At 55.4% G+C, this 111,398-nt stretch carries 97 protein-coding genes, 4 tRNA genes, 2 rRNA genes and 4 riboswitches; of the genes, 75 read left to right on the plus strand and 28 right to left on the minus strand.

Features of this window, described 5'->3' with window-relative positions; translation table 11 throughout:
- From KXG62_RS20330 to KXG62_RS20385, 12 genes are all read left to right on the plus strand, one after another.
- Positions 1-106, plus strand: a 23S ribosomal RNA gene (locus KXG62_RS20330); the annotation flags it as partial.
- 180 nt (positions 107-286) lie between these two features.
- Positions 287-403: ribosomal RNA gene (rrf, locus tag KXG62_RS20335) — 5S ribosomal RNA — on the plus strand.
- An 81-nt stretch (positions 404-484) separates the two neighbouring features.
- Positions 485-556 (plus strand) — tRNA-Glu (locus tag KXG62_RS20340).
- Positions 557-561: 5 nt separating this feature from the next.
- Positions 562-637: transfer RNA gene (locus tag KXG62_RS20345), tRNA-Val, on the plus strand.
- Between the two features lie 7 nt (positions 638-644).
- Positions 645-721, plus strand: a tRNA-Met gene (locus KXG62_RS20350).
- Positions 722-735: 14 nt separating this feature from the next.
- Positions 736-812 (plus strand) — tRNA-Asp (locus KXG62_RS20355).
- Between the two features lie 295 nt (positions 813-1,107).
- On the plus strand, positions 1,108-3,306 hold the full coding sequence (locus tag KXG62_RS20360) for an ATP-dependent helicase (RefSeq protein WP_218093849.1): 2,199 nt from the start codon (positions 1,108-1,110) through the stop codon (positions 3,304-3,306).
- Between the two features lie 194 nt (positions 3,307-3,500).
- Positions 3,501-3,815 (plus strand): PadR family transcriptional regulator, encoded by a 315-nt coding sequence (locus KXG62_RS20365; protein ID WP_218093850.1) that lies wholly within the window; start codon positions 3,501-3,503, stop codon positions 3,813-3,815.
- A 14-nt stretch (positions 3,816-3,829) separates the two neighbouring features.
- Positions 3,830-4,462, plus strand: a complete 633-nt coding sequence (locus KXG62_RS20370) for a DUF2812 domain-containing protein (protein WP_218093851.1) — start codon at positions 3,830-3,832, stop codon at positions 4,460-4,462.
- A 128-nt stretch (positions 4,463-4,590) separates the two neighbouring features.
- Positions 4,591-5,397, plus strand: coding sequence for a MerR family transcriptional regulator (locus KXG62_RS20375; RefSeq protein ID WP_218093852.1), 807 nt, complete (start codon positions 4,591-4,593; stop codon positions 5,395-5,397).
- Positions 5,394-6,425: a glycoside hydrolase family 113 protein gene (locus KXG62_RS20380; RefSeq protein ID WP_218093853.1), complete on the plus strand. Its 1,032-nt coding sequence runs from the start codon at positions 5,394-5,396 to the stop codon at positions 6,423-6,425. Before KXG62_RS20375 ends, KXG62_RS20380 begins: the two co-directional genes overlap by 4 nt.
- Before the next feature lie 24 nt (positions 6,426-6,449).
- Positions 6,450-7,073 carry a VC0807 family protein gene (locus KXG62_RS20385; RefSeq protein ID WP_218093854.1) on the plus strand — a complete coding sequence of 208 codons (624 nt, stop codon included), beginning with the start codon at positions 6,450-6,452 and terminating at the stop codon, positions 7,071-7,073.
- Positions 7,074-7,076: 3 nt separating this feature from the next.
- On the opposite strand, the gene KXG62_RS20390 is transcribed toward KXG62_RS20385, so the two are convergent.
- Positions 7,077-8,162, minus strand: coding sequence for a DUF3231 family protein (locus KXG62_RS20390; protein ID WP_246627550.1), 1,086 nt, complete (start codon positions 8,160-8,162; stop codon positions 7,077-7,079).
- Positions 8,163-8,327: 165 nt separating this feature from the next.
- Here KXG62_RS20390 and KXG62_RS20395 point away from each other — a divergent pair, with 165 nt between their 5' ends.
- The 13 genes from KXG62_RS20395 (at position 8,328) to KXG62_RS20455 (ending at position 22,733) form a co-directional block, all read left to right on the plus strand.
- Positions 8,328-9,887, plus strand: coding sequence for an FAD-dependent oxidoreductase (locus KXG62_RS20395; protein ID WP_218093855.1), 1,560 nt, complete (start codon positions 8,328-8,330; stop codon positions 9,885-9,887).
- A gap of 176 nt (positions 9,888-10,063) precedes the next feature.
- On the plus strand, positions 10,064-11,212 hold the full coding sequence (locus tag KXG62_RS20400) for a type III polyketide synthase (RefSeq protein ID WP_218093856.1): 1,149 nt from the start codon (positions 10,064-10,066) through the stop codon (positions 11,210-11,212).
- Positions 11,205-11,945 (plus strand): methyltransferase domain-containing protein, encoded by a 741-nt coding sequence (locus tag KXG62_RS20405; RefSeq protein WP_218093857.1) that lies wholly within the window; start codon positions 11,205-11,207, stop codon positions 11,943-11,945. Before KXG62_RS20400 ends, KXG62_RS20405 begins: the two co-directional genes overlap by 8 nt.
- Positions 11,942-13,090, plus strand: coding sequence for an NAD(P)/FAD-dependent oxidoreductase (locus KXG62_RS20410; protein ID WP_218093858.1), 1,149 nt, complete (start codon positions 11,942-11,944; stop codon positions 13,088-13,090). Before KXG62_RS20405 ends, KXG62_RS20410 begins: the two co-directional genes overlap by 4 nt.
- 32 nt (positions 13,091-13,122) lie before the next feature.
- A complete protein-coding gene (locus tag KXG62_RS20415; RefSeq protein WP_218093859.1) occupies positions 13,123-15,258 on the plus strand; it encodes an MMPL family transporter in 2,136 nt (711 codons plus the stop codon).
- A 118-nt stretch (positions 15,259-15,376) separates the two neighbouring features.
- Positions 15,377-15,898 carry a GNAT family N-acetyltransferase gene (locus KXG62_RS20420; RefSeq protein WP_218093860.1) on the plus strand — a complete coding sequence of 174 codons (522 nt, stop codon included), beginning with the start codon at positions 15,377-15,379 and terminating at the stop codon, positions 15,896-15,898.
- 12 nt (positions 15,899-15,910) lie between these two features.
- Complete coding sequence (locus tag KXG62_RS20425; protein WP_218093861.1) at positions 15,911-16,696, plus strand: class I SAM-dependent methyltransferase; 786 nt, start codon at positions 15,911-15,913, stop codon at positions 16,694-16,696.
- Between the two features lie 202 nt (positions 16,697-16,898).
- Positions 16,899-18,533: a nickel ABC transporter substrate-binding protein gene (gene nikA, locus KXG62_RS20430; RefSeq protein ID WP_218093862.1), complete on the plus strand. Its 1,635-nt coding sequence runs from the start codon at positions 16,899-16,901 to the stop codon at positions 18,531-18,533.
- Between the two features lie 16 nt (positions 18,534-18,549).
- Positions 18,550-19,488, plus strand: coding sequence for a nickel ABC transporter permease (nikB, locus tag KXG62_RS20435; RefSeq protein ID WP_218093940.1), 939 nt, complete (start codon positions 18,550-18,552; stop codon positions 19,486-19,488).
- Position 19,489: 1 nt separating this feature from the next.
- Positions 19,490-20,335, plus strand: a complete 846-nt coding sequence (gene nikC, locus KXG62_RS20440; RefSeq protein ID WP_218093863.1) for a nickel ABC transporter permease subunit NikC — start codon at positions 19,490-19,492, stop codon at positions 20,333-20,335.
- Positions 20,336-21,169, plus strand: a complete 834-nt coding sequence (locus tag KXG62_RS20445) for an ABC transporter ATP-binding protein (RefSeq protein ID WP_218093864.1) — start codon at positions 20,336-20,338, stop codon at positions 21,167-21,169.
- Positions 21,162-21,983 carry an ATP-binding cassette domain-containing protein gene (locus tag KXG62_RS20450; protein WP_218093865.1) on the plus strand — a complete coding sequence of 274 codons (822 nt, stop codon included), beginning with the start codon at positions 21,162-21,164 and terminating at the stop codon, positions 21,981-21,983. Before KXG62_RS20445 ends, KXG62_RS20450 begins: the two co-directional genes overlap by 8 nt.
- A 66-nt stretch (positions 21,984-22,049) precedes the next feature.
- A complete protein-coding gene (locus KXG62_RS20455) occupies positions 22,050-22,733 on the plus strand; it encodes a class I SAM-dependent methyltransferase (RefSeq protein ID WP_218093866.1) in 684 nt (227 codons plus the stop codon).
- Positions 22,734-23,052: 319 nt separating this feature from the next.
- On the opposite strand, the gene KXG62_RS20460 is transcribed toward KXG62_RS20455, so the two are convergent.
- The 4 genes from KXG62_RS20460 to KXG62_RS20475 form a co-directional block, all read right to left on the minus strand.
- Positions 23,053-23,835: an SDR family NAD(P)-dependent oxidoreductase gene (locus tag KXG62_RS20460; protein WP_218093867.1), complete on the minus strand. Its 783-nt coding sequence runs from the start codon at positions 23,833-23,835 to the stop codon at positions 23,053-23,055.
- Between the two features lie 164 nt (positions 23,836-23,999).
- Positions 24,000-24,986 (minus strand): SPL family radical SAM protein, encoded by a 987-nt coding sequence (locus KXG62_RS20465; RefSeq protein WP_218093868.1) that lies wholly within the window; start codon positions 24,984-24,986, stop codon positions 24,000-24,002.
- 118 nt (positions 24,987-25,104) lie between these two features.
- A complete protein-coding gene (locus KXG62_RS20470) occupies positions 25,105-26,082 on the minus strand; it encodes a phosphotransferase (RefSeq protein ID WP_218093869.1) in 978 nt (325 codons plus the stop codon).
- A gap of 115 nt (positions 26,083-26,197) precedes the next feature.
- Positions 26,198-26,977, minus strand: a complete 780-nt coding sequence (locus KXG62_RS20475) for a helix-turn-helix transcriptional regulator (RefSeq protein WP_218093870.1) — start codon at positions 26,975-26,977, stop codon at positions 26,198-26,200.
- Positions 26,978-27,093: 116 nt separating this feature from the next.
- Here KXG62_RS20475 and KXG62_RS20480 point away from each other — a divergent pair, with 116 nt between their 5' ends.
- The 9 genes from KXG62_RS20480 to KXG62_RS20520 all read left to right on the plus strand — a co-directional run bounded on the left by KXG62_RS20480 (position 27,094) and on the right by KXG62_RS20520 (position 36,952).
- On the plus strand, positions 27,094-27,816 hold the full coding sequence (locus tag KXG62_RS20480) for an SDR family NAD(P)-dependent oxidoreductase (RefSeq protein ID WP_218093871.1): 723 nt from the start codon (positions 27,094-27,096) through the stop codon (positions 27,814-27,816).
- A 28-nt stretch (positions 27,817-27,844) separates the two neighbouring features.
- Positions 27,845-28,552 (plus strand): RraA family protein, encoded by a 708-nt coding sequence (locus KXG62_RS20485; protein ID WP_218093872.1) that lies wholly within the window; start codon positions 27,845-27,847, stop codon positions 28,550-28,552.
- 16 nt (positions 28,553-28,568) lie between these two features.
- The gene (locus KXG62_RS20490) at positions 28,569-29,759 is read left to right on the plus strand and encodes an enolase C-terminal domain-like protein (protein WP_218093873.1); all 1,191 of its coding nucleotides are present in this window, start codon (positions 28,569-28,571) and stop codon (positions 29,757-29,759) included.
- Positions 29,760-30,107: 348 nt separating this feature from the next.
- Complete coding sequence (locus KXG62_RS20495) at positions 30,108-30,467, plus strand: phage holin family protein (protein WP_218093874.1); 360 nt, start codon at positions 30,108-30,110, stop codon at positions 30,465-30,467.
- A gap of 240 nt (positions 30,468-30,707) precedes the next feature.
- A complete protein-coding gene (locus KXG62_RS20500) occupies positions 30,708-32,708 on the plus strand; it encodes a hypothetical protein (protein WP_218093875.1) in 2,001 nt (666 codons plus the stop codon).
- The gene (locus KXG62_RS20505; protein WP_218093876.1) at positions 32,709-32,876 is read left to right on the plus strand and encodes a hypothetical protein; all 168 of its coding nucleotides are present in this window, start codon (positions 32,709-32,711) and stop codon (positions 32,874-32,876) included. It begins immediately after the preceding gene.
- 192 nt (positions 32,877-33,068) lie between these two features.
- On the plus strand, positions 33,069-34,334 hold the full coding sequence (locus KXG62_RS20510) for an alginate lyase family protein (RefSeq protein WP_218093877.1): 1,266 nt from the start codon (positions 33,069-33,071) through the stop codon (positions 34,332-34,334).
- 369 nt (positions 34,335-34,703) lie between these two features.
- On the plus strand, positions 34,704-36,017 hold the full coding sequence (locus KXG62_RS20515) for an ABC transporter substrate-binding protein (protein WP_218093878.1): 1,314 nt from the start codon (positions 34,704-34,706) through the stop codon (positions 36,015-36,017).
- Between the two features lie 101 nt (positions 36,018-36,118).
- Entirely contained in the window at positions 36,119-36,952 is an 834-nt protein-coding gene (locus tag KXG62_RS20520; RefSeq protein WP_218093879.1) for a helix-turn-helix transcriptional regulator, read from the plus strand.
- A gap of 115 nt (positions 36,953-37,067) precedes the next feature.
- On the opposite strand, the gene KXG62_RS20525 is transcribed toward KXG62_RS20520, so the two are convergent.
- A complete protein-coding gene (locus KXG62_RS20525) occupies positions 37,068-38,414 on the minus strand; it encodes an FAD-dependent oxidoreductase (protein WP_218093880.1) in 1,347 nt (448 codons plus the stop codon).
- A 135-nt stretch (positions 38,415-38,549) separates the two neighbouring features.
- Here KXG62_RS20525 and KXG62_RS20530 point away from each other — a divergent pair, with 135 nt between their 5' ends.
- The gene (locus tag KXG62_RS20530; RefSeq protein ID WP_218093881.1) at positions 38,550-39,584 is read left to right on the plus strand and encodes a LacI family DNA-binding transcriptional regulator; all 1,035 of its coding nucleotides are present in this window, start codon (positions 38,550-38,552) and stop codon (positions 39,582-39,584) included.
- A 61-nt stretch (positions 39,585-39,645) separates the two neighbouring features.
- Here KXG62_RS20530 and KXG62_RS20535 read toward each other — a convergent pair whose 3' ends face one another.
- Positions 39,646-40,314, minus strand: a complete 669-nt coding sequence (locus KXG62_RS20535) for a phytanoyl-CoA dioxygenase family protein (protein WP_218093882.1) — start codon at positions 40,312-40,314, stop codon at positions 39,646-39,648.
- Between the two features lie 342 nt (positions 40,315-40,656).
- Between KXG62_RS20535 and KXG62_RS20540 the strand changes: the two genes are divergently transcribed.
- Positions 40,657-41,571, plus strand: coding sequence for a helix-turn-helix domain-containing protein (locus KXG62_RS20540; RefSeq protein WP_218093883.1), 915 nt, complete (start codon positions 40,657-40,659; stop codon positions 41,569-41,571).
- A gap of 70 nt (positions 41,572-41,641) precedes the next feature.
- Complete coding sequence (locus KXG62_RS20545) at positions 41,642-42,943, plus strand: ABC transporter substrate-binding protein (protein ID WP_218093884.1); 1,302 nt, start codon at positions 41,642-41,644, stop codon at positions 42,941-42,943.
- A 71-nt stretch (positions 42,944-43,014) separates the two neighbouring features.
- Here KXG62_RS20545 and KXG62_RS20550 read toward each other — a convergent pair whose 3' ends face one another.
- Positions 43,015-43,473, minus strand: a complete 459-nt coding sequence (locus KXG62_RS20550; RefSeq protein WP_218093885.1) for a hypothetical protein — start codon at positions 43,471-43,473, stop codon at positions 43,015-43,017.
- A 104-nt stretch (positions 43,474-43,577) separates the two neighbouring features.
- Positions 43,578-43,773, minus strand: a riboswitch (cyclic di-AMP (ydaO/yuaA leader).
- 338 nt (positions 43,774-44,111) lie between these two features.
- A riboswitch (cyclic di-AMP (ydaO/yuaA leader) is annotated at positions 44,112-44,309 on the plus strand.
- A 135-nt stretch (positions 44,310-44,444) separates the two neighbouring features.
- A riboswitch (cyclic di-AMP (ydaO/yuaA leader) is annotated at positions 44,445-44,667 on the plus strand.
- A gap of 124 nt (positions 44,668-44,791) precedes the next feature.
- On the opposite strand from KXG62_RS20550, the gene KXG62_RS20555 reads away from it, so the two are divergent.
- From KXG62_RS20555 to KXG62_RS20580, 6 genes are all read left to right on the plus strand, one after another.
- Positions 44,792-45,202 (plus strand): hypothetical protein, encoded by a 411-nt coding sequence (locus tag KXG62_RS20555; RefSeq protein WP_218093886.1) that lies wholly within the window; start codon positions 44,792-44,794, stop codon positions 45,200-45,202.
- A 137-nt stretch (positions 45,203-45,339) separates the two neighbouring features.
- Positions 45,340-45,417, plus strand: a complete 78-nt coding sequence (kdpF, locus tag KXG62_RS34695) for a K(+)-transporting ATPase subunit F (RefSeq protein WP_425517365.1) — start codon at positions 45,340-45,342, stop codon at positions 45,415-45,417.
- Positions 45,418-45,431: 14 nt separating this feature from the next.
- On the plus strand, positions 45,432-47,111 hold the full coding sequence (kdpA, locus tag KXG62_RS20565) for a potassium-transporting ATPase subunit KdpA (RefSeq protein WP_281426915.1): 1,680 nt from the start codon (positions 45,432-45,434) through the stop codon (positions 47,109-47,111).
- Between the two features lie 24 nt (positions 47,112-47,135).
- Positions 47,136-49,166, plus strand: coding sequence for a potassium-transporting ATPase subunit KdpB (kdpB, locus tag KXG62_RS20570; RefSeq protein ID WP_218093888.1), 2,031 nt, complete (start codon positions 47,136-47,138; stop codon positions 49,164-49,166).
- A 34-nt stretch (positions 49,167-49,200) separates the two neighbouring features.
- The gene (gene kdpC / locus KXG62_RS20575; protein WP_218093889.1) at positions 49,201-49,806 is read left to right on the plus strand and encodes a potassium-transporting ATPase subunit KdpC; all 606 of its coding nucleotides are present in this window, start codon (positions 49,201-49,203) and stop codon (positions 49,804-49,806) included.
- 83 nt (positions 49,807-49,889) lie between these two features.
- Positions 49,890-52,196, plus strand: coding sequence for a histidine kinase (locus tag KXG62_RS20580; RefSeq protein WP_218093890.1), 2,307 nt, complete (start codon positions 49,890-49,892; stop codon positions 52,194-52,196).
- Positions 52,197-52,259: 63 nt separating this feature from the next.
- On the opposite strand, the gene corA is transcribed toward KXG62_RS20580, so the two are convergent.
- Positions 52,260-53,210, minus strand: coding sequence for a magnesium/cobalt transporter CorA (gene corA / locus KXG62_RS20585; RefSeq protein WP_218093891.1), 951 nt, complete (start codon positions 53,208-53,210; stop codon positions 52,260-52,262).
- A gap of 269 nt (positions 53,211-53,479) precedes the next feature.
- A riboswitch (cyclic di-AMP (ydaO/yuaA leader) is annotated at positions 53,480-53,837 on the plus strand.
- Between the two features lie 161 nt (positions 53,838-53,998).
- Here corA and KXG62_RS20590 point away from each other — a divergent pair.
- The 5 genes from KXG62_RS20590 to KXG62_RS20610 all read left to right on the plus strand — a co-directional run bounded on the left by KXG62_RS20590 (position 53,999) and on the right by KXG62_RS20610 (position 61,092).
- Complete coding sequence (locus KXG62_RS20590) at positions 53,999-54,169, plus strand: hypothetical protein (RefSeq protein ID WP_218093892.1); 171 nt, start codon at positions 53,999-54,001, stop codon at positions 54,167-54,169.
- A gap of 185 nt (positions 54,170-54,354) precedes the next feature.
- Positions 54,355-56,637 carry an AraC family transcriptional regulator gene (locus KXG62_RS20595; RefSeq protein WP_218093893.1) on the plus strand — a complete coding sequence of 761 codons (2,283 nt, stop codon included), beginning with the start codon at positions 54,355-54,357 and terminating at the stop codon, positions 56,635-56,637.
- A 141-nt stretch (positions 56,638-56,778) separates the two neighbouring features.
- The gene (locus tag KXG62_RS20600) at positions 56,779-58,329 is read left to right on the plus strand and encodes an extracellular solute-binding protein (RefSeq protein ID WP_218093894.1); all 1,551 of its coding nucleotides are present in this window, start codon (positions 56,779-56,781) and stop codon (positions 58,327-58,329) included.
- Positions 58,330-58,359: 30 nt separating this feature from the next.
- Positions 58,360-59,676 (plus strand): ABC transporter substrate-binding protein, encoded by a 1,317-nt coding sequence (locus KXG62_RS20605; RefSeq protein WP_218093895.1) that lies wholly within the window; start codon positions 58,360-58,362, stop codon positions 59,674-59,676.
- 54 nt (positions 59,677-59,730) lie between these two features.
- Positions 59,731-61,092 carry a sulfatase family protein gene (locus KXG62_RS20610; RefSeq protein WP_218093896.1) on the plus strand — a complete coding sequence of 454 codons (1,362 nt, stop codon included), beginning with the start codon at positions 59,731-59,733 and terminating at the stop codon, positions 61,090-61,092.
- Between the two features lie 249 nt (positions 61,093-61,341).
- On the opposite strand, the gene KXG62_RS20615 is transcribed toward KXG62_RS20610, so the two are convergent.
- Positions 61,342-62,679 carry an ABC transporter substrate-binding protein gene (locus tag KXG62_RS20615; protein WP_218093897.1) on the minus strand — a complete coding sequence of 446 codons (1,338 nt, stop codon included), beginning with the start codon at positions 62,677-62,679 and terminating at the stop codon, positions 61,342-61,344.
- Positions 62,680-63,385: 706 nt separating this feature from the next.
- Between KXG62_RS20615 and KXG62_RS20620 the strand changes: the two genes are divergently transcribed.
- From KXG62_RS20620 to yunB, 5 genes are all read left to right on the plus strand, one after another.
- Complete coding sequence (locus tag KXG62_RS20620) at positions 63,386-64,528, plus strand: glycerate kinase (RefSeq protein ID WP_218093898.1); 1,143 nt, start codon at positions 63,386-63,388, stop codon at positions 64,526-64,528.
- A 64-nt stretch (positions 64,529-64,592) separates the two neighbouring features.
- Complete coding sequence (locus KXG62_RS20625; RefSeq protein ID WP_218093899.1) at positions 64,593-65,357, plus strand: hypothetical protein; 765 nt, start codon at positions 64,593-64,595, stop codon at positions 65,355-65,357.
- Positions 65,358-65,385: 28 nt separating this feature from the next.
- A complete protein-coding gene (locus tag KXG62_RS20630; protein WP_218093900.1) occupies positions 65,386-65,850 on the plus strand; it encodes a hypothetical protein in 465 nt (154 codons plus the stop codon).
- 102 nt (positions 65,851-65,952) lie between these two features.
- The gene (locus tag KXG62_RS20635; RefSeq protein ID WP_218093901.1) at positions 65,953-66,969 is read left to right on the plus strand and encodes a Gfo/Idh/MocA family protein; all 1,017 of its coding nucleotides are present in this window, start codon (positions 65,953-65,955) and stop codon (positions 66,967-66,969) included.
- Between the two features lie 217 nt (positions 66,970-67,186).
- Positions 67,187-67,933 (plus strand): sporulation protein YunB, encoded by a 747-nt coding sequence (yunB, locus tag KXG62_RS20640; RefSeq protein ID WP_218093902.1) that lies wholly within the window; start codon positions 67,187-67,189, stop codon positions 67,931-67,933.
- A gap of 44 nt (positions 67,934-67,977) precedes the next feature.
- Here the strand turns inward: yunB and KXG62_RS20645 are convergent, their stop codons facing one another.
- Positions 67,978-69,054, minus strand: coding sequence for a M23 family metallopeptidase (locus KXG62_RS20645; protein ID WP_246627551.1), 1,077 nt, complete (start codon positions 69,052-69,054; stop codon positions 67,978-67,980).
- 119 nt (positions 69,055-69,173) lie between these two features.
- Here KXG62_RS20645 and larC2 point away from each other — a divergent pair, with 119 nt between their 5' ends.
- Complete coding sequence (gene larC2 / locus KXG62_RS20650) at positions 69,174-69,656, plus strand: nickel pincer cofactor biosynthesis protein LarC2 (RefSeq protein WP_218093903.1); 483 nt, start codon at positions 69,174-69,176, stop codon at positions 69,654-69,656.
- Positions 69,657-69,714: 58 nt separating this feature from the next.
- Here the strand turns inward: larC2 and larC are convergent, their stop codons facing one another.
- Together larC and larB are read right to left on the minus strand one after the other, a co-directional pair.
- Entirely contained in the window at positions 69,715-70,920 is a 1,206-nt protein-coding gene (gene larC, locus KXG62_RS20655) for a nickel pincer cofactor biosynthesis protein LarC (protein WP_218093904.1), read from the minus strand.
- Between the two features lie 2 nt (positions 70,921-70,922).
- Positions 70,923-71,801: a nickel pincer cofactor biosynthesis protein LarB gene (gene larB / locus KXG62_RS20660; RefSeq protein ID WP_218093905.1), complete on the minus strand. Its 879-nt coding sequence runs from the start codon at positions 71,799-71,801 to the stop codon at positions 70,923-70,925.
- A 295-nt stretch (positions 71,802-72,096) separates the two neighbouring features.
- Here larB and lipA point away from each other — a divergent pair, with 295 nt between their 5' ends.
- Positions 72,097-73,023: a lipoyl synthase gene (gene lipA / locus KXG62_RS20665; protein ID WP_218093906.1), complete on the plus strand. Its 927-nt coding sequence runs from the start codon at positions 72,097-72,099 to the stop codon at positions 73,021-73,023.
- 19 nt (positions 73,024-73,042) lie between these two features.
- Entirely contained in the window at positions 73,043-73,660 is a 618-nt protein-coding gene (locus tag KXG62_RS20670; RefSeq protein WP_218093907.1) for a YutD family protein, read from the plus strand.
- A 253-nt stretch (positions 73,661-73,913) separates the two neighbouring features.
- Here the strand turns inward: KXG62_RS20670 and KXG62_RS20675 are convergent, their stop codons facing one another.
- The 3 genes from KXG62_RS20675 to ylbJ form a co-directional block, all read right to left on the minus strand.
- Positions 73,914-74,732 carry an NAD kinase gene (locus KXG62_RS20675; protein ID WP_218093908.1) on the minus strand — a complete coding sequence of 273 codons (819 nt, stop codon included), beginning with the start codon at positions 74,730-74,732 and terminating at the stop codon, positions 73,914-73,916.
- A 167-nt stretch (positions 74,733-74,899) separates the two neighbouring features.
- Positions 74,900-77,452, minus strand: coding sequence for an alpha-glucan family phosphorylase (glgP, locus tag KXG62_RS20680; RefSeq protein WP_218093909.1), 2,553 nt, complete (start codon positions 77,450-77,452; stop codon positions 74,900-74,902).
- 93 nt (positions 77,453-77,545) lie between these two features.
- A complete protein-coding gene (ylbJ, locus tag KXG62_RS20685; RefSeq protein WP_218093910.1) occupies positions 77,546-78,784 on the minus strand; it encodes a sporulation integral membrane protein YlbJ in 1,239 nt (412 codons plus the stop codon).
- A 520-nt stretch (positions 78,785-79,304) separates the two neighbouring features.
- Here ylbJ and KXG62_RS20690 point away from each other — a divergent pair.
- Positions 79,305-79,694, plus strand: a complete 390-nt coding sequence (locus KXG62_RS20690; RefSeq protein ID WP_218093911.1) for a globin domain-containing protein — start codon at positions 79,305-79,307, stop codon at positions 79,692-79,694.
- Between the two features lie 21 nt (positions 79,695-79,715).
- Complete coding sequence (locus KXG62_RS20695; RefSeq protein ID WP_218093912.1) at positions 79,716-80,423, plus strand: DUF2225 domain-containing protein; 708 nt, start codon at positions 79,716-79,718, stop codon at positions 80,421-80,423.
- 377 nt (positions 80,424-80,800) lie between these two features.
- Here KXG62_RS20695 and KXG62_RS20700 read toward each other — a convergent pair whose 3' ends face one another.
- The 3 genes from KXG62_RS20700 to KXG62_RS20705 are packed head-to-tail and all read right to left on the minus strand — an operon-like array spanning position 80,801 to position 82,369.
- Positions 80,801-81,892, minus strand: a complete 1,092-nt coding sequence (locus tag KXG62_RS20700) for a GGDEF domain-containing protein (protein ID WP_218093913.1) — start codon at positions 81,890-81,892, stop codon at positions 80,801-80,803.
- A 30-nt stretch (positions 81,893-81,922) separates the two neighbouring features.
- Positions 81,923-82,162 carry a hypothetical protein gene (locus KXG62_RS34130; protein WP_246627553.1) on the minus strand — a complete coding sequence of 80 codons (240 nt, stop codon included), beginning with the start codon at positions 82,160-82,162 and terminating at the stop codon, positions 81,923-81,925.
- Positions 82,163-82,168: 6 nt separating this feature from the next.
- Complete coding sequence (locus KXG62_RS20705; protein WP_218093914.1) at positions 82,169-82,369, minus strand: YycC family protein; 201 nt, start codon at positions 82,367-82,369, stop codon at positions 82,169-82,171.
- A gap of 160 nt (positions 82,370-82,529) precedes the next feature.
- Between KXG62_RS20705 and KXG62_RS20710 the strand changes: the two genes are divergently transcribed.
- The 10 genes from KXG62_RS20710 (at position 82,530) to KXG62_RS20755 (ending at position 93,286) form a co-directional block, all read left to right on the plus strand.
- Positions 82,530-84,320 (plus strand): M3 family oligoendopeptidase, encoded by a 1,791-nt coding sequence (locus KXG62_RS20710; RefSeq protein ID WP_218093915.1) that lies wholly within the window; start codon positions 82,530-82,532, stop codon positions 84,318-84,320.
- A gap of 355 nt (positions 84,321-84,675) precedes the next feature.
- On the plus strand, positions 84,676-85,449 hold the full coding sequence (locus KXG62_RS20715) for an HAD-IIA family hydrolase (protein WP_218093916.1): 774 nt from the start codon (positions 84,676-84,678) through the stop codon (positions 85,447-85,449).
- Between the two features lie 48 nt (positions 85,450-85,497).
- The gene (locus tag KXG62_RS20720; protein WP_218093917.1) at positions 85,498-86,058 is read left to right on the plus strand and encodes a glycerol-3-phosphate responsive antiterminator; all 561 of its coding nucleotides are present in this window, start codon (positions 85,498-85,500) and stop codon (positions 86,056-86,058) included.
- 224 nt (positions 86,059-86,282) lie between these two features.
- Complete coding sequence (locus tag KXG62_RS20725; RefSeq protein ID WP_218093943.1) at positions 86,283-86,987, plus strand: MgtC/SapB family protein; 705 nt, start codon at positions 86,283-86,285, stop codon at positions 86,985-86,987.
- 326 nt (positions 86,988-87,313) lie between these two features.
- Positions 87,314-88,639 carry an ABC transporter substrate-binding protein gene (locus KXG62_RS20730; protein ID WP_218093918.1) on the plus strand — a complete coding sequence of 442 codons (1,326 nt, stop codon included), beginning with the start codon at positions 87,314-87,316 and terminating at the stop codon, positions 88,637-88,639.
- Between the two features lie 81 nt (positions 88,640-88,720).
- On the plus strand, positions 88,721-89,662 hold the full coding sequence (locus KXG62_RS20735) for a carbohydrate ABC transporter permease (protein ID WP_246627554.1): 942 nt from the start codon (positions 88,721-88,723) through the stop codon (positions 89,660-89,662).
- 12 nt (positions 89,663-89,674) lie between these two features.
- Positions 89,675-90,508, plus strand: a complete 834-nt coding sequence (locus KXG62_RS20740) for a carbohydrate ABC transporter permease (RefSeq protein ID WP_218093919.1) — start codon at positions 89,675-89,677, stop codon at positions 90,506-90,508.
- Positions 90,509-90,608: 100 nt separating this feature from the next.
- Positions 90,609-91,352, plus strand: a complete 744-nt coding sequence (locus KXG62_RS20745) for a glycerophosphodiester phosphodiesterase (RefSeq protein ID WP_218093920.1) — start codon at positions 90,609-90,611, stop codon at positions 91,350-91,352.
- Between the two features lie 5 nt (positions 91,353-91,357).
- Positions 91,358-92,485, plus strand: a complete 1,128-nt coding sequence (locus tag KXG62_RS20750; protein ID WP_218093921.1) for a YncE family protein — start codon at positions 91,358-91,360, stop codon at positions 92,483-92,485.
- 93 nt (positions 92,486-92,578) lie between these two features.
- On the plus strand, positions 92,579-93,286 hold the full coding sequence (locus KXG62_RS20755; protein WP_218093922.1) for a glycerophosphodiester phosphodiesterase: 708 nt from the start codon (positions 92,579-92,581) through the stop codon (positions 93,284-93,286).
- A 126-nt stretch (positions 93,287-93,412) separates the two neighbouring features.
- Here KXG62_RS20755 and KXG62_RS20760 read toward each other — a convergent pair whose 3' ends face one another.
- Positions 93,413-94,669 (minus strand): methyl-accepting chemotaxis protein, encoded by a 1,257-nt coding sequence (locus KXG62_RS20760; protein WP_218093923.1) that lies wholly within the window; start codon positions 94,667-94,669, stop codon positions 93,413-93,415.
- Positions 94,670-94,988: 319 nt separating this feature from the next.
- On the opposite strand from KXG62_RS20760, the gene KXG62_RS20765 reads away from it, so the two are divergent.
- A complete protein-coding gene (locus tag KXG62_RS20765; protein ID WP_218093924.1) occupies positions 94,989-95,372 on the plus strand; it encodes an O-methyltransferase in 384 nt (127 codons plus the stop codon).
- Between the two features lie 199 nt (positions 95,373-95,571).
- Here the strand turns inward: KXG62_RS20765 and KXG62_RS20770 are convergent, their stop codons facing one another.
- Positions 95,572-95,799 (minus strand): alpha/beta-type small acid-soluble spore protein, encoded by a 228-nt coding sequence (locus tag KXG62_RS20770; RefSeq protein WP_218093925.1) that lies wholly within the window; start codon positions 95,797-95,799, stop codon positions 95,572-95,574.
- 104 nt (positions 95,800-95,903) lie between these two features.
- Between KXG62_RS20770 and KXG62_RS20775 the strand changes: the two genes are divergently transcribed.
- A complete protein-coding gene (locus tag KXG62_RS20775) occupies positions 95,904-96,413 on the plus strand; it encodes a hypothetical protein (RefSeq protein ID WP_218093926.1) in 510 nt (169 codons plus the stop codon).
- A 200-nt stretch (positions 96,414-96,613) separates the two neighbouring features.
- Here the strand turns inward: KXG62_RS20775 and KXG62_RS20780 are convergent, their stop codons facing one another.
- Entirely contained in the window at positions 96,614-97,414 is an 801-nt protein-coding gene (locus KXG62_RS20780; RefSeq protein WP_218093927.1) for a sugar phosphate isomerase/epimerase family protein, read from the minus strand.
- Between the two features lie 392 nt (positions 97,415-97,806).
- On the opposite strand from KXG62_RS20780, the gene KXG62_RS20785 reads away from it, so the two are divergent.
- From KXG62_RS20785 to KXG62_RS20805, 5 genes are all read left to right on the plus strand, one after another.
- Complete coding sequence (locus KXG62_RS20785; RefSeq protein WP_218093928.1) at positions 97,807-99,327, plus strand: extracellular solute-binding protein; 1,521 nt, start codon at positions 97,807-97,809, stop codon at positions 99,325-99,327.
- 15 nt (positions 99,328-99,342) lie between these two features.
- Positions 99,343-100,878, plus strand: coding sequence for an extracellular solute-binding protein (locus tag KXG62_RS20790; protein ID WP_218093929.1), 1,536 nt, complete (start codon positions 99,343-99,345; stop codon positions 100,876-100,878).
- 137 nt (positions 100,879-101,015) lie between these two features.
- Positions 101,016-102,005, plus strand: a complete 990-nt coding sequence (locus tag KXG62_RS20795; RefSeq protein WP_218093930.1) for a bile acid:sodium symporter family protein — start codon at positions 101,016-101,018, stop codon at positions 102,003-102,005.
- 338 nt (positions 102,006-102,343) lie between these two features.
- A complete protein-coding gene (locus KXG62_RS20800) occupies positions 102,344-102,502 on the plus strand; it encodes an anti-repressor SinI family protein (protein ID WP_218093931.1) in 159 nt (52 codons plus the stop codon).
- 153 nt (positions 102,503-102,655) lie between these two features.
- On the plus strand, positions 102,656-102,991 hold the full coding sequence (locus KXG62_RS20805) for a helix-turn-helix domain-containing protein (protein ID WP_218093932.1): 336 nt from the start codon (positions 102,656-102,658) through the stop codon (positions 102,989-102,991).
- A gap of 35 nt (positions 102,992-103,026) precedes the next feature.
- Here KXG62_RS20805 and KXG62_RS20810 read toward each other — a convergent pair whose 3' ends face one another.
- Genes KXG62_RS20810 through KXG62_RS20835 form a run of 6 tightly spaced genes read right to left on the minus strand, consistent with a single transcriptional unit; the run spans position 103,027 to position 111,029 of the window.
- A complete protein-coding gene (locus KXG62_RS20810; protein ID WP_218093933.1) occupies positions 103,027-105,267 on the minus strand; it encodes a hypothetical protein in 2,241 nt (746 codons plus the stop codon).
- A gap of 31 nt (positions 105,268-105,298) precedes the next feature.
- Positions 105,299-106,117: a response regulator transcription factor gene (locus tag KXG62_RS20815; RefSeq protein ID WP_218093934.1), complete on the minus strand. Its 819-nt coding sequence runs from the start codon at positions 106,115-106,117 to the stop codon at positions 105,299-105,301.
- Positions 106,118-106,137: 20 nt separating this feature from the next.
- Positions 106,138-107,604 carry a glycosyltransferase family 2 protein gene (locus KXG62_RS20820; protein WP_218093935.1) on the minus strand — a complete coding sequence of 489 codons (1,467 nt, stop codon included), beginning with the start codon at positions 107,602-107,604 and terminating at the stop codon, positions 106,138-106,140.
- 13 nt (positions 107,605-107,617) lie between these two features.
- On the minus strand, positions 107,618-108,814 hold the full coding sequence (locus KXG62_RS20825) for a HEAT repeat domain-containing protein (RefSeq protein ID WP_218093936.1): 1,197 nt from the start codon (positions 108,812-108,814) through the stop codon (positions 107,618-107,620).
- A 39-nt stretch (positions 108,815-108,853) separates the two neighbouring features.
- Positions 108,854-110,683 (minus strand): glutamine--fructose-6-phosphate transaminase (isomerizing), encoded by a 1,830-nt coding sequence (gene glmS, locus KXG62_RS20830; protein ID WP_218093937.1) that lies wholly within the window; start codon positions 110,681-110,683, stop codon positions 108,854-108,856.
- A 4-nt stretch (positions 110,684-110,687) separates the two neighbouring features.
- Positions 110,688-111,029 (minus strand): helix-turn-helix domain-containing protein, encoded by a 342-nt coding sequence (locus tag KXG62_RS20835; RefSeq protein ID WP_218093938.1) that lies wholly within the window; start codon positions 111,027-111,029, stop codon positions 110,688-110,690.
- Positions 111,030-111,398: the final 369 nt, after the last annotated feature.

Here is a 111,398-nt window from a genome sequence, read left to right on the forward strand (position 1 = left end):
TCCCAGTATGTAAGACCCCTTGTAGACGACGAGGTAGATAGGTTCGGGGTGGAAGCGCGGTAACGTGTGGAGCTGACGAATACTAATCGGTCGAGGGCTTATCCAAAAAGCTATTCAGCATTTGACTTTTGTTGCAGCGAAGATTTATCTTTTGGAAGTAACCTTTGTGCGAAGCACAACGGAACGAGAAAAGATAAATCGGAGCCCGTTTCGATCCAGTTTTCAGGGCGCAAGCCTTGACGAGAGCTTATGCTTTCGCAACCCGTTTTGCTGATGCAAAACATTGTTTGGTGATGATGGCGGAAGGGAACCACGCGTACCCATCCCGAACACGAACGTTAAGCCTTCCAGCGTCGATGGTACTTGGACCGCAGGGTCCTGGGAGAGTAGAACGTCGCCAAGCGAAAAAAATCCCACATAAGTGGAATCTTATTGTAAAAATCATTAGACCGTTACGTTGATCATAACGTTCCTAATGGCATGAGGCCCGTTGGTCAAGGGGTTAAGACACCTCCCTTTCACGGAGGTAACAGGGGTTCGAATCCCCTACGGGTCATATATGAACGCTTAGCTCAGCTGGGAGAGCATTACCTTGACAGGGTAAGGGTCGGCGGTTCGATCCCGTCAGCGTTCACCATAACTATCGCGGGGTGGAGCAGCCCGGTAGCTCGTCGGGCTCATAACCCGAAGGCCGCAGGTTCAAATCCTGCCCCCGCAACCAATTTTACTATGTGTGGAGCCGTGGTGTAGAGGCCTAACATGCCTGCCTGTCACGCAGGAGACCGCGGGTTCGAATCCCGTCGGCTCCGCCAGTAAAACTTACATGAGACCCAACAGCTCAATTTATGCCAAAGGGTTTACAGACATTTAACTCACAAAAGCGTCATAAAGACCAAAGACTGGAAGAAGGATCATCGTTCCATACGATCCTCGATCCAGTCTTTTTTGCCGTATAGCGTGGTATACAATCACTTCATTGCCTCCCGATCTTCCTGCCTAGCCGAAGCCAAAGCCGAAGCTAATGCACAGGAGTTGCCAGTCTTCTGATAGGAGGATCATGCTATAATGAACTTATCGTTTGAATGACCGGATGAGAGGGTAGTTCGCTTGCATACGAAGGAAGATTTTTTTGTTCGCCAAAAGATAGACAATGACATTACTCTAAATGAGGTTCAGTTACAAGCCGTTCTCCAGACGCAAGGGCCGCTGCTATTATTGGCATCGCCCGGTTCGGGGAAAACGACGACGATCATGATGAAGATGGGCTATTTGATCGAGGAGAAGCAGACCGATCCGAGAAGGATCAAGGCGGTCACGTTCAGCCGCGCTTCCGCAAGTGACATGAAGGAACGATATAAACGGTTTTTTCCCGGTCTTCCGCCAGCGGATTTCTCGACAATTCATGGCTTTGCTTTTGAAGTCGTGCGTGATTATTTTCGAAAAAAGGGAACGGCCTTCCAAATCATTGAGGGAGATGTGGAGCTGAAAGAGCAGGGAACATTCGGCTCGGAGCATCTGCCGCTGCATAAGAAGGTGATCTTGCGCACGTTATTCAAAACGGTGGTCGGTGACAATATGACCGATGACCAGCTGGAAGAGTTAACGACCTATATCAGCTTGATTAAGAATAAGATGATTCCTCCGGAAAAGTGGTCGCTGGTTCGGACGAGCGTTCCTGAAGCCGTGCGTATTGTGCAGGAATACGAAGCGTTTAAAAGGTCGGGATATTCGAAGCTGCTCGTTGATTTCGACGATTTGCTGGTGATCGCGGAGCAGGCGTTGGAGAGCGATCAAGACCTGCTTCGGGCATATCAGAAGCGGTACGATTATGTCCTGACCGATGAAAGCCAAGATACTTCGATGGTGCAGCATGCTATTATCGAGAAGCTGGTTCGGACGCACGGCAATCTTTGCGTAGTGGCCGACGATGATCAAAGCATCTATGGCTGGCGGGGAGCCGAGCCGTCGTATCTTCTGAACTTCAAGGAAGTGTACCCCGACGCAGCGATCCTGTTCATGGAGCATAATTATCGCTCGTCCCTGGACATCGTGAGCGCCGCCAATCAATTCATCAAGCGCAATAAGAGCCGGTATGACAAGAACATGTTCACCGATAATCCGCCGCATAAGCCTATCAAGATGAAGAGCTTTGCAGATCATGTCTTCCAAGCCAAATATTTGGTGCAGGAAATCCAGCAGATGGACAATCTGGCCGAAGTGGCGGTGCTGTATCGCAATAACGCTTCCTCGGTGGCGTTAATGAACGAATTTGATCGAGCGGGGATTCCTTTTTACATGAAGGATGCGGACAATCGGTTTTTCTCGCATTGGGTCGTTGAAGATATTTTAAATTTTATGCGGATGACGTTTACCGACAAGCGCGTTGACATTATAGAGAAGATTCATTTGAAGTTCAACGGCTACATAAGCAAGCAGCAGATGGCCGCATTGAAGGAGATCAGCAACAACGAGTCCGTGTTTGATAATTTACTGAATCATGTGCCGCTGCAGGAGTATCAGGTTAAGTCGCTGACGTCGGCCAAAGAGACCTTCCGGGAGATGAAGGGGATGCCGCCGCTGCAAGCCATCCGGGTCATTCGCGAACGTCTGGGCTACGAGAAGTCGCTTGAAAAGATGTGCGAGCGGCTGGGATTCCGTAAGGAGTATTTGCTCGGCATACTGAACACGCTGGAAGAAATCGCAGGCTCGCTGGATACGATGGAGGCTTTTGCGAGCCGGCTGAAGTACCTGGAGGCTCTTCTGAAAAAGGCAAAATCGAGGAAAGGGCAAAATGCGGTTACATTCTCGACATTCCACAGCTCGAAGGGACTGGAATTTGAGCGGGTGTACATGATCGACTTAATCGAAGGGGTCGTTCCCTCCTCGAATGAAGTCAACGATCCATCGCTGCTGGAAGAAGCCGCTCGCCTGTTCTATGTCGGCATGACAAGGGCGAAAACGCATCTGGAGCTGATTTCCTACAGAAAAAAGGATGGGGAAGAGGTCGCAGCATCGCAATTCGCGGAGGCGGTCCGTGCGATCGTGAATCCGCCTGAAGCTGCGCCGAGGCCGGAGACGGCAGCGATCGCAAGCAAGGCTGCTCCGCCCATTCCATACAACCCGAATGCAATGAAAGACAGGACTCAATTAATGCCGGGAGAACTGATACGACACCGGGTGATGGGACGAGGCCAAATCGTTCAAACCGACGGAGATATCGTAGAAATTACATTCAGCACCGGCGTCAAAAAATTGTCTATTTCGACATGCCTGGAAAAAGGATTGTTAGAAAGGGAAGCGCCGTAACATAACGTAACGTAACGTAACGAAAGCGCGAAGAGAAGGAGAGGCGGACAGTAAGCCAAATGGATAACGGTACAAGCCCAATGGGCCGATGTGCCGTTTTTTTGTATTGCAATATACAGTGAAGTTGTATATAGTATAACTATACAGTACAACGATATATAGTTCGGCGATATATGATATTCAGGAGGAGAAGCATGGAACGTGACAAACTTTTGCCGTTGACCGAAACCGTTTATTACATTTTGCTGGCTTTGGTCGAGCCGGCGCACGGCTATCTGATTATGCAGAAGGTGGAGGAGCTGAGCGGCGGGCAAGTTCGTATGGCGGCGGGTACGCTGTACGGCGCGATCGAGAATTTGCTGAAGCAAAAGCTCATCCAGCCTGTAGCTAGCGAGGACAGCAGGCGCAAGGTGTATGCCGTTACCGACAAAGGCCTCGATGTATTGCGACAGGACCTCGAACGGATGAAGCATATGATTGCCGTGACCGCAGGACGATTGAATGGATAAGGGAGGAACCCGGCATGAAAAAATACAAGTTTTTTACTAACTTCGACGAAGAGGAAGCATGGCTGAAAGCGATGGCCAAGCAAGGCAGCCGATTCGTAAAAAAGACGTCGTTCGGCTATGAATTCGAGCCTGCTGAGCCAGAGGACGCCGAGATCAGGATCGATTACCGCACGTTCAAGCGGCAGGATGATTTCGAAGATTACCGCGCCTTATTCGAGGACAGCGGGTGGGATCATATCGCCGGAACGAAAAGCTCGGGTCATCAATATTTCAAGAAGTCGGGTAAAGTGGGAGGCGAAGAGATCTTCTCCGACGTCGATTCCAGAGCCGGCCGTTACAAGCGGCTGTCGGACATGTGGGCGACGCTCGCCTGCTGCTTCGTTCCCCTCTTCGCGGTGCTGGTCTCGACGGACGCGATCGATCCGGGCGTGCTGCTCGATCCGAAATCGCTGTATTACACGCCGGGCCTGTGGAGTTTAACGGGCGCCGCTTTCTGGAGAGCGTTCCTTTTCGAGACGCCGTTTGTGCTCGTTCGGGGCTTGTTCTGGATCTTCATCCCGGTGATGATCTTCCTTTACTTGTATTTCTCCGCGAGGGCGAATAAACAGTATAAGAAAACGCAAGACGATAAGATCATCCGCCATTAAGCGGCCAGCATGTGGACATCATCCGTTTGTACAGACGGGGGTGTCCTTTTTTTGATGGAGCCGGTGAAAAAAGAATTTGCTCGTGACGTTACGTCACATACTACAATAAAAACGAAGAGGTGAGGACAATGAGCAGGGAAGCACGTGAACCGTTCTTCACGGTAGGGGAGCTTGCACGAAAGGGCGGCGTGACGATTCGCACGCTGCAATATTACGACGCCTGCGGACTGCTGGTCCCGAGCGGATACAGCGAGGGCGGGCGGCGCATGTACGGCAAGCGGGACATCCTTCGGCTGCAGCAGATCTTGTTTCTCAAATCGCTGGGCTTCTCCCTGGAGGAGATCGGCGAGAAGCTGCTTCCGGCGGATTCGGCGGCGGAGCTGTCCCGGGTGTTCAAGCAGCAGCGATCGATATTGGTCGAGCAGATCGCCCGCATTCAGCAGACGGTTAACGAAATGGACCAACTGATCGGGGAAGTTGAAACCGGCAGCGACATCAGCATCGAACGGCTTCTGCTCATCACGAAAGCATCCCGCACGGACAATCCGTACTTCTTTTTGACCCGGAACATGTCCAAGGAACAGACGGAATACCTCATTGAGCGGTTTAACGAGCAGGAGGCGGCCGAATTCAATCAAGATCTGCAGGCTCTTACGGCGAAGCTGATCGCCTTGTACCGGCGGAAGGAACAGCCGGAGGGGGCGGAGGGCCAGCAACTGGCCGAGATGTGGTGGAAACTGACCATGCAGATGACCAAGGGAGACTTATCGATGCTCCAGGACATGTCCGCTCTCCTGGTCAACGAGAACAGCTGGCCGGCGGATGCCGCCGATTTGAGGGAAGCGACGCAAACTTTTATGCGGGAAGCCGTTCTTGCGTATTTGAGGAATAACAATATTACGCTGCCCAAGACGAGAGGAGAGAGCCACTCATGAAACGTAGAGGGGTCAACTATGACGTAGGCATTGAAACGAGCGGCTTTAGGTCGCGGCCTGTGTTCGAAATTGAGGTTGTTCGCCGCGAGCTGGCGATAATTAAACATGATCTGAAGTGCAATGCCGTCCGGATCTCGGGGACCGATCCCGACCGGTTGATGGCGGCGGCTGAAATCGCGCTGAACCAGGGGCTTGAAGTATGGTTGTCGCCGCATCTTCACGATCAAGAGGAAGACGAGACGCTTCGTTATACCGTACAATGCGCGAATAGGGCTGAAGAGCTGCGCAGGCGGTATTCCGGGCTGGTGTTCATACTCGGCTGCGAGCTGACGCTGTTTATGCAAGGGATATTCGAGGGCGACACGATCTTCGATCGGGTGAGCAGTCCCGGCTTTATGGAAAGCATTCGAACGGGCGAACATAACATGCGGCTGCAAGCTTTTCTGACGAAAGCAATCCGGGAGGTCCGGGAACGGTTCCGGGGAGAAATCACGTACGCCTCGGCGCCGCTCGAGACGGTGGATTGGAGTCTGCTGGATTATATAGGCCTCGATCATTACAGGGATATCCGCAATCATGATTCCTACGCGAGCAAGCTTACGTCGTACGCGCGGTGGCAGAAGCCCGTGATCGTCACCGAGTTCGGCTGCTGTACGTACCAGGGCGCGGAAGATGCCGGAGGCAGAGGGTGGATGATCGTGGATCGGACGAGTCCGGCCCGTAAGCGTCTTAATGCCGAATATATAAGGGATGAGGTGCTGCAAGCCAAAGAGCTGGTTGAGCAGTTGACCGTGCTCGATGCTGCGGGGGTGGAGGGCGCATTCGTCTTCACGTTCGCCGCTCCGACGATGGTTCACGACAGGGAACCTCTGCACGATCTGGACATGGCAAGCTACGCTCTGGTCAAAAGCTTAGCGGACGGGCGGGGAGTGCGCTTCCCCGACATGAGGTGGGAGCCGAAGCAATCCTTCGATGCAGTCGCGCGTTACTATGCCGAGCGAGAACTCTCGCAGGACAGCAGGAAATAAACAGGAGAAGGGTGAACCCAACTGATGGATAAAGCACAAATGAAACAGCATTCCCGGCAAACGTTGAAAAGGATCATTCCGAGCTTGATCGTGAACTGGCTGCTCCCGATCGTGTTGTATACTGCGCTTCGCGGCATCGTGGCAAGCGACACCGCCGCGCTTGCTTTGTCCGGAGCCGTTCCCGCGCTCTGGGTTGTCGCGCGCATGATCGGCGTCCGCCGAATCGACTGGATCGGCTTGCTCGGCGCAGCCGGCTTTGGCGGGGCATGCCTTATCTCGGCCTGGACGGGCGGGGAGTCGCTGCCGCTGAAGCTGTATCACCCGGTGGTCGCCTGCCTGATCGGAATCGCCGCGCTGGCATCCGTCGCCGCCGGCAAGCCGCTGGCGCTTGTGTTGTTCCGCTTGCTTCAAGCGGGTGATCCCGGACGATTCGACAAGCCCGCGGTCCGTCGTAAGCTTGCGCAGGCCACAACGGTGTTCGGCAGCCTGTTTGTCACGGACGGCATCGTGCATGTCATCTTGGTCTATTCGATATCGACAGGCATGTTCCTGATTTGGTCGCGCGTCGTTACGCTGGTCATGCTGACGGGTTTGGTGTTGTCCGTCCGGCATATTTTATGGCGCAACAAGCAGGAGGAATCGGCGTAAACTTCACTGCGTAAGCGAGGAGCGGTCGCTGGCTCCGGGCTGTTTTTCCATCCAGTTGTGCTTGGTCATGATCATATATATTTTTCTGTACCCGGTATGAATATTCTCGAATATGTGGTTGTAATTCATAATGACGTCCGGACGCATGGACGAAGCAAGACCCGTCGCGTAAAACGTCAAGGCGGTACTCGTCAAAAAAGCCATGTGGTACATCATCAGCTTGTCAGAGAACGGGCTTACGGTGGATTCCGTCACATCCGATTCCCACATTCTCGGCGTGGTCAACTGCTCTTCTTCCAAAATAGCGACGAAGCTGTCGATATCCTTGCCGGCCCGCTGAACGCCGTCGAGCATATATTCGCGTACGTCTTCATGCCCCGCGACCTGGCCGAAGGCGTGAAACAACGCTTTGTTCAGCGCATTTTTTTTCGTATTGAAAAAAAGATTGCCGATCTCCGTCGCGTTCAGCGGCTCCGGTTTCCCGATTAGGCCGGACAGCAGCCCTTTTTTCTGGACAAACTCGACCTTTGCGGGAGAAGCAATCGACGAGGGGGTGGAATACAGGTTGTTGGACTGTTCGTAGGCTATGATTTGATCGAGCAGCCGCTTCGCCTGCACCGAGCAATCGAAGAAATAGTTCCGCAGTCGTTCGTCTTCGCAAGTCGTCAGGGCCAGGCTGTAAGCCGTCAGTCCGTGAGTCGTCATAATTTCGGAATAAAAGACCATGAAATGATCGGAGAACAGCCGGGGGGCATGCGAATGGACATCGCTCTCCTGAAAGCCGAGAGGCAGCTGAAAGCCTGCTTGCTTGAAAAAACGGGTAATTTGCTCCAGATGCGTCTGCGATAACTGCAGCGCCGTCTCCAATATGGAGCGAACCTCTTCCTTTTCTGCCGTTTGGAGGAAATGGGTATAGACGCAAACCGACAGACTATCGCCCATATATTGATTCCAAAGGGCAGATACTTCGGCGGCGCTGAATTCGATTTCGTTCGTTCCGCTTGCCAAATGCTCCAGAATGTCCGCCATTTGCGAAGTCGTCTGCTCCACTTGTTCGATTCTCCCGATAATCTCGCGCGTGACGTCCACGTGCATCAACCTCCTAATCATCGTTGTTTGCTTTATTTTCTTCCAATGATGCATAATTATTCATCGATTGCCTCGATTCCGGCGCCGAAGGCATGGATCGATCCGGCTAGAATAAACGATTTCGAAACGGATATATTAGGTTTAAAAATGGAAGAAGGAACCTACATGCCTGAAAACCCGTCCCCTCGCGTCACCCTTCCGCAGTTTCCGGAATCATTATGGCTAGCGGCCTCTCCGATCCCGAGTTTCCCTAAACTGACCCGCGATATCCGTGTGGATGCAGCTGTCGTCGGCGCCGGAATCTCGGGGATTACGACGGCGTATCTGCTGTCCCAACGCGGGCTTCGCGTTGCGCTGATCGAAGCGGGAACCGTGCTGTCCGGCACAACGGGCCATACCACAGCCAAGATTACGGCGCAGCATGATCTTGTGTACGACGAATTCATCTCGCATTTCGGAAAGGAACAGGCTCGGCTGTACTATGAAGCGAATCATGAAGCGCTGCAGTTTATAAAGAAGACGGTGGCCGAGCAGCGAATCGCCTGTGATTTTACGGAGGAAGACGCCTACGTCTATACGGATGCGGACGATTACGTCAAGAAGATTGCCTCGGAATACGCCGCTTACGAGGCGCTGGGCATTCCAGGAGCCTATGCGGACCGGACGCCGCTGCCGTTTCCGACGAAAGCGGCCGTCGTCATGAAGCAGCAGGCCCGGTTTAACCCGGTGCCGTATTTGACGCATTTGCTGCGGCAAGCGACGGAGCAGTACGGATGCCAAGTATATGAGCATTCGACCGCCGTGAATCTCGAAAAAGGAAGCCCGGCCACGGTCATCACCCAAGAAGGGCAGCGCGTCACCTGCGATTTCGTGGTATTAAGCACGCACTTTCCTTTTGCGGACGGCGGCGGGTTTTACTTTGCGAAACTGCATGCGAGCCGTTCGTACGTTTTGGCAGCGAAGGCGGCGCAGGCATGGCCCGGCGGCATGTATATTTGCGCGGAGGAGCCGAAGCGGTCGCTCCGGTCCGCGACGGTGAACGGCGAGGCCCTGCTTCTCATTGGGGGAGAAAGCCACAAGACGGGACAAGGCTTATGCACCTTCCGGCATTATGAGGCGCTGCAGCAGTTCGGCGAAGAGCAACTGGGCATCACGGACATTCGTTACCGGTGGTCGGCTCAGGACTTGGTTACGCTGGACAAGCTCCCGTATATCGGACCCATTACTTCGGATGCTCTGAACGTATTCGTAGCGACAGGGTACAAAAAGTGGGGCATGACGACGGGCACGGCAGCGGCGCTGCTGATCGACAAGCTGGTGGCTGGGGGAGAGAGTCCGTACCAGGAGCTGTTCCATCCTTCCCGGTTCCATGCCGATCCGAGCCTCAAGACGCTTATCGTGCAAAATGCGGACGTGTTGGATCAGTTCGTGTCCGGCAAGCTGGAGATGATCTTCAAGACGCCGGAAGAGCTGGACAGAGATGAAGGCTCGGTCGTCAGAGTGAACGGCAAACGAGCCGGCGCTTACCGCGATCCGGAAGGGACGCTGCATATCGTAGATACGACGTGCACGCATATGGGCTGCGAGGTCGAATGGAATGACGGAGAACGAACATGGGATTGTCCGTGCCACGGCTCGCGATTTTCATACAAGGGAGATGTGCTGGAAGGGCCGGCGAAGGAACCGCTGGCCGAACTGGCCGCGCCGGAGGGCGTGGAACGGTAACCAGGGATGGCCTAACGAAGAGCAGCTCTGCGTACACCGGTACGTTGCGGGCTGCTCTTTGTGTTATGCCGGCCGCGGTTTCCATCATATTCGGCCGAGCCTATGAATACATATGGATAAAGCAAAGGTGCTTGTCTTGACCGATAGCGGATGGCGAGAGAGGATGAATGGAGAAGATGAATGAGTCGAGTCCAATCGTTGCGATTCTGGGAATAGGGACAGCCGTGCCGGCGTATCGTCTCGATCAAGCCGATACCGCGAAGCGCTTAGCCGAAGGATTGGCGGATCATCCGGATTCCGCGCGATGGTCCAAGCGAATATTCAAGCAGTGCGGCGTGGACACGCGCTATACCTGCGAACCGAATCTGCTGGAATCTGCCGATCGATGCCGCTACTACCCGGGGAGATCTGCGGAGGATGTCCCTTCGACGGCGGAACGGATGGCTGTATATAAAAGAGAATCGGTGCCGCTCGGGCTGAAGGCGGCGAAACAAGCATTGGCGGACGGGCAGGTCGACCGGTCCGACATTACGCATCTGATCACGGTGAGCTGCACCGGTCAATTTCTCCCGGGAATGGATGCGGCCCTGGTTCGGGAGCTGGGCTTGTCCGTGACGGTCAATCGGATCCCGCTGACGTTCCTCGGATGTGCCGCCGGACTCAAGGCGGTCGGCCTGGCGCAGCAGATCGTCGCGGACCATCCTTCCGGCTGCGTGCTCATCGTCTGCGTGGAGCTTTGCACGCTGCATATCCAGCCTTCCGCGACGCGGGAAGCTTTATTCGGCGCTTCGTTCTTCGGCGACGGCGCTTCCGCCTGCGTTGTAGGCGTGGCGGGCGAAGGGCGCCGCGGCCTGTTTCAATTAAGCCGGCCGTATTCCGCGCTGCTGCCGGGCGGTGCCGAGGAGATGGTGTGGGAGGTGGGCAATAACGGCTTCGATCTATATTTGTCCACCGGCATTCCGAAGCTGATCGGCCAGTTCATCGCCGAGCCGCTCGCGCCATTCGTCGCCGGCGGGAAACCGGAGCTGTGGGCGATTCACCCCGGGGGCAAAGGCATTATCGATACGATGGAGGACTTGTTCGGACTGACGCAGGAGCAGACGCGCGCCTGCCGCGCGGTGCTGCGCGACTACGGCAACATGTCCTCCGCAACCATATTATTCGTGCTGGAGGACATGAGGCGCGAGCTGGCAAGCCGCGGCTCGGGGCCGGTCGGCGGGGTGGCGCTGGCCTTCGGGCCGGGACTTTCGTGCGAGCTCGTCGGGATCGAGTACGTCCCGTCTGTTCCCTTGCAAGCGCAGGCCCGGGATGAGGCTTATGTTTAGAAGCTTTGGGCAGCGTGACGCCGCGCAGGAGCTGATGGACGACTTTACGACGGGAGGGCCGGAGCTGCGCACCGCACTGCGGCATCTGCGGCGGCTGAACCGGCTCTTCGGCGCGTCTGCGCCCGCGCTGTACGGCATCCGGCGATTGTGGATCGAGGCGGACAAGCCGCGCCGCTTCTCCATCCTCGACGTCGGCGCGGGGTCCGGCGACGTGAATGCCCGCATCCTGCAATGGGCGGATGCTAACGGGATCGACCTGACGATCACGCTCGCCGACGTGACGGAGGAAGCTTGCGAAGAGGCGAGGCAACTGTTCCGGGAGGAGCCGCGGGTGCGGGTGCAGCGAAGCAATGTGTTCGAGCTGGCCGAAGGCTGCGCGGATATCGTCACCGCGTCGCAATTCGCGCATCACTTTGATGCGGGCGAGCTGCCGCGCGTCGTGGACAGCATGCGGCGGGCGTCCCGGCTCGGCGTCGTCATCAGCGACATTCACCGGCACTGGATTCCATGGGCGGCGGTGTGGGTAACGACGCGGTTGATTTCAAGCAACAAATATATATTAAACGACGGGCCGCTGTCCGTGGCCAAAGGGTTTCGCGCCGACGACTGGAAGCGTCTGGCGGAAGCGCTGGATTGCCCGGCGCTGTTCTACGCCTGGAGACCGTTGTTCCGCTATGCGGTCGTCATCGGGAAGCGCGAGCTCCATACCATGCATCGGAGTGGAATGGAATGAAGCATGACCGGGATGTCGCGATTATCGGCGCGGGAATCGCCGGCAGCAGCTTGGCCAAGGCGCTGGCGGACCGGGGCTGGGATACCGTGCTGTTCGAACGGAAGCCGTTTCCGCGGCACAAAGTATGCGGCGAGTTTCTATCGCCGGAATCGCAGCGCATGCTGCAGCAGCTGGGGCTGCACGGACGCGTAGAAGCACTGCGGCCGAGCCGGCTTCCGCGTACGCGGCTGGTCATCGGCAGCGGGGAAGCGATCGAAATTCCGCTCCCCGGCACGGCGCTGGGAATAAGCCGGTATTTGCTTGATTCGGCGCTGCTCGGAGCGGCGATCGACGCCGGCGTGCACGTACAGACGGCGACAGCGGTCACATCGGTGAACCCAAGCGAGGACGGATACACGGTCGAGACGAAGCAAGGGGATGTTCGCAGCACGTACCGTGTCCGGGCGGTTATCGCCGCATGGGGTGCGAACGGCCACGCCGGGCATACCGGAGGCGGACGCCCCGACCATTCGGCGGACCTGGCGTATGTCGGCGTGAAAACGCATGTGGGCGGAATCGAGATGGAGCCGGTCGTGGAGCTTTACTTTTTCGAGGGAGGCTATGTCGGCGTATCTCCCGTGGAAGGCGGGCTCGTCAACGTGGCGGCGCTGCTGAAGCGGGCATCGTTCGCAGACAGCGACAAGACGATTGCGGGGTGGATCGACGCCGCGAGCCGTCGGAACGCGATGCTGAAGCGGCGGCTCGCCGGGGCGTTGCCAGTGCCCGGTACGCAGGCTGCCGTCGCGCCGGTCGATTTGCGCCGCAAGCCGCAGGCGTGGGGGGCGCTGCCTCATGTGGGCGACGCCGCGCTGATGATCCCGCCGCTGTGCGGCGACGGGATGTCGATGGCGCTGCGCTCCGCCTTATTGTGCGCGCCGCTCGCCGACCGCTGCTTGCGCGGGGAAATCTCGCTTGCCGGATGGCAGCGGGAATACGAGCAGTCCATCCGGCGGGAATTTTACGGGCCGATGCAGTGGGGGAGGCTGCTTCACGAGCTGCTCGGCATGCCGGTCGTCCCCCGGCTGCTGCTCGGTGCCGCCCGGCTCGCGCCGGGACTGGCGTATGGACTTGTGAAAGCGACAAGAGTCAAACCGGCCGACTCGTAGCGCCGGACCATTCGCGTAAGGAGGGCATGGTTATGCGTGTGCTGAAGCTTGCTCTCCTGTCTGTTCGATACCCGAAAACCATCATCCTGCTGTGGATGATGGCTTTGCTGTTGTTCGGATGGTATGCCCTCAAGCTGCCCGCCGTTCTGAAGGACCACGGCCTCACGCCGGACGGTGCCTATGTTCGGGTGGAAAGATTATTGTCCTCTGAGTTTCACATTCCCCGGGACCCTGTGATGATTCTGTTCGAACAGCGGCATGCCGTATCCGATGAGCAGTTCCGCCAGTACATTGCCCAGACGCTGGCAGCGCTGCAGGGCATCGACGGACTGGCCCAAGTCGTATCCCCGCTGGAGAGGGAAGGAATGCTGCAGACGCATACGGCTTATGCGCTGTTTGCCTTCCAACAGCCGCCCCATGAGATGAAGCCGGTCATCGACGAAATGCAGCGGCGCTTACCCCGTAATGCTTCCATGTCCGCGACATTGACCGGCAAACCGGTCGTGCAGGCGGAGGTGAACCGGGCCAGCCGCTCGGATCTCGGTCAAGCGGAGCGGCTCGGCATTCCGGCCGCCTTCCTGATCCTCTGGCTGGCGTTCGGGAGTCTTGCCGCTGCGGCCATTCCCGTCGTCATCGGGGTGATCGGCGTCGCCTGCACGATGGGACTGATCTATTGGCTGGGACATGCGATCGAGATGTCCAACTTTGTGCTGAATGTCATTCCGATGGTCGGGCTCGCACTAAGCATTGATTTTGCCTTAATGCTCGTCAGCCGATTCCGGGAGGAGCTGGTGAAGCAGCAGGCGTCACCGGCGCTGATGACGACGATGCAGACGGCGGGCCGGGCGGTGCTCTATTCGGCGGCATGCGTCTTCTTCGGCTTGGTGGGCATTCTGTTCATCCCGCTGCCGATGTTTACCTCCATTGCGATCGGCGCGATGACGGTGCTGACGATGTCCGCACTGCTCGCGTTCACGCTTGTCCCCGCGCTGCTCTACTGGCTGGCGCCTGTGCTGAAGGCGGAGAGCAGCCGGCGCGCTGCCGTCCGGCGGGACGGCTTCCGGGAGGCGATGGCGGCCTTTGTGATGAAGAGGCCGATTCGTCTGGGGCTGCTTGCTTCGGTGCTGCTGGTCCTCTGCTTGGCGCCTTTGCGCGACATGCAGCTGGCGATTCCGGATGCGACCTCCTTGCCGCCGAATGCCGCTTCCCGTGCGGCCTTCGAAGCATATCAGGCCCATTTCGTCGACCGGACGAGTACGGAGGTTTACTTCATCGCGCAAGGAGTATCTCCGCGCTGGAGCCAACAAGACTGGCAGCAAGCTTTCGCGCTGGCGCAGCGATTGGAGCGCGATCCGGCCGTACGGCAGGTGGAGTCTGTCTTCTCGCACCTGCGCATGTCCCCCGAATCGCTGTTGTACTTGCATCAGAGGCCAGCAGCAGTCAGGGCGAGCTACGAGCCGATCCTTTCATCGTTTGTGAAAGATAGCCGCATGCTGATGCGCGTTACTCTGGAAGGGGATTCTTCTTCCCCGGAAGTGATGCGCTGGCTTAGGCAGTGGGAGCGGGAAGGCACATTATCCGCGCTTCCGTTTATGATCGGGGGCGAGGGGAAATACCGGCAGGAAGTGTTCGACTGCATTTTTGACAACATCAAATATGTGCTCTTCTTTATTTTCATCTCCAATTATGCGGTGCTGCTGGCTGCCTTCCAATCCGTTCTTCTGCCGGTCAAGATGATGGCGATGAACTTGCTCAGTCTCGGTGCTTCGTTCGGCATTCTCACATGGATATTTCAGGAGGGGCGCTTCGGCATCGAGCCGGGCAGCATCGCGATCATGATTCCGGTGTTTATATTCGGGCTCGTGTTCGGCATCAGCATGGACTACGGGGTATTCCTCGTATCGCGAATGTTCGAGGCGTACAGGCACACAAGGGACAACAGCCGCGCCGTACTGGCAGGCTTGTCCGCAGCCGGTGGCATCATTAACTCGGCTGCGGCGATGATGATCGCCGTCACCGCACCGTTCGCCCTCGGCGAAGTCGCCGGGGTGAAGCAGCTCGGCATCGGCATTGCGGCGGCGATTCTGATCGATGCGACGATCATCCGGATGGTGCTCGTTCCGTCGCTGATGCACCTGCTCGGCAAGTGGAACTGGTGGTGCCCGTAGCTGCCGCGTTTCCGGCGAAACGGGTTTACAGCTACCTCCTGATGTGTTACTTTTTAATATGAATGTAACACTTGCGGACATCGCCCGCTGAGGCGACAGAGAGAGAGAGGGAGCAGGAGTGAGCGCAGATTTGAGCGACTATGTGATCCGAGAGATTGAGCTGGACGAGCTGCCCGCAGCCATCGATTTCGTGATGGAGATCGTCAGGGAAGTGTTCCCGATGCTGGACCCAGATGCGCTTCCGCCCGATCTGCTCGCTTTTCGGGACGTTTATTACCGGTCGGCGACGGCGACGCTGCTCGCCGCTTTCGATAAGAACGGAGCGATTGCGGCGACGGCGGCTTTTTTGCCTTATGACGACCGGATCGCCGAGATCAAAGGAAACTACGCCGATCGGAAGACCGCAGAATTGGTAAAATGTTACGTCAAGCCGGAGCTGCGGCGTCATGGACTGGGCACCGCCCTGGTCCGCGAGCTGCTGCCCTCCGCGCGGGACAAAGGATATGAATTCATGTACTTGCATACGCACCGCTTCTTGCCGGGCGCCGTCGGGTTCTGGGAGAAGCAGGGATTCACGTTCCGGCTGGAGCCGTTCGATTCTTATGAAACGGTGCATATGGACAAGCATTTGGCTGAGTGAGGGTGGAGAGCGTTGTCGAGCCATAATCTGAAACAAAGAATTACCGAGGATTGGGATTGGCGCTCCCGCGAGTATGCGGGGCGAAGCGACATGTATTTGCAAACGGAGAAACAGCAGCGGCTGTGGCATGAGACGCTGCACGGCCTGGTCGCTCCGCAGGGGGAAGGGCCGCTCGATATTCTCGACGTCGGGACGGGGCCGGGATTTCTTGCGCTGCAATTCGCGCGAATGGGCCATCGCGTGTCAGGTCTCGACCTGTCGCCCAACATGCTGGAGATCGCAGCGAAGAAGGCGGCGCAGCGGCAGCTAATGTGCACGTTCCTTCAGGGCGATGCCGAAGCGCTCCCGTTCGCCGACCATTCCTTCGATGTGGTGGCCAACCGGCATTTGCTCTGGACGCTGCCCCGCCCGGGAAAGGCGATCCGGGAATGGATGCGCGTGCTCAAGCCGGGCGGCAGGCTGCTGATTATGGACGGAGACTGGACGAACCGGCATTTGTCGCGCAAGCAGAAGCTGCGCATTGCGATGGGTCATACGCTGACGTTCTTCACCAAAGGGAAGATCCCGTGGAAAGGAAAAGGGCGGGGCTATGACGACGCAGCGCACCTGCTTCCCTTCAGCGGGGTGGATCCGGGCAAGGTGATCGCATTAATGGAAGCGGCGGGGCTGCAGGCGATAGAGGAGCATGACGTGCAGCATCTGCTGGCGGCTGACGCGGAGTCGTTCCCGCTCGCTTATCGCTGGAGCTTTATCGACAGCCACCGCAGATTTATCGTTGCCGGGAGCAAGGCCGAGTAGAGAACAGCATAGTGGATCGGGAATGCGCTCGGCCGAGAGATGGCCGGGCGTGTTTTGCTTTTTCCGAATGATCTGAATTTTTGTATTTATTTTTGTGGAAAAGTGTGCTACATTTTATTAAAATCATAACACGATTTTAGAAAATTATGTTAATCCGCTGTATCGATATGTTGCATTCCATTGATCGAGGTGAAATGTTTTTATGTTTGGTTCATCCAAAAGGTTGTCGACTTGTTCGAAATGGCTTCCTATTCTGCTCAGCGCCACGCTCCTGCTCTCCGCTTGCAGCGAGAAGCCATCCCCAGGTACGGCTGCGGGCAACGGGAAGGCGGCGGAAGCCGGGGCGAAGACGATCCGCTTCTCTTCGGCGAACGATATCGGTCCGCTGAATCCGCACATGTATGCGCCGAACCAAATGTTCGCGCAGAACATGGTGTATGAATCGCTTGTGAAATATGTGGACGGTAAAGTCGTCCCCCATTTGGCGGAGAAGTGGGAGGTGTCCGGTGATGGCAAGACGTACACGTTCTTCCTGCGCAAGGACGTCAAGTTTTCCGACGGAACATCGTTCAATGCGGACAACGTCGTCAAAAACGTAAAAGCCGTACTGGCGAACAAGCAGCGCCACAGCTGGCTTGAGCTCGTGAATCAGCTCAAGGACGCCGTCAAGGTGGACGAGTACACCGTGCGAATCGTACTGGCCAACCCGTATTATCCGATGCTGCAGGAGCTGGCGTTGATTCGGCCGATTCGCTTCCTGGGCGATGCGGGCTTCCCGGCGAGCGGTAACACGTCGGAAGGAATCAAAGCGCCGATCGGTACCGGACCTTGGGTGCTGACGGATTACAAGAGCAATGAATACGCAGAATTCAGCAGAAATCCGAACTATTGGGGCGAGAAGCCCAAAGCGGACAAAATCCGCGTCGCCGTCATCCCCGACGGCGAATCGAGGGTGCTGGCGTTCGAGAAGAAAGACATCGATGTCATTTACGGCGACGGCAGCATCAGTCTGGACTCGTTCAAATATTTGAAGGAATCCGGCAAATACGAAACGGCCATCTCCGAGCCGCTCTTTACGAAGTCGATCGCGCTGAATACGAATAAAGGGCCGCTCAAGGACATTAACGTCCGCAAAGCCATCGAGCATGCCTTCAACAAGAAAGCGGTCATCAACAATGTGTTTTACGGCACGGACAAGCTGGCCGACACGCTGTTCCCTCCGAGCTTCCCTTATTCCAACGTCAAGCTGACGCCGTACGCGTACGATGTGAGCAAAGCGGAGAAGCTGCTGAATGATGCCGGATGGGTGCTGCCGGTGAAGAAAGAGTTCCGCGAGAAGGACGGCGTTCCGCTGGAGCTGGAGCTCAGCTTCGACAGCGCGAACAATGTGCATAAGGCGATTGCGGAAGTGCTTCAAGGCGATCTGCGCAAAATCGGCATCAACGTGAAGCTCATCGGCGAAGAGAGCCAGCTGTTCGGGCAGCGTCAAACGAACGGCAACTTCCATATGATCTTCAGCGATACGTTCGGCATCCCGTACGATCCGCATGCGATGGTGTCGTCGATGCGCGTGCCGTCGCATGCCGACTATCAAGCGCAGGCCGGACTGCCGATGAAAAAGGAGCTCGACCAGAAGATCGAAGCCGCGCTGCTCAGCACGGACGAGAAGACGCGTCAGGAGCTGTATAATTACATCTTGACGACGCTGCACGACCAGGCGGTGTACCTGCCGATTTCGTACGGCACGAATCTGACCGTGTACCAGAAGAACATCAAGGGCGTGAAGTTCGGTCAGATGAACAGCGAGATTCCCTTCGAGAAAATGGATAAGGAATAGGAGCTTATAGGGAATGATGGCCTGGCTCATCGTAAGGCGAATACTTAGCGTTATACCGATTTTGTTCGGCGTTTCCGTAATAACCTTCCTGTTCGTCCGGCTGCTTCCCGTCGATCCGGCGGAAGCGTACCTGCGCTTATCCAAAATTCCGGTATCGGACGAGGCGCTGGCGCTCGTCCGCACGGAGCTTGGTCTTGACCGTCCGCTGTATGTGCAGTACCTCAGCTGGCTGGGCGGCGCGCTGCGGCTCGATTTCGGCACATCCTACATCAGCAAAAGGCCGGTATGGGACGAAATGATGGCCTATCTTCCGGCGACGCTGCAGCTGACCTTCTCATCGATCGCGCTTGCCTTCGTGATCAGCCTGCCGATCGGCATGTTGTCGGCGCTGTACAAAGACCGGATGTTCGACCATCTCAGCCGGACGCTGTCGTTCGTCGGAGCAGCGACGCCGAGCTTTTGCCTGGGGTTTCTGCTGATTTACTTGTTCTCGCTGAAGCTCGATATATTTCCGGTATCGGGGAGGGGCGGCCTGCTGCATCTGGCGCTGCCTTCCTTCACGCTGGCTCTCGCATCCGTCGCAGTGTACACGCGGATGCTCCGGGGCAGCACGCTGGACGAGCTTCATCAGCCGTATGTGCTCTATGCCCGGGCGAGGGGCATCCGCGAGCGCTTCGTCATCGGCAAGCATGTATTGAAGAATGCGCTGACGCCGCTGGTCACGACGATGGGGATGCATATCGGCCATAAATTGAGCGGTTCGATCATCGTGGAAAATGTGTTTGCCTGGCCGGGCATCGGGCGTCATTTCGTCAATGCTTTGTTCGGCAGGGATTACCCGGTTATTTTATGCTACGTGCTGTTGGTCACGACGATCATTATCGTATGCAATTTGCTGATCGATATTTTCCACATGATCATCGACCCCCGCGTGCGCCGGAAAGGAGCGCATTAGCATGAATTCCGCCGTGTGGAACAAGCTGATTCGCAATAAACTGACGCTGCTCAGCTGCATGATGCTTGCCGTAATGCTGGTCGTTGCCCTGGTTGCGCCGTGGCTCACGCCGCATGATCCGAACGATATCTCGCTGGAGCATAAGCTGGAGGGGCCGTCCCCGGACTTTTGGCTGGGGACCGACCATCTGGGCAGAGACATCTTGTCGCGGCTCATCTACGGAACCCGCATATCGCTCGGCATCGCCTTCGTCGTTATGGTGCTGATCATTGTCGTCAGCGTCGTAGTCGGGACGATTTCCGGTTACAGCGGCGGGATTGTCGATCGCGTGTTTATGCGCTTTTGCGATTTGCTCATGGCGTTCCCGAGTCTCATTCTTTCGCTGGCGATGCTCGGCATTCTCGGTCCGGGGCTCGGGAATGTCGTGTTCGCGATGGTGATGTCGTACTGGGTATGGTACGCGCGCTGGATCCGCGGCATGGTCATTACGGCCAAGCAGCAGCATTTCATCGCAGCCGCCAAAATCGCGGGGACGCCCGGCTACAAAATCATGGCGGCGCACATTCTGCCGAATATATTGCCGCCTACGCTCGTGCTGGCTACCTTGAATCTCGGTAGCATTATATTGAGCATATCGGGCCTCTCGTTCCTGGGGCTGGGCATTCAGCCGCCGACGCCGGAATGGGGCGCGATGCTGAACGACAGCAAGCCGTTTCTGAAGAGCCATCCGCTGCTGATGCTTTATCCCGGGCTGTGTATCCTTCTCGTCGTCATGGCTTTTAATTTCATCGGCGACGCCTTGCGGGACGCATTCGATCCGCGTCAGGAAACATGGGAGGTCAAGTAAATGGACAAGTGCATCGCCTTGCGCGTGGAGCATCTGCACATCAGCGTCGCCACGCCTCAAGGCCGGAAGAAGATCGTGAACGACGTCAGCTTCGACTTGCATCAAGGGGAGATTCTCGGTCTTGTCGGGGCGAGCGGCAGCGGCAAAACGATGACCTGTCTGGCGATACTGGGGCTGCTTCAAGAAGCGGCCGTCGTTGAGCAGGGGGCGATCTTCCTCGGGTCGCAGAATTTGCTGCAGCTGCAAGCGAGCCGGATGCGAAGCGTTCGGGGCCGCGAGATCGCGGTCATTATGCAAAATCCGATGAGCGCGTTCAATCCGACGCTCACGATCGGCCACCATTTTATCGAGACGCTTCGCGCCCACGGATCGTTTACCCGCAAGGAAGCGAAGGAGCTGGCTGTCACGTATTTAGCGAAAACGGGGCTGGCTCATCCGGACAAGCTGTTGAAGCAGTATCCGTTTCAATTAAGCGGGGGCATGCTGCAGCGGGTGATGATCGCGATCGCGATGTCGCTGCAGCCGGCGGTGCTGATTGCGGACGAGCCTACGACCGCTTTGGATACGACGCATCAGGTCCAGCTGCTGGAGCAAATGTACCGGCTGTGCCAGGAGCAGCAAACGGCGATGCTGCTTGTCTCGCATGATCTTGGCGTGATCGCCTATATGGCCGATCGGGTGATGGTGATGAATCAGGGGAGCATCGTGGAGCAGGCGCCGGTGGCCGACCTGTTCGACCGTCCGCAGCACCCGTATACGCGGATGCTGCTGCAAGCCAGACCCGGCATTCCGTCCGGCGCAGCGCCGGCTTCAAGAGGAGGTCCGTATGCTTGAATTAAAGCATGTTCATAAAAGCTATGCGCTCGGCGGTTCGTCCTTGTTCCGCAAGCCCATGGTGAAGGTGGCCGACGATATTTGCCTGACGCTGGAGCAAGGCACGTGCCTGGGGCTCGTCGGGGAAAGCGGCTCCGGCAAAAGCACGCTCGGCAAAATGATTCTCGGTCTGGAGAAGCCGGATGCCGGCGAAATCTGGTTCGAAGGCAGCAACATGCTTGCCTTGTCCAAAAGCGAACGCATGCGGATGCGGCGGCAAATTCAAACCGTCTTTCAGGATTGCTACAGCTCGCTGAATCCGCGTTGGCCAGCGTACGAATCGATTCGGGAACCGCTGGCCAACTTCGAGAAGCTCGGCGCCGGTGAGGAGAAGCGAGCGGTGCAGGAACTGCTTGTCGCGGTCGGCCTGCAGCCGGAGGATATGACCAAATATCCGCATCAATTCAGCGGAGGACAGCTGCAGCGGATCAGCATCGCCCGGGCGATCGCGCTGAAGCCGAAGCTGGTCGTGCTGGATGAAGCGGTCAGCAGCCTCGATGTGCTCATTCAGCATCAAATTTTGCAGCTGCTGGCGGAGCTGAAGCGGCAGTTCAAGTTGTCGTATTTGTTCATTTCGCACGACTTGATGGCCGTTCGGTCCATATCCGATCAAGTGGCCGTCATGTCCAGCGGACGAATCGTCGAGACGGTAAGCGCGAAGGAGCCGCTATCTTCGATGAAGCATCCGGTATCCAGGCAGCTGCTGGCGTCCATTTTGCCAACCCATCCGCGAGAGCGCCGCGTGTCCAGCCCGGCAGCCTTCTCGGCAGTCTAGCGGGCGTCGGGTTGAGAAAGATCATGGAATCACCGCATAACAACCAATGAAAAGGAGTGGTAAGCGATGAGTACGAATGAGCAAAGCTACAATGTATGGTGGAGCAATACGGAACGCGAATCCGTCATGGAAGAGGGACATCTGAAAGGCTGGCAGCAGGTGATTTCCAGTATGCGGGAAGACGACTTGTCGGCTAGCTCCGTGCTGGATTTCGGCTGCAATCGGGGCGGTTTTTTGCGGCTGCTTCATCAAATCAAGCCGTTCAAGGAAGCGGTCGGCATTGATCTGGGATGGGAGTCGGTCGCAATCGCCAATGAACGCAAAGGCGACCTGCCTATCGATTATATTGTCTCCGGCGCGCCGGAGGAACTCGAGCGCAAGTTCGATCTGGCTTTCTGTTTATCGGTCATCTACTTGATCGACGATTTGAAGACGCACGCATGGAAATTGAGCCAGGCGCTCCGGCCGGGCGGCGTCTATTACGTCACCTACAACGACCTGTCATCCAATCCGAGCAAACAATTTTTTAAAGAAGAAATCGAGAAGTACAGCCATTTGACCGCCAATATCCACACGATTGACGAGATTGCCAAAGCTTTTATGAACGAAGGGTTCCAGGTGGAGATCAAGCGCAGAATCCCGACTGACTTCGTCGCGGTTTCCCCGCAGGAAAAATATTTTCGTTCGCTGAGCGACGAGCTGATGTCGGTGTACGAAAGCTCGTACATTTTCCGTTTCACGCGATTGTAAGCACAGTTACGATCCTGATGTTCACGCTGTCGGCTTGTAATTTTAGAAATAACGATTCGGCCTGTCGTCTGCTGATTTGTAACGGATATCAGCAGGCTGCAGGCCGTCTTTTTATTGTAGAGATCATCGCGACTACCGTCGTTAAAGCATTTGAGAACTTGAGGGAAACTACGGAGCCGAAGGGCATTTCGCGCTTCGCATCGGATCAACCGAGTCGAGGGGGCAGGGGCTCTAGCGACAAAAAAACAGGCAGCAGGGCTATGCCACGCTGCCTATGTATCGTGTGCCTTTTGTGGAAAGGCTTCCCTCCAATACAGCGCTACAGGGCGGCGCCTTTGCCGCCGTCGACGTTGACCGCCGTGCCGGTTACATACGAAGCCGCCGACGAAGCAAGAAACGCGATGACGTTGGCCGCTTCTTGCGTATCCCCGATTCGACCGAGCGGAATTTGATGACGCGGCTGGCTCGCATATTGCTCCCATGACAGCTCGGGTGCATCCTGCTTCCACTTGCGTTCGATCTGATCGCTGCGGATCGTGCCGATGCAAACCGCGTTGACGCGAATGCGATCCGCGGCAAGATCGCGGCTCATCGCCTTCGTCAGCGCCAAGCCGGCGGCACGGCTTACGCTGGTCGGCAGCGAAGAGGCCGGGGGCGTCTTCGCTGCGGAGGTGACGATGTTGACGATGGCGCCGCCGCCTGCTTGACGGAGATACGGCAGCGCGGCGCGGGAAACGCGAATCGCCCCGTGCAGCTTCAGATCCAGATCGTCCGACCACATCGCGTCGGTGACGTTCTGGAACGGTGCCGCTGCGGACGTACCCGCATTGTTGACGACAATATCCAGCCTGCCGAAATGCGCGGCGGTCGACGCGGCAATCCGCTCGCAATCTTCTGGTGACGATACGTCAGCCTGCAGAGTGAGCACCCGGGCTCCGGTCTGCTCCATGATCATAGAAGAAGCTTTCTGTAAATGCTCCTCATTGCGCGCACAGATGGCGACGGATGCCCCTTCCTTCGCCAGCGTCAGGGCGGTGACCAGCCCGATGCCTTTGCTGCCGCCTGTAATCAGCGCCACTTTTCCCGTTAATCCAAGCTCCATTTCCGATTCCTCCCTTGTCCGATTCCCCATAAAAACGAAAAAGGCCGTTCCGAATGAAAGCCTTTGGCAAATGAAACGTCCTGATGTTCGACTTCATGATAACAGCGTGCTGAACGGTCCGTCAAATGCGCGGGGGGAAGCCATTGCGCTAAAGAATCCGTCAGTCAATGCATCGGAGAAGCCGCCTCGACGGGTGCGGATAACTCCCCTTCGAATGAAAAGGATAACTGCACAGGCGCTTCTTCGCAAGGAGCGGCGGCGGTGAAAGAGGGAGCCGGTTGGTAAGGTTCGAGGGCGGCAAGGCCGTATTGCTCCAGCAGCTTGTTGATTTTGGCACGAATCGCTTCCCGGTACGGCGAGGAAGCATATCCCGACCCGTGATACATGGCGGCATACCGTCGTACGAGATGAGGGTAGCGCTGCTGCAGCGTGGCGAAAAACCAGCTTTTAACCTCTGAGGTACTCAGGCGCAACACGGAGCCCATCACAAAGCCGGCGCCGGCGCGGGACGCTTGCTCCACGATCGCCTCCATATCCTGTTGATCGTCGGTAATATACGGCAAGATGGGCGCCATGAACACCCCGGTCTTGATCCCGCGCTCGGCCAGCCGGGCGAGCGTCTCGAACCGGGCGCGAGGGGAGGGCGTCATCGGCTCGAAGTCCCGCCAAATGGTTACGTTCAGCGTATGAATGCTGATATTGACGGAGCTTCCCTTCATGGTCTGAAGAAGATCGATATCCTTTAAGACGAGCGGGGAGCGCGTTGTAATGGTAACGGGGATCCCATAGCTCGCCAGCACTTCAAGGCATTGGCGCGTTAAGTTCGCTTGCTTCTCCACGGGCTGGTACGGGTCTGTCGCCGTGCCGATCGCGACCCGGCCGAGCTTGCGTCTGCCGTCTTGGGAGCGCAGCATCTTGACGAGTTGGGCTTCCAGCGCTTGCTTGGCGTTGACTTTATAGAAAATATGATGCTGGAACGTATCGTCCGTATTTTGGCCCATAAAGGCATGCGTGGAGCGGGCGTAACAAAAGCTGCACCCGTGCTGGCAGCCGCGGTACGGATTAATGGACCAATCGAAAGGCATGGACGGCGCCTTGACGGAGTTCAGCACATGCTTGGCTTGAATCGGTTCGAATTGCGTTTTATTCATAGCATCGAACGCTCCTTGGTATACGAATATATGTTCTATTATATACAGGAACGTGCGTTCTTACAAATGGGAACATTTTCGGGGCGCTGCCGCTCCTTCTCTGCATGAAATTCGCAGACTATACGTTTCCGAACACATTAGCCAAATCATCCCAATGCTCGCCGATCCAGATCATCTCCTCGATGAAACGGCTCATCGGCTTGTTTCTGGCGTACATCGCATGAACCCATTTGCATTCCTTGTACCAGGTCAGCCGAATGGAGCGGACGAGCTGCTCCGCTGACAAAGGGCTGTAAGCGCGATAACCGTTCACATACGCCTCGACGGTTTCCATTCGCATCGATTTTGAAGCCAGCGAACATGAGAGCAGTGCCCGAGAAATATCAAAATCGGGGTAAACGTAATGAACCCGGTCAAAATCCAAAATATCCGCTACACGGTCTTTATGAAACAGCAGGTTATCGATGTGCATGTCCCAGTGCGCCCAGCCGTGAGCCGCGGACTTCAAATCGTCCAAATCCAGCCGACTCAGGATGTTTCTCTGCTTTTCGATTGCCTGCGCGTACGTTTGGTGTCCGGCCGCGAGCGTCTCCTCGCGATTTTTGCCCAGCCGCTTCAGCATGCTCTCTTTGGACCACAGCTCCCAGTGCAAGGCATTGCACGGCGGCATATTGGCCTTCATCCACTGGTGCATTCGTCCGGTTGCTTCGCCGAGACTGTACATTTGCTCGGCCGTCGCTTCCCCGGCATTGATATGACGGCCCTCGCTCACGCCGGAAACCATATACTGATCGCCCGAGGCGGTTGTGTGAATCGTCTCGCCTTCGAAAGCGTACACCGGCTGACACGCAATCCCGTCGTGATGCATGCGCTGCTGGGGTTTGAGCGCTTCCCGCACATGGTCTAACCCGCTTCGGTACCTGATTTTGCAATACTGTTTGACGAAGCGGGGACCTTGATTCGTATCCATAATCCAGCTCACGTTACCGTAGCCTTTCCCGCTTGGCAGGATGGACAGAACTTTCCATTGAAACTTCGCGTGCATATCATCGATAATTTCGTCTCGAATGAAGTCGGGCAGAACGGCTTTGTTCATGGTATCACACTCCGAACATACGTTTGATAACTATTGTATCAAACGCTCGCGCAAATGGAAAGTATTCCATATATTACCTCTGGGTAGGAAGGCTCTGAATGCACGTCGGCCGTTGCTATACTCGATGTGTTTTGCGAAAGTCGGAAGGATTCATTCCGGTCTTTTCCGTGAACACGCGGCTTAAATAAAACCCGTTTTGAAAGCCGGACAACTGGGCGATATGCTCGATCGTATGGTCGGTTTCGATGAGAAGTTCTTTAATATGATGCAGCCGCGCGGAAACAAGGTATTGGATCGGCGTCTTGGCATAGGCCGCCTTGAAGCGGCGCGTTAATTGGTAAGGCGGGATGCCGAACGAGGCAGCCACATCCTCAAGCTTGAGAGGCTCGCACGCATGTTGGCGTAAATACTCGGCGATCTGGCTGGCGACTGGATCGATCTGCTTGCGAAGGTCCGCGAGCAGGCCGGAGGATTGGATGCAGAGCAGCACAATATCATAAACGTAATGCTCCATCTGCTGCGATTGAGCCACTCCCATACGCGGAGAAAGCTGCTTCAAATAACTGTAGTTGGAAAGAAGCCTCGGTTCGTCCGCAATATCAATCGCCCCGCGGATGGATGAACTCCCCTCGATGGCGGCCGTCCACTTCCATTCGACAAAATGAAACGACAGGTTCTCCGATATCGTTTTACGCTGTAACGTCACCCCCGGAGGGCATATGAGAACTTGCCCGGGCCCAACCTCACCGCGCTCAGATTCCATAGCGTACTGAAACCGTCCTTCTTGCGCCGTTAGCATAACCCAGTGCGTGTACGTGTCCTCGCTCCGCATAAAGCCCGGTTTGGATTCGCCATAGTAATAATGAATGACCTCGATTGGAGAATACGTATGCAAGGCCGCCCCTCCTTTTTGCAAGAAAGTATATAAAATAATTGTATTTTCTGCATTCGTTATCGTAAAGGGGTAACTTACAATGAAGGGGAAGGATCGCAGAGAGGAGGCCGAACAGCATGCTGCTGAAAGGCAAGACGGCAGTCGTTACCGGAGGTAACAGAGGCATAGGCAGCGCCATAGCCGGCGCATTCGCCGCCCACGGTGCGCAAGTCGCCGTTCTCCATAACGAGAAGGAGGAGTCGGACAGTCCGCATGTACAGCTGAAGGCGGATGTGTCCAGCCCCGACGAGGTCGAGCGGTGCTTCCGGGATTTGCAGGAATGCTGGGGGAGACTGGATATTTTGGTTAACAACGCCGGAGTGACGATACGCGGGCTGCTCGGAGAAACGGATGAAAGCCGTTGGGACCGTATTATGGCAGTCAACCTCAAGGGGCATTTTTTTTGTACGCAGGCCGCATTGAAGCTTTTTCGTGCTACCGGCGGGGGCTGCGTGATCAACATTTCATCCGTACGGGCGCATCGCGGTTATGCGGGAGACGGCGCCTATATCGCCAGCAAGGGGGGCGTGGAGGCATTCACGAGAGCGATGGCCGTTGAACTGGCCCCGGATCGGATTCGCGTCAACTGCATCGCGCCGGGTGCGATTGAAACCGATTTCAATCGGGACAGGCTGCTGGACCCGCAGGTGCGGAAAAGCACGGAGAACTCTATTCCGCTGTGCCGGATCGGCGAGGCGGCCGATGTAGCGGGAACGGCAGTATACCTAGCCTCCGGGCTTTCCGCATACGTCACCGGCGTGACCATCCCGGTGGATGGCGGGCTGATGATAAAAGGATAAAAATAACGCATTTGAGGAGATGACAAGCATGGATTGGAAGCAAAATTATGAATACGGCGTGCCCGTAGCGGAACTGATCGAGCGTTACAAAAAATTATATACCGGTGCGGTCTATGACGTGTTGGACCATCTAGGGATGCCTTATCAGGCGCTTTCGGCCGGATTGAAGCCTGTGCGGCAAGACTTTGTGTTGGCAGGACCAGCCTTCACCATCAAAGGGATTCCGGATACGAAAGGAGACGAGAATTTACGCACGCGCCGAATTCATTTATTTAACGATATGCGCTCGCTCGGCATTCCGCTGGTAGATACGCGCGACTGCAGCTTCGATACGCAGGTGGCGCATTACGGCGAGATGAATGCCGTCCTGGGGAAGGCGTCGGGTGTCGTAGGTGCGGTAGTGGATGGAGGCTGCCGCGATACCGGGTTCCTGCTGAAAGATAACTTCCCTGTATTCTGCCAGTACCAAAATCCCGTAGAAGCTTATATGCGCTGGAGTTATTACGATTGGCAAATTCCGATAGCGCTTCGCGGAGCTCTATCCGCTGTCGTACAAGTGCATCCCGGCGACTTTCTGTTCGGCGATTTGGACGGAGTTGTCGTCATTCCGCGCCAATGGGTCGTTGAAGTGCTGGAGAAGACCGAGGCGCTCGTGAATACGGAGACGGCCGCCAGAGCCGAATTCGCTTCGGGAGCCGACCCGGTTGAAATCTACAAGAAGTATGGGAAGCTGTAAGAAGGGCGGTCTTTATATGAAAATTATCGATATGAGGGTTCGATGCGTCGCCATTCCGATCCAGGGGCAGCTCCGTCACAGCACGGGCGTACATCCGGGCTATTTTCTCCGCACGATATTAGAACTCATGACCGATGAAGGCATTGTCGGTCTTGGCGAGGTCGGCGGGGGGGATTCCCGAGGAGCGCTGCTCAAGCTGAAGCCTAGAATTGTCGGGCTGGATCCGTTCTCGCTAGAGATGATCAAGCTGAAGGTGCTGCGAAGCGTGTATTACATGTCGAACGCCCGCTTGTATGCCGCGATCGAAATGGCATGCCTCGATATTCAAGGAAAAGTGCTTCGCCGGCCGGTATGCGATCTGCTCGGCGGCAAAGTTCGCGACGACATACCGATGATCGGCTATTTGTTTTGGCGGTATGACCGTCCTGGCGGAGGGGATGATCAATGCGCGGAGGATATGGTCGATTATTGCGAGCAGCTGCATCATGAACTCGGCATTACGTCCATGAAGCTAAAGGCGGGAGTGGTCGCTCCAGAGGAGGAGGTGCGGGTGCTGGAGCTGTGCCGGAAGAGGCTGGGTGATGGCTTCGGGCTGCGCATCGATCCGAACGGGGCTTGGTCTGTCGCGACGGCGATCCGAATGGGGCATCGGCTCGAAGCGTTGGGGCTGGAATATTATGAGGACCCGGCTTGGGGACTGGAGGGCAATATGGCGGTGCGCAATCAGGTTCGCATCCCGATTGCGACCAATATGTACCCTAATAAATTCGATGACCTCGGTCCGGCCATACGGATGGGGGCAGTCGATATTATCCTCACGGACATCCACTACTGGGAAGGCCCTCGCGGGGTGAAAGACCTGGTCGCCGTATGCAATACGTTCAGCCTCGGAATAGCTATGCACAGCGGCGTGGAGTTCGGCATCGAGCTGGCCGCAATGCTGCATACGGCTGCGTCCATTCCGCAAATGACGTTTGCCGGCGACGCGCATTACCACTACTTGACGGATGATATCACGACGACGGGGCTGATGAAGTATGAGAACGGCTGCATCAAGGTGCCTGCCGGGCCGGGTCTCGGAGTGGAACTTGATGAGGAAAAGATGGAGAAATATGAACGGTATTATGAGCAAAAGGGCGACTACTACGCCCGTTTCCATCAAGATCCCCGCCGGTTGGACTGGTATCCTACCATCGGAGGCATGTAAGCTTCTCAACAGCACCGGCGTCAAACATGCAATGAAAGCTCTCCAAACGATTGAATCGTTCATGGAGAGCTTGTTTGGCATAAATACATTGCAAACGGATTGAGGCGGGACACCAAGCAAGCGACGCGGCCGTTAACGGATGCCGCTTCCAAATTTAAACCAATTTGATACTGGATGCATGCAAGGGCGTATGGAGGGAGGCCATTTGGACGCCCATAGGCCTCTTTCTATTTTTATACGGAGAAAACAACGCAGGGAGGGTTACTATGTTAAAATAAGGAAAGACGGGTGCAGCTTCCCATAACACGCTTCGGTCCGTCCATTACGGAAAGGCGAGGAGGAATGGCAATGCGAAACGTACTCAATCTGCTGGTCACCTTTGCTGTCTTTTGGCTTGGAAACGCGTATTTTCATCAGCATGTCTCGATAGCGGATACCCGCACCATAGTGCTCGCCACCGTTCTGATGTTTGTGATCAGCTTTCTGTACAGCTTTTTATTAACACTTTCTTTCCTGTCCATTATTGTCGGAATTGGCTGCCTGACTACACCGCTATTGATGGCAGCCTCGGTCGTGCTGACGCCTATAAAACTATGGCTGCTGGACCGATTGCTGCCGGGATTTGAGCTTCATGGATTTTGGACTTACGTGATTCTCACCGTCGTGCTGAGCCTCTTTACTGTGAAAGCCAGCGACCGTAAGGACTGAATGGTTGGCGGCGAGACGTCGGCCCATGTCGGGCTATGACCCGCTTCGTGCGTGCCATAGGCGACATGGGCCGGGCTCGTTCGCCCGGCTGCGGCAAGCCTGATACGAGGATCGAACAATACTCCATATGGTTTCATTTCTTGTCTATATACATGCTGTGGCATAACGGATACATTTATTTTTGAAAGGGCTTACAAATATACAGTTAATGTTCTTATACCTTATTGACGAAGGAGGATCATGATGCACAATGCAGCAACTGCAGTAAAAAGAACCGCCCTGAAAGCAGCGCTAGCTTGTCTGCTGCTCGGCTCGACGCTCGGACAGGGGCCGGCTCCGGCTCATGCGGATGGAGGGAGCGAGCAGCTCGTGTACGAAGATGACTTCGATGCGTATGCGAGCCGAGGCGCGCTGCCGACGTCGTCCGCGCTGCCGGTATGGTGGCAGTTCAGTGCGCCGGCGACGACGAGCGTGACGATCGAGAATCATCCGTCGATTCCGGGTGACAAGTACCTCCGCATTACCGATTCCGGGACAAGCTCCGCTTACGCGAAAGTGAATTTTCCCAAGCTCAAAAGCGGGTTTGCCTATCTCGAATTCGACATGATGACGGAGGCGGATACAGACCCGAGCAACAAGCATGATTATTTCGGCATGACGCTCCTCAGCGAGCAGAATGAGAACATTACCCAGGTTCAGAACAGTACCGCAGCGAACGGCTACGTGTACAAGATGCTTCAGAAAAACGCGGCAGGTCAGAACATTTCGACGAACATGATGCCGGCCGGCTCCTATGTGGACGGACATTGGTACAAAGTCAGGCTGGAGGTCGATTTTGTCCAGAAGAAAGTGAAGGGCTATACGTATGATCCGACCGGTACGACACTGCTCGGTACGGTCGATTACGAAGGATTTCAAGTATCGGAGGCAAGCAGCGTTGCGTCGCTCCGGTTTATCTCGATTTCGGCCGGACGCGGGGCCATCGGCATCGATCATGTAAAAGTGACGGCGATTCCCGACGAGAATGACACCGGCGTTCCATCGGATCAGAACGTGACGGTCGACGTCTACTCTGTACTGAATAACGTGTACCATTCGCCTCTCGGCGTCGTATCGAACCATTTATTCGACTCCGACCTTCATCATCCGAACCGGCAGAAGACGCTCGCCCAATCGCTGCAAGCGCTAGGAGCGGGAACGGTCCGATTCGGCGAGGGCGAAGCCGGGGACCGCTACTTATGGACCGGGGCTCCTTATCCGACGGCGGCAAGCAGCGTGCTTACGCCGCAGCTTTCCTACTATTATTCGACCGGTCACCCCTTGAGCAGTCCCGAGCAAGCGCTGATTAACCCGGACGGAACGTATAAGGATACGCAGGATTTCAATGAGTTTATGAGCGTTGTGAACGAAACCGGTACGGAGCCGTTCGTTATAGTCGGACTCGACGCGATGAAGGCGACCGATGCGGACTGGTGGAAGACGAAGGCGCAGCTCAAGGAAGCGGCCGTTGAATGGGTCCGCTATGCCAATGTCATCAACGGCTGGAACGTGAAATATTGGGAAATCGGCAACGAACCGTTCTATACGTCGCAATCCGGCTACATTTGGAGTCCCCAGGAATACGCAGCCGTGTTCAACGAATTTGCCGCTGCGATGAAGGCGGTCGATCCTACCATTAAAGTGGGCGTCCCGGTGTACGATTCGTTTGCGTGGAACAGCGCAGTCATGCCGGCCGTGTCGGCGAACGCCGACTTCGTCATCGTGCATCTGTATGGAAGCGCGAATGTCAGTCCGCTGAATACGATCGTGAGCCACATGAACACGTATTTCAAGCCGGAAGACAGGAGCCGGATGCGAATCGCGATAACCGAGACGAGCACATATTCTTCCGGCGCCCAGATGCCGAACAACATGGGGCGCGCTGCGCTGTTCGCCACGAAGATTGGAAGACTGCTGCAGTACGATAAAGTCGACTATGTCCATTTCTGGGTAACGCGCAAAGGGCTCAACAACAGTCCGCGGGATGAACGGTCGGCTATCGACGAAGACGGCAACCTGCTTCCGATGGGCCAGACGATTCAAGTATGGAACCAGTTTTTGCAGGATCAGATCGTGTCGGCGACCGGGGCAACCGATATTTCCGCCTTCGCCAGTTATTCGCCTTCCACAGGGAAGCTATCCGTCTATTTCATCAACTCGAATGCCGATCCGGTGACGGTTCATCTGAACGTGGAAAATTAATTGGCTGGCGCCGACAACGAAACGTGGGTGCTGAAAGGCACGGGTGCGACCGATACGAAGCCTGTTCTGGCGCAGACTAACCCCGTTTCATACGAAGCCGGAGCGGCCAGTTTGATGCTCGACCCGTATTCGGTCACCGTCGTCGCCTTGAAGCCTGCGGCAGAGTAAGCCCGGAGCCGCTCTCATGATGCCAAGGAACGCCTCCATACCTGCGATTCAGCAGGATGGAGGCGTCTTTAAATCAATTCAAATATTTGTCCATATACGTCCCCTTATTCTCCATTTACCGTGCGGCGAATTGCAGTACAATTAGGGAATCAAGGGCTTTCATGGAACACTTATTGAAGGAGTTTTTTTACAATGTTCATGAGAACATGCGCCAAGCCTGTGTTGATCGCGATAGCCATTTGTATGACGACAGGCTGCGGCGGGGAACTGAATCCACGCAAACAGGAGGAGACAACGGCAATGACGCAAGCGACGGTACCAACATTAATCCATCTCGACTATAAGGAAATCTCCGGCATTCGCGATAAGGTGAAAGCGAATGATCCCAGCGTGTCTCCGGCTTATTCCGCCTTGCTTAACGAGGCAACCTCGTATATCAAGAAGCCGGCCGGCTCTGTCATGGGGAAAGCCCATATCCCGCCATCCGGCGATAAGCATGATTTTTACGCAATCGGCAAGTATGCATGGCCCAATCCGGATACGCCGGACGGGATGCCGTTCATCCGGCGGGACGGATACACGAATCCGGAAGCATCCAGCGACAAGTACGACTTGGGTCCGTATTTCAATATGCGCATCAGGGTAAACACCCTTGCAATGGCTTATTTTTATACGGGCTCGGAAGCGTACGCCGCCAAAGCGGCCGAATTGCTGCGCGTATGGTTTTTGAACCCCGACACGCGGATGAATCCTAACTTCAACTATGCTTCCTCGCTGCCCGGGGTTAACGACGGGATGGCCATCGGCATTATTGAGGGCGTGCAGCTGATCGGTCTGCTGGATTCCGTCCAGCTGCTGGCGCAGTCGGCCAGCTGGACCGCCGCCGATAACGAGGGGCTGAAGCGATGGTTTACCTCGTATACCGACTGGCTGCTCGAGAGCCCGGCGGGGAAAGAGGAGTACAAGGCTACCGATAATCACGGCTCTTGGTATGCGGCGCAAGTAGCGGCTTTCTCCATCTATGGCGGTAACCTGGAACGGGCCAGACAAATGATGGAGCGGGCCAAATGGCAGATCGACGTGCAGTTTACGCCGGAAGGAGGACTTCACCGCGAGCTGAAACGGAACCGCGCGCTCTTTTATTCCCTGTACGGACTTAGCGCCTTTGTGACGCTGGCCCGGTGCGGGGAAGTGCTCGGCGACGATCTGTGGCGTTACCGGACCAAGGACGGACGGGGCATCGAGCTGGGCTTCGACTTTTTGGCGCCCTACCTGGCGGAAGAAGTGCCTTGGGCATGGCAAAACATAGACAAAGAAATCAACGGCCTTGCCGTTCAAATGACGCGAAGAGCGGAAAAGGTGTACGCCTCGCCGAGACTGGCCGCCGTTTCCAGACATTTGACGACCTTGCGGCCTCGGACCGACTGGTCGTTCTGGCTGATGACCACCCCCAGTTAAGGAAGCGCGGGTTCTATGAAACAACGAGCAGCCTGATGCTAGCAGGCTGCTCTTCATTCGTCCGGCATACCGGCTTCGCGGAAGCGGCATCGCCGGCTTTTTTCGTTCCTTCGGGCAACCGGCGGAGCGCTAGCTTCCCGTTGAGAAGACCTGCCTTGGGGTAACCGCCCGTACAGCGCTTATGTCGTTATACGATTAACTTATTATCCATATACGTTAACCGGGAATCCATTTACTTCCGTAATAGAGAACTTATAATTAGCTGTAGAATAACTAATCGTTAAGGTTTTTGATGCAGCGAGCCAATGCAGGCCGCAGGAGCACGTAAGGAACATGTTCTGAAAACGCTTAAAAAAAGGGTGGGTACACATGAACAGCAAATGGATCGGTATTTTCGCCGCAGGCTCCTTGATGCTTACGGCATGCGGGAATGGCGGGTCGCAAGCGGGCAATCCCGGAGCATCGGAAGCGGATGTCGCGAAGGTAGCTAACATGCCGGCGGAAATCAGCTTCTATATGTGGTCGATGTCGCAAAGCGAATTCGATTACATCGCCGAACAGGCGAAGAAGAAATTTCCCAACTACACGTTGAAAGCGGTTCCGAGCACCGGCTCCGGCGGTCCGACCATCGACGCGCTGGTTACCGCGGACAGCATGCCGGATTTGTTCGTAGGGCGCGGCGTCGCGACGCCTGATTTGCAGAAGAGCGGTTTGCTGTACGATATCGGCGACTTGATGACGAAGTATAAATTCGATGCGTCGCGGCTTGACCCGCTTGCTTTTGAACAGATGAAGCGGGAGACGGGAGGCATCATTGCAGGCATACCGCTTAGCGGAACAAACGGAGGGCTTCTCCATTACAACAAAGATTTGTTCGACAAGTTCGGCGTTCCATATCCGAAGGACGGCATGACCTGGGACGACGTGTACGAGATTGCCAAACTCATGACAAGAGTGGAAGGCGGCATTCAGTATCGCGGATTTTCCGACCGCTGGATGGAAACGTTCTTCACCCAAAATCCGTTCGGCGAGCCGATCCTGAGCTTGACGGAAGACAAAGCGGCCGTCAACTCGGACAAGTGGAGAAAGATCGGAGAGAACTGGAAGCGGTTTTATACGATACCCGGGTTGAAATTCGACTCGACGACGATCAATAAGGACTTGGATTGGAAGGAGTTTATAAAAGGGAATTCCGCCATGACGACCTTCGTCTCCCGGAATTTCATGGATTGGAATTTTGCGTGGGACATCGTCAGCATGCCAACGTACAAGGAGCTGCCGGGCATCGCGCGGCTGGCCGATTTCCGCAGCGTGTACATCACGAGCAGCAGCAAAAACAAGGATGCCGCCTTCCAGGTGGCCGCATGGCTTGCATCCGACGATATGCAGTCCAAGCTCACGGCTGATACGGGATTATACCCGGTGCTGAAAAACGAAGAAATTAAAAGCAAATATATGATGAACGACCCGCTCTATAAAGGGAAAAACATTAAGGCGGCGTCCTACAATAAAGTCGGTCCGGGCATGCCGGGGCGCAAGCCGGGACTTACGAACGTCAAGGCGGAGAATATGTTCATGAAGGAGCTGCAGAAGGCCGTAGTGGAGAATAAGGACTGGAATACGGTGCTGCGCAGCGCCGAAGAAGTGATTAACAAAGCGATTCAATCCGAGAAGGCCAAATGATCCGGCATTCCGTAAATTGCCGGGACGCTTCTTCCTGCGGACAACGCGGTTCCGTGCTATGATTACGCTATACACATCATGCGTCGTAGGAGATGAGAAAGGTGCATGAGCCGTTTTTTGAACGATTTTTTCCGAAAATGGTCGAGGTGCTCCTTCGGGGGGAGTCCTTCTGGAAACAACGGAAATACCGATTTGAGCTGAAACAGACGAGTCTGTATAACTTTGTGTACGTCATTGCCGGCAAGGGTACGTATGAATTGAACGGCGCCGTCTGGGAGCTGGGACCGGGAATGGTTCTTCATATGGCTCCGGATGAGCACATGATCTTGTCCAGCTCGCAGGCGGAGCCTCTGACGTACTACAGCGTCCACTTCCTGTATTTTCCGATTGAGTGGGAGGGGAACCAGGCCAGATTGGGGGCCAAAGGCGCTCCTCTGCCGTTCGATCGGGTGTTCCCGGTTCATGCGGATGCGGCGGAGCTGGAACGACGGCTTAAGCAGCTGCATCAGCTGTGGAGCGACAAAAACGAGGGCACCGAATGGACCGTCAGGCTCCAGTTCTTGACGATGCTGAAGTGGCTGAGCGAGGCGCTCACCCATAAGCTGCGGGATGAAGACGAGACGGCACGGCTAATATCCGATTCCATGAAATACATTCAGGACCATTACCAGCTGTCCCTGGAACGCGATAAGCTGGCCCGGATGGCGTCGCTGTCCGCCAGCTACTACTCGATTTTGTTCAAGCGATATTCAGGCTATACGCCGTTTGAATTTATTAACAAAATCAGGCTGGATAAAGCGAAGCAGCTGCTCCGCATGACCAATGAGCCGATTTCGAAAATTGCCAGAGACGTCGGCTATCAGGACCCGTTATACTTCACACGGTTATTTGCAAGGGAAGTGGGCATGGCTCCCCGGATGTATCGCAAGGCATAACCGCGCTTTTTGTAGCCAAGGGTTAGCATGCCAAAGTAAAACCAAGCCTGATCCGGCGGATCGGCTTGGTTTTTCTGAATTTATCCGCTCCGGTTGTGCGCGTGCCGCCGCCGTGTTATCCCAGCAGCGCGCCTGCTTTCGTCAGCTCGGCCTGCAGCTCGCTGACGTCGATATCGGCGGGCGCTACGCCGCGTTTGACGGCGATGCCCGCCGCCGTGCCGGCGGCCTGGCCGGTCGCCATGCAGCTTGGCGTCAGCCGCGTCGTGGCGAGCGCCTCATGCGTCGTCGAGATGCAGCGGCCGCCGGCCAGCAAGTTCGTCATCCGCTGCGGCAGCAGGCAGCGGTACGGGATGTCGTAGGCGCCGTCGCCCTGCACCCAGGCGGCGGTTACGCCTTTGCCCGACGGGTCGTGGATGTCGATCGGGTAGCCGCTGCGCGCGATCACGTCGTCGAACCGGCGGCCCTGCACGACGTCGTCGACCTGCAGCGCGTAGACGCCGTCGATTCGGCGCGTCTCGCGAATGCCGATCTGCGCCCCGACGGAGGAGATCGAGGCCCGTTCGAAGCCGGGCAGCTGGTCGCGCATAAACTTCGCCACCATCATGACCTGCCGACGCCCGGCATCCTCCGCCTCGGTCAAATGCTCGACGTCCGTGCCGTCGAGTCCTTGAACGCGCGTCGTATTGACGAGCACCTCGTCCTCGGCCGGCCCGGTGAAGAACAAGACTTGATCGCGGTTAATCGGCAGGTTCGCTTCCTTCCAATGCTTGTAGAAGCCGAGCACCCCCGACAGAGGCAGACGCTCCAGCTCGTCGAACGGCGTTTTTTTATAAAATTCGTCGGGATGATCAAGCATATACCGCTTCACCCGCTCCAGATCGACGCCCCGCATGCGGAACTTCATCGTCATCGGCTGCGTCCGCTGGTCGCCGTCTCTTCCCTGGAGGCAAGGAGCCCCTGACAGATAAGCAAGGTCGGCGTCGCCGGTCGTATCGACGAACAGCCGTCCCTTCACTTCGATTTTGCCGGACTTGGTCGTCAGCCGGACCGATCCGATCGTATCGTCTCCCTGCAGCAGCACTTCGTCGACGAAGCTGTGGGCGAGCAGACGGACGCCGGCCTCCTTCAGCATATCGAGCGCGACGATTTTATACATCTCGGGGTGGTACGGCGTGATCGTATGCACGAAACCGACCGTATCCCGCACGTGGCCGGGCGAAGCGTCCGCCTCGATCAGCCGGTCGATGATCTCCTGCGCGATGCCTCCGATGACCTGCTTGCCTTCCGTCGTATGAAAAGTCATCCAAGGATAGACGAGCGCCGCCGTCGACATCCCGCCGACAAACCCGTACCGCTCGACGAGTACGGTCTTCGCTCCGCTTCGTCCTGCCGCAATCGCCGCATTAATGCCGGCCGGACCGCCCCCGCATACGACGACGTCCGCTTCAATGATTTTATTCATGATCAGCTCTCCCGTTTCGAATGATTTTGGTGTAATATCCTCATTATAGCGTTCCGGGATAGGTTGCTTTAGTTTAAAATTGGTTTAAAACTTTTCATGAAACATAGTTCATGGACAAGCAAGAGAGGGAGACAGATGCGGCGTAGCAGGGTAACGCTTTACGATTTGGCCGAGGAGCTGAATTTGACGATCCAGACCGTATCGAAGGCGCTGCGCGGCCTGCCGGGCATGTCCGAGCAAACCCGCAGCGAAGTCGTCAGGCTGGCCAGGGAAAAAGGATACTTGACGAAGGACCAGAAGCTGGCGTTCCGCTCTGAACGGATCGCGCCGTATCCGGTCATGCAAAGGCGGTTCCTGCTGGTCCAAAACGAATACTCGCTCAATTTCAACCGGCTGCTGCTGGAAGGGCTGCACGAGCGGTTTATGGAATTCGGCCATCACGTGCAGCCGCTTCTGCTGCCGCCTGGCCTCAAGCTCTCGGCGTTCGACGCGTGGGCGGAAGCGAGCGGCTTCGATTATGCCGAAGGCTTGTTTATCGCGCCGAGAATGGGGTACGACGCCGTGGAGCGCAAATTGCTGGAGCTGCCTATTCCCCGCATCTTGCTCAATTATCCGCCGCCGGAGGCGAAGGTCGACAGCGTCATCTGGGACGTGCACGAAGCGATGCACCAAGCGGTGCGCCATTTGCTGAGGCTCGGGCATACGCGCATTCTGTATGTAGGCGATGCGAGCGGGCAGCGGGGATTCGCTCTGCGCTGGCACGCCTTCGCAGAGGCGATGGCGGCGGGCGGTGTGCCGGTCCAGACGCAGGAGCACTGCACCGTACGCGCGAGCGGCCGGCCATGGCAGGTCGACTTCATGCGCTTGTATGCGCGCTGCAAGCCGACCGCGGTCATCTGCGGGCTCGATGAAGAAGCGGATGCGGTGTATGGCAAGCTGCGCGAGATGGAGGTCGATATTCCGAGCGGCTGCTCCCTGGTCGCATTCATGAACGAGGCTTCGGGAGATCGGCCTGACTGCTCGCGCCCGCAGCTGCTGATCCGGGAAACCGGCTACCGTGCGGCCGACCGTATGCTGTGGCGGATCGCCAATCCGCACATGCCTTACGAGCATATCCGGCTCCGAGGCGAATTCGTGAGCGGCGAGACGACGGCGCCGCCGGTCCGTTGATGCGCCGCAAATGAAAAAAACTCCGAACGAGAGAGGATCTCTCATTCGGAGGACGATACCGTTACACTTTGAACGCCGCCTTCGACCAGGAATATTCGGGATCTTCCTGCGTCCCGTCCTTATACGTAGAGATTAGAGCCCATCGGTCTTTCCCGGAAGTGTTCGGGTAGGAGGCATGATACAGCAAATCGTGGAAAATGATGGCATCGCCCCGCGAGGCGGACAAGTCGACAATCGGCTCGCCTTCCAAATCTTTGTCTTCCAGCCGATTTTTGAACCCAAGGCCGTCCGAAGCGTCGCCGCCATGCGTTGACGCCCCTTTCAGGTGGGATCCGGGGACGATTCTCAGGCAGCCGTTCTCCGGCGTCGCATCGTCCAAAGCGATCCATACGGAAACTTTGTGACTTCCTTTCCAATAAGGATAATCTTGATGCCAAGGCGATCCGAAGTCGGTCGAGGCATTTTTAAACACAAGCTTGTCGCTTAGAAATACGACATCGTCGCCGATAATTTCTTTCAGTGCATGAACCAGCGGCGGATGCGCCGCCGCTTTTTTGAATACGTCGCTCGCCACGGCCATTCCCAAGTAAACGCCTTCCTTGCCCACTCCGTGTTGCTCCAGCACTTTGCCGGCTTCTTCCTTGTACGCCGCCACTTCTTCCTTCGTAAACAGTTGACGCAGCACGGTATATCCGGCTTGCGCATAGTTCGATTTTACATTTGCATACATCGCTTTGCCGCCTCCTTTTGATCGTGCATCCCTGTATTAGATTAACGCGATTCACCGGAAATGCATATGCACGAAAAACGGTACTTTGTGACTCAATCAAGCATGGCTGCGTTTCGGGCACTCATCCACGGCGGTTTTTGCGGACACGTGAGGCCGCCTTTTTGCACCATGAAGCGCTTGATCAAATATGTGCACAAAATCGCTTTTCCGCTGCATTGAGGGTGCGGGTGCGAATCCTTCATACTGAAACCATCATCGTCTTTTAAGGATATGAAGTTGCGTAAAGATACGCCGGAGCATGACACAATGTAATACAATGGACATAGGAAAGGAGTGTCCTCCATGACGTTTGATCTGATGCATGCCACAGTCCGCTTTGACCGGATCCGGCTCGTCGTTTCCGGCGATTTTACCGTGAAGCCCGGTTGGGTGTATGGCCCGGTCTGCTATCGGCATTATCAAATCGTTTATTTTCCAATCGGCACCGACACCCGGTACGTATGCTCGAACAAATCCGTCGTGCTCGACAAGCCTTGCGTCATTATTACGCCTCCCGGAGAAACGTATTCGTACGAATTCGATACATCCCAGCCGGTCAGACATCTGTTCATTACGTTTTATTGGGAGGAGGATCCGTCTAGCGGGGGGAAAGCGCTGCAGCCCGACGAATCCGTCTGTTTTCATTCCGTGGAAGAAACGTTTGTGCCGATGCTGGTCGGGCAAATTTTATATTTGTCGAACAAAAAGGTGTATTTGTGGGAGGAACGATGCAAGCTGCTGCTCGCTTCCGCGCTTATGGAGCTGGAGGGACTGAAGGGAATGCCGTCCTCCAAGTTCGCCCCCGTTTCCGATACGAAGCATTCCTTACCCGTGCTCAAAGCGCTGGATTATATCGATCGTCATTTGACGGAACCGATCACCATCGCCAGGCTCGCGGAGGAGGCGGGATGGAGCCATGAGCATTTCACCCGCAAGTTCGTCCAGTGCACCGGCATGTCGCCGCAGAAAGCGATTGTGAGACGGCGAATCGAGCGGGCGTGCCAGCTGTTGATTCAGGAGAAGTGGAGTATATCCGAAATCGCCTATGCCGTCGGGTTTCAAAACGTGCATTATTTTTACCGGACATTCATGAGCGTGAAGGGGATGACCGCCTCCCAATACCGGCAAAAGTATTCGGCCCCCCATATGATGCACCTGTCGCCGGTCAGCGGTATGGATGCGTCGTATCCCCTGAACAATTACTTCTATTACTCCTGAAAGGAATTGAGTATTTGGCCGGCTGCGGCTCGGCCTTGAAGGGTCCGCACATTGAAGAGGAGGGGAAGCGGTGGTAAAACAAGGGTTATGCTGTTTTTATGCGATTGTCTTATGCGGGGGAGTGCTCGCGGGCTGTAGCGGGGACAAGAAGCAGGGGGAAAGCGGCGGTGACGTCGCTGCGTCCGTCCATTATTCCCCTGCCACGGTCTCAGTTGCGATCGTTAGAAGTTATTTGACAGATGCCGAAATCCAACGTTTTATCATTGAGCCCGTCCAAAAGAAATATCCTCACATTACAGTCAATCCGGTAATTTTAACGGGAAACGTAAATTTGCCCAATTTGATCGCAAGCGGCGACACCCCCGATTTGATTACCGCTAATAATATTACGCTCATTGGATATAAACAAATGGGCCTGCCGTCCGACATCGGCGAAGTGGTCCAAAAGAACAAGTTCAATCTCGACCGGTTCAAACCGGATACGCTGGACGCGATAAAGATCGGCTACGAATCGGACTACCTGATCGGTATCCCCTATACGATGCAGTTTAATGCGCTATACTACAATAAGGATATATTCGACAGATTCGGTGTCCCATACCCGAAAGACGGCAGCACCTGGTATCAGTTGATCGAGCTGGCCAGGACATTGACCAGGCAGCATGACGGCGTCAAATACCGAGGCTTTGAGCCCGACTCCTTATACCGGGCCGGTTCGCAGCAAAGACTGCCGCTGGTGGACCCGAAAACGCATAAATCGATTGGAAATACGGAGCAGTGGAAAAAAACAGTCGACATGGTGAGAAGCATTTATGAAATACCCGGAAACGATACCGTGGCTACCTTCAGTGCAGGTGTGAAAGCGTTTTCCATCGACCGGAACTTGGCGATGATTGCCGGACTGAACTGGCTCGGCAATATGGCGGACGTGAAAAATGAATTCTCCAACTGGGATCTTTCGACGTATCCCGTATTTCCTGAACAGCCCGGCATCGGCACACAAATTGACATTCATCTGATGATGATGTCGGCGGTCAGCAAAAACAAAGACGATGCATTACGAGTAGTGGAAGTGATGACCTCCGATGAAGTGCAGCTGGATATGGCGCGTTACGGAAAAGTATCCGTATTGAAGGATAAGAAGTTCGAGCAGGAATTTGCCAAAGATATGGATTTCCTGAAGGGTAAAAATATCCAAGCCGTGTTCAAGACGAAGCCCCAGCAGTCTTTCCCGCCGACGGAGTACGGTTCCATTGCCTTTAACGAGATCACGAATTTGATGAAAACGATAGTGAAAGACAAGACCGATACGAATACCGCTTTACGCAATTACGACGAGCTCATGAATAAAAAGATCGCGGAAATCAAATAAATCCAATCGGGCCAAGCGGATTCCGCGAACCCCTTCCGAGCTTAGGCGCACTTTCAATTCCTCAGCTGCATTCAAAAAGAGAAATACGCCTGCGAACGGTCGAGCAGCCGCGCATACCCCAAGGATGAGGCGATATCCTTGTGCACGGTGAAAGGATATCGGATCTTGAAGGCCAAATCGAGCAGCGCCGATTCGGCGAGACGCGTCCTGACCAGTCCCCAAGCCTCGTTCGTTGCTTCTGCGCAGCGTATGGCCTCGGCAACGGATAAACCTTTCAACTTGGCGAAAACGGATGCCCAGCGGACGAGGTCGACGCTCTCCTTCGAGCAGGGTGAGATGTATTCGCCCCAGCCGCTGAGCCCGTCGCTTGAAATTTTGAGCAGCCCGCAGTCGTACGCCCCGGCGTTCCAAGGCGGAAGCTGATTATGCAGAAACCGGCAATCGAACCGGAACACTTCCATCGAGCTGATGCGGTAGCGCGCCAGCTCGTTTTCATTGATAACAGGCGAAGGAACGGTTATGTTCAACATGGGATTCATCTCCTTACGGTTAGGTGCAAAACGCAAAAAGAAGCCCGAAGAGCAGAGAAACTCTGCTCCTGGACTTCTGGCATGGCAAACAGAAGACCTGGTCGCGGTTCTCTCTCAATGCGCATACGAGGTTAGCTGTCGGGTTCGGGCTTGAGAGCGCCCTACTCACGTTGCAACTGTTACACCGGTCTCACGGTGTCAGTTGTCAGCACTTGAGATTCACCCCTTGAAACCGTCGATGAGGCATAGGTTTCGATTGGGTCCCCCGTTTCCTGTAAAGGAATTCTGCGTTGGAATCGGAATATATGGTGTTATTGGAATGAATCATACGCCGTACGATGCGCAAAGTAAAACCCGAAACCGGTTGGTTTTTTCGGGTTTTTCGTTTTGTCAGACGGTGGGAGCGTGTTCATTGGGAGGATTCGCGTTCTATTGACCTAAATGCTTCCTGATTCTACGATTATGACGTAATATTAGGAAATCGGTGAAAAGCCGAGCATACTGTAGAAAATAAAAGATCGTATATGGAATATTTGCTCCTTTCACCGGCTAGTGGCGGATTTGCAATACAGCGTTTCTTTACAGCGTGTTCCGCCGAGCGTATGATACGACTCAAGAAACAATCCAACAAAGTTTCCCATTTTTACTCGCTGAATTTCCTTGGATATCAAGGAGAACGGGGGAACCAACGAAGCGGTGCATGCACGGTGTGAGAGCCGGACGCGCGCCGCAGGGGTGAATCGCGGGTACGGATACCATGGATTCCGTATTTGCGTAGGGCGACTCTCACCGCCCGAATCCGTCAGCTAACCTCGTAAGCGTTGAATGGCAGTATGGCCTTTGCAGCTTTTGGCCGATTCGCTGCTTTTGGAGAGAGGATGATGAAGCTTGTGATCGTTCACCGCGACCACAGGGCTTAATGCCTCTGTGGTTTTTTGCTGTATTTTTTGAAAATGCAGTGATGATTTTGCAGCATTATTTCGCTGAATCCTTGAATGGAAAAGGAACGGGGGAACCAACGAGGCGCTTTGCTGCTCCGGTACGATCGGAACGGTAGGCAGCTTCATGGGGTGAATCTTGCAGCGCAGTTGACAATTGTCCAGCTATAATTCGCTGAATAATTGCAACGCAAGTAGGGCGACTCTCTCGTCCGAATCCGTCAGCTAACCTCGTAAGCGTATAGGGAGAGGCAACGATTGTCGTGAGCAAGGCACGGTACATTCTTTACTGTGCCTTAAGAAGCCGCGGGAAGAGTTCTTCTCTAATCGCAGGCTTCTTTGTCGTTGCCGTCTCTTTCTTCATTCAAGGAGGAGAACGCATGAATAGCGGTCAAAATTTCATTCTGGTCTCGGCGCCTAGCAAGGCGGGAGAAGCCTTTGTCCGGCTGCTTGCTGCTCATCGCTTGCCCTTCGCCGTAATTGTGAACAACAAACGGGAAGAAGCGCGGATGGCTGAGCTCGGAGCAGAGCGAATCATCATGATCGACACCAGTGAAGAAAGTACGTGGCGCCTTCCGGATTTTCCGGTGGGGAAAATCTTTTTGTTCGAGAGCAGCTTCAATCTATGCTGCCGTTATGTGCGCATCTGCAGTCCCTGGAGCCAGGAGCCGATCTATGTGATTACGCATTCGAATCACCCGCGGCTCGTTTATAGAGGACTCGGCGCGAGCTTTGTCATTCACACGAACAGCGATGAGGTTTCGTTTTTGCTGCACGCGCTGGTAGGATGACCCGACTATGGAATAAATGGAGGAATTACGATGGCCGATCTGTGTATGGCGTTCATGCTTGCGGCGGCATATGTTCTGTTCGCCTGCTTTTTATCCTGGTGCGGCAGGGCGTTAGAGGAACCGGGAGGCGGGGACCGATGATCGTCGTGTATATAGTTACGGCATTTCTTTTTGTTTACTTGGCTTATGCGCTCATTCATCCGGAGAAATTTTAGGGAGGCTGCACACGGTGGATATTTTGCAAATGGCCATTGTCATTGGGGTACTGGCGCTTATGGTAAAGCCGCTCGGTACGTATTTGTATCAAGTGTTCCGCAATGAAGCGAATGCGACAGACCGGGTGTTTTCCCGGATCGAGAAGCCGATTTTTTCATTGATCGGGCTGAAAGAGCGGAACGGCATGACATGGAAAACATACGGACTCAGCTTTATGGCAACGAATATTGCGCTCGTCGCTTTCAGTTATGTGATCCTGCGATTGCAGAGATTTTTGCCGCTGAATCCCGGCGGCATTGACAATATGGAGCAGACGCTTTCGTTTAATACGGTCATCAGCTTCATGACCAATACGAACCTGCAGCATTACAGCGGAGAGACGGGGCTCTCGTATTTTTCGCAAATGATCGTCATTACGATGATGATGTTTACGTCCGCGGCGACGGGCTTGTGCGTGGCGATCGCTTTTGTAAGAGGAATGACGAGCAAAGGGCAGACGGTCGGTAATTTTTATGAGGATTTCGTGAAGGCGCACACTCGCGTTTTTTTTCCGCTGGCTCTGGCGGTGACGCTGCTGCTTGTGGCGCTTCGCGTGCCGCAGACGCTGCTGCCTGCCTTACAGGTAACCGGGCTGGAGGGGCATACGCAGCAGATTGCAATCGGGCCGGTGGCGTCGCTTGAAGCGATCAAACATTTAGGAACGAACGGCGGCGGATTTTTCGGCGTCAACTCGGCGCATCCGTTCGAGAACCCGAATCCGCTCACGAACGTCATCGAAATAATATCGATGTGGTCGCTGGCGGCCGCGCTCCCGTATACGTACGGCTTGTTTGCCCGAAACCGCAAGCAGGGCTGGGTCATCTGGGCCGCGATGATGATATTGTTCGTGCTGCTCCTGTCCCTGGTATACGCATCCGAATCGAGCGGCAGTCCGGTGATGAACCGGCTGGGGATCGACGCGTCCCAAGGCAGTATGGAAGGCAAAGAGGTGCGCTTCGGCATCGCACAATCCGCGTTGTTTACGACCGTGACGACGGCGGCTACGACCGGGTCGGTCAACAATATGCACGATACGCTCACCCCGCTTGGAAGCATTACGCCGCTCGCGCTGATGATGCTGAACTGCGTGTTCGGCGGCAAAGGCGTCGGCCTCGTGAATATGCTCATGTACGCAATCCTGGCCGTCTTCCTTGCCGGCTTGATGGTCGGACGAACGCCCGAGTTTCTCGGCCGTAAAATCGAAGCCCGCGAGATGAAGCTGATCGCGATTGCGATTCTGGCGCACCCGCTCATCATTCTTGCGCCAACCGCCGCCGCTCTCGCAACGGAGCTGGGCAAGGCGGCAATTACGAATCCTTCGTTCCATGGCATCTCCCAAGTGCTGTACGAGTACACTTCGTCCGCGGCCAACAACGGTTCGGGGTTCGAGGGGCTTGGAGACAATACGCCGTTCTGGAACATCAGCACGGGGCTCGTGATGCTGCTTGGCCGTTACGTTTCGATGTTCGCGCTTCTGGCGGTGGCCGGTTCGCTGCTGCGCAAGCAATGGGTTCCGGAAACGCTCGGCACGCTCCGTACGGATAACGGCTTGTTCGTCGGTATTCTGGTCGGCACAGTACTCATGATCGGCGCATTGACGTTCTTGCCGGCCATCGTGCTGGGGCCGATCGCGGAGCATTTGACGATCCGTTAACTTGAGAAGAGGAGATCGACATTCATGGGGATGAATCGAAAGAACGTATTATCCGGCGGCATCGTAAAGCAGGCGCTGAAGGACAGCTTCGTTAAGCTGAACCCGGTCAAGATGATGAAAAATCCCGTCATGTTCACCGTTGAAGTCGGCACGCTGACCGTATTGCTGATGATTTTGTTCCCGGGATATTTCGGGACGGAACAAAGCATCGGGTTCAATACGGCCGTATTCTTCATTCTGCTGTTCACCGTGCTGTTCGCGAATTTTGCCGAAGCGCTGGCGGAAGGCCGGGGCCGGGCGCAGGCCGACTCGCTGAAGAAGACGAAGAAGGAAATTACGGCGAATAAAGTCGTCAGCGGCGGCGTGAAGCAGGTTGTGTCGACCGAGCTGCGCAAAGGCGATATCGTCGTCGTATCGAAAGGAGAGATGATCCCGGGCGACGGCGAGGTGATTGAGGGACTGGCATCCGTAGACGAATCCGCGATTACGGGGGAATCGGCCCCGGTCATGAAGGAAGCGGGAGGCGATTTCAGCTCGGTTACGGGCGGTACCCGTGTCGTCAGCGACCGCATCATGGTGAAAATGACGAGCGATCCGGGCGAATCGTTCCTTGACCGGATGATCTCGCTCGTCGAAGGGGCGTCCCGGCAAAAAACGCCGAATGAAATTGCGCTCAATACGCTGCTCACGAGCTTGACGCTTATTTTCTTGATCGTAGTTGTGACGCTTGCTCCGATCGCTGCCTTTGTAGACATGGAGCTTTCAATTCCGGTGCTCATCTCGCTGCTCATCTGCTTGATTCCGACGACAATCGGCGGCTTGTTGTCGGCCATCGGAATCGCCGGGATGGACCGGGTGACGCAGTTCAATGTGCTTGCCATGTCCGGCAAAGCGGTGGAAGCGGCGGGCGATATCAGCACGATGATATTGGATAAGACGGGCACGATCACTTTCGGCAACCGGATGGCCAGCGAATTCATTCCGGTCGGCGGGGGGAATGCAGCCGAGGTGGCTCGATGGGCCGCCACCGGATCGGTCAAAGACGAGACGCCGGAAGGCCGCTCGGTGTTCGAGCTGATGAAAAAGCATGGCATTTATTACGACCCCTCCGTTGCGGAAGGCGGAGAGTTCATTGAATTTAAGGCGGAAACCCGCATGAGCGGCATGGACCTGAAGGACGGCCGCAAGGTGCGCAAAGGCGCGGTCGATGCGGTGCGAAGATGGGTGGAAGCGCAAGGCGGTTCTATTCCTGCCGATCTTGCAGTGAGGTCCGACGCAGTCGCCAAGGAAGGCGGCACGCCGCTTGCCGTTGCGGTCGATGCGCGGGTGGTCGGTGTTATTTATTTGAAGGATACGGTCAAGCCGGGGATGAAAGAGCGCTTCGACCAGCTTCGCGCCATGGGCATCAAAACGATCATGTGTACCGGCGATAATCCGCTCACGGCGGCGGTGATTGCACGGGAAGCGGGAGTGGACGATTTTATCGCGGAGAGCAGGCCGGAGGACAAGATCGCAGTCATTCGCAGGGAGCAGGCGGAAGGCAAGCTTGTCGCGATGACCGGGGACGGCACGAACGACGCGCCGGCCCTCGCCCAGGCAGATGTGGGGCTGGCAATGAACAGCGGGACGGTGGCGGCGAAAGAAGCGGCCAACATGGTCGATCTCGATTCCGACCCGTCGAAAATCATCGAAGTCGTGGCGATCGGCAAGCAGTTGCTGATGACGCGCGGCTCGCTGACGACATTCAGCATCGCCAACGACGCAGCCAAATATTTTGCCATCATTCCGGCGATGTTTACGCTGTCCATTCCACAGATGGAAGCCCTCAACGTGATGCGGCTCGGCTCGCCGATGTCGGCCATCTTGTCCGCGCTTATTTTTAACGCGATCATTATACCGCTGCTTATTCCGCTGGCTATGCGGGGCGTAGCCTATAAACCGATGAGCTCCGCGAGGCTGCTGAAACGCAACATGGCGATGTACGGACTTGGCGGCGTTGTCGTCCCGTTCATCGGCATCAAGCTGATCGACCTGTTGGTTCATCTGTGGATTTAAGACAAGAGCGCAGAGAAGAAAGGATATGAAGAGGATGCGGAAATCGACGAAGTTGGAGACGGAAACGGCACGGTTGTCTTTCGGCACCGCAGCACGGATCAGTCTGGTGTTCATTGTACTGTGCGGCATTGTATACCCGCTCGTCTGCACAGGACTCGCTCAGACGTTGTTCCCGGGACGGGCGAACGGCAGTCTGATTCAGAACGGCGAAGGGGAAGTCGTCGGCTCGGAGCTGATCGGGCAGCCATTCACGGACCCGAAGTACTTCCATGGCAGAGTGTCGAGTATTGAATACAAGGCGGAAGCGTCCGGGACGAACAATTACGCGCCATCCCATCCTGAATTGCTGAAGCGAATGCAGGAATCGATTGAGAGATGGAAAAAGAATAACCCGGACGTGCCTGTCAGTCGGCTGCCGATCGACTTGATCACCAATTCGGGCTCCGGGCTTGATCCGCACATCACCCCGGCCTCCGCCCAAGCGCAAGCGCCGCGGGTCGCCAAGCTAAGGGGATTGTCCGTAAGCCAGATAGAAGAGCTGATCGACGCGAATACGGAAGGGCGCGATCTCGGCCTGTTCGGCGAGCCGCGGGTCAACGTGCTGAAGCTGAATCTGGCTTTGGACGGCCTGCACCCGTAAGCCGCAAGAGAGATTGCTGAACAAAGTCGGGCGAAGCGCAAGCTTCTCCTAACTTTTTCTCGGTTCCGAGAGAGGAGGGGCAGGTGGAAACGTTCAAAAGAAAATCGCCCGAGGAGCTTCTGCTGTCGATAGCCAAGCTGCATCGCGGACGGCTCAAGGTGTACGTCGGCGCCGTCAGTGGTTCGGGGAAAACGTATCATATGCTGCGGGAAGGGCAGGCTTTAAAACGGAAAGGCATCGATGTCGTCATGTGCGCGGTTTCCACCATGCAGCGGCCCGAAACCGTCGGCCAAATCGGGGATTTGGAGCGCGTGCCGAGCATTCATTGGATGAAAGGCGCGGCCGAGAAAAAGGATTTGAATCTGGATGCCCTGGCGGATCGCAATCCGGAAGTCGTGTTAGTCGACAGCCTGGCGCATCGCAACCGCGAGGAGGCCAGGTTCGCCACGCGGGCGGAGGACATCCGCTATCTACTCGACCGTGGCATTAGCGTTATTACGACGGTGAACGTGTACGAGCTGGAGGGCGTCACGGAACTCGCCAAAAAATGGACTGGGGTCGGGGTTCACGAGACGGTGCCGGCAGAGACGCTGGATATGGCGGATGAGGTCGTGCTGATCGACGCAACACCGGAAACGTTGATTAACCGCGCAGCGGAAGGTCACTTGCGGCTCGGGCAAGGCAACGCGTTGTTTAAACCCGGTCATTTGGCTGTTCTCCGGGAGCTGGCACTGCGTCTGATGGCGGAGGGAGTGAACGAGACGCTTGAAAAGTACAGGGAAGAGCTGGGGATGACGGGCCCTTCCGGAGCGGCCGAGCGTATCCTTGTGTCCACGCAGTATCATTGGAACGGCTCCATCTATGTCCGCCGCGGCCAACAAATCGCCAAACGGTTGAACGGTGAGTTAATAGTCGTTACTTTTGTTCAAGAGAAAACGCAGCTTTCGAAGGAGACGGCTGCATTTCGCCGGTCCATGATCAAATTGGTGGAAAAAGTGGGTGGCGAGTTCGAGGAGCTGCCGCTTCCTTCCCGCAAGTCGCTGCCCGGCATGCTTGTAAGGTACGCCATGGATCGCGGCGTTACCCGCATCGTGATAGGCCATTCCAAACAAACGAAGTGGCAGGAGTTTTGGCAGGGCTCCATCGTTCACGACATGCTCCGGCTGATGAAACATATCGACGTCTTCATCGTGGCCGACCGGGCGGCACACGAAGGAGATACAATATTGCCTGCCAAGATGGAGCGGCTGAGGGAAGAAGCCGAATGGTTTCGCCGGCTCAGCCCGAAGGAGGTGGAGAGCAACATTCAGCGAATCAAACGCGGCCATTTTAAAGTATATATCGGCGCTGCACCCGGCGTCGGAAAAACATACGCGATGCTGCGCGAAGGCAATGATTTGCTGAAGAAAGGAATCAATGTTCGCGTGGGCTTGCTCGAAACTCATGGGCGGGAGGAAACGCTTGCGCAAATGGGGCATTTGGAGACGGTTCCGCGCAAAGTCATCGAACATTGCGGCAGCCAGCTGGAAGAGATGGATACGGATGAGATCATCCACCTCAATCCGGAGGTCGTTCTTGTAGACGAATTGGCCCATACGAATATGCCAGGAGGCAAAAATAAAAAAAGGTACGAGGATATACTGGATATGTTGTCGGCGGGCATTTCCGTCATAACGACAGTTAATGTGCAGCATTTGGAAAGCCTGAACGATGCAGTGGAGCAGATTACCGGTATCCGCGTAAGGGAGACCGTGCCGGACCATATTTTGAGATTGGCCGACGAGGTGCAGTTGATCGACGTGGCACCGGAGTCGCTGCAGCAGCGGATGAGGGAAGGCCGCATTTACGCGCTGGATAAAGTAGATCAGGCGCTGAATCATTTTTTCAAGACGGTCAATTTGATCGCTTTGCGCGAGCTGGCACTTCGCGAACTTGCGGACGACGTCGATGAAAGGCTGGAGTCGTGGCAGCGGAGCAGTTCCTTGCGCGGCCCGTGGAGAAGGCAGGAGGTCATTCACGTCTGCATCGACTTGATGGATCAAGCCGAACGGTTGATTCGCCGCGGGTTCCGGATGGCATACAGGCTTAAGGCCAAGTGGTGCGTAACTTACGTGCGAACGAGGGATCAAGCGATAGGCGAAGAGGTGCGGCGTCTGGAGACGCTGCGGCAATTGACGGAGCGGCTCGGCGGGACATTCGAGACGATTGCGGATCCCGGGCGCAAGCAGCTTCCCGCAGCCATCGTAACCCGGGCGAACTGTTACCAAGCGACGCAGATGATCATCGGCCAATCGAAGCAATCACGGTGGCGGGAGCTTTGCCGCGACTCGGTCGTGAAAGGGGTGCTTCGTGCGGCGAGACATATGGATGTGCTCGTGGTGGCAGAATAGCGGAATACGGCGCATCAGCCGCGGCGAAGCTGCCGGTTGGCAATAGACGAAAGGCGGGTCCGATTAACGGAACCAGCCTTTTTTGCTGAACCATGCAAACATGCCGAGACCGATGCCGAGCATGAACGCGAGTACGATAAAATAGCCCGAATGCCATTTCAGCTCCGGCATATAATCGAAATTCATGCCGTAGATCCCGGCGATGAACGTAAGCGGCATGAAGATCGTCGTAATGACGGTCAGCGTCTTCATGATCGTATTCATCCGGTTCGAATTCAAGGAGATGTAGCTGTCGCGGATATCGGCCGTAACGTCTCTGTTCGACTCGATCATCTCCGACAATTTCAATAAATGGTCGTGAATGTCTTTGAAATAAAACAGCTGGTCCTTCAAGCCTTCGATGCGGTCTGAATTGACGACCCGGTACAGCAGGTCGCGCATCGGGATGATCGTCCGTCTCAGCTTGAGCAGCTTCGTTCGGATATTGAATATTTGATTCATCAAGACGTCGATGCTTTCCTGATTGCTGTTGTTTTCAATGTCGCTCAGCCGGTCCTCCAGCTGGTAGACGCTCGGGAAATATTGGTCGACGAGCTTGTCCATGACCAGATAGGCGGCATACAGATGGCTTTTATCGGCGCCTTGTTTGTGCTCGGCCATACGGTTCCACGCATCCTCGATTTCGTCGAGGCGGGTGAAGTGGAACGTAACGACGAAGTTCGTTCCCACAAACAGGTCGACCTCCTCGGCCGCCAGTGTAGATGCATTGAGCGCGTGCAGCACGAAAAAATGCACGTCCTCGTAATGGTCCAGCTTCGGCCGCTGCAGCAAATGGAAGCAATCCTCCACGGCGAGGGGGTGAAAATGAAAGAACTGCTCCAGCTGGAGCGCTTCGGACTCCGTCGGCTGGTCAAAATCGACCCAATACCATGCGATGCCGGGGTCCAGCAGTTGCTCAAGCGAAAGGCCGGTTACGATCTCTTGCTGCTTCGTAACGGCTAAGGCACGGATCATAGGCGGGCTCCTTGCGTGTCCGTTGTAATGAGCTTATTTTACCATAAAATGAACCGGCTCACATGGAATGGATCGGAGGGCGGGCGATGCCGTCTATCGATTCGGTCGCTGCGCTTGCAATCTCGAGAATTAGTCAGGATTGCGGAGATTACCCATGATTTCTACGGAAAAGGCAGGCAGCAATATCGGAAAATGCCGTATTTGGGACACAGTTCGTATTTACATCGGCTGCCGACAGGCGTATGATACAACTCATGTAATATTTCACGAAGTTCTGGTCGCTGAATATTCTTCGCGTCGCGAAGAACAACGGGGGAACCATGGAAGCTGATGCACAAGCGGTGTGAGAGCCGCGTACGCATCATTTGGGGTGAATCTCACAAAGTTACAACTGACATCGCTGTGCTTGATGTAACAGTTGCAATGTGGTTGACAACTGACATCGCTGTGCTTGATGTAGCAGTTGCAACGTAGTTGACAACTGACATCGCTGTGCTTGATGTAGCAGTTGCAACGTAGTTGACAACTGACATCGCTGTACTCGATGTAACAGTTGCAACGTGAGTAGGGCGACTCTCACCGTCCGAACCCGACAGCTAACCTCGTAAGCGTCGAACGACAGCCTATTGCCGAAGAACCGTTCCGGTTCGCAGCGGCACGGGTGTCATGAGAGAGGATGATGAAGCTTGTGACGAACTGACGTCCACAGGGTTTATACCTCTGTGGCTTTTTTTGTTGTTTTTTCGAGCACCGGCGGCGGCCGGATGATTTGAGGAGGACCGGTTTTCATGGTTTTCAGCTTTGTGTTTGTCTGCTTGTTTATTGCTATTTTAGTGATTACCCAAATTTTTGACAGCAAGCCGTTTACGAGCCGTAATCGATGGAGGAACCGGCTGATGCTGTCCGCTTCCTGCTCGCTGCTATTCTCTTCCGTCATTACTTGGTTCGTGATCCATTAGGCATGCGCCTGACGGGCAGACGGATTCCTTCATGATGACAGGTACATAAGGGCCTTTTCCGCCAAGGAGAAGGTCCTTTTTAGTATGTCCGGCTTCACAGCGCCGTTTACAAAAAGTTATATTTACAAAGCGGATTGTATGCGTTACCATTTTTTTAACGATGGATCGCGGGAGGAGGAAGGATTTTGAAGGCAGCCAAGAAGCGGAATTTATTGAATATATCGATGTTCAACAAATTGTTCATCTCCTACCTTGTCGCCATCCTGCTCCCTACGGTGATCATCAGCTCGTACAATTTCTATTCGTTCTCGGCCGAGCTCAAGGAGAGCTACCGCCGCGCACAGAAAGAAAGCCTGCAATATATGTCCAAGCAAATGGAAGTGCTGATTGACAGCATCCATGCGCTATCGCTCCAGCTGTCGCTGTCCAGCGATATCAATACGATGATTACCGAGCCCGAGCTCAACTTATATGAAGCGAACCAGGTCAATAAGCATCTTCGCAATCAGATGACGACGAGCGATATGTTTCACTCGATGTATTTATATATGAAGGTCAGCGATTCGGTATTGACGACAAATGAAGGCCTCTACAAACGCGCCGACTTTTACGACAAGGCGCTGCTGGACCGGTTGACCGACAGCGACGGACGATTGTCAGGCAATAAGCTTCGGGTGCTGCAGGACTCCTCCGGCGTCAGTCCGGCGCAAGTATTTACGTTTACGCGCGGCGTCCCTCCATTGAATTCGTACCCTTTGGGCCAACTCGTTATTAACGTGAAAAAAGAAGCGATGATTCAATCGCTATATGCGGAGCAGCCGGCAGGCGGGCATCTCATGATACTCGATTCCGGGGGGCGCGTCATCTATCATAATTTGGACGAATCGTCCGTTTCGGGCGTTGACGGTTCGGGGCTCGCTTCCCAAGAATACAGGGAGCAAAGCACTGCGGAGATCGGCGGCAAGACATTTTTTGCTTACGGCATGAAGCTTGACGGCATCGACTGGACGCTCGTTCGTTTCGATCCGTACGGCGCATCCGCCCAGAAGCTCGGCAGCAAGCTGGTCGGCATCGTGTCGATCGACTTGGCGATTCTGATCGCCGGTCTGCTGGTGTCTTACTTGCTTTCTTCACACATGTACGAGCCGTGGAGAAAAGTGATCGCCGGGTTATCCGGTTACTTCAAGCTGCCGTCCAAGCACCCGAGCAACGAATCGGTCTGGATCACGGAGGCGATTGCCAGTCTGATCGACGAAAACACGGCGTTTCAAGAGACGATCAAGCGGAATGAGCCCGTAATCAAGGATCGCTTCATCTACGATATATTGAACCGAAACTACTCGCAGTCACTGAATTTGGCGGAGAAGCTCAAGGATATGGGCGCCGCGTTTGAGCTGCCGGGCTACCTGGTGATGATCGCTTCGTTCGACCCGCAAGAATGTGCGGACGAAGTCATGTACGATCACAAGCTGCTCATGTTCAGTTATATTAAGAGTCAGTTCGAGCAGCAGTTTCGCGTGGCCGGGACCGTGCTCGAGCAATCCGATCTCGGCTTTATCCTTAATGTAGAAGAGCGTGAATTCACCGAAAGCCTGAAGAGCCGGCTGGGCGAATGCTGCCGGGAGGTGCACGCATGGGTGCAGCAGGAGCTGAAGATGACGCTTCAATTCACGTTCGGCAATCTGTTCGGCTCGATCTCGGAGGTGCATGAATCGTACGAGCAGGCGAGAACCGTGTTTACCTACAAGCCTGTCATTCATAAGCAGGATATCGCCTTTTATGCCGACCTGAAGAGGGACGCCCGGTTCGAATACCCGATGCCGGTTCAAAAGCAGCTGCTGCACAGCATTGCGTCGCGGCAGCGGGAAGCGGCCGTCGCCTGCATCGCCGACTTGTTCGAGCATTATATTTATAGCGGCAAATACCCGCTCGAATCGCTGCACGAGATGATTATATTGCTGACGAGCGCCGCCAAAAACAAGCTGCTTGAGGAAGGGCTGGAGATGGAGGCGGTGCAGGACCCGATCGGCGTATCGCAAATATTCGCCTGCTCCAACAACGACCAGCTCCGCGAGATGATGCTGCGCTACATTCACAGGCTGTTCGATGCGCTCGAGGCGCGGCAGGACAACAAATCGAATCATCATTATATCGCCAAAGCGATGGAATACATCGAGCGCAACTACATGCGAACCATTTCCATCTCCGATATTGCGGAGCATCTGGGCTTGAGCAGCAGCTATTTGAGCCGTTTCTTCAAAGCGGAGACCGGCAAGTCGCCGCTGGAGCATCTAACGGAATACCGGATTGCCAAGAGCAAGGAGCTGCTGCTAAGCAACGACTATACGCTTCAGCAAATCAGCGAGCGGATCGGGTATCCCGATGTGAATAGCTTTATCCGCTATTTCAAGAAATATGAGGGTGTGACGCCGGGCAAATACCGGAGTATGGCGATCCCAACGATTTGACATCGATCTTCACTTTTTGATACAGGCCGGTCTCTGCAACATTTTCCGGGTTTTCATCAAATAGTGGGGATTTCTTTTTATTCGGTTCATTTTTAAGATGGGAGCATGACGATCGTGGTCCCGAGAGAGGGGGGAAACGCAATGAAATCGGGAACGGTCATCACGCGTCTGGTCATCGCCTGTGCATTAGCTTTGCAAACCGGCTGCTTCGGGGCCGCGGCTCCCTTACCGGAAAAGGGGACGAACACCGGAGCGATCCAGGACAAGGGCACGGGTGCGGATACGGTAGCTTATAAAATATTCAAACGATTAAGCGCCCCCGAGTACCCGGCGGACGGCGGACCCGCGAAGAATATGATTTTGGAAGCGATGGCAAAGGAAGGCATCAAGGGGCTCGACTACAAGGTAGAACTATCGGCCGGTCAAGATTATTACACCAAGCTGAATTTGAAGGCGACCTCCGGCGAGCTGCCGGATTTGTTTCAGGTCGATTACCCGACCTTTATCCGGCTTGTGAATGAAGGGAAGCTGCTGCGCCTGAATGAATGGCTGGCCCAATCGCCGCATCTGAGCGCGATGATCGAGCAATCCCAGCTCGATGAGGTTACCGTTGGCGGCACCATATACGCGATTCCTACGGGCAAACGCCCCGAGCCGTACAATACGGAAAACCGGATGGGCTTCATCGTCCGTCAGGATTGGCTGGACCGGCTCGGACTGCAAGCGCCGCGCAGCTTGGACGAATTGCACAAGGTGCTGTACGCGTTCACTTATGACGATCCGGACGGGAACGGCAAGAATGATACCTACGGGTACGGCGCAGCCAAAGATCATCAATTTGCGGGTATTTTCGGCGCCTTTGGCATTTATCCTACGTTTTGGCACGAACGCGGCGGTAAAATCAAGAAAGGCTTTGTGCTGCCGGAAGCGAAGGAAGCGCTCTCTTTATTGCAAACATGGTATATGGAAGGGCTGATCGATCCGTATTTTTTGGTGACGGAGAGCAAACGGCGCAATGAGAATATCATTCAATCCCGTTACGGGATATTCCAGAATGCAGTGATCGAGATTGACGAGAACAGCTCCATGCTGGCTGCGCTCCAGAAGGAAGCGCAGGGGGCCAAGCTCAGCTTTTTTACCGGTGTGACAGGGCCCGGCGGAAAGAGCGGCTTCCCCGAAGTGTCGCCCTTTGGCAGTGTGCGGGCCATCTCTGCCGGCGTGAAGGATCCCGGCAAGCTGTTTCGGATGCTGGACTGGATGCAAGACGAAAACGGAGGGTTTCATCTCATTCATTACGGCGTGGAAGGCGAGGATTACAGCTACGACAAGGAAGGGAACCGGATTCTGCTCAAATCCGATTATTCCGAGCTTTATCGCAAAGGATTTTCCAACCCGGTACGCTTCGTCAACGATATCGACGTGCGCTGGACGACAGACGAGGTAAAGCAGCATCTTATGGAAGCGAAAGCGCATGTAGTGACCAATGAACTGTGGGCGAAAGTTCCGGCCGAGCTGGACAATCCCGATCTGGAAGATATTTTGTGGAAAAAGTATTTTTATAAAATCGTTACGGGAGAATACCCGGTTGATCGTTGGGACGAGTTTGTGCGGCTGTATTATGAACAAGGCGGGGCTATGATCGAGCAGCGTGCGAATGAAGCGTGGTTGAACATAAAAACCGCCCGGAAGTAATCACATTTGCGAATACGGGGGGAACTCACAATGTCCATTAGAAAAAAAGCGGTCTTGTTTGCGTTCGGCTGCCTGATCGCCTCGGGTTGTTCGGCAGGCGGAAATCCAGGAGCGCAGCCAGGGAACGCTCCGGCGGCGGAGAAGCCGGCGGAGAATGCGAAGCCGGTGACGCTGCAGGTGTTTCAAGCGGGCGGCAGCATCTCCGATACGGAATTTAAAGAGCTGATTGCCGAGCCGGTCAAGAAGAAATTTCCCCACATTACGATGGAGCTGATCCGGGAAGGCCAGGCGAAGCGGGACCAGCTGATCACGGCCGGCGAGTTTCCGGATTTAATCTTCACCTCGTCCATTTCCATGAACGGATTTCTTGAATTGAACCTGATGAAGGATCTTCAAGAGATGATTAATAAATCGAAGCTGGATATGAATCAATACGAGAAAAGGGCGATTGACCAAATTAAAAGTTTGTCTGATAATGGACAAATGTATGCCCTTCCATTTTCTATCAATTACGGCGCGTTGTTTTACAACAAGGACATTTTCGATCGTGCCGGCATACCGTACCCGGCCGAAGGGCTCGCATGGGAAGATCTTCTCGACCTTGCCCGCAAGGTGGCCGAGAAGGAGCCGTCCGTCCGCGTGCTGGGCACTTCCGGTATTACGAGGGACGCGATCTCCCTGCGTTTTCCGCTGGTCGACCCGAAGGCGGAGAAGCCGATCCTCGCAAACGACGACTGGAAATGGCTCTTGGAGTTCCACCAGTCGCTGAACAAGCTGCCGGATAACAAGCAGGCCAAGGGCGGCAGGGACGGATTCGTCAAGGACCGGACGATGGCGATGTATACGTCGTACGGCGCCCGGATCGGCGAACTGGAGGAGATGGAGCAGAGCGGACAAAGCTTCAAGTGGGATTTGACGACATTCCCGGTGCGCAGGGATGCCAAAGTGCAGGGAATGGAGACCGAATCGCATATTTTGTCGGTTTCCTCCATGGCGAAGCATCCGGAGGAAGCGTTCAATGTCATAACGTTTCTGACGACAAACGACGAAGTGCAGACGCAGGTCGCCCGGAAGGCCAGAGTTTCGTCGCTGAAGGCGGATAAATATAAGACGCTGTTCGGCCAAGACCTCAAAAGCTTACAGGGGAAAAACGTGCAGGCGATCTTCAAAAACAAGTACGGGCCGAACGCCCAGCAGACGAAATACGACGCCGCAGCGGAGAAAGCGATCAACAGCGCTTTGTCGAAGGTCAACTCGGGGAAAGCGGACGTGAACACGGCGCTCAGGGAAGCGGAAGAGGAAGCGAGCAAGGGCATTGCGGAATTGAAGCTGGCTGACAAAAAATAAACGGCGCACCTTTCCGACCATTACGAGGGCGCGCAGACTGGGAGGACCGCTACGGTGAATTCAGAAACGAAACGCCCGAATGTGATCGTCTTTTTTACCGATCAACAGCGCTGGGATACGACGGGGGTGCATGGCAATCCGCTGCAGCTCACGCCGAACTTTGACCGCATGGCGCTGCAAGGCACGCATCTGTACCATTCGTTTACATGCCAGCCGGTATGCGGACCGGCTCGTTCATGCCTTCAAACGGGGCTGTACGCGACAACGTCGGGCAACTGGCGCAACGGCATTCCGCTCGGGCAGCGGAAGACGCTGGCCCATCACTTCAAGGATCACGGGTATACGACCGGGTATATCGGCAAGTGGCATTTGGCTTCGGAGGAGCCTGTGCCGGAAGCGCAGCGGGGCGGATACGAATATTGGCTCGCGGCCAACCTGCTCGAGTTTTCATCCGACGCGTACGATACGGTGCTGTACGATAACGACGGGCGGGAAGTGAAGCTGCCCGGCTACAGGGTGGATGCGCAGACGGATGCGGCGATCCGTTATATCGACCAGCACCAGAACGACCCGTTCTTCCTGTTCCTGTCGTATATCGAGCCGCACCATCAAAACCATCGCGACGATTACCCCGGGCCGGACGGCTACGAGGAGATGTATACCGGCCGCTGGTCACCACCCGATTTGACCGCGCTCGTCGGCACCGCGCCGCAGCATTTGGGCGGCTATTACGGGATGGTGAAGCGGCTCGACGAAGCGCTCGGCCGGTTGTTCGACGCGCTGAAGAGCTTGAATTTGCTCGATAATACAATCGTGCTGTTCACGTCGGATCATGCGTGCCACTTCAAAACGCGCAACAACGAGTATAAGCGCTCGTGCCACGACAGCTCGATCCGCGTGCCGACAGCGGTTCGCGGCCCCGGCTTCGATTCGCGCGGACGCGTCAACGAGCTGGTCAGCCTTATCGACATTCCGCCGACGCTGCTGGATGCGGCCGGCATCCCGGTGCCGCCGGACATGCAAGGGCGGTCGATTGTGCCGCTCGTACAGGGCAACCGGTCCGATTGGCCGGAGGAAGTGTTCGTCCAGATCAGCGAATCGCAGGTGGGGCGCGCCATCCGAACTTCCCGCTGGAAGTACGGCGTTTCGGCGCCGGACAAGAACGGCGGGAAGGATTCCGGTTCCGACCGGTACGTGGAGGAATTCCTGTACGACCTGAAGGCCGATCCGTACGAATTGAACAATGTGGCCGGCATTGAATCGTTCCGCGGCGTTGCGGATGAGCTGAGAGACCGTCTCATCCGGCGCATGACGGAAGCGGGAGAAGCTGCGCCCGTGATCGAACCGGCTTCCGTACGGAAGAGCGGGCAGCGCCGGGCGGAAATCGCCGAGCTTCGCAAGAAGCTTTCGGAATAGGCGCGCGAAGCGTTCCTCCCCGCAAGCCTGCGGCACACGGGTCTCAGTGATCCGGATGCAGCGGCGGATGCCGGGAGCTTCGGTTCACGCCTTGAATCATGCAATGAACCTATGTGAATAAATGGTGAAACATCCCGATGTTCTTGCGCATCGGGATGTTTTCTATTGTTATGTAATAACGTTGACCATTAGCCCGTGAATAGGGCTTGCTGAACCGCACGACTTCAATCCAACCCGTAAGGTCAAACTTTATTTCTTCGCCACTTCCTCTATCTTCTTGTTGATCGCTTCTTCAGCGGTTCGGATAAAGGTATTGAGATCCATCTTGCCCGAAACATAGTCGAGGTACAACGGGTTAAACACACTGTAGGCTTCCGTTCGATAGTTGCTAAATTGCGGCGTCGGCGCCGGCTTGCTCTTGAAGAACGCCTGCACGTTCTTTCCCTTCAAGAACGCCACGTCTGCACCGAATTGCTTCTGCATCTCCGGATTGGAAAGCGGCGAAGCTGCACCGCTCCGTGCAGCGATCAACTGGACTTCATCTGAAGTCATCAGCTCCAGGACCTTCATCGCCGCATCTTTATGTTTGCTCGTCTTGGCGACTCCAATGGCATGTACGTCAACCATTCCGCCAATATTCGGTTTATCCGGGAAATACGGATATTGGACCATATCCCAATTCAGACCTTTCTCAGCCGCCGGTTCGATCCACCGGAAGTTGTTGACCGAGGCTAGCATCGCGAGATCCATATTTGCAGTGAAGACCGTATGTCCGCTGTTAACCAGCTTGACCGGATTGGGAAGATTGCCAGGTATGGAAAAAATATCGCGATTGAGCTGCATCACTCTGCGCCAATCATTCGAATTAACGGCGGCTTTGTTCGTTTTCGGATCAAGCGCATCCAGCGAGAAGGAGTACCCTGGGCGTAACAGATTGTCAAAGGATAGTCCGTAATAATTTTTTCCACCGTCGGCGCGGGTAAGTTTCTTCGCGAGTTCAATGGTCTGATCCCAAGTCATGCCGTCTTTCGGGTAGGACACCCCGAATTTGTCGAAAATGTCTTTATTATAATACAACGCAACGGTGTTGGAATAACGGGGCAGCGCGTACAACTCACCCTTGCCGGAGACCGCTCTCACCGAATCCAGCATGGCCGGCTGGAAACGCGACAAATCAATATTGTGTTTCTTGGCCAACGGGGTAATATCTTCTACCAGCCCCAATTGGACAAGAACCCCCATGTCACCAGCGTAATAGTTGAACAAATCGGGAGGATTGCCACTGACGACCCAGTTATCGATCGTTTCCTTTCCGCCTTTAAACGTAGGTTTGACCGTAATGTACGGGTATTTCTTCTTTAGCGGCTCAAAGAGGACCCGTTGCAAATCGGCGTCGGAGATCAAATTGTTCATAAACAGCGTTAATTCGACCGGGTCCGTGTTTTCCTTGACCGCGGTCTTCGCGTCGGCACCGCCAGAATCTGGAGCTTTGCTCGCTCCCGTCGAAACCGGCTCCCCGCTACCGCATCCGGCAGCAAACAATACGATAGATAGCGTTATTACCGTTTGCAAACTTTTGCTCCACATAAAAATTTACCTCCCTATATGATTTATGCTGCTCTCGGAATTCATCGTTTTGTATCGACGCTGACCTGACGACCGAGGTCTTTTATTGTTCTCGACAGCGGACAGCGCTTACAATTCGCCCGTTTATCGGCGACTGTTCCGCCAGTCAGTTGCGGGCGCTTGTTTCAAATTACGGATTGGATCTGAGGCATCGAACATGGGCTTGGAATTTTTCGCAATACGGTTAAACCCCCGAAACGAATGTTGTCGATGGAAACGCAACGTACATACGAAACGCCTTTGAAAGCCCTTTCAATTTCTGATTTTCTTAATGTGTCCCATCCCCCCAATTCTAATATTAAAAAATTTGTACCGGTGGAGAAATGCGCAGCGAACGGTAATCAATGACAATCATTTTATGAATCATACTTTGTATTCTAAACAAAATGACAGTAATGTCAACGATTTTATTGGCATATTTTAACGTTTAATGTGTTTTATTGTTTTTTAATCGGTGATATATATTTCGTTTCGTAAATATTCGATAACAAATGGATGCCTTTTCATAAGAAAACAATAGAATGTGAATGCTTCGTCTTCTCAACTACACACCCGAAGTGCCTTCACAGCACCCGGCTAATTTTCCAATCGCATCCAAGTCCTATGTATTCCCGAACCGATTTATTATATGATGGAACTGTAAAATCGTGGGACAGGGGGGAGCACTATGAAATTTGTTATTGCGCCGGATTCGTATAAAGGAAGCCTGACCGCTTCCAAGGTCGGAGAGACGATGGCGAAAGCGGTATTGGAGGAAATCCCGGAAGCGGACGTGCGCATCATTCCGATGGCGGACGGGGGAGAAGGGACTGTAGACGCGCTCGTGCAAGCGGCTGGCGGACAGGTCGTCCCGATTCAAGCGACCGGAGCGCTGGGGGAGCAGGTCGATACTTACGTAGGCATGATCGGCGACCGGTCGGTGCCGTTAACCGTCATTGAGGTAGCCAACATCTTCGGCCTGCCGATGGTGGAGGCGCAGCAGCGAAATCCGATGAATACGACGTCCCGCGGACTGGGCGATGCGATACGCGTCATGCTCGACCGGGGCTTGCGGCAATTTGTCATCGGGCTCGGCGGCAGCGCGACCAATGACGGCGGGCTTGGCATGCTCAGCGCGCTTGGCGTGCGGTTTGCATGCCGCAGCGGCCGGACGGCGACGGGCTTCGGACGCGAGCTGGCCGAGCTGACCGGTGCGGACTGGAGCGGCCTCGACCCGCGGCTGCGGGAATGCCGGCTGACCGTCGCCTGCGACGTGACGAATCCGCTGCTCGGGCCGCAGGGCGCGTCCTACGTGTTCGGCCCGCAAAAAGGCGCCACGCCGGAGCAGGTGGCATCGCTGGATCATGCTCTGGCAACCTACGCTGACCTGGTAGAGGCTACGGCGGGCTCCGGGCTGCGGGACCGGGCCGGAGCAGGCGCGGCGGGCGGACTCGGCTTCGCGCTGCTTGCGCTCGGAGCGGAGATTGTGCCCGGCGCGCAGGTGGTCGAGGAGACGACCTCGCTGCAGCGGCATATCGCCGAGGCGGATTGGGTCATTACCGGAGAAGGGCGCAGCGACGGGCAGACCTTGTTCGGCAAGCTTCCGCTTCATGTGGCGCAGGTGGCCAAAGCGGCGGGGAAGCAGGCGATCCTGATCTCCGGGAGCCTTGGAGACGACAGCGAACGGCTCAATGCGCATTTTGCCGGCTGCTTCTCGATTGTGCGCGGGCCGGCAGCACTGCGCGATTGCCTGGAGCAAGCCGAGTTCAATCTGTACGAATGTACCCGCAATGTGGCGAGACTGCTAATACGATCTCAAAAATCGGTATAAATATTTTACAATATTGTTAACATATTGGTGCAAGGGAATTCCAAGTCGCAGATGAGGGATCGTCATGAATCAAACCACACCGGCCCGGCGGGTTCGAGCGTATTTGTCGACGTTCAATACGACGCAGATTCATTTACGGAATCCGTGGGTCGTTGCGTTTTTCGCCTTCTCTTTCCCCGGCTTCGGCAACCTGCTGCAGCACCGATTTGCCAAAGCATTTATATTAATATCCTGGGAAGTATTCATCAATCATCACGCCAGAGTGAATTCCAGCATTTTGTATTCGCTGGTCGGGGATTTCGAACAGGCGAAATCGGTGGTGGACGAGCGATGGCTCATCATTTATGTCGGCATCTACATGTATTCGATATGGGACAGCTACCGTTCCTCCGTTGACTTGAACAAGCAGTACTTGCTCGCGGAACGGGAGAATGCGCCCATTTCGCCAATTACGGTCACGGCCTGGGACATTAACTATCTGGACAAAAGACAGCCGTTCGCGGCTCTTGCATGGTCACTGCTTGTACCGGGCCTCGGCCACTTGTATCTCCAAAAGGTGCTGGCCGGTTTTTTCCTCTTCGGCTGGACGATTGTCATTATGTACTACTCCCATATCCCGGTAGGGATTCAGTTGACGATGATGGGCGACTTTGCGGGAGCGAAGGCGGCCATGGACATGCAGTGGGTGCTGTATTTGCCATCGATTTTTTGTTTCGTCGGTTACGATGCTTACGTGTCGGCTGTCGAATACAACAAACTGTTCGAAATGGAGCAGATCAATTATTTGAAGAGCCATTACCAGTCGGATCAATTCGAAATGCCAATATGAAATGCCAATATAGTATGGAGTGAACCGGGTGTATATCGTTTCGACCTTCGAGCAGTCCATTTATTTGGAGCTGGTCATAACCGCGATCGAGCAAAAAGGTATTTCAAAGAACAAAATCATGGCCGTTCCATTGGAAAAGCGGAAGCAAGCCCGTGCGATGTACGATTCCCTCCATCGGGCGGACGGCGTCAGCATGATCGATCTGGCCGCGATCCTAGGCACCTGCTTCATGCTGCTCGGAACGGTCTATGGGTTTGTACTGGCTTGGGGTCCGATCATTTGGGGGATCATCGGGGCGGTCACCGGAATTACGATCGGATATACGGCCAAATGGATTTGGTTGAAGCGGCAGCAGTACCAGACCAAGCCAGTTTCGGCAGAGACGGTATTGATCATTCACTGCGACGAGAAGGAAGGCGATATGCTGGAGCAGCTGTTGTGGGAGCATCTGGCGCTCGGCGTTTCGAGGATCGACGGCAGCCGGCCTTTGTAGCCGGCAAGCTGGCTAGCTTATCGGCTCGTCGGCGCTGCGCAGGTAGACGCGGTCGCCTGCTTGCCGTGAAAAGCAAGTTTCCTTGGGGGAGGCAATCTGAAAATGAAAACGCATAACATCGTCGTTGCCGGCTGCGGCGGAATGGCCAAAACATGGGTCGAATATGCTGTCCAGCGGGAGAACGCTACTATCGTCGGTCTGGTCGATCTTCGCGAGGAGAGCGCCAGGGCGATGGCCGACCGGTTCGGCCTCGATGTGCCGCTGTTCACCGAGCTGGGACAGGCATTGTCGGAAACCGGAGCGAATCTGGTGTTTGATGTGACCATCCCGGAAAGTCACAAGCAGGTGGTATCGACGGCGCTGTCTCACGGTTGCGACGTATTCGGCGAGAAGCCGATGGCCGCAAGCCTGGAGGAAGCGCGGGAGCTGGTATCGCTGGCGCAGCGGACCGGGCGGCAGTTCGCTGTCATGCAGAACCGCCGCTATCTTCCGAACATCCGGGCGCTGCGCGGCGCCATTGACGCAGGGACCATCGGGACGGTCGGCACGGTGCACGCCGACTTTTTCATCGGCGCGCACTTCGGCGGTTTTCGCGATCTGATGGATAGTCCGCTGATCCTCGATATGGCCATCCATACGTTTGATCAGGCGCGATGGATCACCGGAGCGAACCCGATATCGGTATACTGCCACGAGTTCAACCCGCCCGGCTCCTGGTACAAGGGCAACGCCTCGGCCATCTGCATCTTCGAGATGAGCGACGGCTCCGTCTTCTGCTACCGCGGCTCCTGGTGTGCCGAAGGGTTTCGCACGCCGTGGGAAGCGGATTGGCGCGTGATCGGAAGCAAAGGTACGGCGATTTGGGCCGGCGGGGCGTCTCCGGTGTGCGAGGTCGTCGACGAGACGAAGGAGCCGGCATTTCACCGGCCGCTGACACGCGTCGAGGTTCCGGTGACATGGCAAGGTCGAGAAGGGCATCACGGCTGTCTGGACGAAATGTTCGCCGCGCGGGAAGAAGGCCGGAACGCCGAGACGGAATGCTCGGACAACATTCACAGCGTGGCAATGGTATTCGGCGCCATCGAGAGCGCCAAAAAGGGCGTCAAAATCGCATTATAGCTGTTCATTCATTCCCTCAAACAAGCTGTTCCTCAGGCTCAGTATTATGGCCGAAGGGACAGTTTTTGTTTTTGTAAGGCAGGATTCGCTTAGCATTATGCCGCCGCGGTTCGGTCAGGCAGCAGCGCGCTTCCCTCTCGAAATGGTGATGAGGTTCGGCCAAGCCGCATATGCTGTAAAGTAGGCAGGTCCGAACGGGACGGAGGGGAGGGGCTTGGTGCTTAAACGGAGGTGGAAAAGCAGTCCGACAAGCAAGAGCAAGCTGAAACGTACCATTCTGATCGTTGTGGTCATCGTGCTTCTATTTATGCTGCAATCGTATATGTATATTGACCGGAACTTGAAGGCGCCGCTGACCCAACTGGCCAAAGTCCGGATGAGGCAAATCGCGACGGAATCGATCAATGCGGCGGTATCCGAGCGCATTGCGCAAAATACAAATTTGGAGAAGCTTATCGATTGGCGGACCGACCGCAACGGCAAGGTGAACGGGTTCACGCTCAACCCGGCCGAGCATATGAAAATTTCCGGAGATACGGTCCAGATCGTCAAGAAGCAGCTCGATCGCCTGCAATCGATGCCGGAGCATATTCCGCTCGGCCAGGCGATGAACAGCCCGCTGCTCGCTTCGTTTGGCCCGGATATTCCGATTCGGCTCGTTCCGGCCGGGTCAGTTAAAGTCGATCTGAACACCCGATACCAGAACGCCGGAATCAATATGGTCGTCGTTGAAGTGTACGTCCGCGTCAGCGTGGAAATATCGGTCATTATCCCGTTCAATTCCGATCCCGAGCTGGTGGAGACGGAGCTACCGATTTCGTATTCGCTCGTCGTCGGGGATGTGCCGACGTATTATTTCGACGGAAAAGGCAATTCGATTGGGCAGAATACGCCTCCGCCGAACATTGCGTTGCCGCGCATGGACTCCGCGCCAGCGGCGAATGGGAACGGGCAGACCAAATAGGCCGCTTAGGAGCGGCCTGGCATTCAATAATGTTTCTGTGCGGCTTATTTGCGGCGGCGCATCCGTTCCTCCCGTTCCCACTTGCGCAGGTGCGGATAAGGGTCGAACGACCAGTCCGTCAATCCGTTATCACGGTACAGCCCGTAGTGCAAATGCGGAGGAAACTTGCCGGACGTTCCAGGCTTGCCGTAGCCCGAGCTGCCGACCCAGCCGATCACTTGGCCCGGCTCCACGATTTCGCCTTGCTTGACTTCTTTCTTATTGAAGCCGGAAAGATGCGCGTAATAATGATACACGTTATTCAAATCGCGGATGCCGATACGCCAGCCGCCATAAGGATTCCATCCCATCACTTCGACAATGCCGTATGTGGCGCTGCGTACCGGAACGCCATAGCCCGCGAACAAGTCGGTTCCTTCATGTATGCGGTAGCCGCCCCAGCCGCGGCTCGCTCCCCAGGTGCTTCGATACGAATAGTCGGCTCCAACGGGCATGACGAAACAATGCTGATGCAAATCGAGTGTTTCGTATTTCGCATAGATTTTGGCAAATTGCTCGATGCGTTCCACGCTGCGGGTGTTCTGGTAGTAATCCCACAGTCCGATCCGCAGGTCGTCTTCGGCGCTTCCCTTGTTCAGCAAAAACATCGCCATCGTAAACAGCCGGTCCAGCGGATTGTTCCGGTCCGCCGAGCCGTCGCCCGTACCGTCGCGGCCGATTCCGCCGAACAGCGCGATGCTTTGCGCATTCGTATCCTCATGATCGGGATTGAGCATGCCGCCCCACTGCAGCTCATTGAAATAGATGGCGACGATGCTGTCCGGCGCCGGTCTTTTTTTGGCCAGATTCATCGTCCGCTCGTACTGATCGACAGCCGCCAGGTAATACCATGGAATTCCGGTCAGCGCGCTGACCTTGTCGAACAAATCTTTTCGTTCGGCGAAGACGGCCTTCATTCCGTTTGCCGCAGGGTTTGGCTTGGCGGGCGGTTTGGGGTCGTTTACGGATTTTCCCGCGGGAGCGGCAGAAGCGGCTTCCGCCGGGGAAGAAATACATAGGCTGCAGACAAGCAATGAGCCGCACAGCAAATTGACGAGCTTTGGAATGCGCGATACGTTCAAGGGATGCTCCTCCTCGCTTGAATATCCCAACCTGATGGTAGTCTACGCTTAGCATGCGCCGCCGTTTTCCTTTTTATCCCGCGCTGTTTTTGTTATGATGCAGGAGGAGGGATGAGCGAATGACGTTTGATCACCGCGTAGAACATGTCGATGACGACATGCTGCTGCTGCAAGCCAATATTGACGACATGAATCCCGAGTTCTGCTCTTATGTCAGCGATTTGCTGTTTGCCGAAGGGGCGAACGATGTATATTGGATCCCGATTATAATGAAAAAAGGCCGGCCGGGTGTCATGCTCAACGTCCTTGTCCACGAGTCGGCGGTTCAGCGGATGGAAGACGTGATTTTCAGGGAAACGACGACGCTTGGTCTTCGTTATTTGCATGCCTCCGTGCATCGGTTGGGCAGGGAATTCCACGCGGTGGACACGCCTTGGGGGACGATTCAAGTGAAAGCGGGATTTCATCAGGGGAAGCTGGTGCAGTTCGCACCGGAATTCAAGGAATGCGAAGCCGCGGCCAAGATGCACGGCATTGCGCTTAAGCAAGTGTACGACGAAGTGCGGCGCGCATTTCTCGACAGCCGCGAGCGGCGGAATTAACAAAACAGCGGTTCGCTTCCGTAAGGAAGGAACCGCTGTTTTGTTTGAAGCGCATTGTCTATTGGCGAAAAGCAGGCGGCTGAGCGCCATTCGCGTCCTCATCGCCGGGCTCATGAGGGTGAACCGCAGCCGAGTGCGAATGCCGAAGCGGGCGGACGACACGCTCCGGCCGGCCGCTGTCATGGGTATGGCGGTGTTCGCCGTGCTCATGGTCATGGCTGTGCACATGATCGTGGTCATGCGGATGGTCGTGCTCATGATGGTGGCTGTGCTCATGACCGTGATGATGAGCATCATGTCCGTGGCTGTGGCCGTGATCGCCATGCCCATGGTCGTGATGATGGTGATCGTCATGGTGATGATTGTGCTCATGATGGCTATGTCGGTGTTCGTGCGCTTCATCCGGCTTGTGAAGCAGCTGTCCGGGCGAATGCGTATGTTCGCGATGATGATGGTGATGCTCGGATTCATGCCGGTGATGCTCATGATCGTGCTGCAGCTGTCCATGGCTTATTTGATATTTGTTCAAGAATGGATCGAGACGGCCGATAACGACCCGCAGGACGTTCGGCTGATTCGGAAGATCCCGGGTACCGGCCCCGTAGCCGATCGATTCGACAATCATCGGCGGCAGCCCTTTGCCGAACTCGTCGGCCAGCCCGCTGACGATTCCTGCGCCGGTCGGCGTCGTCATTTCCATCGCATACGGGGTTGGAGCGATCGGCAGTCCCTTCATCATTTCCAGCGTCGCTGGCGCGGGGACCGGGTAGATGCCGTGATCGCAGCGTACCGTCCCCGAACCGAGCGGAACCGGCGAGCAGATGATTTTCTCGATTTGGAGCGAGTCGATCGCAAGCGCTACGCCGATGACATCGACGATGGAGTCGATGGCGCCGACTTCGTGGAAGTGAACCGATTCGATCGGAACATTATGTATTTTGGCCTCGGCGATCGCAATTTTCTCGAAAATCGCCAAGCTCAGCTTGACGACGCGCTCATTAAAGCCGGAGCGGTTAATGATCTCGACAATTTCCGAATAGTGACGGTGATGTTCGGGCGGACGGTTCGGGTCGAGCAGCACATCCACTTTCATGGAAGAGATGCCGCGTTTGTTCACGCGCTTCCATTCAAGGGCGAACGGCTCGATGTGGATTTTCCGCAGCTCCTCGTCGATGTAATCGCGATCGGCTCCAGCGTCGACCAGCGCCGCCAGCGTCATATCCCCGCTAATGCCGGAAAAGCAATCCAAATAACATATTTTCATCGTCATCCCTCTTTGCCCGCATCCAAGCCTGCGGATGATTTGGAATTTTTATAAATGAGAGCCGCATTATATCCGGCGCCGAAGCCGTTGTCGATATTGACGACGGAGATGCCCGGAGCACAGGAGTTCAGCATCGCGAGCAGCGCGGCCAGCCCGTGGAAGCTGGCGCCATAGCCGATGCTGGTCGGCACGGCGATGACAGGGACGGAGACCAGCCCGCCGAGTACGCTGGCGAGCGCGCCTTCCATGCCCGCGGCGACAACGATCGCCCGGGCGCCGCGGATGACGGGCAGCCGCCGGAACAGCCGGTGAATGCCGGCCACACCGACGTCGTAGACGCGCTCTGCCCGGACGCCCATGCACTCGGCCGTGACGGCCGCTTCCTCGGCAACGGGCAGGTCCGACGTACCGGCGCACACGACCGCGATGTAGCCATCCGCTGCCATGGCCGCGTCCTCGCGCGTCCATGCGATCGCCCGGGCGTCTGCATGGTGTACCGCACCCGGAACGCGCTCCAGTACGTGCGCCGCTTTATCGGGGCTGACCCGCGTAGCAAGCACGCGGTCGGAATGCGCCATGAGCCGCTCGAAGATCGAGGCGATTTGCTCGGCGGTCTTGCCTTCCCCGAAGATAACCTCGGGAAATCCCGTGCGCTTGGCCCGGTGCAGGTCGAGCTGCGCATAACCGAGCGTGTCGTCGATTCCTTGCGCTTCGGCTTCGGATGAGGCGGATGCTGCGCCGCCTCCGTTCGTATGTAATCCGCCGGCGCTGCGTTCCGGCGGCTGCGGAGACGAAGCGGCCTGCTCCTCGAGCAGCCTCTTGGCTTCTGCAATATCCAAATCTCCGGATCGAACCAGCTTTAAAATGTTTTCGATATTCATGTAAAAGCGTATCCTCCGGTCTATATGAGTGTTACAGAATGTTCAGCTCGCCAATGCATTCATGGGAGCAGCGGAATTCTGTACGATGTAAAACGGGCCTCTTCACCACGATCTACCTGCTGAGTTTTATTCCATATCATGAACGGCAATCACCTATGGCGCGGCTATGCGCCCGGGGATGCTCCGCGAAAGCGGGAGATGCCGACAATCCATTGCTAGTGTACCACATTTCAATTCGAAAGTGGATTGTTCCTTTATTCGTGATATAATAGCCTAAAGCGGCTGTAGAGCAAGCATGCCGCCGTTTAATGAGTGGACAGAAAGCAATGGAAAGCAGGGACAAACGATGGCTACTCGTCAAATCGAACGTAAACCGGACTGGCTGAAAATCAAGCTGACGACGGGCGATAATTATAAAGAACTGAAAAATATGATGCGAGGCAAAACGCTTCATACCGTATGTGAAGAAGCCAAATGCCCGAATATACACGAATGCTGGGCCAACCGCACGGCGACCTTTATGATTCTCGGCGATATTTGTACGCGGGCCTGCCGTTTTTGTGCGGTCAATACGGGCTTGCCGACGGAGCTGGACTTGCAGGAGCCGGAACGCGTAGCGGAAGCGGCGGAGCAGATGGGGCTGCGCCATGCGGTCATCACTTCGGTGGCACGCGACGATTTGCAGGACGGCGGAGCATCGATTTTTGCCGAGACGATTCGTGCCGTGCGCCAGCGCAATCCGCTCACAAGAGTCGAAGTGCTGATCCCGGATTTCCAGGGCAGCGAAGCGTCGCTTCGCATCGTAATGGACGCGAAGCCGGATATTTTGAACCACAATGTAGAAACGGTGGAACGGTTGTCGGACAAAGTGCGCGCGCGGGCGAAGTACCGCCGTTCGCTGGAGCTGCTCGAACGCGCCAAGCAAATGGCTCCGTCGATTCCGACCAAGTCCAGCATTATGCTCGGCGTAGGCGAGACATGGGAAGAAATTGTTCAGACGATGCACGATTTGCGGGCGGTCGATTGCAATATTATGACGATAGGTCAATATTTGCAGCCGAGCTTGAAGCATTTGTCCGTGGAAAAATATTATACGCCGGAGCAGTTTGCGGAATTGAAGGCGGAGGGAATGAAGCTCGGATTCCGGCATGTCGAATCCGGCCCGCTCGTACGCAGCTCCTACCATGCACATGAGCAGGTGCAATCGGCTCAGCAATCTTAACAGGAAGGAGGCAAGCGATTTGATCCATATTGCGGGCAGAACGTATGAGGTCGTCTCGGATCACAAGAGCGGCTGGAAGCCGGAAGCATTTCGCGATCGTTACAGCGAGGTGCTGGAACGGTACGATTATATCGTAGGTGACTGGGGCTATAATCAGCTTCGGCTGCGCGGCTTTTACAAGGACAATAATCCGAAGGCGAGCAGAGACACGACGATTTCCACGCTACATGATTATTTGAACGAATATTGCAATTTCGGCTGCGCCTATTTCATCATCGAGAAGGTGCCCGGCAGGCAGGGGGGAGATCCCCAAGGGCCGGGGGCGGAAGGCGAAGAAGATGTATATCTCGATGCGGAGCAGCCTGCCGAGCAGCAGGCTTCCTTGAACACCGCGTCCTACACCCAAAGCAAACCGCACAAGCACGGGAATGCCGACGGCGCATCGAACGAGCGTGACAAGCGGGGGCCGAATCACGGGCAAGGACAAGCATCGGGCTCGCGCGGGCAAGGACCGCGGCATCGGCATTCACAGAACTCGTCGTCTCGCAACGGCTCGTCCGGCAAGCCGCACAAGCCGCATGGGGGGCAGCATGCGTCTAAGCCAAGGCCGTCTTCTCCTTCCGGCACGGAAACGTAATACCGTAACGCTTGGCAAGACCGGAGCTTCACCGGCCGATGGCGCTGGGGTAGCACGTGCCGCCCGTGGGGCCGGCGGTGCCGCACAGCGCCGACACGAGCTTCCTGCGACGGTTATGCAGTACCGGTTCAGTGCAGCGCTGCGCTGTCGGACCCTATATAGATGGCGCGGCCGGCAGTACAACGGCATGATCGGCGCTAACGCAAATAACCCTGGCCATTCGGCCAGGGTTATTTGTTGATTGCGGCAAGGTTTAGATCAAATTATTGTCGTACCCGATGAACGCTTCCCGCACGCGGCTCCAGAACGGGAACGGGCGGAACCGGGCGAACTTTACTTTTTTGCCGGCAGCTACCATGCTCCGGATCGAGATGATGTCATTGCGCTGCATATACACATGGTCGAGCGACAGCAGAATGTTCTGATTCGCCCGCGGGTAGATGTCGCAATGATGATGCTTCGGCAGCAGGATCGGCGAGCCGAGCGTACGGAATACGCGATTGTTGATCGACGCGATCTCCGCGATCTGGATCGCATCCAGCGACGGATGCACAATGGCGCCGCCCAAGCTTTTATTGTACGCGGTGCTTCCCGACGGGGTGGAAATACAGATGCCGTCGCCGCGAAACGTCTCGAGCAGCTCGTCGTTGATGTGAAGCTGGGCGACGAGCGTAGCGTCCACGCCCTTGAGCGTAAATTCGTTCAGCGCCAGCTGCGTCTCGATCCCTTGCGGCGTTGTGATCTGGATCTCTACGAGCGGATATTTGACGACGCGCAGGTCGTTCTGCTGGGCGCTTTCTCCCATCAGTTGGGCTAGCAATTCCACTTCATCCGGCTTCCAGTCGGCAAAAAAACCGAGCCGCCCCGTATGAATGCCGACAAACGCGATATGCTCGATCTCTTCCTTGTACCGGTGAAATGCTTGCAGCAGCGTGCCGTCACCCCCGATGGACAGCACGATATCCGGGGACTCCTCGTCATGGACGAGCCCATGCTGGCGTATTAATTCATGAAACGTATACATCAATTGAATAGAAATCTCATCGCCTCGGTGAACTACATTATATTTCAACGGTCGTCCTCCTAATAAGCCAATCTGACAAATTTCGCTACTTTCATAATAAGTTATTCACCGCAATAAAACAATGGCGGCAGCCGCTTGTCCAGTCGGGGCAAACAAAAAGGCCGTGGCCCGAACAGAGGCCAAGACCTTCCTTTGCTTTACGCTTTTGGATTCACTCAAAACGTGGTAACCAGCGGGAGCTCGAACCTGCGGGCGAAGCTCGCGCTAATCGGATGAACGCGAACGCTGAAATGCGGGCCGTGCTTGAGATGCGACGGGATCACCGCGCGGTACAGCACTGTGCGATCGTCGAGTACCCGCGACGGTTCCATCTCGACAACCCGCTGATGCCACCCATCCGGCTGCTCCTCATAGTAGACAATCTCGACCGCGGTGTCCTTATACCAGACGGCGCCGAACTTCACGGTGGCAGTAACCTCTTTTGTCGGCTGCGCCGCCCGCGCTGCGATTCTCGCTTGGCCGCTGCCGTCGCTCACTTCGATAATGCGCACCTGCCTCCAATGCTGGAGAATGAACTGCTTGTAGTCGGCGACCTTGATCGCTTCCTCGCAGTCATTGTCGATAAAATGGCGCGTCCTGATCAGCGACGGAACGTACGTCTTGTTCACGTAATCCATCACCATGCGGTCCGTGTTGTAGACAGGGGCAAGCGTACGAATCGAACGCTTCATCCGCTCGACCCACTGCACCGGGAGCGCGCCCTTATTGTAATACAGCGGGATAATTTCGTTCTCGAGCAGCCGGTAGATGGACTCCGTGTTCTCCTTCTCTTGTGTCAACCAATCGGCATCATTGTTCATCTCGATGCTCCAGCCGTTGCTGCCGTCGTAGCCTTCTTCCCACCAGCCGTCCAGCACGCTGAAATTGATGACGCCGTTCAGCGCCGCCTTTTGGCCGCTGGTTCCGCTTGCCTCATAAGGCCGGCGCGGGTTGTTCAGCCAGACGTCGACCCCTTGCACCAAATATCGGGCGAGGTTCATATCGTAGTTTTCGAGCAGGACGATTTTGCCGCGAAACCGGTCCATCTGCGACACCCGGTATACTTCGCGTATCAATTCCTGGCCCGGCCGGTCAGCGGGGTGGGCTTTGCCGGCGAACAACAATTGCACGGGCCGGTCGGGATCGTTCACCAGCCGGTCCAGCCGGTTCAAATCGCTGAACACCAGATTCGCCCGTTTGTACGTGGCGAACCGGCGGGCAAAGCCGATCGTCAGCGCATCCTTAGACAAATAATGCCGCACTTCCTCGATCAAGTCGGCCGGCATGCTGTTGCGGCGGCGCTGCTCGCGGAGATTGGCTCTGGCATAGCCGATCAGCTTCTCCTTGAGCTGCTTATGAACAGACCAGAGCGACTCGGCGGGAATCAGGTCGATGCCGGCCCATTGGTCTTTGTTCGCCTGGCTCGTGACCCACGTGCCCGGGAGGAATCGGCTGTACAGCTCCCGCAGCTCCGGCGCGAGCCACGTGCTCAAATGAACGCCGTTCGTAATATGGCCGATCGGCACTTCTTCGGCCCCGATATTGCCGTGGAACTTGCGGAACATCTCCCGCGATACTTGGCCGTGGAGCTTGCTGACCCCGCCGCGGATGGCCGCCGTGTTCAAAGCGAGATACGTCATGTTGAATACGTTTTTGTCCGCGTCCAGTCCCAGCTGCGTCAAGTCGCCACGGTGCGAGTCATAAGCTCCAAGCAGGTCGCGTAAGTAAAAGTCGAACATCGGCAGCGGAAACGCGTCGTGTCCGGCCGGAACCGGCGTATGCGTCGTGAACACCGTACTGGCGCGAATCACTTCCAGCGCGGCATGAAACGGCAAGCCTTTGTCGAGCTGTTCGCGCAGCCGTTCCAGGGACAGGAAGGCGGCATGCCCTTCATTAATATGGAATACCCCGGTCGGGATGCCGAGGGCGCGGAGCGCCTTGACGCCGCCGATGCCGAGCAGCACTTCCTGTGCGATGCGGATGTCCTGGTTGCCGCCGTACAGCTGAGCGGTCAGCTCCCGGTCCCAAGGGCTGTTCTCTTCGAGATCGGCATCGAGCAAGTAGACCGATATGCGGCCGACCTGCACATGCCATACCTTCAACCGGACCGTACGGTCGGCGAGGGCAAGCGTGATAACCAATTCCTCGGTAGGCTCCGAAGACGCCGAGCGGACATACGCGGGAGCAATCGGCAATTTCTCAAAATCGTATTGCATCGTCTCCGCGAGCTGATGGCCGTCCGTGTCGATTTTTTGATTGAAGTATCCTTTTTTATATAAAAGTCCGATTCCAACGAGCGGGACTCCGAGATCGCTGGCCGACTTGCAGTGGTCTCCGGCGAGCACGCCGAGCCCTCCCGAGTAAATCGGCAGTGATTCATGAAATCCGAATTCCGCGGAGAAATACGCGATCGCTTGCTGTTTGTACTGCGGGTACGTCTCCTCGAACCAGGAGGGCGCCTGCACCTCATCATCCCATTGCTGCATGACGGCGCGGTATTGCTGAAGGAACGACTCATCCGCCGCGAGCTGCTGCAGCTTGCTTGCATCGATTTCCGAGAGCAGCCGCACCGGGTTGTGCACATACTGATCCCACAGCAGCGGATCGATTCGCGCAAACAGGGCTTTCGCCTGATCATTCCAACTAAACCACAAATTGTAGGCAAGCTCTCCCAAACGCTGGATAGAAAGCGGCAATTCACGGAGCTTCGGATTATACACTTTATACATCGTTTCACCTCTGACCTGATATTGCATAGCAACCGCTGCAAAGTTCACTACCTAGAATAGGAACGTTCCTATATGTATGCTTCTTCTAGTATCTTATGTTCGCAACCGGTTCATGCATCTTTTGCCTGCCCAGAACAGCAGGGACAACAGCAGCATCGTTCCGATCAGCGCCGCAAACGTCAAGGCTCCCGCCGGGAGCGTATGCGTAATCATGGTGGTCAGCGGCCGCGCCACGTCCGGTTTCGGCATAAACGCACCGAGCGCTTCCTGGTACGGAGCAAGCGGCTTCCACAAGACAAAGACAAGAACGGCCGCCAGCAGCCCATGAATGAACCGGGCGAATGCAAAAGGCAGGTAGCGCAGGTTCGTATGGTGGAGCAGGCTGACGATTTGCGCATGGACGGATAAACCTGCCCACGACAGCACCCAGGCCGCGATCGCCGCTTTATAGACGAGCGGGATGCCATCCGCCGTGCCAGCCGCTTTGGAGCCAAGCGTGACTTCGAAGAAGCCGTTGACCACTGCCTTGGACAGCACGAGCGGAACGCCGAACAGACCGAGCACGGAATTGATCGCCGCATAGACGTAAGCCATAATGCCGGCCGAAGTCAGAACCTCCATGACGACGGAAAAGAAAACGACCAGTCCGCCAAGCAGCATGACCAGATGGACTGCCGAGGCGAGCGCCTTTTGCAGCATGACGCCGAGAGGCCGGCCGTCGGCAAGACGCGCTGCGTGCATTTCCTCGAAGGCCCGCCGCCATATAGAGCCGACATGTGTAGCAGTTGCGGGCGCCTGAACATCATTACCCGCGGCAGGCTTGCCGTGAAACCGCATCAGTAAGCCGATTAACATGGCGGAGCCATAATGCGCCGCGGCCAGCAGTCCGGCAATGGCCGGATTTTGGAAAAATCCGACCGACACGGCCCCAATCAGAAAAATCGGGTCCGAGGAGGTTGTAAAAGCGACGAGCCGTTCTCCTTCTTCCCGGTTCACCAGCCGCTTTTCCCATAATTGGGATGTGAGGCGGGCGCCGATCGGATAGCCAGAGGCGAACCCCATCGCCATGACGAAGCCGCCGATGCCGGGAATACGGAACAGCGGCCGCATCAGCGGATCGAGCAGCGTGCCGAAGAAATGCACGAGTCCGATGCCCAGCATCATTTCGGATATGACGAAAAAAGGGAAAAGGGAGGGGAACAGCACATCCCACCAGATCGATATTCCTTTGAGCGAAGCTTGCAGCGCTTCGGCCGGAAAAGCAAGCATGAGCAGCGCCAGACTAAAAATAATGAGCGCGCCCGCGTAAAGCATGAAGTTTGATCTTCGCATCGAGGCAACCGACTTCCTTTCCGAAAAAAGCTTGTCATTCTGATATATGACTCACGTCAGAGAGACATGCCCTCCGCCATTGGTGAAAATTTGAATAACTGCATTTCTATCCGAAAAATTGCTGAAAAGCCGAGACGTCCTATGGTACAATAGTACCAAGATGAAAACAGGCGCTGAAACGGGGCATGGGACGCTGTATTCCGGCGCAATCGTCAACGCCTGGCGCTGAATGAGGCAGCCTGCAATGGTGTTGACAACTGATGCTGCGTAGAGGGCGTACAGTTGCAACGTATATGAGAATGGGGGAGTGATCCTTTATGGTAGGTGTTATTGCTGGAATTCTCGTATGCGCATTTGTCTACGTAATAAAGGAGACTCTGATGAATTCCGGAGAAGAGGATTTGTAAAGCTGCCGCTGGCGGTTTCTCAGGTCCGATAACGGTTAGAATACATGACAACTACGTACACGATGCTGTGGCGTTTATAAGCGGCATCGTCTTTTTGTTAGGAGATGAAACCTATGTCCGCGTCGGATGAATCAAGGGAACGGACGGTTTATGAAGCGATGGGCGGGGCGGAAGGCATTCGGACGCTGGTCGAAGCCTTTTATCCGAAAGTGCAGCAGCATCCTTTACTAGGGCCGCTGTTTCCGGACGATATCGTGCCGGTTATGGAGAAGCAGAAAATGTTTTTGACCCAATTTTTCGGGGGGCCGCCGCTCTATTCGGAGCAGCACGGTCATCCGATGATGCGGGCGCGCCATATGGCGTTCCCGGTTACGGCAGAACGGGCTGAGGCATGGCTTGACTGCATGCGTCGAGCGCTGGAGGAAACGGAGATGGCGCCGGAGCTGCAGAAGGCGGTACTGGAGAGGCTGAAGGGGCCGGCGTACCATTTTATTAACAGCTAAGCGCAAAAGGAAGTGTCTCGGATGGTCGAACCGTTATTTCAAGTGAACGTCGCTTGCCCGCACTGTGAGTCGGAATATAAGACGTCTCGCGTCCGGCCGAGCTTCAAAAAGGCCAGCGGCACCGATACGGATTTTTATGTTCGCTACAAGGAAATCAATCCCGATTATTACGTCGTGCGCGTCTGCCCCTCCTGCGGCTTCTCCTGCACGGAAAATTCAACGGAACGATTAAACTCCGTGCAAAAGCAGGCGTTCGCCGGAAAAGTCGGCGGACAGTGGACGGCCAAGGACTATGGCGGGGAACGCAGCTGGGACAATGCACTGTACACATACAAACTGGCGTTGTTATGCGCGCAGACCGTCAAGGAGAAGAACCGGATTACGGCAGGGCTGCTGCATCATATTGCCTGGCTGTACAGAGACCGGGGCGAGACAGAACAGGAGCAGCGCTTCCTGTCCTACGCGCTGGATGAATATACGCGCGTGTTCGAGACGGAAGGCAATGAGCTTAACAATGCTCGGTTGATGTATTTGATCGGCGAGCTGAACCGTAGGCTCAGAAACTACAACCAAGCGGTGCGCTGGTTCGCCCGTGTCATTAACGACCGGCGCATTATGGACGCCGCTATGATTCGCGCCTGCCGCGAGCAGTGGGCCGTCACCCGGGAGGATATGAAGGCGGAGCAGTTCGAGCTGGATGAAGAAGCGAGGCTGCTGAAGGAAATGTAGGCGCGTTCGGCTGAGAGGCTGGTAGTGTAAACAAAGTGAAGGGAAAGCATCGTTTGGCGACTTGGCGTGCCAGCGGCTGCTTTCCCTTTCTTTTATCGAAGGTTAGTGCGTACTGGCCGGATAGACTGACAATACCGTTCATATGCTCCGCCTTGGCCATACGAGATCGGTATGGCTGTAGGTTCATCCGGTAAGCACGAGATGAAACGGAGGTTGCCCAAAGATTGCCTTCATCGTTTATATCGTTTGGAAAAACGATCCATATAGTTAACGTCGCAGAGGACTATAATCTAACGCGAGCATAAAAATAGTGACCGGAGCGGAGGGATGCCAACAACAAATAAACGCTTAAGACCTTGGCCGTAATCCACAAGGTTTTAAGCGTTTTTCTGTCGTTCGGACATATGCGGGGAGTAGAAGGTGTAGCGGTTTTTGCCGGAGAGCTTCGAGTGGTACAGCGCGCGGTCGGCTTCGTCGATCAGCTTCTGCAGCTCGTCCTGCGGGGTTTGGGATACCGAGATGCCGACGGAGATGGTTGTCTTGATGTAGTCGTCTCCGTAAAACTCGTAAGCTTCGATGGTTCGGCAGAGATGGTCTGCATAGCGGACGAGCACGGCTTCATCGGCGAAATGGCTTAGCACGATGAATTCCTCTCCACCGTATCGCGCCACATAATCCTGCTCGTGAATGACGGACCTGAGAATTTGGCCGGTATCCCGAAGCAGCTGGTCGCCGTGCAGATGGCCGAACGTATCGTTGTACCGTTTAAAATTATCGATGTCGATCATCAAGATCGCGATCAGTCGGCCTTTCATCGTCCGGCCGGCAATATCGAGAAAGCCGCGCAGGTTGGGCAGCCGGGTAAGACCGTCCTGCTTGGCCTCCAGCTCCAGCTTGCGCTGCACCATCCAGATCCGGTTATCTTCATTATACATATAGATCAACACGGTAATGGCAACGCCCGATAGAAACAGCATGAACAGATGCGCCGCCCAAAAATAAAATCCGGGCACATAAAAAAACTGCCCGTGAACGATAAGCCGGCACACGGCCAGTATCGCGCATATGCTCCAACCGTCCGTGAAGCGTATAACGCTGTAACCGGTATCATACTCCTTGCGATGAAACAGGGAGGAGATGACAGCGGGAAGGAGCAGATCCTCTCCAATATGAAGCAGAAGGTCCGGCGGCTGTATGCATGTCATATAGACGGCAGGAAGCAGCGTCGACGGCAGCGCCGAAGTCCAGCCGAATCGAAGGCCGGCCATGATCAGCGGCGCGTACCGGAGGTCACTCAGCAGCGAATCATCCGGAAACGGAAGCAGCATCAGGATGATGCTCGCGATTCCGGTCAATACCGGGGCCATCAACGGTTCGAACCTCTCGAAGAAAGGCAGATTGCGCAGCTTGAGCGCCATGTAGCTTAACGCGATCAAGGTGCACGCGTTGGTCAGCGGGATGTAATACATTATCATTTCTCCTGAGAAGCGGGAAGGTTCCTAGCGGTATTGACGCAGCGGACGGCCCGCGAGCAGATAGTCTTGGTCGGCGCCGACCAAGGTCAGTTTATTATGGCAGCAGGGGAATATAAGCAGTTTCTTCACGCCTTCCTTCAGAGACTCAAGCTCTCGGGGCTTAAAAGGAAGAAGAATATTCGGAGCCTTACAAAAGGGGCAGTACTGCACGTAAATATCGGACCCGATCCGTTCATAAGGCCAAGTATTTTCGAAAGGTATCATGCCGGGCTACTCCTGCTTTGTATTTGCCTGTCCGGAGCCTGCTTGTCCCTTGTCCGGGTCGCCGGCTTCCTTGTCTTTCTTCGCCGCCAGTTCGGCAAGCTTCTGCATTAATATATGCTGCGGCATATGCATCAGATGCTCCAGCGGGACGTTCAGTTCCTTCGCCAGCTTTTGCGCGGTTTCGGGAGAGATTTGCAATGGTTTCATGTTTGTTTCACCCCATAAAAATAGGTCTATAGTCTCCATTTAAACATATACGCACCCTACAATTCAACCAAAAAATGGGGAGAGGGCATTTTGGCTTTGCGCCGAAATATGGTTTAATGAAGAAGTATCGATTCTATTTTTCGGAAGGTGCGGTGCTATTATGCAAACCTCATTGCCACAAACTTGGAATTTGGAACGTTTTTTCCCTGGCGGGAGCGGATCTAGCGCATTTGCCGACTTCCTGGAAGAGCTGAATGGAAATATTGCTACATTAAATGGAATGCTGGGCAAGCTGTCCGTACCGGACTCGGCCGAAGCGGCGGCGGAGCTGCTGCCGGTCATCGATTTGCTGCAACAAGCTTCGCTGCAAATTCGGGAAGCCGATTCGTTTACGGCATGCCTTGCCGCGGAAAACCAAAACGATAAGAAAGCGGTCATTTTGTCCGGGCAGGTCAAAAGCATCGGAGCCGACTACGCCTCGGCGCTCACCCGGTTTGACGACTTCCTGACACGCATCGGAGACGAAGCGTGGAACGCGCTGCTGGCGCGGCCGGAGCTGAAGGAGATTACATACCCGCTGGAGGAACGGCGCGCGCTGGCCGCTGAGAAGCTGCCTCCGGAGCAGGAGGCGCTGATCAACGATCTGGCTGTAGACGGCTACCATGGCTGGGGAGAGCTGTACAATACGGCGGTCGGCAAGTTCCGCCTATCCTTTGAAGATAATGGCGTCGTCACCGAGCTTTCCGCGGGACAGGCGGCGAACAAGATGCACAGTCCGGACCGCGGGGTGCGCGAGCGGCTGTTCCGCGGTTGGGAGGCGCAGTGGGAGGATCTGGCCGACTATTGCGCGGACGCGCTCAACCATCTCGGCGGCTTTCGCCTGAAGCTGTACGAGCGGCGCGGCTGGGAATCCATTCACAAGGAGCCGCTCGCGGTGAACCGCATGTCCCAGGAGACGCTCGACGCCATGTGGGGCGTCATCGAGCGCAACAAGGACGTGTTCGTCCAGTACTTGGAGCGGAAGGCGAAGCTGCTCGGCGTAGAGAAGCTGAGCTGGCACGACGTGGAAGCGCCTGTCGGCGGCGGCGGCGAGACATACAGCTACGACGAAGGCGCCAAGCTCATCGTAGACCAATTCCGCCGGTTCAGCCCGAAGCTTGCCGATTTCTCGGTTCAAGCGTTCGAGAGCCGCTGGATCGAAGCGGAGGATCGCCCAGGGAAGCGTCCGGGAGGCTTCTGCACTTCGTTCCCGTTGGCGCAGGAGACGCGCATCTTCATGACGTACGGAGGAACCGCCTCGAACGTGTCGACCTTGGCGCATGAGCTTGGGCACGGCTATCACCAGCATGTGATGAACGACTTGCCGGCGCTTGCGCAGGAATATGCGATGAACGTCGCCGAGACGGCGTCGACCTTCGCGGAGATGGTCGTGTCGGACGCAGCGGTGAAAGGGGCTTCTACGGCGGCGGAGCGGCTCACGCTGCTGGAGGACAAAATCCAGCGTTCGGTCGCTTTTTATATGAACATTCACGCGCGCTTTATTTTCGAAACGGCCTTCTACGAAGAGCGGCGCCGCGGGATCGTCAGTGCGGAGCGCTTGTCCGAGCTGATGGTGTCGGCGCAGAAGACGGCATACCGTGATGCGCTGAATGAATACCATCCGCATTTTTGGGCGTCGAAGCTTCATTTTTATATTACCGAGGTGCCGTTCTACAACTTCCCGTACACGTTCGGCTATATGTTCAGCACCGGCTTGTACGCCGAAGCGCTGCGGCTCGGAGAAGCGTTCGAGGAGCGCTATGTCGCGCTGCTGCGCGATACCGGGCGCATGACTGTCGAAGAGCTGGCGGCCAAACATCTCGGCATCGACTTGCGCAAGCCGGACTTCTGGCAGCAGGCGATGGATCTTTCCATTGCCGATGTGCGCGAGTTCATGAAATTGACGGAATGATGTAATATAAAATATATTTTAGTTGACAAAGGGTCGCCGAGGCACTATATTAATTACATTATATGAATATACGGCTTAGGCTTGAGTCCTGGAGAAAACCTTATCCGTAAACATGTTCTTCCATTTTTGACGAAGGAAGGGTATGCTTACACTGGTAAGGTTTTCTTTTTTTTGGTACTTGACTTCTCGAATGCAGCATGAACGCGTTAAAGCGCGATTGCGGACGCGAAGGAAAGGGCCGGGGAACGAAAACGCTTCGCGCTGCGATTTGCCGCGCGGGCGAATCAAGCCTGACATCGTTGAATAACTTGAAGAAAGACCTTTTTTTCTTATTATGATTGAGGGTGAGGAAGACATGGCACAAGGGTATGTATTTGATTTGGATGGTACCGTTTACTTAGGGGACAAAATGATCGATGGAGCCGCAGAAGCGATTAAAGCTTTGCGGGAACGCGGAGACCGCGTCGTATTTTTATCGAACAAACCGATCGCAACAAGACAATCGTATGTGGAAAAGCTGACGAAGATGGGGATTCCGACAGCGCTGGAGGATGTGCTCAACTCGTCGCAGATCGTAGCCCGCTATTTGAAGAACACGCTCCAAGAAGGGGAAAAAGTATTCGTCATCGGGGAACAGCCGATTTGTGACGAACTGCAAGTCCAAGGCGTTGCGATGACGGACGACAGCGAAGCGGCTGAATACGTCGTTCTGTCCTGGGATCGCCAGTTTACGTACGACAAGCTGAACAGCCTGTACCAGGCAGCGATCCGCGGAGCGAAGATCATCGCCTCCAACCCGGACACGACATGTCCGCTCGACGGTGGACAAATTCCCGATACGGGGACGTTCATCGCGGCATTGGAAGTGGCTACAGGCAAGGAAATCGACCTTGTCGTGGGCAAGCCTTCGCTGATCGCGGCGCAAGCGGCTGTCGCTCACCTTGAACTGGACTACAAAGATTGCTTCATGATCGGCGATCGTCTGGAGACCGATATTAAGATGGGCAACGAGGCCGGGATGAAATCGGTGCTCGTGCTGACCGGCGTCGCGACGCGCGAAATGGCCGAAGCCTCGGAGCATCGTCCGCAATATATTATTTCCAGTATTAAAGAAATCGTAAATTTATAAATAAATCGTGGTATAATGTTCTCAGTCATGTGAAGGGCGGGGAATATTATGTATCCGATTGTTGATTTAGTGGAGCACCAGACCATAGCTGCCGTTCAGAAGGCGGACGAACTCGATCGTGCACTCGAGAGCCCGGTCAACATTATTTTTCTGCTGACCGGCTCGATATTCAATATCGGAGATTTGGTGAACCGAATTAAGGCGGCGAACAAGCATGTCTTCATTCATATGGAATTTATCGAAGGCATAGCGGCGGATCGCAGCGGCGTGGCGTATGTTGCCCAACATATTCAACCGACCGGTATTATTTCGACGAAAAGCAATCTGATTCGCGGCGCCAAAGAAGCCGGCCTGATGGCGATTCAACGCATATTTTTGATCGACCGGAGCGCAGTCGTTCGGGGAATCAAGGCAGCCGAGCAGAGCCAGCCGGACGCAATCGAGGTCATGCCGGGCGTTATGCCAAGGGTGATTCGGGAGATGACGGATATGACGACACTCCCGATCATCGCCGGCGGCCTGGTCGGCAATATTCGCGAGATCGAGGAAGCGCTGCAGGCGGGTGCTTTGGCGGTATCCGCGGGAACAAATGAATTATGGAACTTTTAACGGCGTCAGAGTCCAATCTGGAGAGAAGATGAGAAACCTCTTTGGATCGAGTGCGTTTATTTCGCGCTTTCCGGGAGGTTTTTTGCATTTGGCGAGCGCAAACTTGGGAGCATGGAAGCGTTCGTTAGCCGGCCGCGGGCCGGCGATAAATCACTAATTAAGGGGGGAGCCAAGCTTTGGATAGCATTTGGCACATTTCGCACTTGGATCTAACCATCCGAATTATGCTGGCCGTTTGTTTGGGAGGTTTGGTCGGGTTAGAGCGGGAATGGAACAACCACGCGGCTGGCTTGCGAACACATATATTGGTCTGTATCGGTTCGGCTGCGATCATGCTGTTGTCCGTTTACGGATTTGCCGCATTCGTCAATGAAACGAACGTGCGTACCGACCCGGCGCGGTTGGCAGCGCAAGTCATCAGCGGGATCGGCTTCCTCGGAGCAGGAACGATCATGCGGACCGGTTCGACGGTTTCGGGTCTGACAACGGCCGCTTCCGTATGGGTTGTGGCGGCCATCGGTCTGTGTGTGGGCGCAGGATTTTATTATGTTGCCGTACTGTCGACCGTGATGGTGCTGATCAGCTTGTTTGTGCTGAACAAATGGGAAAAATATTTGATGCGCAACCGCAGGACGATGGAGATCGTCATCCGCATTATCGACAAACCGGGCGTGCTGGGCACGATCGCGTCGAAATTCGGCCAATTCGGCATTCAAATTGCCAATGTACGCATGAAACCCGACGGCGTGGCCGAGGTCAACGGCGTGACCGAGCCGGCTATGGAGCTGCAGTTTAACTTAAAAACAACCGATCGCGGTGTTATCATCCAGGCGATGGATGTCATCTCGGCGTCCGGCGATATATTGTCCGTGGAATCGAAAGCGCTGACGATCGTTGGCGGGGCGCGGGGCACGACGCAAGCCATGTAAACGTTTTTTTAAAAATGATTGTAACGCTTTCAAAATAATGGTATAATATTTATTTACTTGACATCGTACGCATTATATGACATACTATATCGTGTCAGTAAGAAAACGCTTTACTTCATTCCATACACACTTGGGTGCGGAGAACATTGAGACAACCCAAGAGACGATTGGACCGTGCGGTAGCCGGATCCTTTGTTTCTTGTAGCGGCTTGGTGTTCTTTTTCTTCGTGTTTTAAAAGTCGAAACATGAAGGAATGTGTCGAGTGATGTCGAATGAGTAATGGAAACCAATCACACGAGTTAAGTCAGAGAGGGGTATTAACGAAATGAAGATGAAAAAATGGTTGTCCGTGCTTGCAGTATCCTCCATCACGTTAACAACGGCAGTCGGCTGCGGCAATTCCGCGGACACTAAAGGTGGACAAGCTAGTGGAGACGTTGCTCCGCCGGCGGTGGAAGATAACTCTCCTGTCACGATCCAGTACTGGCACTCCCATGCGGACGTTCAAATGGGCGCTGTGAACTATATGATCGCAGAATTCCAGAAGAAATATCCTAACATTACGGTTGAACCGGTATACCAAGGCGCTTACACCGACCTTCACAAGAAGCTGCAAGCGGCTATCGCGGCAAAAGACGTTCCTGCGGTAACGAACGTAGAAGTATCGGCGCTTCCGAACTTTGCAGACAGCGGCGCGTTCGCGAACCTGAGCGCTTACATTACGCGCGACAAAATGGACTTGTCCGACTTCTCCAAAGGGATGCTGCAAGCGTACGCATTCAATAACAAGCAATACGGCTTCCCGCTGATCGTCAGCACGAGCGTATTCATGTACAATAAGACGATGCTGGATCAACTCGGCGTTAAACCGCCGCAAACATGGGCTGAGATCGAAGACTTCAACAAGAAAGTCACGTTGAAGGAAAACGGTAAAACAACGCGTTACGCGTTCTCCGTACCAGGCTGGGATACATGGTACATGGACCCTTGGGTTTCCAATGGCGGCGGCTCGATCTTGAGCCCGGACAACAAGAAAACATTGCTTGACCAACCGGATAGCCAAAAGTGGCTGAACAACTTCTACAAATGGACTAAAGAAGGCTCCATGCACATGGGCTACGGCAAAGGCGCATCCGATACGATGAGACAAATGTTCCTGGACGGCAAAGTAGCTATGGTTCAGCATTCGTCCGCCATATTGAAAACATATCTGGAAAACGCGAAGTTTGAAGTAGGCGTATCGTTTATCCCTGGCGATAAAGAAAGAAAATCGCATATCGGCGGCGCGGGGATCGTTATGATGGAAGGCGCTCCTGCGAAGCAAAAAGAAGCGGCTTGGAAATTCATCAAATTCATGACAGCTGCTGAAAATAACATTAAGTGGGCTGAAGGAACGGGTTACCTGCCTACCCACAAGTCCGTTCTGAGCACGGATGAAGGCAAGAAGTACTTCGAGAAGCTTCCGCAATACAAAGCGGTATTCGACAACTTCGACAACGTCGTTGGCCGTCCGCAGCATCCGGCTTATCCGGAATTCAGCAAGAAGTACATGGAAGTTGTAGGCAAGATGCTTTTGGAAAATGCGGATCCGATGCCTTTGTTGAATGACGCCGTTAAAGAAATCAACACGATTATTGCAGACTATCAATAAGCTCTAGCTTAACCCGGCAGTGCGGGGGGCTTATCCGCCCCCAAACTGCCATTCATATTTGTAAGTGAGAGGGGAGTCGCGATGAAAGCGACGGACAGCCGGCCCGGCACGCAACAAGGCGCAGTCAGTCAGAAGAGTAAACGTAACGTCCGCTTTATGGATGGTTTGAAAGATTTCTCCTTTGCAGTGCCTGCATTACTTATCCTGGTTGTGTTCATTTATTATCCGCTGATTAATTCTTTATATTTGAGTTTTACAAATTGGAATATGACGAAGCCGACTAAAAAGTTCGTCGGATTCGACAACTATACGTATTTGCTGTCCAGTGACCAGTTCTACAAAGTTCTTGGCATTACGTTCACGTATACGATCATCGACGTGCTTCTTTCTTTGGCACTGGGGCTTGGCCTCGCGCTGCTGTTTAACAAGCAATCTCGTATCTTCAACTTCATGCGCTCGATCATTTTCATGCCGCACTACATTTCCATGGTTATCGTATCCATGATTTTCTTGTGGATTTTTAACGGACAATACGGCTTGATGAACGAATTACTGAAGTGGTTGGGTCTTGAGCCGGTGCAATGGCTCACGAACACGAAGACTGCGCTTTGGGTGCTGATTGTCGTATCCATTTGGAAAGGCGTCGGCTTTACGATGATTATTTTCATGGGCGGCCTTCGGAGTATTCCTGTCGATTATTACGAAGCTTCCGGACTTGATGGCGCAAGCAAATGGACCCAATTCTGGAAGATTACGCTTCCATTGCTGTCGCCGACCACTTTGTTCTTGGTCGTAACGAACTTTATTTCGTCCATGCAAGTGTTCCAATCCGTTGATATCATTACGAACGGCGGACCGCTCGAGTCGACGAAAGCAATGGTGTATTGGATTTACGAAATGGCCTTCAGCGAATTCCGCACGGGTAGAGCTTCCGCTTTGGTCATTATCTTCTTCATCATCATCATTTTGCTGACGATGCTGCAAATGTTTATTTCCAAGAAGAAAGTCCATTACGAAGGGTAGGTAAGTGAGCATATGAAGAGTTCAGCAGTATCCAACACTACCCGTCTCGTGTTTGCCATCATCATTACTGCGATTATGTTTTTCCCGATTTACTGGATGATTATTACCGCTTTCAAGACGCCTGCGGAATTGCGGCTTGCGATTCCTACGTTCTGGCCGGAGCGGTTCCACTTTGAAAACTTTGCCAGTGCTTTTAAAACGATTCCTTTCTACACGTTTACCGTGAACACGGTCATTCAAACCGTCGGGATCGTCGTGCTGCAAATCAACATCGGCATCATGGCTGCCTATGCTTTTGCCAAAGGTTCCTTCGTCGGACGCGAAAGACTGTTTGTCCTCGTTCTCGCCGCATTGATCGTACCGGAGCAAGTTATTTTCGTTCCGATTTACGTCATGCTGTCCAAGCTTGGCTGGATCAACACATACTATGCGCTGATTATCCCGCACGCGGCATCGGCTTACGGTATCTTCCTGCTGCGTCAGACGTTCCGTTCGATTAACAACGACGTCATCGAAGCGGCGAAAGTGGACGGCGCCAACAAGCTGCAAGTGCTGTACCGGATTTTGGCGCCGATGGCATTCCCAACCATTGCTACGCTGACCGTCATCAGCTTCATTTCCAGCTGGAACTCATACTTCTGGCCGCTGATCATGACCAACTCCGATAAAATGCGCGTGCTGACGGTCGGGATCGCGATGATGCGCGACTCTATCGCCGGTAACGAAGCGTTGACGATGCATTTGCTCATGTCCGCAAGTATTCTTGTTATATTCCCAATCGTCATCGTGTTTATTTTCGCACAAAAATATATTGTCGCAGCTATGTCAAACTCGACGTTTAAGTGAGATAATTATGGAAGACCGGTTTGTTACAGGCCGGTCTTTTCATGATGATAAATCATAAGAATCTAAAAAAACAAGGTTCAGGAGAGGAATGATCTTCACAATGGCAACGAATCAACCATTAGTTATCGCTCACCGCGGGGCGAAAGGGGAAGCGCCTGAAAACACGCTTGCTGCATTTCGTCTCGGACTCGAACAAGGCTGCGACGCCATCGAGCTCGATATTCACTTGTCCAAGGACGGGGAAATCATCGTTATTCACGATGCGACCATGGACCGAACTTCGGATATGACAGGTACCGTTAACAAGCTGACGTTGGCCGAAATCAAACAAGCTGACGCCGGCAAATGGTTTGACGAGAAATACGCAGGCGAGAAAGTGCCGACACTGGAAGAAGTATTCGACCTCGTGCCGGAGCACATTATGATCAATGTCGAAATCAAAGGCTCGTACAACCGTAAGCTCGAGCTCGCGCTGGCCGATTTGATGAAACGGAAAAACCGGGTACATAACGTCGTCATTTCTTCTTTCGATCATAAATGCCTGGTGTTCATGAAGCTTTTGCTGCCTGATGTAAGAATCGGGCTTCTCTATGATTGCAATATCGGACGCCACTCCGCTTTGGCGGCAACGACAGGCGTACCGGTATTCTCGCTGCACCCGAATGCCAAGCGCATCGATAAGGAAGATGTGCGCGACGCCGTGGAACAAGGGCTTCAAGTATACGCATACACAATTAACGACGCGGCCAAAATGGAGCAGGCGATCGACGCAGGCATTTCCGGCATCATCACAGACTTCCCGGGCCGACTGCGCGAGATCCTCAAGAAAGGCTCGGTGGAATAAAAGGAATGAAACGCACTGCGATTTTGCTTTCACTGATTTGCTCGGTTAGTGTTGCTGTTTCTGCTTGCCAGAAGCCGCCGGCCGCCACGCCTCCCGCAGCATCGCCATCGACTCAAGCCGGATCGTCCTCCCAAGCGGATTCGAAAGACAAACCGGCTGCGTCAGGAAATGGCATTACGCAGGAGGAAGCGGGCATCAAGCTTCGCGTCGATATGCCGGAAATTAAGCCTTTCCTCGAGAAGGCCAAACAAGGTCCGATCGTACCGGCATTGAAGCAAAACGCGGTACCGCAAGGTCTCGCGTATTTGGATGATAAAAAATGGATTCTTGTCTCTTCTTATCGGGAGGACGGGAAGACGAGCGTGATCTCCGTCATCGACGCCGCTTCCGGTAAGATGGTCAAGGCGCTGGAACTTTACAAAAACGAAACGACGCCCTATACTGGTCATGCAGGCGGAATCTCGGCCAGCAAGAAGCATGTCTGGATTTCTTCGGACAAGCAAGTGTATTACGTCGACATCGACGACATCGTAAAAGCGGAGAGCGGCGGCAAAGTCGCGTTCAAGGGTTCGGTAAAAAGCGATACCCGCGCATCGTTTAACGGCTATGCCGACGGCGTGCTCTGGATCGGTGAGTTTGCTCACGGCTCCGACTATCCTACGGATAAGTCGCATTATATGAACAACAGGGAAGACAAGGAATACAAGGCGTGGATCGAAGGGTACAAGCTGAATCCGGAAACCGATTTGCCGGTTATTGCCGCGGATCAAACGCAGCCGGCGCCGGACTACATTTTGTCGATTCCGGATCGGGTTCAAGGCATGTATATGATGAAGGACCATATTTGGCTCAGCCAGTCTTACGGTCGGAACAACGCCAGCACGCTGTTCCGGTTTAAGCAGAGCCTGACGGAAGCGCCGCACACGAAAGTCACCGTGGGCAAGAAAGAAGTTCCGGTCTGGTTCCTGGATAAGAATAACCAGAAGAATTCGATGGAGCTTCCTCCGATGTCCGAGGGCTTGTATGAGCTGAATGGGGAGATGCACATCTTGTTTGAATCCGGCGCGACCAAGTACAAAACATCTTCAAGCTACGCGCTCGACCGCATTCAAATTTTGCCTTGGAGTGAATAATGAGGCGGATTCGCAGCTGCGCAAGCTTGATAAATACGATGTAACAAGGGAAGAGACGTTCTGAGCTGCCCATATTGAAGGAGGACAAAGACCATGATCCCAGGTTTGGCGCATCGAGGTTATCCGAAGAAATATCCGGAAAATACTTTTTCTTCTTTTCAAGCTGCATTGGATTTATCGTACGATATATTAGAGCTGGATGTGCAGCTGACGAAAGACGGCGTTGCCGTCGTCATTCACGACACGACGGTCAACCGGACAACGAACGGCACCGGTCATGTCATCGACTATTTGTTCGACGATTTGCGGAAGCTGGATGCCGGCGACGGACAGCCGATCCCGACGCTGGAAGAAATATTGAAGATGGCGAAAGGAAAAGCCAAGGTCGACATCGAGCTGAAACAGAGCGGCGATTTGTATCCGGGGCTGGAAGCGAAGGTGCTTGAAGTCGTACGCGAGTGCGGCATGATGGAAGACATCTTCGTGACGTCGTTCGACCATTATTCGATTATGAAAATGCGGGAGCTGAGCAGCGAGGTCGAGCTGGGCCTTGTGATCTATGGAGCGACGCCTTCCGTATTCCCGCTGGCGGAGCAAATCCGCGCTCGCTATGTTTCGGTCAAGTATATTTATTTGAACGAAGATTTCATTCAGCGGTGCGAGGAGCAAGGCATTCAGATCATCGCCTGGACGATTGACGATGAAGAGAGCATGAGCAAGCTTCATCAGCGCTATCCGAACATCTGGGTGTGCACGAACGAGCTGGAAAAGTGGAAGCGCTGCGTCGAGCAGCACGCTTAGACGAAGCAGCGGCGCAAGCCGTCTCATAACCGTATAACCCAACAGAAAAGACGTGCCCGTACGTGCCGATCATAGGATCGGCCGTTCCGGGCACGTCTTTGTGTATGTATATAGCAGTATGGGCGCTTACAGCTTGAAGACGCTCATCGATTGCTGCAGCTGCGTCACCAGCTTGGTCATTTCCTCCGATTGGGAGACGATTGCCTGCACGGCAGCGATTTGCTCGTTCATCGACGCGGACACTTCCTGCGTGCCGGCCGCCGATTGCTCAGTAATGGCCGAGATGCTCTCCATCGTACCGGATATTTGCTGAGCGCTGGACAGCATTTGCTCGCTCTCTTCTGCGAACACGGCGATCCGCTCGGAAATCAGCTTCACGCTGCCGACGATTTCCGCAAACACGCTTTCTGTTTCGGTAATCAGCTTGGTTTGCTCCTTGACGATGGATTCGTTTTCCGCCATGGAAGCCAGCGTCTGAACGATGCCTTGCTCGATCGTCTTGACGAGCTGGAATACTTCCTTGGTGGAGCTGGTCGACTCTTCGGCGAGCTTGCGCACCTCTTGGGCGACAACGGCGAAGCCTTTGCCGTGTTCACCGGCACGGGCGGCTTCGATGGAGGCGTTCAGCGACAGAAGATTCGTCTGCTCGGCGATTTCGGAGATGGTATGCGTAATTTTCGATATGCCGTTCGCCTGCTGGGCGAGCAGGTCGATCGTCTGGGATACGTTGGCTGTCGCTTCGACGTTTCGCCGCATACCGGTTCCTTGCGCTTCGACGGACTGCAGTCCTTTTTCGACAAGCTCAATCATCTTACCCGAGGCCGAATTCATCTCGCGTGTGGCGTTTGCGTAGGTGCTGACCATTTCCTCGATATGCTTGGTGGCGACGGATACGCCTCCGATTTCCTCGGAGATTTGATTCGCGCCGGAAGCCAGCTCGTTCGAGGCGACGGCGACCTCCTCCATAACCGACTTCATCTTCTCGTTCTTGTAGAAAATATCGCGGCTTGACTCGAACACATGCTGCGAGGTACGGCCCGTATTTTGCAGCAGCTCGCGAAGCTTTTCCGTCATTTTGTTAAACGCCGCGGACAGCTCGCCGAGCGCATCGTTCGATTGCGTGGACAGCTTCTGCGAAAAGTCGCCCTTCGAAATGTTCAAAGCGGCGCGCGTCATATCCGCGATCGGCTCTGTAAGCGCTCTCTCCAGCCAACGGACAAAGAGGACGCTCAGTGCGGCAAGAATGACGAGTAACGTCACGCCTATAGCCGCGTACTCCGTTTGGAGAGCGAAGACGAGCAGCGCGATGGAATAGACGGCCACGACGAGATAGCAAGCCGCCTGCAGCTTTCTCGTGAATGAGAGACCGTAGAACCTGTTCATAATAACGACCCCTTCGACAAATAGTAGTAGAAAATTCGCAGTTTATGGAAACGAATTTGGGTAAATTATACCATTGATACAGATGTCGGTCTATCCCTTTTCACAAAAACAAAGGCATGAAAAAAGGACCGTAGTTACGGATCATACGGCCGAAAAAAGCGCGCCGTAGCGTGAAATTTCGACAAATCGACGGCATCCCATGTATAAATTTACAAATATTTGATATTATTGGTTGAAAATTCACTGGCATTTGAATATAATAGGGCTACAGAACTAAATTACATAATATGACAATAAATGAAATGAAAGGAGGTATCCTGTGGTATTGGATCAAGTGCCATTAGCCAGACAGCTGGAGCTTGTGTTCACACAGCTTAAGGGCGAGCTTACACAATTAACATCGGGCACCGTATTCGTACAGATCCGTAACAATGTGATCGGGAAATTCGGTATTCGGCATTTTCCGCTGGAAAGCAAAGGTACGGAGTGGAAGAAGGTAGAGAAGGGGCTGACGGAGACGCATCAGTCTTCGTTCCGTCAGACGGCGCTCGAAGCGTTGAAGCTGAAGCATTGGACGCATGGGGAGATTCAATTCGAATTTGCCATGCGGCAAAACACCTTATGCACAAGCGTTACGTTCGAATCGAACTACAATATGGCCAGCCTGTTTCAAGACAGTGGCAAATTCCGGCTTGACTATTAATTTTTTTACTGCCATTATACTTCTTTTTTATTCTTCTGTTGTTCTTTATATAAAACAAATCATGAAGCTTTCGGCCGTGCCGGAAGCTTTTCTTGCATTTTTCCGGTATAATGGGGAGGAAGCAAGAAGCCCGGCTAGACGGCAAACAGACGGCCCGTGAATGAGCCGCCTGCACATGTAAGTATTCGAGGGTGAACCATTATCTTGTGAATTTGCCTGCCAGTTGCTGCTCGGCGATTTGAACCAGGCGACGTGTGATGTGCCCCCCGATTGCCCCGGTGTCACGAGTGGCCATGAAGCCATAGTAACCGTCTTGAGGAATCTGGATGCCCAGTTCTTGAGCAACTTCGTATTTCAGTTGATCCAAAGCTTGATTCGCTTGTGGAACAACCAGTTGGTTGCTGCTGCGGGATTGTCCTGCTGCCATGAATATCACCTCCGTTTCATTAGGTAGTATGTACCAAAGCTGATATTATACGCGGGAAAATATTTGGTAATTGTGACCATATTAGATGGAAAGGGGGACGTCTTGTGTCATTTGTGCTGAATTGCAAAGGGTGGTCGTTTGACGCCGATCTGCAAATTATTCATGCCGACGTATATATGGAAGCGGACGGCGAGATCGTGATCGATGAGCCGCTCTGCGTCGATGTCGGCTTGCCGGCGCTGCTGCTCAGCGCTCGGGAGAACGTGTCGCCCGACCGGTGGGCGAATGCGAACGAGTGGCAGCGGATGCCCTTTTTCGTATGCGGCTGCGGCGATCCGGAATGCCGGGGCTATTCTTTTATCGTGGAGCATCGGCCCGGCGAACAGATGATCGAGCTGATCGAAGTGGAGGAGAGGCCGTCCCAGCCACCTCGGGAGCTGGGGCGATATCGGGTAGACATCCGGGAGTATGTACCTCAGGTAGAAGCGATCGGCAGAGCCTTCCTCGATTTTGTACGGCCTCTAAACTACAAGCCGTACTATCAGCAGACGGTAGACACCGTGAAACAACTGCTGGAGGAGTTGGAGGCTGCGCAGGGGCTTCGGCGGGAATAACGACTGCGGGCTTGTCACAAGCCGGCTGCAGCGCCTGACTGGGCCAAGCCTGTAAGCAGGCAACGCCGGAAATCGGCAGCAACATAAGAAGAGCGCCCCGGGTTCACGATGGTGACCGGCAGCGCTCGTTTTTCGTTTAGGTATGAATGATTGCGGCATGTATGCGGGAAGATCGGGCAGATGGGTGGAAGCGCACAGCTTTATTCCGTATAGTGCTTGGCTCGATTCGCCATCCAGAGGCAGACGTCCCACAGGTCGGACACCGGCTGTTTCGTAAACGGCAGCGTATGCATATAGCCCGGGGGCCCGAACTCCGGCGTCAGCGTGATCGCCTGCTGGCCAGCAGCGCTGCGTACCTTGACGATTTCTTTCCACCAGGCTTCGTGCACGGCAAGCTCCTTGGCATACTCCGGCGCGGCCGGATGCGGCACTTGCGGGCCTTCCGCATAGCCAACGCGGGCATGAATATGATAAGTCCGCTCGAACGCAAGTTTCAGGTTATCCTGCTGGTCGGGCAGCAGCGATTCGCATACGCAGCACCAGTGGCTGAAATCGGCTGTAATCTTCAACTCGGGAAATTCGCGAAGCAGCGCCGCCGTGCTCCAAGGCGTAAACATCGCTCGTCCCCGGTGCGTCTCATGCGCGACGGGGATGCCAAGCGATCGCTCGACCGCAAGCGCATGACCGAAAAACTGACGCTGCCCCTCAAACGGCATGGAATCTTTGGCGCTGTGGGAATTGATCAGCACCGGCTTTAGCCGGGCTGCGGCCTCGGCCTGCGCTTCGAACGAAGCGGCGTGATCGTCCCCCCGCGTGTACACCATGGCGATGTAGCTGAAATTGTATTGAGCGAGCAGCTCCTGGAAGCGGGCAGCGTCTTCCTTGGCGGGCACGCCCGTTTCGATGCCCTGATAGCAGCCGGCCGCTGCGATTTGGGCAAATTGCTCCTCGGGCGTTCCGTTCATTCCCCATAACGCTTTGTACAATGTGATTTGCGGCATCCCATTCACCTCATGATTTATTTGGCATTTGCGCGAAGCGGCATGCTCCGGCGGTTGAACCTGTCTTCGCTAAGCCAAGCGGTCCCTTTCCATTATTAACGAAATCGGGAAAAATCTCCAGCGATTGCGCCGCGAAACCGGAGTTAAATTCGGCATAGCCGGAAGTTAAAAGCCGTGCAATCCGCGCCGCAGCGCCTATTTGGCAAGCGCTTTCTTGCAGGCGGCAGCGAACAAGTTAAAATTGAGCGATAGCATATCATGCCGTCATGTCCGATAATCGGGGTTGTAAACTTCACGCAACCGAACAGAACAGCCAAACGTGAAAGCGGATACACCTCAAGTCAAGTGAAGTGGCACACGTTCAGTAGAACAAAAGGAGGTCGGCTTGACAGATGACAGGAAACAAGAGCATAGCGCTGCTCGGTGCTGCAGTAATCGCAGCCGGAGCGATCACGGGGTGTGCGGGAGGCGGACAAGGTAAGCCGGCAGAGGGAAGCACGGGCGCTGCTGCGGATGCCGCACCGTTTCCAATTACGATAGCGGTGACGCAGGTGGGCGACATCCCGGCCAAAGGAAGCGAAGTCGAGCGGGCGATCGAGAAATACACGAATACGAAGCTGGACATCCAGTGGATTCCGAGCGCGGCGTACGACGAGAAAATCAACGTCATGATCGCCTCCAGCGAGCTGCCGAAGCTGCTCAAGGTCAAATATGTGCCGACGATCATCAGCTCGATCGAATCGGGGTTGTTTTGGGAGATCGGACCGTATTTGAAAGACTATAAAAACTTGTCGGCACAGGATGCGCAGTACTACGACAATATCAAAGTCGGCGGGAAGCTGTACGGCATCCCGACCTACCGGGATATCGGCCGCGGCGCGATCGTCTACCGCAAGGACTGGCTCGATCAGTTGGGCCTCAAGCCGCCGACGACGCTGGACGAATGGTACACTGTGCTGAAGGCGATGACGCTGAACGATCCGGACAAGAACGGCAAGAACGATACGTACGGGATGGTGCTCAGCAAAAAATATAACGATGGCGTGGCGTCGCTGACGACGCGCATTGCGGTCAGCCAGGGCGCCCCGAACAAGTGGGCGGTGGAGAACGGCAAGTTTATACCGGAATTCGTCACCAAAGAATATACCGATGTCTTGAAGCTGTTCAAGCGGTTGTACGACGAGAAACTGATCAATCAGGATTTCGCCGTATTCGACGACAGCGAAGTGGAGAAAGTATACGACGCGGGACGCGCCGGCGTGCGCGTAGCTGTAGCGCAAAACGCCAAGAGCATGCAGGACCGGCTCGTGAAAAATGTGCCGGCCGGCGTATTCGATGTCATGAGCCCGACCGGGCCGAAAGGCGTCCGGGTATCCGGCGAAAGCGGCAACAACGGATTTTTCGTCATTCCGAAATCGGCGGTGAAGACGGAAGCCGAGCTGAAGAACGTGCTGGCTTTTCTCGATAAGCTGATGGATGAGCCGATGTCCACGCTACAAATGCGCGGGATCGAGGGCAAGCATTACGCCAAGGTGGACGGGAGCAAGACCGAGTATACCGATTTCTCCGCATTCCAGCGCGAAGTGAAGCCGTACCGCGACAACCTGCTCAACATCGAGGGCTACAATGTAGCGCCGCTCAAAGATACGCCGCTTGGCGACAAGGGCAACCTGCTCGCGAAGGAAGGAACGAAGAAATCGGTGCCCAATCCGGCGCTGACGCTGCCTTCGGCGACGTACTCGGAGCGGGGCAAAGAGCTGGAGCAAATGATCAACGACGCGCAAACGAAGTATATTATGGGGAAAATAGACGATGCCGGCTGGCAGGCGGAAATGGACAAGTGGCGCAAAGCCGGCGGCGATAAAGTGATCAAGGAATACGAAGAGGCGTACGCCAAATTGAATAAGAAATAAAGGGGAACGACAGCGATGACGTACAACAGAGGATGGCAAAAATGGACGGCCGCGGCCTGCTTGATGACCATTTCGGCTGGGCTGCTCGCCGGCTGCGCGGACAGCGGAGCGGGCAAGACGGGCGGCCAAGCCGCGGGGAAGGACGAGAACGGGCCATTTCCGATTACGATGGCGCTCATGCAGGTGGGGGATATTCCGGCCAAAGGAAACGAAGTCGAGCAGGCGATACAGAAGTATACGAATACGAAGCTCGATATTCAGTGGATTCCCCAGTCGGCATACGACGAGAAGATCAACGTGATGGTCGCTTCGAACGAAATGCCGAAGATCGTCAAGCTGAACTATGTCCCGACGACGGTCGGCGCCGTACAATCCGGCTTGTTCTGGGAGATCGGGCCGTACTTAAAGGACTATAAAAACTTGTCCGCACAAGATCCGCAGCATTTCCAGAACATCTCCGTGGAGGGCAAAATCTATGGCGTACCGAACTTCCGCGATATCGGACGGGCGGCGATCGTCTTCCGTAAAGACTGGCTGGATGCGCTTGGCATGAAGATGCCGACGACGCTGGATGAATGGTACAGCGTCCTGAAGGCGATGACCTTGAACGATCCCGACAAGAACGGCAAGAACGACACATACGGTACGGTGCTTTATAAAAAGTACAACGAAGGGACGCAGCCGGTATTGACCCGGATCGCGGTCAGTCTCGGCGGGGTCAACCGATGGGGCGCAGACAGCGCGGGCAAGCTGACGCCGGAATTTATGACCAAGGAGTACGTCGACGTCATGAAGCTATTCCGCCGCCTGTTCGAGGAAAAGCTGATTAATCAAGACTTCCCGGCGTTCGATCCGTCCGAGGCCGATGCGATGATGGACGCCGGACGGGTGGGCATGAAGCTGAACGGCGTGGCGCAGAACGGCAAGAGCTTTCAGGAACGCCTCGTGAAAAATGTACCTGGCGGGGTGCTCGACATCGCGCCGTTCGCAGGTCCGCAAGGGGCGCGTCTGGCGGGTGAGCCAGGCAACTTCGGCTTCCTGGCGATTCCGAAGTCTTCGGTCAAAACCGAAGCCGAGCTGAAGAAGGTGCTGTCATTCCTCGACAAGCTGATGGACGAGCCGATATCTACGCTCCAGCTGCGCGGCGTCGAAGGCAAGCATTACGTGAAGGCGGACGGCAAGACGGAGTATAAAGACTTCAATGGCTTCCAGCGCGAAGTGAAGCCGTACCGCGACAATATGGTGAACGTGGAGGGCTATAACGTAGCGGCGCTGAAGGATACGCCGCTCGGCGAGAAAGGGACGACAATGGCGCGCGACGGCGGCAAGCTGGCCGTGCCGAACCCGGCGCTGACGCTCACATCGGCGATCTACACGGAGCGGGGCAAGGAGCTGGACCAGATGATTTGGGACGCGCAAACCAAATTCATCATGGGCAAGCTGGACGATGCCGGCTGGCAGGGCGAGGTCGACAAATGGCGCAAAGCCGGCGGCGACCAGCTGATCAAGGAATACGAGGCGGCTTACGCCAAATTTGGCAGCAAAAAATAGCCGTTCGGGAAGTAAAGGGCGCATGGTTGCTCTTTACTTCCTTTCTTTTCGTGAGATAATGTTAACGTGAACATGATATCGTGAACGACGTATTATCCGATGGCTTGCATCGTAACTACACAGCGGGGGAATGCCAAATGCTGCAAAAACTGAACAGAACGTTGGAAAAATGGATGCCGCTCATTACGCCGACGAGCGTGGTGCTGGGCATGCTGCTTACCGTCTGGCTGAAGCCTTACACGCCGTTCGTGCCGTGGATATTTGCTTTTATTACGTTTGCGGGCAGCTTGAGTCTGAATCTGAAAGATTTGCAGAGGGTGATGACGCATCCGCTGCCGATCATCGTATCGCTCGTGCTGCTGCACGGCATTATGCCGCTGATCGCGTGGGGGACCGGGCATCTGATGCTGCCGGGCGATCCGCAGCTCGTGACGGGGCTGGTGCTGCTGCTGGCGCTGCCGACCGGCATCGTCAGCTTCATGTGGGTATCGCTGTATAAAGGGAATATCGCGCTGACGCTGTCGATCATCCTGATCGATACGCTGCTCTCTCCGTTCATCGTGCCTGGCGTTATGTCGCTGATCGTGGGCACGAACGTCGATATGGACGTGTTCGGCATGATGAAGGGGCTACTGATTATGGTGGTGGCGCCTTCGGTCATCGGCATGCTGCTGAATCAGTGGACCCGGGGACGCATCAAAACCGTCCTGGGGCCGCGGCTCGCGCCTTTTTCCAAAATCGGCCTCGCCGTTGTCATTATGATCAACAGCGCCTTCGTCGCGCCGTTTTTCACCGGGATCAACCTGAAGCTGGCATGGCTGGCCGTCGTCATCATCGTCACCGTCGCGCTCGGCTATATCGGCGGCTATTATTTGACGCGGGCGCTCGGCTGGGGGAAGGAGCTGGCGATCACGATGACGTTCAACTGCGGCATGCGCAACATTAGCGCCGGAGCCGTACTGGCGATCGCCTACTTCCCGCCGGCCGTCGCAATGCCGGTCATCATCGGGATGGTGTTTCAGCAGATGATGGCGTCCTTCTTCGGCTACTTTTTCCTGACGGACCGGAGCAGCAAAGCGCAGCACGGTCCCGGACCGGTGGCGAGCGGCGTCACGAAGCAGTCGTAGCGGGCGGCTGACATACTTTCCCGCGCCTCGATTGTCGGTGGCGGGTATGTCGCCGCTTACTACGCGAAGGCACGGCTGGGCCGCGGCTTGCCCACTCGCCGGGCGGCCCGGATTTCCGCAAGCAAGGCTCACTCAGAGACGGCGGCGGCGCGCAGCCGAATGAAGCTGCGTCAAACGTTTGGAAGCGGGGTAATGACATCTAGGATCTGTCCGAAATCGCCTGAGGCATCCTTTACGGTCAGTTCCCCATTCCAATAAATCCCAAATCCGACTAAAAAACGCGTCGTTTTACGAACCGTTATAATGCGCCAAGTTTCGGAATCTGGAGGTATCGGGCTATGTCTGTACAAAATACGTCGATAGCCGACAAGAACCTGGACGAGAACTGGGTTAGTTTGATGCTTGCGGCTCGCAAAATCGGGCTGTCGAAAGAGGAAGTCCGACAATTTTTTCGTGAATGCCAAGAAAACCAAATATGCGACAAAAAACGCCATTAAAGAAGAAAACATCCGATCTTTTGCATGTTTTCTTTTTTTGATCGCAACTGATAGCGCTTACAATGGGTATAATAAATATAGCATCCACAAATCCGTCATTTTTTGTTAATATATTGATAATAATTAAAGGCAGAAAAAAAGGGGTCTCATGCGATGATCGGCACCAAAGTTAAGCAGCTGCGATTGGAACGGGGATTAACGCTCAGCGAGCTGGCGGAAAGAGCGGGAGTAGCCAAGTCCTATTTGAGCTCGATCGAGCGGGACATCCAGACGAATCCGTCCATTCATTTTCTCGAAAAAATTTGCGCCGTACTCGGGGTTCCGCTCGAAACATTTCTGCAGGAGAAGCAGCCGGCCGCCGCGGAACCGCTCGACGAGGAATGGCTTTCCCTCGTGCGGGAAGCGATGGGCTCCGGGATCAGCAAGGAGCAGTTCACGGAGTTTTTGGAATTTAACAAATGGCGCAACAACCAGCGCAGTCTCAAATAAGGGCAGCATACGACGAGAAAGACCTTCCTAATTGCTTAGGAAGGTTTTTTTGTCGCGCTGCTGTTGTTGCCGCTGCCGATCTGCCGGAACGCCTCCTGCATCAGCGGGTAGCTCTGCTTAAGCCGCTCCGTGTAGGCCGACTGTTCCCAGGCAGGCCAGCTGTAGAGCGGCAAGGAAGCGACCGGGTACGCGCCGCCGTTCCCGCCGTCCAGCCCCTGCACGGAGCCGTCCGACCGCTGTGCGATCCAGGGGACGAGGCGAATGCCCTGAGACGGCACCGCGTACAGCTTGCCGTCCTTCTCGCCGTAAGCCATGACCTGCAAGGAACTCGGGTCGGTGAAGCCGAGCAGCATCCATGGCACGCGCAGCTCGATCTTGCTGCCCTTGGCCTGCCACATGGCGAGCGAATTGAACGCCTTGGAGGCGGGATCGGTCGTGCCGCGAAGCAGCTTGCCGGCCGGGACATCCTCGAACGGACTGTATTTCTTCGTATCGGGCGGGATCATCTCGAGCCCGACGGCGAGCTTCCACGGGTGGAAGACGCCGGAATCGTCTTTCTCATCCTCTGGTTTAGGCGGAATCATCCCGTATTGCTTGCCGTACAGACGGGTATGAAAGTCGTAGTTGGCGGCGATCTGCACTTCGCTTTCATCGTCCTTCCCGAGCACGATCAACGTTTCGAGCCCTTCGTCGAGCGTTCGCCCGCCAAGCGCGTCTCCGTGCTTGTTCCCGCCCGGAGTCACATCGACGCCGAAGTACAGCTTCTCGCGGTCCGGGTCGAACGGCCGTTCCAGCTCGCCGGTAAGGTAGACGTACGCCTCGTCATGCGTCATGGTCAAGCTTTTCCACCCCGGATATGTGCCCTTCACCTGCTGCTTATCCTCCGGCTTCAGCGATTGCCAGTCGGAATCGTCACCGTCGATTTTCAACAAGCCGTCTTTGCCGGAAAGCATGGCGACCAGCCCGAAATGCTGCTCGTTGGTCAGCACGTTATGCCACAGCTTGCGCCGGTTTTGCGGAATCTCGAAATGCATTGTGTTCCAGGTGCGCTTGAACCATTCGTCCTGCCAGGAGAACACGATGCCGCCGGCCATGCCTTCATTGTAAATATCGCCTAGCAAGGAGGCGTTGATCCGGCCCTGCTCCGCTTCGTCATGGCCGCCTTGATTGCGGTTCATGCCGGTCAGATGGGCGACGCCGAGCGAAGAGGGGACGCCGAATTCGGTGATCATGACCGGAATGCCCTGATGATGTTCCTTCAGCTTGCGCAAGTAGCTGCGATACGTATTCGGCGTGCCGTCGGCTTCCTTCACGTCATACAGCGCTGCGTCCAGCCGGAAGAAATCGGGATAGTACGGATAGGCGTGGTAGGAGGCAAAATAACCGGCCGGCCAACCGTTAACCGCCAAATGCATCGCGTCGACGCCGACCATATCTTCGGTGATCAGGATTTCGCCGGGATGCTCGAGCGGATCGGTGGTGACCCAATTGGTGAAGGTGAGCGGATGCTTCCAGCCGTACTGCGTCTCGAGCACGGCGACATGGTCGAGCATCTCCGCCAGCCAATTTTCGAACGGGCTGGCTTGCGCTTTGGCGGAGACGTAGGAGCCTGTGAAGCCTATTTTATCTTTATGGGTGTCATTGGTGTTTTGTACCATGCGCGGATCCCATTCCGTGCCGATATGCCAGGCGAGCAGGTATGGACCGGCATTGGCGCGGTAAGCGCCGCTTGCTTTGCCGAACCGCTGCGGGATATCCGCGGCACCGTATACGGCCCCGACGGCGTGTTCGATTTCAGTCTGAAATTCAGTATAGATTTCGCTCAAATACGCGTCCTTTTTCTCGATCAGCTCGTCCTCCGGGGTCCACACGCCCTGGATGAAATATAAAGGATGCTCGGCGCGCTCGTTGTATTCCACAAGCGCTTGATAGAACGCCGGCGATAAGATGGTGTAGACGCGGATCGTGTTGGCGCCGAGCGCTTGTATTTGTTTAAACCAGTCGAGATACGTTTCTTTCGGAATCGGAAGCTCGCCGGGGTCATGACCCGGGAGCGCAGCGCCAACGTTGACTCCTTTGACGAAGAAAGGCGTCCAGCCGTTGTTTTCGTATATTTCGATTCGGTCGTCCTGGGTGCGAAACTTGATGCGGGAACCGTCGGCGCTTTGCACGCTCTCCACCTTGGCGGCGGGCCAATAATGCCAAACGAGCAGGACGGCGGCTCCGATGATCGCAAGACGCAGCAGCCAGGCGGCCGGCGAGGCGTTCCTCATCATGGCCTTAAGCTCCTTTGTATCTGAGAGAGTATCAGGCTAACAGCCGCCGGATTCGCGCTTCCAGCTCCCTGGGGGAGAACGGTTTCTTGATCACATCGGAGGCGCCGAGCTCGAAGCATTGGCAGATGTCGCGCTCAACGCCGAGATCGGTCAGGACGACGACCTTGCAGCCCGGGTGCTTGCGCGAATGACGAATGCGGTCGATGAGCTGGTAGCCGTCCAGCGCGGGCAGCTTCAGCTCCGTAATGACGAGATCGGGACGTACCGATTCGATGAGCTGCAGCCCCTCCATGCCGTCCTGGGCCGGACGGACGTCGTAGCCCTGCATACCGAGGCGCACATTCATGAAGTCGAGCAAATCTTTATTCGAATCGATCATGACGACGGTCGGCGGTTCGGGCGACGCCGGTTGCGTGCCGGCAAACACGGCAATGTCTTGATCGCCGTCAGACGCCTCGGACCAGCGGGCAGCGAATGCCTCGAGTAAGGGTTCGGACACCGGCTCGTCTTCCGTAAACCCGGTGACCGCAAGACGTCCCGCCAGCAGCCCCTCATCCTGCAAATGCGCTTTGACGGAGATGGACAGGAAATGCGTGAAAGCCAGCGTCTGGCCGGGCAGCAGCATGACAAGCGCCTGGTCGTCGGCCTCGTACGAAGCGATCGCCGTCAGTCCGGGGGATTCGAGCCGCAGCCGTTTCTCCAGACGGTCGAGCTGAATGCCTTCCATCGGCCGAACGCTGGCGATCAGAAGACCGCAGCCTTCCCCGGCGGCGGACGATTGCAGCGATTGGCGGACGCGTTCGAACAACATGCGGGACAGACCGGATCGGGTTAACACAGGGGTATTCATACACATTCACTCCATTTCGTTCAAATTGATGATGCGGAAGTTGTGGCTTTGGCGGTTCCTTTCTTGGAGGCGGCGCCGTCCGTCTGGCCATCCTGCCAGCTGCGGCGCACCATATGGCCCCAGCTGTTGTTGCGTCGGACGTAATCCCATTGGCCGAGCAGCTTCCACCAGGCATTCAACTGATCGTAGCCGATGGCCATGATCACGGAGATGCCGACGATGCGCAGCAGCTCGGCGGTTGAAATGCGCCGGCGAAAGGCGAACTGCTCGATCAGCAGCGAACCGCAGGTGAAGATGAGGCCCGTAAGCCAGTTCGCGAGCAGGAACATGATCAGAATCGGCAGCTGGGTCATGTCCATGACCACATAGCCGATCAGCGCGGCCAGCCCGGACAGCCGGACATAAGGGCTTAACGTCTCGTACATGATCGTATACGGCATCGCGAGCCAGCCGATCATTTTATACTTCGGGATAAACAGCATGGAGCGGAACCGGATCATGTTCCACAGATTGCCCCGGATCCAGCGGCGGCGCTGCGCCGACAGTACGCGAAGCGTATCGGGCGCCTGCGTCCAACAGACGGCGTCGGGGCAAAAGACGATCCGGTACGGTCGCTTTCGTTCCAGCATATGCTTGTGCAGCTTCATGACGATGTTCATGTCCTCGCCCGGGCATTCCGCCTCGTAACCTCCGACTTCGATCAAGTAATCTTTGCGGAACAAGCCGAATGCTCCGGATACGATGAGCAGGCCGTTCATCGCGCTCCATCCGATGCGCCCGCCGAGAAAAGCTTTCATATACTCGACGTACTGCAGGGCGGGCAGCCATTGGGACGGCAGCCTTACGGCGCGTACGCGCCCGTCCTCGATCGTGCTGCCGTTGGCGATGCGGACGTTGCCGCCGATGGCGATATGCTGCTCCGGGTTTTCCATATACACTTTGACCAGCCGGATCAGCGCGTCTTTTTCGAGCAGACTGTCCGCGTCGATTGTGGCGACGAGCGGGTATTTCGATACATTGATGCCGGCGTTCAGCGCATCCGCCTTTCCTCCGTTCGCCTTATCAATGACCACCAGCTTCGGATACTGGGGGCTGCAGTACACTTCGCGAATCGGCTTGGAGGCGACATGCGGGCGAAAAGTGGACAGGCGCTGCGGCTTCAGCTGAAACGTATCGATCAGCACCTGCAGCGTCCGGTCGCGGGAACCGTCGTTGACGACCACGATTTCGTAGACCGGAAACTCCAGCGTCATCAACGACCGGACGCTCTCTACGATGGTCAGCTCCTCGTTGTGGGAAGGGACCAGAATCGAAACCGGCGGCACGTGCTCCGAGCCGGCAAGCTCCCGGAAGCGGGAGTATAGCGTGCTTTTGACGAGCGTTCGCATCCGTTGATGCGATACGGCCAGGATGAACAAATAAAGAACGCCGGATCCGATGATCAGATAGGTGGCGAAGATGCCGTAACCAAGCAAAAACTCTCTCATTCGGATCCCCTTCCTATGAACTGATGCGGGCTCCGTTCAAGCGGCGGTCGCCCGGATGGCCCGCAAACAGATTGCGGTAAATTTCATTCAAATGACTGTAGTACGGCAGCTGCTTCAGCTCCTGCGAAGCGACGGCCGCAGCGCGATCCAGCTCCTCGTGAACGGCGTGCAGGGCGGCTTCGCGGGACGCATCGTTGTCCGCTCCGCAAGCCGTTTCGCACAGCGCGATGAACCCTTCCGCACCGAAGAGGGCGAGGCTTTGCGCCCCGTAATGGCGAACCCACCACTGTTCGTCGGATAAGGCGAGCTGCAGCTCGTCCATATAGCGGACCAGCCGGCTTTCGCCCGCCGCTTTGACCGCTGCTGCCCTGATTTCCCATTCGGGATGATGCAGCAGCTTATGCATTTGCTCCGGCGGCAGCACTTGAGGGTAGCGCAGCAGCAGCTTCGCCGCCTTAATCCGCACTTCCTTCCATTCCGAGCCAAGCAGCGGCGCCGCAAGCCGGTTCAGTCCGGGCTCGTTGCGCGAATACAGGCCAATCAGGGCAACGGTCAGGCTCGACTCATCGCTTCCAGCCGTCAGCAGCTCGGCGTACAGCGGCAGCGGGTCGATCGAAGCGGAAGCGGTCATATCGGCGATCAACTGCCGGGCTTCGGGATGATGCCGGGTCAAGAGCGATACGATACGCCGCAGCTCGTCCAGCGTCGCCGCGCATTTGGCAGCGGCGCGCCCGACGACGAATGCGGTCGGGTCGGCCCCTTCCTTCTCGAGCATCCCGATCAGCTCGCCGGCTGCGCCGTCCGCGCGCATGACGCCCAAATGATACGCGGCGTCGATGCGGACCGCATGCCAGGGGCTGCGCAGCCGCTCCAGCTCCAGCTTCACGAGGCCCAGATCGCGGCACAGCGCGGTCAGCTTGTCGCGGTGCTCCCCGCCGATCGATTCGATCCATTCGAGCAGCTTCGACTGGATGGCTTTGAGCTCGTCCGTCGTCAAGCTGCCGGGTGGAGGGAGCAGCGCATCCGCGCCGTCCGCGTTCGCGCTCACATAATTGAAATAATCGTGATACTTTGCCAAATTCCGCTTCAAGGCTTCATCGGACTGCCCGTCGCGGAGGCGAAGCGCAATCAGGACGGCGAATCCGCTGGCAATCAGCGCGCCGAGCACGTACAGCACGGAGGCCGCCTGGTCGATAGGCTCCAGCCACATACGGTTTCTCTCCTCTCCCTAGATGCCAGTCGGCCGCTGTTATTCGACGGTGACGCTTTTGGCCAAATTGCGCGGCTTGTCCACGTCGTTGCCGCGAAGGTCCGCGGCATAATAAGCGAGCAACTGCAGCGGGATGATGGCGATCGCGGGAACGAGCAGGGAGAAGGTGCGCGGCACATAGATCACGCGATCCGCCGTCTTGGCCATCTCCGTATTTCCTTCCAGCGCCAGCGCGATGACGTAAGCGCCGCGCGCTTTCACTTCCTTTATATTGCTGATCGTCTTCTCCAGCAGCCGGTCTTGGGTCGCCAGCGCGATGACCGGCGTGCCTTCCTCGATCAACGCGAGCGATCCGTGCTTGAGCTCGCCCGCTGCGTACGCTTCGGAATGAATGTATGAGATCTCCTTGAGCTTCAGCGACGCCTCCATCGCCAAGCTGTAATCGAGCCCGCGGCCGATAAAGAACAGATGCTCGTGCCCGGTAAGGATGTCGGCGAGCTGCCGCACATCGGCCGCTTGTCCGAGCACGTCCGCCGCCTGCTGCGGCAGCCGCTCCAGCATAGCCAGCAGCTCGGCTTGCAGGACAGGGTCCAGCGTGCGTCTTGCCTGAGCCAGATGCAGGCCAAGCAGATAGAAGGCGATGAGCTGGGACGTATACGCCTTCGTGGACGCGACGGCGATCTCCGGCCCCGCCATCGTGAACAACACGTCGTCCGCGTCTCTGGCTACGGAGCTGCCGATTACGTTGGTAATGGCGAGCACGCGCGCTCCGGCTTGCTTCGCTTCCCGCATCGCGGCGAGCGTATCGGCCGTTTCGCCCGACTGGCTGACGGCGATGACCAGCGTATGCTCGCGAACGATCGGCATCCGGTAGCGGTACTCGGAAGCGAGATCGACCTCGACGGGAATGCGCGTCAGCTGCTCAATCACCGTCTTGCCGATGAGGGCGGCGTGGTATGCCGTGCCGCAAGCGACCATCTGAATATGCTTCAGCTGCCGGAGCTGCTCCGGAGCCAGCTTCACATCCGGCAGGTCGATCCGCTGTTCCGCCTTGGAGACGCGGCCGCGCATCGTGTCGCGGTAAGCGCGCGGCTGCTCGTGAATTTCTTTCAGCATGAACGTATCGAAGCCGTCTTTCTCAGCCTGGACCATATCCCAATCGATATGGAGCAACTGCTTGGCGATAAAATTGCCTTCGAGCGTCATCAGCTCCACGCTGTCCCGGCTCAGCACGGCCATCTCGCCGTCGTTCAAAATATAAACGTCCCGCGTATGCTCAAGGATGGCCGGAATGTCCGAGCCGATGAAGTTTTCGCCGCGGCCCGCGCCGATGATGAGCGGGCTGGCCCAGCGGACGGCGACCAGCTTGTCCGGCTCATGCTCGGACAGTACCGCGATGGCGTAGGCGCCGCGAATGCGGCCGACCGCCTGGCGGACGGCTTGGACAAGATCGCCCGCATAATAATGCGCGATCAAGTGGGAAACGACCTCCGTGTCCGTTTCCGACACGAACCGGCAGCCGAGCGCTTCCAGCTCTTCGCGGAGCTGGAGATGGTTTTCGATAATGCCGTTATGTACAACGGAAATTTTCGCTGTCCCGTCGGTATGCGGGTGCGAGTTGGCATCCGACGGTTTGCCGTGCGTCGCCCAGCGCGTATGTCCGATCCCGGCGAAGCCGGTAAGGGGTTGATCGGCAAGCCGCGATTCCAAATCGTGAATTCTTCCTTTCGTTTTGAGGAGCCGAAGCCCCGAATGGGTATGGATCGCCACGCCGGCGGAGTCATAGCCCCGATACTCCAGCTTCTTCAGCCCATCCAGCAGTATGGATTGGGAATTTCGGCTTCCAATATAACCGACAATGCCGCACATGCGTTTATTCCTCCTCTTTCTCGCTTTGGCATGACTGCCATTTCTTGAATTCGATCATGCTTCTCAGCTCGGCCGGAGCAACGCCCGAACGGAGCGCATCGTGGAGCAGTTCGATCCATTCCCGTTTCCACTGCAGCTCCGTGTCCAGAGGCTCCGGATGAAGCAGTTGTTCCAAAGGCACGTCCAGCGCAGCTGCAATTTTGTCCATCACGTGGACGGACGGGTTCGAATGAATGTCGCGTTCGATGGTGCTGAGGTAAGACTTCGCCACATCGGCCGCTTCAGCCAACGCGGAAAGCGACAACCCCCTTTCCATGCGAAGCTGCCTCACTCGCTTTCCCAACATGATGATCGATCCTTTGTTGTGGATTTGCTGCAGGAACCAGCGTCGTTCGCTGAATCATTCTTTATAACGAACAACACTTTGGAGTATAGCGCAAATTTCGTCTAATTGAAAATCGAATAAAAGGGAAAATTTCGTTTTAAAGAACAAAATTCGCAATTATTCTTCCTAATTCTCCCGAATTCTACGTAGTTTCGTTCTTTATTGAGAAAATTTTGTTCGTTATAATGATGAACGGAACGAACGGGCGAAAGGTTGCGCCTGTTTGTTAAAAACGTCTTGCTATCCTCGAATCCGTCGAAAAAGGAGAATCTCGCCATGGCCCCTACGAAAGCGCACGCCAAGCTGGAAGGGTGGGAAGGGCGGGCGATG

The sequence above is a fragment of the Paenibacillus solanacearum genome (assembly GCF_910593845.1).
Lineage (GTDB): Bacteria > Bacillota > Bacilli > Paenibacillales > NBRC-103111 > Paenibacillus_G > Paenibacillus_G solanacearum.

Coding starts and splice junctions, on each gene's coding strand:
- KXG62_RS20365 (WP_218093850.1), top strand. CDS start 3,501: ATGGAACGTGACAAACTTTTGCCGTTGACCGAAACCGTTTATTACATT.
- KXG62_RS20370 (WP_218093851.1), top strand. CDS start 3,830: ATGAAAAAATACAAGTTTTTTACTAACTTCGACGAAGAGGAAGCATGG.
- KXG62_RS20375 (WP_218093852.1), top strand. CDS start 4,591: ATGAGCAGGGAAGCACGTGAACCGTTCTTCACGGTAGGGGAGCTTGCA.
- KXG62_RS20380 (WP_218093853.1), top strand. CDS start 5,394: ATGAAACGTAGAGGGGTCAACTATGACGTAGGCATTGAAACGAGCGGC.
- KXG62_RS20385 (WP_218093854.1), top strand. CDS start 6,450: ATGGATAAAGCACAAATGAAACAGCATTCCCGGCAAACGTTGAAAAGG.
- KXG62_RS20395 (WP_218093855.1), top strand. CDS start 8,328: ATGCCTGAAAACCCGTCCCCTCGCGTCACCCTTCCGCAGTTTCCGGAA.
- KXG62_RS20400 (WP_218093856.1), top strand. CDS start 10,064: ATGAATGAGTCGAGTCCAATCGTTGCGATTCTGGGAATAGGGACAGCC.
- KXG62_RS20405 (WP_218093857.1), top strand. CDS start 11,205: ATGTTTAGAAGCTTTGGGCAGCGTGACGCCGCGCAGGAGCTGATGGAC.
- KXG62_RS20410 (WP_218093858.1), top strand. CDS start 11,942: ATGAAGCATGACCGGGATGTCGCGATTATCGGCGCGGGAATCGCCGGC.
- KXG62_RS20415 (WP_218093859.1), top strand. CDS start 13,123: ATGCGTGTGCTGAAGCTTGCTCTCCTGTCTGTTCGATACCCGAAAACC.
- nikA (WP_218093862.1), top strand. CDS start 16,899: ATGTTTGGTTCATCCAAAAGGTTGTCGACTTGTTCGAAATGGCTTCCT.
- nikB (WP_218093940.1), top strand. CDS start 18,550: ATGGCCTGGCTCATCGTAAGGCGAATACTTAGCGTTATACCGATTTTG.
- nikC (WP_218093863.1), top strand. CDS start 19,490: ATGAATTCCGCCGTGTGGAACAAGCTGATTCGCAATAAACTGACGCTG.
- KXG62_RS20445 (WP_218093864.1), top strand. CDS start 20,336: ATGGACAAGTGCATCGCCTTGCGCGTGGAGCATCTGCACATCAGCGTC.
- KXG62_RS20450 (WP_218093865.1), top strand. CDS start 21,162: ATGCTTGAATTAAAGCATGTTCATAAAAGCTATGCGCTCGGCGGTTCG.
- KXG62_RS20455 (WP_218093866.1), top strand. CDS start 22,050: ATGAGTACGAATGAGCAAAGCTACAATGTATGGTGGAGCAATACGGAA.
- KXG62_RS20460 (WP_218093867.1), bottom strand. CDS start 23,835: ATGGAGCTTGGATTAACGGGAAAAGTGGCGCTGATTACAGGCGGCAGC.
- KXG62_RS20465 (WP_218093868.1), bottom strand. CDS start 24,986: ATGAATAAAACGCAATTCGAACCGATTCAAGCCAAGCATGTGCTGAAC.
- KXG62_RS20470 (WP_218093869.1), bottom strand. CDS start 26,082: ATGAACAAAGCCGTTCTGCCCGACTTCATTCGAGACGAAATTATCGAT.
- KXG62_RS20480 (WP_218093871.1), top strand. CDS start 27,094: ATGCTGCTGAAAGGCAAGACGGCAGTCGTTACCGGAGGTAACAGAGGC.
- KXG62_RS20485 (WP_218093872.1), top strand. CDS start 27,845: ATGGATTGGAAGCAAAATTATGAATACGGCGTGCCCGTAGCGGAACTG.
- KXG62_RS20490 (WP_218093873.1), top strand. CDS start 28,569: ATGAAAATTATCGATATGAGGGTTCGATGCGTCGCCATTCCGATCCAG.
- KXG62_RS20495 (WP_218093874.1), top strand. CDS start 30,108: ATGCGAAACGTACTCAATCTGCTGGTCACCTTTGCTGTCTTTTGGCTT.
- KXG62_RS20500 (WP_218093875.1), top strand. CDS start 30,708: ATGATGCACAATGCAGCAACTGCAGTAAAAAGAACCGCCCTGAAAGCA.
- KXG62_RS20510 (WP_218093877.1), top strand. CDS start 33,069: ATGTTCATGAGAACATGCGCCAAGCCTGTGTTGATCGCGATAGCCATT.
- KXG62_RS20515 (WP_218093878.1), top strand. CDS start 34,704: ATGAACAGCAAATGGATCGGTATTTTCGCCGCAGGCTCCTTGATGCTT.
- KXG62_RS20525 (WP_218093880.1), bottom strand. CDS start 38,414: ATGAATAAAATCATTGAAGCGGACGTCGTCGTATGCGGGGGCGGTCCG.
- KXG62_RS20530 (WP_218093881.1), top strand. CDS start 38,550: ATGCGGCGTAGCAGGGTAACGCTTTACGATTTGGCCGAGGAGCTGAAT.
- KXG62_RS20535 (WP_218093882.1), bottom strand. CDS start 40,314: ATGTATGCAAATGTAAAATCGAACTATGCGCAAGCCGGATATACCGTG.
- KXG62_RS20540 (WP_218093883.1), top strand. CDS start 40,657: ATGACGTTTGATCTGATGCATGCCACAGTCCGCTTTGACCGGATCCGG.
- KXG62_RS20550 (WP_218093885.1), bottom strand. CDS start 43,473: ATGTTGAACATAACCGTTCCTTCGCCTGTTATCAATGAAAACGAGCTG.
- KXG62_RS20555 (WP_218093886.1), top strand. CDS start 44,792: ATGAATAGCGGTCAAAATTTCATTCTGGTCTCGGCGCCTAGCAAGGCG.
- kdpF (WP_425517365.1), top strand. CDS start 45,340: ATGATCGTCGTGTATATAGTTACGGCATTTCTTTTTGTTTACTTGGCT.
- kdpB (WP_218093888.1), top strand. CDS start 47,136: ATGGGGATGAATCGAAAGAACGTATTATCCGGCGGCATCGTAAAGCAG.
- kdpC (WP_218093889.1), top strand. CDS start 49,201: ATGCGGAAATCGACGAAGTTGGAGACGGAAACGGCACGGTTGTCTTTC.
- corA (WP_218093891.1), bottom strand. CDS start 53,210: ATGATCCGTGCCTTAGCCGTTACGAAGCAGCAAGAGATCGTAACCGGC.
- KXG62_RS20590 (WP_218093892.1), top strand. CDS start 53,999: ATGGTTTTCAGCTTTGTGTTTGTCTGCTTGTTTATTGCTATTTTAGTG.
- KXG62_RS20600 (WP_218093894.1), top strand. CDS start 56,779: ATGAAATCGGGAACGGTCATCACGCGTCTGGTCATCGCCTGTGCATTA.
- KXG62_RS20605 (WP_218093895.1), top strand. CDS start 58,360: ATGTCCATTAGAAAAAAAGCGGTCTTGTTTGCGTTCGGCTGCCTGATC.
- KXG62_RS20615 (WP_218093897.1), bottom strand. CDS start 62,679: ATGTGGAGCAAAAGTTTGCAAACGGTAATAACGCTATCTATCGTATTG.
- KXG62_RS20620 (WP_218093898.1), top strand. CDS start 63,386: ATGAAATTTGTTATTGCGCCGGATTCGTATAAAGGAAGCCTGACCGCT.
- KXG62_RS20625 (WP_218093899.1), top strand. CDS start 64,593: ATGAATCAAACCACACCGGCCCGGCGGGTTCGAGCGTATTTGTCGACG.
- KXG62_RS20635 (WP_218093901.1), top strand. CDS start 65,953: ATGAAAACGCATAACATCGTCGTTGCCGGCTGCGGCGGAATGGCCAAA.
- larC2 (WP_218093903.1), top strand. CDS start 69,174: ATGACGTTTGATCACCGCGTAGAACATGTCGATGACGACATGCTGCTG.
- larC (WP_218093904.1), bottom strand. CDS start 70,920: ATGAAAATATGTTATTTGGATTGCTTTTCCGGCATTAGCGGGGATATG.
- larB (WP_218093905.1), bottom strand. CDS start 71,801: ATGAATATCGAAAACATTTTAAAGCTGGTTCGATCCGGAGATTTGGAT.
- lipA (WP_218093906.1), top strand. CDS start 72,097: ATGCCGCCGTTTAATGAGTGGACAGAAAGCAATGGAAAGCAGGGACAA.
- glgP (WP_218093909.1), bottom strand. CDS start 77,452: ATGTATAAAGTGTATAATCCGAAGCTCCGTGAATTGCCGCTTTCTATC.
- ylbJ (WP_218093910.1), bottom strand. CDS start 78,784: ATGCGAAGATCAAACTTCATGCTTTACGCGGGCGCGCTCATTATTTTT.
- KXG62_RS20690 (WP_218093911.1), top strand. CDS start 79,305: ATGTCCGCGTCGGATGAATCAAGGGAACGGACGGTTTATGAAGCGATG.
- KXG62_RS20695 (WP_218093912.1), top strand. CDS start 79,716: ATGGTCGAACCGTTATTTCAAGTGAACGTCGCTTGCCCGCACTGTGAG.
- KXG62_RS20700 (WP_218093913.1), bottom strand. CDS start 81,892: ATGTATTACATCCCGCTGACCAACGCGTGCACCTTGATCGCGTTAAGC.
- KXG62_RS34130 (WP_246627553.1), bottom strand. CDS start 82,162: ATGATACCTTTCGAAAATACTTGGCCTTATGAACGGATCGGGTCCGAT.
- KXG62_RS20705 (WP_218093914.1), bottom strand. CDS start 82,369: ATGAAACCATTGCAAATCTCTCCCGAAACCGCGCAAAAGCTGGCGAAG.
- KXG62_RS20710 (WP_218093915.1), top strand. CDS start 82,530: ATGCAAACCTCATTGCCACAAACTTGGAATTTGGAACGTTTTTTCCCT.
- KXG62_RS20715 (WP_218093916.1), top strand. CDS start 84,676: ATGGCACAAGGGTATGTATTTGATTTGGATGGTACCGTTTACTTAGGG.
- KXG62_RS20720 (WP_218093917.1), top strand. CDS start 85,498: ATGTATCCGATTGTTGATTTAGTGGAGCACCAGACCATAGCTGCCGTT.
- KXG62_RS20725 (WP_218093943.1), top strand. CDS start 86,283: ATGCTGGCCGTTTGTTTGGGAGGTTTGGTCGGGTTAGAGCGGGAATGG.
- KXG62_RS20730 (WP_218093918.1), top strand. CDS start 87,314: ATGAAGATGAAAAAATGGTTGTCCGTGCTTGCAGTATCCTCCATCACG.
- KXG62_RS20735 (WP_246627554.1), top strand. CDS start 88,721: ATGAAAGCGACGGACAGCCGGCCCGGCACGCAACAAGGCGCAGTCAGT.
- KXG62_RS20740 (WP_218093919.1), top strand. CDS start 89,675: ATGAAGAGTTCAGCAGTATCCAACACTACCCGTCTCGTGTTTGCCATC.
- KXG62_RS20745 (WP_218093920.1), top strand. CDS start 90,609: ATGGCAACGAATCAACCATTAGTTATCGCTCACCGCGGGGCGAAAGGG.
- KXG62_RS20750 (WP_218093921.1), top strand. CDS start 91,358: ATGAAACGCACTGCGATTTTGCTTTCACTGATTTGCTCGGTTAGTGTT.
- KXG62_RS20755 (WP_218093922.1), top strand. CDS start 92,579: ATGATCCCAGGTTTGGCGCATCGAGGTTATCCGAAGAAATATCCGGAA.
- KXG62_RS20760 (WP_218093923.1), bottom strand. CDS start 94,669: ATGAACAGGTTCTACGGTCTCTCATTCACGAGAAAGCTGCAGGCGGCT.
- KXG62_RS20770 (WP_218093925.1), bottom strand. CDS start 95,799: ATGGCAGCAGGACAATCCCGCAGCAGCAACCAACTGGTTGTTCCACAA.
- KXG62_RS20780 (WP_218093927.1), bottom strand. CDS start 97,414: ATGCCGCAAATCACATTGTACAAAGCGTTATGGGGAATGAACGGAACG.
- KXG62_RS20785 (WP_218093928.1), top strand. CDS start 97,807: ATGACAGGAAACAAGAGCATAGCGCTGCTCGGTGCTGCAGTAATCGCA.
- KXG62_RS20790 (WP_218093929.1), top strand. CDS start 99,343: ATGACGTACAACAGAGGATGGCAAAAATGGACGGCCGCGGCCTGCTTG.
- KXG62_RS20795 (WP_218093930.1), top strand. CDS start 101,016: ATGCTGCAAAAACTGAACAGAACGTTGGAAAAATGGATGCCGCTCATT.
- KXG62_RS20800 (WP_218093931.1), top strand. CDS start 102,344: ATGTCTGTACAAAATACGTCGATAGCCGACAAGAACCTGGACGAGAAC.
- KXG62_RS20805 (WP_218093932.1), top strand. CDS start 102,656: ATGATCGGCACCAAAGTTAAGCAGCTGCGATTGGAACGGGGATTAACG.
- KXG62_RS20810 (WP_218093933.1), bottom strand. CDS start 105,267: ATGATGAGGAACGCCTCGCCGGCCGCCTGGCTGCTGCGTCTTGCGATC.
- KXG62_RS20815 (WP_218093934.1), bottom strand. CDS start 106,117: ATGAATACCCCTGTGTTAACCCGATCCGGTCTGTCCCGCATGTTGTTC.
- KXG62_RS20820 (WP_218093935.1), bottom strand. CDS start 107,604: ATGAGAGAGTTTTTGCTTGGTTACGGCATCTTCGCCACCTATCTGATC.
- KXG62_RS20825 (WP_218093936.1), bottom strand. CDS start 108,814: ATGTGGCTGGAGCCTATCGACCAGGCGGCCTCCGTGCTGTACGTGCTC.
- glmS (WP_218093937.1), bottom strand. CDS start 110,683: ATGTGCGGCATTGTCGGTTATATTGGAAGCCGAAATTCCCAATCCATA.
- KXG62_RS20835 (WP_218093938.1), bottom strand. CDS start 111,029: ATGTTGGGAAAGCGAGTGAGGCAGCTTCGCATGGAAAGGGGGTTGTCG.